We start from the raw sequence: 111255 nt of genomic DNA, 5'->3' as shown, positions 1-111255 counted from the left end.
CCGGCGGGCACTGGTTGATATCGGCCTGCCCGTCGGCGATCGCCTGCGCGTAAGGACGACACCCCGGATAGCCGCACTGGCCGCACTGGGTCTGCGGCAACAGGGCATCGATGCGCTCGACCACCGGGTCTCCTTCGACGCGGAGGCGCCGTGCCGCCCAGCCCAGCAGGAGCCCGAGCAGCAAGGCCAGGCCGCCGATCGCCGCCACCGCCGCCAGCATCAGCCGCGGCCCATGCCGGCGAAGCCCATGAAGGCCAGGGACATCAGGCCGGCGGTGACCAGGGCGATCGGCACGCCGCGGAAGGGTGCCGGCACCGGGCTCGCCTCGAGGCGTTCGCGGGCGGCCGCGAACAGCAGCAGCACCAGGCCGAAACCGAGCGCGGCGCCGAAGCCGGCCAGCATCGCCTCGAACAGGCTGCGCTGCGCCCAGGTGTTCAGCAGGGCGACGCCGAGCACCGCGCAGTTGCTGGTGATCAGCGGCAGGAAGATGCCCAGCGCCTGGTACAGCACCGGTGCGGTGGCGCGCAGCACGGTCTCGGTGAACTGCACGCTGGCGGCGATCACCAGGATGAAGGCCAGGGTGCGCAGGTACTCCAGGCCGAACGGCTCGAGCAGCCAGCGGGTCACCAGCCAGCACAGGCCCGAGGTGAGGGTCAGCACCAGGCCGGTGGCCAGGGCCAGGCCGAGCGCATTGTCCAGGCGCCGGGACGTACCCATGAACGGGCACAGCCCGAGGAACTTGGTCAGCACCACGTTGTTGACCAGGACGGTGCCGACCAGCAACAGCAGGTAGTCAGCCATCCGCGGTGGCATCCGTCGCCGCCGGCGGTGGCCGCCTGGCGCCGGTCAGCCGCCAGGCGATCCAGACCAGCGCGGCCGTTGCCAGGGCCCCGCCCAGCATCGGCCAGGGCGAACTGAACAACAGCAGGGCACAGGCCGCCAGCGCGCCGGCGCCGTACAGGCGGTCCCGCCCCGTGGCCGGCGCGGCCGGCGAGCCGACCAGCAGGCTCAATCCGGCCGCGGCGTAGGCGATCACCACCAGCAGCACCACCATGCCGACCAGGCGGCCGAACTGCTCGCCGACCGTCGGTGCCGAGGTCAGCACCGCGACCAGGCTCATGCCCACGGCGATCACCAGCAGTCCGCGGCCGGCGGCGCCGTTGCCGCGCACCGGTCCGAACAGCGCCCAGGGCAGAAAGCCGCGCGCGGCGGCCCGTGCGCCGGTCTCGCCGCTGACCAGCATCCAGCCACCCAGGGTGCCGGTCGCCTTGATCGCCGCCGCGGCGGCGACCAGCCAGAGGCCGAGCGGACCGAACAGCTGACCGGCGACCAGCGCGAACGGCGCGCTGGAACCGGCCAGCTCGGCGGCCGGCACGATACCCATCAGCAGCACCGAGGCGAGCACGTACACGCAGCCGGCCAGGACGATGCCGGCCAGGGTGGCGCGCGGCACGTTGCGGTCGGGATCGCGCACCACGCCGGCGATCATCGCGCCGGACTCAAGGCCGACGAAGGCCCAGAACACCGGCGCCAGGCTGGCCAGCACCACCGCCGCGTCGCTGTCCGAGGTCCGGTTCCAGCCACCCGCGAAGGTGTCCGGGTCGAACTGCTGCCAGCCGAACAGCAGCACCGCGAGTACCGGCAGCAGCCCGAGCACGACCGTGGCGCCCTGGAAGCGCGCCACTTGCCGCGGGCCCAGCAGGTTGAGCGCGAACACCAGCCAGATCAGGGCGAGCTGGCCGGCAAGCTGGACGCCCGGCTCATGGCTGGCGAAGGGCAGCAGGGTCGCCAGGTAGCCGAAGGCGGCGACGGCGATGGCGTTGTTGCCGATCCACGACGCCAGCCAGTACAGGGTGGCGGCCAGGAACCCGGCGTCGCGGCCCAGCGCCGGCCGGACGTAATCGTCGGCGCTGGTCATCGCCGGGTGGGTGCGCGCCAGTCGCGCAAAGGCGCCGCCCAGCAGCACCGCCAGGGCGGTGCCGACCAGCCAGGCGATCCAGGTCACGCTGCCGCTGCGCGCCAGGGTCGCCGGCAGCAGGAAGAAGCCGGCGCCGATCATGTTGTTGGCGACCACGAAGGTCGCAAGGACCGGACCGATGCGGCGTGCCGAGGTTGCTGCCATGCCGCTTGCCTCTCCGTGGATGGGCGCCGACCGCGCCGGGGATCACTTCACCGGCATGCCGGCCTGGGCGCCGGTGTCGACATCGAGCAGGAAAAGCTCGCCGCCGCCGCTGCCGGCCGACAGGATCATGCCCTCGCTCATCCCGAAGCGCATCTTGCGCGGCGCCAGGTTGGCGATGAACACCACGTGCCGGCCGACCAGGGCGGCCGGCTCCGGATAGGCGGCCTTGATGCCCGAGAAGATCTGCCGGCGGCCAAGCTCCCCCGCGTCCAGTTCGAAGCGCAGCAGCTTGTCGGCGCCCTCGACCGGCTCGCAGGCCAGCACCTTGCCGATGCGCAGGTCGAGGCGGGCGAAGTCGTCGATGGAGATGGTTTCGGGGCCGGGATTCGGGGCCCGGGACTCGGGACTCGGGGTGGGCGTGTTCTGGGGACCGGGGACGGATTGGGGACCGGGGGGCGTTGCCGTGGCGGCCTCGGCAGGGGGGGCGGCGAGGGTGTCCTTGCTGGCTTCGATCATGGCGGCGATGTGCTTGGGGTCGATGCGGGTGAGCAGGGGCTGGTAGGCGGCCAGTGTCCGACCGGAGATATCGACGGCATAGCTGTCTACGGTCCACCGCCCGGCATCTTCGCCGAGCCAGCGACCGACCGCTGCCGCGATTGCAGGCAAGACCGGCGCCAAGGCTATGGCCATGGCTCGGAACCCGGCGATGCCAACCAGCAGGGTGTCGCCCAGTTCGTCATGCCGGCCTGAGTCCTTGGCCTGCTCCCACGGTTTGCGCTCGTCGATGAAGCGGTTGAGTCTGTCCGCCACTGCCATGATGTCGCGTACGGCAGCCGCGAATTCGCCACGTCGGAAGGCCTCCCCCACACGCGTGCCCAGTTGGCGCACGTCGGCGAGGTGCCAGGCACACGAAAACTCCGCGCTGGGCTCCGAGGCCGACAGCCTGGGCAAGGTGTTGCCGAAGTGAGTCGCCAGCAGCTTCGCGCAGCGGCTGGCGATGTTGACGAACTTGCCGACCAGGTGGGAATTGACCACGTCGACGAAGGCCTTGAGGTCGAGGTCGAGGTCGTCGACGCCGCCGCCGGAGACGGTCGCGTAGTAGTAGCGCAGGTACTCGGGTTCCAGGCCGGCATCCAGGTAGGTGCGGGCCTGGATGAAGGTGCCGCGCGACTTGCTCATCTTGGCGCCGTTGACGGTCAGGTAACCGTTGACGTGCAGGCGGGTCGGCAGGCGCAGGCCGGCGCCGTGCAGCACGGCGGGCCAGAACAGGCCGTGGAAGTTGACGATGTCCTTGCCGATGAAGTGGTGCAGTTCGGCCTGCTCGCCGGGCGCCAGCAGGGACTCCAACGTGGTGGCATCGGCGCCAGCCACGCCGCCGCCGTCGAACAGCGCCGCCAGGCTCGACAGGTAGCCGATCGGCGCGTCCAGCCACACGTAGAAGAACTTGCCCGGGTGGCCGGGGATCTCGAAGCCGAAGTAGGGCGCGTCGCGCGAGATGTCCCAGTCGCGCAGGCCGCCCTCGGCATCGATCCATTCGCGCAGCTTGGCCTTGACGCCGGGCACGGCGACGTCGCCGGCCAGCCAGTCCCTGAGCACACCGGTGAAGTCGCCGAGCCGGAAGAAGAAGTGCTCGGACTCGCGCAGCACCGGGGTGGCGCCGGACACCACCGAACGGGCGTCGACCAGGTCGGTGGGCGCGTAGGTGGCGCCGCAGGACTCGCAGTTGTCGCCGTACTGGTCGGCGGCGCCGCAGTTCGGGCAGGTGCCGCGCACGTAGCGGTCGGGCAGGAACATGCCGCGCTCGGGATCGTAGAGCTGGGCGATGGCGCGCCGCTCGATGTGGCCGCCGGCGTCCAGCGCCCGGTACAGCCGTTCCGCCCACTGCCGGTTGCGCGCCGAATGGGTGGAGCCGTAGTGGTCGAAGGCGACATGGAAATCCGCGAAGTCGCGCTCGTGGCTGGCCTGCATGGCGGCGATGAAGTCCTCCGGCGAGACGCCCTGCTTCTCGGCCGCCAGCATCACCGGCGTGCCGTGGGTGTCGTCGGCGCAGACGAAGTGCACGGTGTCGCCGGCCATGCGCCGGGCGCGCACCCAGATGTCGGCCTGGATGTAGCCCACCAGGTGGCCCAGGTGCAGGTGGCCGTTGGCGTAGGGCAGGGCGTTGGTGACCAGCAGGGGCTTCGTCGGCATGCGCGGGCGGGACCTCGGGGGCCGCGCATTATCGCACCCGGCGTGCGACCGCGGCCTACAATGGCCGCCCCGCAGCAAGGAAGGTGAGGCGATGGCAGGCGTCGAGGACAGGGTGCGCGAAGTGCTGGCCGGGATCGTCGATCCCCATACCGGGGTCGACCTGGTCGCCGGCGGCGCGCTCAAGGCGGTGGTCGAGGGCGGCGGCCGGCTGGCGGTCGACCTGGTGCTCGGCTACCCGGCGCGCTCCTGGCTGCCCGTCCTGCGCGATCAGGTCGCCGCCGCCCTGGCGGCGGCCGGCTTCGCCGATGCCCTGGTCGGCGTCGACCAGCGCGTGGTCGCCCACCAGGTGCGTGCCGGGCTGACGCCGCTGCCTCAGGTGCGCAACATCATCGCCGTCGCCTCCGGCAAGGGCGGCGTCGGCAAGTCGACCACGGCGGTCAACCTGGCCCTGGCCCTGGCCGCCGAGGGCGCCCACGCCGGCGTGCTCGACGCCGACATCCACGGCCCCAGCGTGCCGCGCATGCTGGGCGTGTCGGGCCGCCCGGACAGCCCCGACGGCAAGCGGATCGTGCCCAAGCAGGCGCACGGCCTGCAGTGCATGTCGATCGGCTTCATGATCGACGAGGACACGCCGATGATCTGGCGCGGTCCGATGACCACCCAGGCCCTGCAGCAGATGCTGACCGAGACCGCCTGGGACGACCTGGACTACCTGGTGATCGACCTGCCGCCCGGCACCGGCGACATCCAGCTCACCCTGTCGCAGCGCGTGCCGGTGTCCGGTGCGGTGATCGTCACCACGCCGCAGGACATCGCCCTGCTCGACGCGCGCAAGGCGCTGGGCATGTTCCGCAAGGTCGAGGTGCCGGTGCTGGGCGTGGTCGAGAACATGAGCACCCACGTGTGCGGCGCCTGCGGCCACGTCGAGCCGATCTTCGGCGAGGGCGGCGGCGCGCGCATGGCGCAGCAGTACGACGTGCCCCTGCTCGGCCAACTGCCGCTGGCGCTGGCGATCCGCGAACAGGCCGACGGCGGCAACCCTACCGTGGTGGCCGCGCCGGACTCGGCCGAGGCGGCCGCCTATCGCGCCATCGCCCGCGCCGCCGCCGGTCGCCTGAGCCTGCGCGCGCGCAGCAAGGAGCTGGGCCTGCCCAGCATCGTCATCGAGTAGGGGCCGACGGGCCACCCCGGATCTTTCGTGCGGCCGCTGCTGCGGTCGACGACCTTCGCGCCGTGGCACGGTCCGCTCCCGTTGGCCGGTTCGACGGAGCCATCCGCATCACGACGCGATCTCGAAGGCCTCGCTACGCATTCTCAAGAAGCATCCTGGCGCGTCGACGCCGGCCCGCGCGACCATTGGCGCCCGCTCAGCGTGACCCGCGGTCGGCCGGAAGATCGGATTCGAATCCGGTCGACAGCAGGCCGTCGCCGCTGGCCCAGACCAGGCCGCCGAGCAGCAGCCTGCGGAAGCGCGGATCGGCGTAGGTCTCGATGCGATGTCCCAGCGCGGTGTACCAGGACCGGCCGGCGTCGACGCCGCGCCGCCAGGTGATCGGATGGTCGGCGCCCATGGCGCCGCCGCCGGGGGCGTAGCTGCCCTCGTCGATGCGCAGCAGCACGGTCACCGCGGGGCGCGGGTTGGCCTGGAAGTTGTACCACTCGTCGCGGAAGCCGAACCGCGCGGGCAGGTGGCGGGTGGCGCGGTCGTCGCCGGCTTCGACATCGAGTTCGGCGTCCTGGATCGCCGGATGGCTGAGGAACCAGGCGTCGCCGCCGAGCAGCTCGCCGTAGAAGGGCCACTGGTATTCGGTGTCCGCGGCGGCATGGACGCCGACGAAGCCGCCGCCGGCGCGGATCCAGGACTCGAAGGCCTGCTTCTGGGCGGCATCGAGCACGGTGCCGGTGGTGTTGAGGAACACCACGGCGTCGAAGCCGGCAAGGCTGGCGGCGGAGAACTGCGCCGGATCCTCGCTGGCCACGGCGACGAAGCCGTGCTGCGTGGCCAGGGCCTGCAGCAGCGCGTGCCCGGCGGGGATCGAATCGTGGCGGAAGCCTGTGGTGCGCGAGAACACCAGGACCGTCGGCCCCGAGGTGCCCGTGGTCGCGCCGGATGGACGGTCCTCCCCGTCGTGCGCCGGGGCGGATGCCAGACCGGCTGCGGCCAGAAGCAGGCCGCAGCCGGCCCGCCGGATCATGGCTGGAAGCTGCCTGCGAACACGCGGTCGTGGGTGGCCTCGAACCAGGTCAGCAGCTCGCGCAGGGCCAGCGGCGTGTTCTGCGCCGCACCCTGACCGACCTGGTTGGTCGGCGTGGCGCCGTGGCAGCCGTCGCAGGCGCGGACCTCGCCGGGCTGCACGGTCAGCCAGTAGCGCTCGCGCACCACCGGCTCGCCGTTCGGGGCGTTGACCTGCCAGGACAGCGCTCGCCGCGCCGGCACGAACATCGCCACCGAGCCGTCCGCGGCGATCGCCACCGAGCCGGGCGGGCCACCGGGGTTGCCGGGATTGAAGCGGACGGCGGCGGCGTCGTTGAGCCAGCGCGCCAGCACCCGGCGGCCGGGCCGCGGGTTGGCGGTGCCGCCGTAGCCGCGCACCTGGTCGCCCTGGACCACCTGGAAGTGGGCGATGTCGTAGACCTGGCCGGTACCGGTGACGGTCTGGACGCCGCCCGGCACGCGCAGGTTGAACGGCTGCTGGCGATCCGGGCCGTCGCGGGTGGTGGCGTCGCGCACCACCACCAGGCCCAGGTCCCAGGCCTTCAGGAACGCCTGCAGCGAATCCAGGCTGCTGCCGGCCTGGGCGAACGCGGCGGCCTCCGGCGCCTCCAGGCCCGGGTCGTTGACCACGGGCGGGCGCGGCCGCGCGCGCACCGGGACCGGCGAGAACTCCCACATCGGGCCGTTGTAGGTGACCATCACGTCCGGGCTCCAGAACTGGACCTGCCGGGTGATGCCCTGGGTCAGCGCCGTGCCCGGGTTCACCCGGCCGTCGCCGCCGACCACCAGCCGGCGGATCCGGAACGCGTACGAGGACTGCGGATTGGCCAGGTTGCCGAGGTTGGCGGCATAGGCGGCGGTCGTGGTGTGCGCGGCGATCAGGCTGCCGTCGGAGAACACCGCCGGATTGCGGTAGCGCGCGAAGCCGGCCGGCGCCGGCGACGGGAAGCCGGCGCCGCTGCGGTCGCTCAGGTACTGGACCTGCAGATTGCGCGCCTGCAGGTGCGGCGGCGCCAGGTAGCTGACCAGCTGGCCGGAGGCGTAGGCGCCGAACTCGGGCGCGTCGATCGACAGGTAGCGGCCCGGCGTGGTCGGGTCCTCGATGGTCTGCAGCAGGTGCAGCACGTTGTTGCGTCCGGACGGCGCGCCGAAATGGTTGATCAGCGGGTCGGTGTTGATGCTGGCCTCGAAGTAGGCGTGCAGCTCGTGGCGGCCGATGTGGTTGAGCGATTCCTCGCCGGTGCCGTCCGGGCGGATCATCCAGGGCATGAAGTGGTTGATGCGGTTGCCGTGGAAGATGCCGGTGGGCAGGCGCGGTTCCGGGAACACCTCGCTGCGGTCGGGCAGGCGGGCGGCGTCGACGGCCTCGCTGGCGTAATTGAAGGCGCCGTGCGGATTGCTGGATGGGTTGTCGCCCTGCTGGTCGCGCATCAGGTGGTCCCAGCGCGTGAAGACCAGCCGACCGTAGCTGTCCACGAACGGATGGAACGAACCGGACGGGCTGTGCTGCAGCAGGGACAGCCGGCCGCTGCCCGCCTCGATCTTCCACAGGCCGGTCGGCGTCGGCGCCGATTCGTACTCGTCGAACTGCGGGTACAGGTGGCGCTGGCCGTTGCGCGGCCGGTCCGAGGAGAACACGATGCTGTCGTCGGCCAGCCAGGCGGCCTCGACGTTGTTGTAGTTCTCCGGCTGGGTCGCCAGCCGGGTGATGGTCGCGGCCTGGCCCTGGCCCAGACCGGTGACCTCGTAGATCTGCCAATAGTCGCTGCGCACCTGGTACTGCTGGGTGGGCGCGCCAACCACCATGGAGAACAGCGCCTTCTGACCCGACCAGTGCACGTGCGGGTCGCGCACCGAGATCGCCTGGCCGGTCTGCATGCCGACCATGCCGAAGCCGGCCTCCCGGGTCAGGTTGCGCAACGCGCCGTTCGGATAGCAGATCATCAGGTCGCCGCCGCGCCCGGCGTTGCCGATACCGCCCAGGTGATTGGCGAACACCGAACCGATGCTGCCGAAATCGTTGGGCACCGGATACTGCAGGACGAACAGCACCGGCTCGGGCAGGCCCGCGCCATTGCATTGGGTTTCCGAGGCGCCGGCCGGGGGCGGGACCAGGAAAAGGGCCAGGAGGGGAAGCAGACGACGCATGGCGGGAGTCACAAGGGGGCAGTGGCGGCGGACAATAACAGGCGCTGCCCCGGGTATTCCGTTAAATACCGCACAGCTGGTCCGGTCAAATCCGTGTCGGGGCGCACGCAGGCGCTGCCAGGCGTGCAGGCCCAGGCGCATTGGGGCATTCGAAAACAACAGGTTGAGGAGATTTCCTCGCGGCTCGGCACTGGCGCGATCCGGGTCGATTCGGAAATCCGGCCTGCCGGAACCGGCCGCCTGGCGCCTGGTCGATGCGCCTGGGTGGCCATGTCCGGGCTCGAGAAAATGCCCGGCGGATGCGGCGGGCATTGCGGTCAGGGGTGTCCGGATAACCGGACACATCTGAAAATTTGAAACGGATCCGAAAAAAGACACGGCCGCCGCAGGACCCTTGGCGCTGCCCGGCTCATTGGGATGGCTCTGCGGGTCGCCCGGGCACGGCACTCGACGTGTTGGCGGCAGGGTCCGGCAGGGTCCGGCCCGGGCTGGGCCTCAACCGGCCGCGCGGAACCGCGCCGCCGCGTCGAACAGCAGGCCGACCCCGACGATCCCGAAGATCCACAACAGGGTCTCCCGGGCGCCGGCCTGCAGGCGCGCCTGCCAGCCGCCGTAGCGGCTCCGCAGCCGCGATCCGAACGCCAGGTGGAGGCCGAGCAGGGCCAGCGGCGGCAACACGAAGATCAGGTTGTAGACCAGCAGCAGCGGCAGCCACACGGGCGCCGGCAGCCCGGCCCCGACCATGAGCGCGATGGCGCCGAAGTAGGGCAGCGCGGTCACCAGCTCCAGCACGGTGACGGTCGCGCCGAGCAGCATCATGCCGACCAGGCCGCCGGCGCGCGGCGCGGGTGGCGGCGGCATCGAATCCGCGCCCCGCTTGGGCGCGAACACGGCGAAGGCGAGCAGGACCGCGCCCAGCGCGGCCTGCACGCCCCAGACGACGGGATGGTCCAGCGCCGCGCCGAACCGTGCGAACACCGCCCCGGCGCCGAGCATGAGGGCGCAGCCGAACGCGAAGTAGCTCGCCAGGATGCCGGCGACGTAGGCCAGCAGGCGCGCCACCACGTTCGCCTGCGTCAGCAGGTAGATGGCCACCACCAGGGCCGAGGGATTGATGCTGTCGACGACGGCCAGCGCCAGCACGGCGGCAAGGGTTTCGGTCATGGCGCGGGTCCGGCGGCTGGCTCGATGACCGGCATTGCAACACCGTCGGACCGCTTCGGCATGGGCCGGAGGTCAGCAGGCCGCCGCGGGGACGGGTACCAACCGGTCAGTCGGATGCAGCCAGGACCGCCGCCCGCGTGGCCGCGGGTGGCGCCGGCGGACGGCCGCGCACCGGGATTCGCCGCCCGCACATCGCGGGAGCGAACGATGCAGACGGACGCCCCTCAGGGCGACTCGAAGCCGTCCGCGAACAGCCGGTCGCCGTCGATCACCTCCAGGAACACGGCGGCCGGCGGTCCGGCGCCGTTGGTCGTGCGGCCCTGCACGTACAGCAGGTGCCGGCCCGGTGCCAGGCCGGAGGTGTCGAGGTCGAGCCGCACGTTTTCGGTAATCGCGTCGAAGCCGCCGTCGGCGGCGGCCATCTCGAGCCCGGTCGCGCCGTCCTGCCATGGCAGGCTGCCGACGTACAGCCGCGCGCCGATGACGGGGACGGGCGGCGGCTGAGGCGATGGGTTGGTCCCGCCCACGTTGCGCAGACGGTTGTCGTCGATGCGGGCGGTGACCGTGACCTGGCTTCCGCGTGGCACCCTGGCCAGGTCGACGGCCACCTGGTCGGCATCGGGGCCGGCCGGCAGCCGGTATGGCGCATGCAGGCTGCGCGATGCGTAACGCAGGGCGGCCAGATTGTCGGGGAACAGCGTCTGCTCGGCGTAGGCGCAGTCCTCGAAGAAGGCCAGGCCAAGCTCCATGGTGTAGGCCGGCACGCCCAGCTCGCCGTAGGCGAAGTCGATGGTGGTGCCATTGGTCGCGTACAGGTTGAGCGAGCGTTGCGGCGTGTATTCCGTGAACCAGGCCAGACGCCGGCCGAGGCGGACCAGGGCGGCGTCGTTGCCGGTCACCGGGCTGCCGGAATAGCCCCAGGGCCACAGCACCAGACGCGAGTAGCTGTGCACGTCCAGGAACAGGCCGCGGGTGTCGGGGTCGGCGGCGATGGCGGGGTCCAGGGGGTCGCCGGGCCGGGTGTCCGGAAAGATCGCGGTGACGTAGTCGCGCACCGCCTGGGTCTCGGGCTCCGACGCCGGCGAGGGTCCGCGAAAGGTGCCGCTGCACTGGATGGTGCTGGAGCCGGTGCCGATGCCCCAGCGCCACGGATAGTTGCGGTTGAGGTCGATGCCCGGATGGCTGTTGCCGTTTGGCGGATTGGTGCTGCAGGCGCCGTCCTGGGTGTTCTGGTTCTTGCGCCACAGGATGCCGGTCTCGGCGCGCTTGCGGCCGTCCGGGTTGGCCTGCAGCAGCAGGTGGAACTCGTTGTGGTCGAGCAGCCAGGTCGCCTCGGCGTCGACGCCGTGGCCGGCCAGGAGCTGCTCGGCGAAGCGGGTCATCAGCTCGGCGGTGCTGTACTCGCGGGCATGCACCGCCGACATCGCGAACAGGCGCGGCTTGTCGCCGGGAATCGCGGAATTGCCGAGGCGCAGCACCCGCAGCGGCCAGCCGGCGCCGTTCGGGCCGTTGCCGGCCTGCCAGCTCTCGCCGATGTCGACGTAGCTTGCGAGCGTCGGGTGCGCCGCCACCAGGGTGTCGATGGTGGCCAGCGTCTCCTCGACCGTACGGAAGCAGGCATAGCCGGGGATAGAGCGGCTGGCGCCCTGGACCTGGGCGGCCAGGCCGGCGCTGGCCGCCTCGTCGCGGCGCCAGTCCAGGGCCAGGCGGGCGAGCAGGGCGTGGACCGCGCCATCGGCCTCGACCAGCACATCCCCGCTGTCCGGCTCCACCACCAGGTGGCCGGCCAGTTCCGCCAGGGCATCCCGGGTGGCGGCGTCCGGCGCGGCGATGCGCAGGACCTCGGGGGCCGCTGGCTGGGCAGCGGCGGGCAGGGCAAGGGCGGTCGCGAGCAGCAGCGACAGGGCGGGCGGACGGAATCTCATGGGCGGTGCTCGTCGTCGTGGTAGCGGGGGACGAGCGGGTCCCTGGTCGCCGTTGCGACGGCCGGTGCCCCTCCTCCCCGGGCGACCTTAGCACCCGGAGCGGTTGCCGCGATTCCGCCCGGCGCAGCGTGCCGGGGGCCGGACGCGGCTTGCGCAGATGGCCCCGGCAAACGGCAGGGAGCGCGCCTCGCGTCCCGGCCGTGGCCGGCCTGCTGGTACATTTGGCGCCCCGAGGCACAGGCGCGAGCACCGATGAGCATCAAGTCCGACCGCTGGATCCGGCAGATGGCGAGCGAGCACGGCATGATCGAGCCGTTCGCGCCGGGCCAGGTCCGCCACGGCGACGACGGTGCCCGGCTGATCTCCTGGGGCACCTCCAGCTACGGCTACGACGTGCGCTGCGCCGACGAATTCAAGATCTTCACCAACATCAACTCGACGATCGTCGATCCCAAGGACTTCGACGCCCGCAACTTCGTCGACTTCAAGGGCGATGTCTGCATCATCCCGCCCAACTCGTTCGCGCTGGCGCGCACCGTCGAGTACTTCCGCATCCCCCGCGACGTCCTGGTGGTCTGCCTGGGCAAGAGCACCTACGCGCGCTGCGGGATCATCGTCAACGTGACGCCGCTGGAACCGGAGTGGCAGGGGCACGTCACCCTGGAGTTCTCCAACACCACGCCGCTGCCGGCGCGCATCTACGCCAACGAGGGCGTTGCGCAGATGCTGTTCTTCCAGTCCGACGAGACCTGCGAGACCTCGTACGCCGACCGCGGCGGCAAGTACCAGGGGCAGCGCGGCGTCACCCTGCCGCGCACCTGACCGGCGCCGTCGGCATCAGCGCGCGCGGCGGATGGTGAACTTGCCGAACGCGACGCCGAGGTCGAAGCCGCGGCCGGTGCCGCTCAGCGCCATCGCCACCTCGCCCTTGGTCATCACCCGGCCGGTCGCCGAGCGGACGGCACCGGCGTGGGCCTCGGCGGTCGCGTAGCTGCCGAGCACCTCGGAGATGTCGTAGACGCCGGTGAACTCGCCGCGGCCGTCCTCGATGGTGTGCCGGCCGACGGTCAGCCCGCCGCCCTTGGCGCTGAGGCGCACGTTCATGCGCTGGCCGTTGTTGCAGGTGACCGTGCCATTGCCCGAGGCGGTCTTGAAGAAGGCCGACCAGCCGCTCAGCGTGAAGCGCATCTGGCAGTCGATGGTCTGCGCCGCGGCGGTGCCGGGCAGGGCGAACGCGACCAGCAGGGCCGCGGCGGCAAGGGCGGAGCGATGGTGGACGAGGGTCATGGCCTGGTCTCCTGGCATCGGGGGAGGCCCAAGCGTACGCCGCCGTGCCGTCGGGCGGAATCGCCGCGACGTGCAGCCGGCGTGAAGGTTGCGCCGGCGTTCACCTCGTTGCGTCGTGAGGGTGACAGAGCGAAGGCCGGGGGTGTCCGAGCAAGCCGTGGGTTCAGGCGCCCGTCAGGGCTGCGGCCAGGTCGGCGAGATCGCGGCCCAGGCGGTCCGGCGCATAGGGACGCGGGTCGCCCACGCCCCAGACCGGACGCGGCCAGGCCTCGTCGTCGCGCCGGCGCGCGATCACGTGCACATGCAGCTGCGGCACCATGTTGCCCAGCGCGGCGATGTTGAGTTTGTCCGCCGGGTACAGCCGCTGCAGGACGCGTCCGGCGCGGTTCACTTCCTTCAGCAGGGCGAGCTGGTCCTCGGCGGCGAGGTCCATCAGTTCGCGCAGGAAGGGCTGGCGCGGCACCAGGATCAGCCACGGGAAGCGGGCGTCGTCGACCAGCCGGACCGAGCACAGGGCCAGCTCGCACACCGGGTGGCTGTCGGTCAGCAGTTGCGGGTGCAGCAGGAAGTCGCTCACAGGTGCCTGCGCAGGAAGTCGAGGGTCCGGTCCCGGGCCAGGGCCGCGCTGGCGGGTTCGTGGTCGGCGCGGCGGTCGCAGTTGAAGCCATGGCCGGCCGGATAGACGTGGATCGTGGCCTCGGTGCCGGCCAGGGCCTGGCGGTGGCGCTCGACGTCGGCCGGCGGAATCAGCGGGTCGCGTTCGCCGAAGTGCAGCAGCAGTGGCGCGCGCGGCCGCTCGTCCAGGAACGGCAGCGAACGGCCGCCGTAGTAGTCGACCGCCGGCATCGCCAGCCGGGTGCAGGCCAGGAAGGCCACGGTGCCGCCCCAGCAGTAGCCGACCGCCGCGATCCTGCCGGCCGAGGCGATCGCCTCGGCGGCGGCGGCGACCCCGGCCACGGCGCGCTCGAAGCCCAGCTCGGCGGCCAGCGCCCGGCCGCGTGCGACCCCGGCCTCGTCGTAGTCCAGTTCCACGCCGTCCTCGACCTGGTCGAACAGGGCCGGGGCGATGGCGTCGAAGCCGGCCTGCGCGAAGTCCTCGACCACGGCGCGGATATGCGCGTTGACGCCGAAGATCTCCTGCACCACGACCACGCCGCCGAGCGCCCGGCCCTGCGGCCGCGCGCGCCATGCGCCGATGCAGTGCATGCCCGCGCCGGCAATCCGGATCGCCTCGCCCATTGCGCCCTCCGCCTCGACGGGCGCCATCATACGCCGGGAGCCCGCCCGGGCAGGTGCCGCACGGGCTCCCAGGACGGGGCCAGGACGGCCGGTCCTTCGTCGAGCCTCCAGGGGCGACCCGGCGCCGGTCTCGCCGATATCCGCGATAATGGCGACCCGCCTCCGTTGCTGCCGTTTCCCATGACCGCTTCCGCCCCGCCCAAGGTCGGCTTCGTCAGCCTGGGCTGTCCCAAGGCCCTGGTCGACTCCGAGCGCATCCTCACCCAGTTGCGCGTCGAGGGCTACGACATCGTCGGCAGCTACGACGATGCCGACGTGGTGGTGGTCAACACCTGCGGCTTCATCGAGTCGGCGGTGACCGAGTCGCTGGACGCGATCGGCGAGGCCCTGGCCGAGAACGGCAAGGTGATCGTCACCGGCTGCCTGGGCAAGCGCGCCGAGGTCATCCGGGAGGCGCACCCCGGCGTCCTGGCGATCAGCGGCCCGCAGGACTACGCCAGTGTTATGTCTGCCGTGCACCACGCGCTGCCGCCGGCGCACGACCCGTTCACCGACCTGTTGCCGCGCCGCGGCGACGACATCGGCGTCAAGCTGACGCCGCGCCACTACGCCTACCTGAAGATCTCCGAGGGCTGCAACCACCGCTGCAGCTTCTGCATCATCCCGTCGATGCGCGGCGACCTGGTGTCGCGGCCGGTCGACGAGGTGCTGGCCGAGGCCGAGCGCCTGGTCCGCGCCGGCGTCCGCGAGCTGCTGGTGGTCTCGCAGGACACCAGCGCCTATGGCGTCGACCTGAAGTACGCGCCGCGCGACTGGCGCGGCCGGGCCTGGCGCACGCGCATGGCCGACCTGTGCGACGGCCTGGGCGAGCTGGGCGCCTGGACGCGCCTGCACTACGTCTATCCCTATCCGCACGTCGACGAGGTGATCCCGCTGATGGCGGCCGGGCGGGTGCTGCCCTACCTGGACATCCCCTTCCAGCACGCCAGCCCGCGCATCCTGCGGCTGATGAAGCGGCCCGGCAACGTCGAGCGGGTGCTCGAGCGGGTCCAGGCCTGGCGCGCCGCCTGTCCGGACCTGGTGATCCGCTCGACCTTCATCGTCGGCTTTCCCGGCGAGACCGAGGCGGAGTTCGAAGAGCTGCTGGACTTCCTGGATGCCGCGCAGCTCGACCGCGTCGGCGCCTTCGCCTACTCGCCGGTCGAGGGCGCCAGCGCCAACGCCCTGCCCGACCCGGTACCGGAAGCGCTGCGCGAGGAGCGCCTGGCACGCTTCATGGAACGCCAGGCGGCGATCAGCCAGGCGCGCCTTGCGGCACGCGTGGGCGGCATCGAGACCGTGCTGGTCGATGCCGTCGAGGACGATCTCGCCACCGCGCGTTCCAAGGCTGATGCCCCCGAGATCGACGGCCTGGTGCATGTCCAGGCGGTGCCCGACGGCGTGCGTCCGGGTGATTTCCTGGAGGTCGAAATCCTGGCCAGCGACGAACACGACCTGTTCGCACGGCCGGTCGGTTCGCCCGAGCCCTGAGTGCCGCCAGCCCGGATCCTTTCGGAGGGCGCCGAGGCGAGCTCGAGCAACCCTCAAGGTCAGGGCTGGACGTCGAAGCCGTCGCCGTAGAGCACATCGCCGAACAGCACGGTGCCCAGCGCGCGATAGGTCGGGCGGTTCGGCGACACCGGCGACCAGCTCTGGCCCTCGTTGGTGCTGCCGTACGCCTCGAACACCGGCCGGGTGGTGCCGCCGCCGACTTCGGCGTCGTTGCACAGGAAGAACTGCCGGTCGACGAACGGTTGCCACTCGGTGCCGACATGGATGCGGCCGGCCAGGCTGCGCGCGGCCTCGGGCAGTTCCACCGGGTACAGCGCCACGCCATCGACGGCGAACTCCGGCACGCCCTCCGCGCGCGCGGTGACCCGGCCGAGGAAGGTGCCGGGCCAGTCCGGCTCGCCCTTCGGCCCCTTGCCGTCGGCGGCATGGAAGACCAGTTCGAAGTCGATGTCCGGACCGGTGTTGAACGGTCCGCGCGTCCAGCAGATGCAGACCCGGGCCGGCGCGAAACCGTCGGGAATGTCGAAGGCCATCACGTAGCTGCCGCGCAGCACGGCGTTGGCATAGCCGACCGCGCCCTCGTAGCTGCCATCGTCGTTGCGCAGGCCGCCGGTGCAGGCGGCCGGCGCGCTGGCCGGCACCGCGCGGCCGTCCGGCGACGCCAGCACCAGACGCAGGCTGTCGTCGGCGCGCAGCGGACCGCAGGCTGCCAGCAACAGGAACGGCAGCAGGGTACGGAAGACAGTCATGGTGGGTTCCTGCGAGGGGCGTGGCGCAAGGCTAGCCGATCGTCGGGGTCCCGGCGTCCATGCCACGTACACGGCCCGCCGGGTCGGATCGGGGCCGCAGACCCCGCCAGGCGCTCAGGGACTGGCCTTGGAGGCCGCGACGCTCAGCAGGCCGCCGCCGACGATCAGGGCGCAGGCCACCGCCTGGCTCCAGTGCGGACTGCCCGCGCCGGCCAGCAGCAGCCAGGCGGTGGACAGCAGCGGCGCCAGGTAGGCCAGGGTGCCGAGCAGGGCCAGGTCGCCACGCTTGGTGCCGATGTCCCAGAACCAGAAGGCGGCGCCGACCGGTCCGGCACCCATCGCCGCGATCGCCAGCCACTGGCCGGCGGTCGGCGCCACCGTGGCCTCGGTGGCCAGATGCGCCAGCCCGCCCAGCACCGCGACCAGCAGGCAGGGCCCGGCGATCGCCGCCGAGGGCACCGCGGCGTGGCGGCGGTTGAGCACCGAATAGGCCGCCCAGGTCAGCGCCGCGCCCAGCGCTGCCAGGTAGCCGGGCAGGTGGGCCGCCTCGACGGCCAGGGCCTGGCCACGGGTGACGATCAGCACCGCCCCGGCCAGCCCCAGCAGCGTGCCGACCACTTGTCGCGCGCGGATCCGCGCGCCCGGCAGCAAGGCCGCGAAGGCGACGATCAGCAGCGGCCACAGGTAGTTGACCAGGTTGGCCTCGACCGCCGGCGCCGTCTTCAAGGCCAGGAAATACAGGGCGTGGTAGCCGAACAGCGCGGCGCTGGCCAGGGCGAAGGCCGCCGGCGGCTGCCGCAAGGCGGGCAGCAGCGGGCCGCGCAGGCGCAGCAGCGCCAGCCCCGTGACGGCCCCCACGGCGAAACCCAGCGACAGCAGCTGGAAGGGCGGGATGTCCCCGGTCGCCAGGGTCAGCACCGCCAAGGCCGACCACAGGCCGATCGCGGTCAGGCCGGCCAGGGTGGCATGCGATCGGGTCATGTCCGTCGCGGCGCAGCGCTGGGCCGGCGCCGGCTCATGACGCCAGCGCGGCGGCGTGGTGGCGCAGGTGGTCGTCGATGACGCTCTGGATGAAGAAGTAGCCGTGGTCGTAGCCGGGGTGCTGGCGCAGCGTCAGCGGCTGCCCGGTCTCGGCGCAGGCATCGGCGAACAGCCCGGGACGGAGCTGCTCATGAAGGAAGCGGTCGGCCTCGCCCTGGTCGACCAGGATCGTGCCCGGAAAGCGGGCGCCTCGACGCACCAGTTCGCAGGCGTCGTAGGCGGCCCAGTCGGCGCGGTCCTCGCCCAGGTAGCGGGGCAGGGCCTTGAGGCCCCAGGGCACCTGCGAGGGCGCGACGATCGGCGCCAGCGCCGACAGCGACCGGTAGCGCTGCGGTTCGCCCAGGCCGATGGTCAGCGCGCCGTGGCCGCCCATCGAATGGCCGAGCAGGCCGCGGCGCGTGCCATCCAGCCGGAAATGACCTTCGACCAGGGCTGGCAGTTCCTCGGCGACCCAGGTGCGCATCCGGAAGCGTGCCGACCAGGGCGGCTGCGTGGCATCGACATAGAAGCCGGCCCCTTCGCCGAACTCCCAGTCGCCGGTGGCGCCCTCGATGCCGGTCTCGCGCGGGCTGGTGTCGGGCGCGACCAGGGCCAGGCCGAGCTCGGCGGCCAGCCGCTGGGCGCCGGCCTTGACCATGAAGGTCTCCTCGGTGCAGGTCAGGCCGGCCAGGCAGTACAGCACCGGCACCGGCTGCGCGGCCGCCTGCGGCGGCAGGAACACCGAAAAGCGCATCGGGCCGCCGCAGGCGTCCGAGACGTGGCGGTAGAAGCCCTGGCTGCCACCGTGGCAGCGGTGCTCGGCGAGGATCTCGATCATGGCGCTGGCTCCAGTGCGGGCCACGAGGCTGCCACAGGTGCCATGCCGCGGTCATCGGCCGTGCGACCGGCGTGCCGGCGCCTGCGGCCGGCAGGTTGCGGGGCGGGCCGTGCCGGACTTCCGGTATCGGCACCCCCGCTCCGGCCGGGCCTGCTCAACGGCGATGCGCGCGACCTCGGCGCGCCTGCGGTCGGGTGCCGCGCCTGGACCCGCCTGGACCCGCCTGTCCCCGCCCTGGTCAGAACAGCAGCGAGGACATCCGGCGCCGCACCTGGCCGACCAGTTCGGCGTCGTCGACCACCGCGAAGGCCTGCACCAGCGCCTTGCGGCCCAGGTCGTCGCCGTACTTGCGGTCGCGGCGCATCAGTTCCAGGAAGGCGTCCAGGGCGGCCGGGGCATCGCCGTCCAGCAGCAGGCGCACGCCCAGCAGATGGCGCGCCTCGTGGTCGTCGGCATCGGCCTGCAGACGCGCGTCCAGTTCGGGAACGGAGGGCGCGCGGGCGGCCTGGTAGTGGAAATCGAGCAGGGCGCGGGCACGCCGGGCGCGGTCGCCGGTGGCGAGGTCGGCCGGCAGGTCGTCCAGCCGCGACACCGCCTCGTCCAGTTCGCCGGCGGCCAGCAGGGCATCGACCAGGTCCAGGCGCCGCTCGCCGTCGTCCGGCGCCTCTGCCAGGGCATGGCGGGCCTGGGCCAGGCGCTGGGCCGGATCGACGGCGGCAGCCGGGGGCGAGGCGGCCGGCTCGTCGGCCTCGGCGTCCGGTGCGTCCCCGGCCTCGGGCAGGTGCGGCGCCAGCCACTGACGGATCGTGCCTTCGGGCTGCGCGCCCATGAAGCCGTCGACCGGCTGGCCGTCCTTGATCAGCACCACCGTGGGCAGGCTGCGGATGCCGAACAGCGAGGCGAGCTGCATCTCCTCGTCGGTGTTGACCTTGACCACCTTGAGCCGTCCGGCCAGCTCGCCGGCCAGCTTGTCCAGCACCGGACCCAGCGAGCAGCAGGGCGCGCACCAGGGCGCCCAGAAGTCGACCAGCACGGGCACCTGCATCGATGCGGCGATGACTTCGGTCTCGAAGTCGGCGGTGGTGACGGCAAGGGCCTGGGACATGGACGGCTCGCAAGGCAGGTCGGACTCACCGACATGGTGCCGGAATCCGCCGCCGCAAGGGCAGGGCGGTGCGGTGGCAGCCGGTCGCGCCCCCCGGTTCCTGCGCTGACCTTCCGCGTGGGCACCGGCGGCGGGGACCGTTCGCCGGGCGGGCCGCTGTCGAAGGGGCGCCGCTGAACCGCACCCCGCGCCCCGGAAAACCAGCCATCGCCGAATGCCCCGCCCGCTGCGACAATGGCGGACGCCCGGACCCGGCCATGAACCACGAACTCGAACGCCACCGCCTGGAACAGCTCAGCCGCAAGCGCCGCATCCGCCGGCTGCTGCGGCCGTTGCCGCGGCGCGCCAACATCCGCCGCTACCCGATCATCAAGTGGTTCCAGGATGCCGCCCGCAAGGCGCCGTTCCTGTGGTCGTTCAAGCGTGCATACGTGCTGCGCGCGCTCTACGTGGGCTCGATCCTGGCCTTTCTTCCGCTCTATGGCTTCCAGTTCCTGCTGGCCTTCGCTCTGGCCCTGGCGTTCCGGGCCAACCTCACCCTGACCGTCGCCCTGCAGTTCATCACCAACCCGTTCACCATCCTGCCGATCTTCGGATTCACCCTCTGGCTGGGCGTCACCCTGATGGACGCGGTCGGCATCGGCGGGCACCTGGGCCCGGCCTTCAAGGCCGCCAACGCGCTGTTCGTGGGCGGCTTCGTCACCGGACTGGGCATCGCCGTGCTGCTCGACATCGGCTACCGCATCCTGCACTGGGAAGCGCAACGCTTCTCCGCCCAGGGCCGCCGACTGCGCGAGCTGCTGCACCTTCCGGCCAGGCACCCCGAACCCGATCCGGCGCCGTCGGCGACGCCGGCAGAAGCCGGCAGCGATCCGACTGCCCAGCCCTGACCGTCACCCCGCCTGTGCGGGTTCCTCAGAACCACCAGCCCAGCCGCGCGCCCAGCACGTCCCAGTCGCGGGAGCCGCCGAACTCGTAGGTCAGGGCCCCATGGAAGTGCCGGCCGAGCCGCGATCCCACGGCGGCGGTGAAGAAGTCGGCGCTGGATGGATAGTCCGGTCGGATGCGCGTGCGGTCCCAGCCAAACCCCGAGCAGTTCTGGGGGAAGAGGCATCCACCATTGGCCTCCCTGAAGCGGTTGTAGGCAAGGTGCCTGTAGGGCAGGTAGGCGTAGCGTTGCAGGGTATAGCCGCCTGCCATCCAGACCGGCCCGGCCAGCCGGTAGCTCAGCTGCAGGCCGCCGTGCAGCCCGGACTTGACGTTGCTGCCGGCGCTGGTCTGGCATTCGGGGATGCGCCGCGTAGCGCGCAGGCGGTCCAGCGGCGCCATGACGAAGGTTGAATCGATCGCCAGGCAGCGGCCGACGGCGATCGCCTCGACATCGTCGTGGGTCTGCCAGGCCAGGCGGCCATAGCCCAGATGGGCGTCGAGGTGGAAGCGCTCGGCCAAGGGGCGGTGGAAGCGTACCTCCGCGCTGAGAGTCTCCGCGTTGTCACGCGTCAGGATGGCCAGGCGTGGCCGCAAAGCAAGTTGGCAAAAGGTTCCTTCAAAGAAGAACCTCGCGTCTAGCTGACAGCCAGGGTCCAATGGGCTGGCATAGCGCACTCGCTCCCGGCTCAGACCCAGGGCAAAGGAGAGCCCGCTGCCTAAGTTCAGCGCGACTTTTAACGCCCGACGCTCACCATCTTCAATCGTCCGGACATTCCGCGAGTAGGGATCATCGGGGCCACCTGGACCCTCTATAGATCCGTACTCGACCGTGACCTCGCTGCGCTGGGTGGCGAAGGGGTTCTCGGCCTGCGCCGGGCCGGCAGGCCAGGACGCGCCCAACGCGATCGCGAGACAGACGTGTCGGATCAGGATGTGCTGGCCCGTCCGCATGGGTTCAGAACCACCAGCCCAGCCGCGCGCCCAGCACGTCCCAGTCGCGGGAGCCGCCGAACTCGTAGGTCAGTGCCCCATGGAAGTGCCGGCCGAGCCGCGATCCCACGGCGGCGGTGAAAAAGTCGGCGCTGGATGGATGGTCTGGGCGGATTCGCGTGCGATACCACCCGAATGCGAAGCAGTTCTGGGGATCGAGGCATCCACCGTTGGCCTCCCTGAAGCGGTTGTAGGCGAGGTGCCGGTAGGGCAGGTAGGCGTAGCGCTGCAGGGTATAGCCGCCCGCCATCCAGACCGGCCCGGCCAGGCGGTAACTGAGCTGCAGGCCGCCGTGCAGCCCGGACTTGACGTTGCTGCCGGCGGTGGTCTGGCACTCGGGAATGCGTCGCGTAGCGCGCAGGCGGTCCAGCGGCGCCATGACGAAGGTTGGATCGATCGCCAGGCAGCGGCCGACGGCGATCGCCTCGACATCGTCGTGGGTCTGCCAAGCCAGGCGGCCATAGCCCAGATGGGCGTCGAGGTGGAAGCGCTCGGCCAAGGGGCGGTGGAAGCGCACCTCCGCGCTGAAAGTCTCCGCGTTGTCGCGCGACTGCCCGGCCCGCGGCGGAAACGCGATCTGGCAACCGAATCCTTCGAAGAAAAACCTCGCGTCTGGCTGACAGCCTGGTTGCAGCGGGCTGGAGTACACCAGGCGCTCACGCCTCAGCCCCAGGGCAACCGAGAATCCGCCGCCCAATTCCAGCGCGATCTTCAACGCCCGGCGCTCGCCGTCGTCAATGGTGTGGACATTCCGCGAGTAGGGATCATCGGGGCCACCTTGACCCTCTATAGATCCGTACTCAACCGTGATCTCGGCGCGGTGGGTGGCGAAGGGGTTCTCGGCCTGCGCTGAGAGCGCCGAAGCGAATGCCTGCAGGCAAACCACGCAGACCGCCATGGATGCACTCTTCATGGTCCGACCTCAGTAAACGCAGCCGGCAGGCACAGGGCCCAGCCGTGTCAAGGGAAGCGAGCCGGACTGGCCCGCGAAGGTGCCGGAAGTCAGCGAGTAGTCGAGCGTGGCGCTCGAACAGCTGTGAAATTCAAGGTTGGCCGTGCCCACCTGGGAGAGTCCTGGTATCGGCGTCGAGGCATTGAACGCGCCGCTGGTCAGGGTCTCGCCGACTGGGATGGACTGGATGCTGCGGGTGCCGGGGCTGTAGGGCCTCTGCAATGACAGCCAGCGCTGGGATGCGGGCCCGGAGCCCGGCTGCCCAGCCGGGCGAAAGGTGAACCACAGGCCGAACACGAATGCTTCGGTGGGGTTGACCTCCAGCATCAGGCCCTGCCCACCGAAGGCCGGGGTATACCAGTTGCCGGAGAACCGGTAGTCGTTGTGGCCGCCGCCACCGCCCTGGGGCGTGCAGGAAATGTTCGGCAGCAGGGGCACCAGGGGGATCTGGCCGGAGCCGTAGGGTGGCTGCAGGTCGAAGGCCAGAGCGGCTTCGTTGCAGTTGTCGAAACTCAGAGTGCCCGTGCCCATGATGAGGGCGGACGGTTCCGGACCTTGCGCGAAGCTGCCGTTGTACCGGGTCAGGATCGTCACGTCGACCGAACTGGCCGAAGCGCTTGCCGTCACGCCTTCGACGGTGAACCAGCGTTGCCGGTCGACGCCGCCCGCCACCGTGTCGAAGGTGAACCAGCCGCCCATGACGTAACCCTGACCCGGCCCATTGCTGTCCGGGAAGACTTCAAGTTGCAGGCCCTGGCCGGGCGTTGACGGGTTGTAGTAATTGCCGGTGATGCCGTGCTGGTTGATCCGTGTGCCCTGCTGCAGCGCCAGCCAGGCATGGGCCTGGCCGCAGTTCAGGCGCGGATACGCGGCGTGTCCAGGACGGGTCACGCTGATGGACGAGGTCGACAGGGCGGAGCGGATCTGCTCCACCGTTGCGCCGGGAAAGCCTTGCTTGAGCAGGGCGGCACAGCCTGCCGCGAGCGGCGCGCTGTAGGACGTTCCGGCGAGGGCCTGGGCCGCGAGGCCAGTAATGGGCGCGGCCGTGGCTGCCAGATCGGTCATCGAGCTTGCGTCGGCTCCAAAGCTTGGAGTGCTACGCCAGAGTGTGCTGAGAGATGCGATCGGATCATCGCAGTTCTTGTTCTTGCCGTCGAAAAAGCAGCCCCAGTGGCCGGTCACGGCGATGGTCGAGCTCAGGCAGGCAGGAAAGCCCATCGCCGGCATGCCCTGCGATTCGAGTCGGTTGTTGTTCCCTGCAGCCGCAACAACGGACTTGCCTTGCTGGTAGAGCAGGTTCACCAGGGGGCGGATTGCCGGCCCTTGGACGCTGGCGGCATCACAGCTTCCTGGGAAATTGCCTCCGTACTCAAACGACAGGTTGATTATGGGGATGTCGGGGCGGCTGGACAGGTAATAGAGGGCATCGGCAACTCCTGCGGTGGTATCAGTCGCTATCCCGACGATTCCAACCGAGGGTGCCGCGCCAGCGGTGTTGGCACCCAGCACCGCGGCCACGAGCGCACCGTGCGCTGCGTCACCCGCCACCCCGCCATTGGACTGTGCGGCCCCGGGACCGGACTGCTGGTGCTGCCCATTGCTGCAGCAACCGACGCCGAAAATCGGATGGGTACACCAGCAGTGCTCCTCGACCAGGCTGGCACCGGCGTTCACAGCGGCATCGATGACCGCGACCTTGATGCCGCCGCCGGTGAGTCCCTGGCTGTGCAAGGGGGCGAAATTGGCCACGCCAACCGCATGCCCCAGCAGCTGCGTAGCCGGCGGGATGGCCAGGATCGACTTGATGGTGGGCGTGGGGCGGAAGGACGCCAGGAACGCCGGTGAAACGCGAAGTCGCGCTGCCCCGGCCAGCGGATAGGTTGCCATCACGCGAACCTGGTTCTCGTCGAACTCGGCCAGGTCGGCAAGAGCCCGGGCGAGGCCCGCCTCACGAAGGGCCGGATCGGTGAACTTCGGATGCGAAAAGGGCAGGCCGTCTACCTCGGTAGTCGCCTCGAGGATCGCGTCAACGAAGCGCGGGGGGGGGGGCATCGGAGCGGGCGCCAGGGCTGCCGACCAGGGCAAGGAGCCCGGCGAGCAGGCTGCACGTTCTCAGGACCACGACCATCTGTCACCTCCAGAGGCGGCGATTCGGCGGGGACCTGGTGGCCAGGAGCTTGGCCCAAGAAACCTGTAAAGCGGATCGGTGCGCGTTGGCACCGTCCATGCGTCTTGTTCGTGTTGCTGGACCTGATAGCACGCAGCGTTTTCCAGTGCAAGCCAGCGCCGGGCGGAATAACGTGCGGTATTCGACGAGCGGACCCTCGGATGAACCACTGGACCCGCCCGGTGGGCGGCCTGGGCCGGCGCGGCCGTGCGCGCGGAGAACCGGCCGGGGGACTGGGGTTCGCCCGCTCAGCTTGACTGGAAAATTCCTGAGGATGCGAAGCTCGGCAGCCGCAGCAGCGGCCTTCAGGAATCCTCCGGCTTGAGGCGCACATGCAGTTGCTTGCGCACCCGCGCCACTACCTGGCCATCGGCGTCGACCACCTCGGTCCGGAACCAGCGCAGTTGGCGCTGGCCGTTGGCGGCCTCGGCGCGCATCGCCTCGACGGTGGCGTCGTCCAGCTCGAAGCGGGCGTACACGTCGCGGCGGCCGGGCTTCACGAACTCGATCTCGGCGGCCTTGTCCCAGACCACGTAGGCCGGGCCCAGGCGGTGCATGGCCAGCATCATCCAGAACGGGTCGGTCATCGCAAACAGGCTGCCGCCGAAGTGCACGCCCACGTAGTTGCCGTTCCACCAGCGCCGGCGCAGCACGACCCGGGCGCTGCGGAAAGCCTCGTCCAGTTCCAGCACGCGGATGCCGGCGAAGGCGAACGGCGGCCACAGGTTCATCAGCCAGCGCAGCCGGCGCGCCGACAGGCGGCGCCCGGCCGGGCCGGTGCCGGGGCCGTGGCTCATCGGTCGGCGGTCAGCTCGTCCTTGTGCACCACGCCGTCCTTCATCACGAAGCCGACGCGGCGCATCAGACCGATCTCGGCGACCGGATCGCCGGCCACGGCCACCAGGTCGGCCAGCTTGCCGGCCTCAAGGCTGCCCAGTTCGTCCCAGCGGCCGAGCAGCTCGGCGGCGTTGCGGGTCGCCGACTGCAGGGCCTGGGCCGGCGGCATGCCGGCCTCGACCATCAGTTCGAACTCGCGGCCGTTGTCGCCATGGTGGAAGACGCCGGCATCGGTGCCGAAGGCGATCCGCACGCCGGCCCGGTAGGCGCGGGCGAAGGTGCGCTGGATCTGCGGGCCGACCGCCAGCGCCTTGGGCCGGACGATCTCCGGGTAGTAGCCGGGCTCGCGCGCCATCTCGCCGACGAACACGCCGGCGCTGATGGTCGGCACGTACCAGGTGCCGCGCTCGCGCATCAGGGACATCACCTCGTCGTCCATCCAGGTGCCGTGCTCGATCGAATCGACGCCGGCGGCGACCGCCCGGCGCATGCCCTCGGCGCCGTGCGCGTGGGCGGCCACCTTGTAGCCGTAGTCGCGGGCGGTCTGCACGATGGCGCGGATCTCGTCCTCCATGAACTGCGGGTTGTCGCCGCTGCGCGCGAAGCTGAGCACGCCGCCGGTGGCGGTGATCTTGATGACGTCCGAGCCTTCCTTGTAGCGCTGCCGAACGGCGCGCCGCGCCTCGACCTCGCCGGCCACCACGCCGTCCTCGGGGCCGGGGTAACCCAGCGCCTGGACCAGCTCGCGGCTGATGCCGTTGCGCGGGTCGGCATGGCCGCCGGTGGTGGCGATCGACTTGCCGGCGGCCATGATCCGCGGGCCGCGCACCAGGCCCTGGTCGATGGCGTTGCGCAGGCCCTGGACCTGGGCGCCGCCGAGGTCGCGGACCGTGGTGAAGCCGGCCATCAGGGTCTTCTCGGCATAGCCCACCGAGCGGTAGGCATAGTCCTCGGGATTCATCCGGAAGCCCTCGGCATAGGCGGCCGGGCTGGTCTGGCTGCCCAGGTGCACGTGCATGTCGATCAGGCCGGGCAGGCAGGTCGCTGCGGAGAGGTCGATGCGGGTGACGTCGCCGGCATCGGCTGGGGCGGCGCGGTCGATCGCGGCGATCCGGCCGTCGCGCACCAGCAGGTAGCGGGCGTCGAGCAGCCGGGCGCTTTCGGCATCGAACACCCGGCCGCAGTGGACCAGCAGGTCGCCGGGGGCGGCAGCCGTGAGGGCCGGGGCAAGCAGGGCGGTGAACAGCAGGGAACGATGCACGGGGTCTTCCTCCTTGGACACGCCACGATAGCGCCGCCCGGGCATGCCGGCCGCCACCGCCCGACGCGGCGGCCGGGCGGCTTGGCGCCCATGTTGCACTGCGGTAGTCTCCGGAGGAACCCGAACGATCCCGGGCGGCCGCCCCGGCCGCTCCCACCCCGTGCGCCCCGGAACCGCCATGCAGGAACACTACGACCCCCGCGCCGTCGAGGCCGCCGCCCAGGACTACTGGACCCGGACCCGCGCCTTCGAGGTGACCGAGCAGCCGGGACGCCCGACCTTCTACTGCCTGTCGATGCTGCCGTACCCCTCCGGTGCCCTGCACATGGGCCACGTGCGCAACTACACGATCGGCGACGTGATCAGCCGCTACCAGCGCATGCAGGGCCGCAACGTGCTGCAGCCGATGGGCTGGGACGCCTTCGGCCTGCCCGCCGAGAACGCGGCGATCAAGAACAAGACGGCGCCGGCCAAGTGGACCTACGCCAACATCGAGCACATGCGCGGCCAGCTGCAGGCGCTGGGCTATGCGATCGACTGGTCGCGCGAGTTCGCCACCTGCCGGCCGGACTACTACGTGCACGAGCAGCGCATGTTCGTGCGGCTGTTCCGCAAGGGCCTGGTGTACCGGAAGAACGCGCAGGTCAACTGGGACCCGGTCGACCAGACCGTGCTCGCCAACGAGCAGGTGATCGACGGCCGCGGCTGGCGCTCCGGCGCCCTGGTCGAGAAGCGCGAGATCCCGCAGTGGTTCCTGAAGATCACCGCCTACGCCCAGGAACTGCTCGACGGCCTGGACACGCTGGACGGCTGGCCGGAGCCGGTCAAGACCATGCAGCGCAACTGGATCGGGCGCAGCGAGGGCCTGGAGATCGCCTTCCAGGTCGAGGCGCTGGCCGAACCGCTGCGCGTGTTCACCACCCGGCCCGACACCCTGATGGGCGCCACCTATCTGGCGGTCGCTGCCGAACACCCGGTCGCCCAGTGGGCGGCGGCCGGCAACCCGGCACTGGCCGACTTCATCGCCCAGTGCCGCAAGGGCGGCGTCTCAGAGGCCGAGCTGGAGACCCAGGAGAAGCTGGGCATGGCCACCGGCCTGCATGCCCTGCACCCGGTGTCCGGCGAGCGCCTGCCGATCTGGGTCGCCAACTTCGTGCTGATGGGTTACGGCACGGGCGCGGTGATGGCGGTGCCGGGCCACGACCAGCGCGACTTCGAGTTCGCCCACAAGTACGGCCTGCCGGTGCGCCAGGTGATCGCCGTCGAGGGCGAGACCTGGGATGTCGACGCCTGGCAGGACTGGTATGCGGACAAGAGCCACCCGGGCCTGCGCGTGGTCGACTCCGGCGCCATCGACGGCCTGGGCCATCGCGAGGCCTTCGACGGCATTGCCGGCATCCTCGGCGACAAGGCGGTTCGCAAGGTCAACTTCCGGCTGCGCGACTGGGGCGTCAGCCGGCAGCGCTACTGGGGCTGCCCGATCCCGATGGTGCTGTGCCCGTCCTGCGGCGACGTGCCGGTACCAGAGGACCAGTTGCCGGTGGTGCTGCCCGAGGACGTCGCCGACGCCTTCGCGGCCGGCACGGTGATCTCGCCGATCAAGGCCGACCCGGCGTGGCGGCGCACCACCTGCCCGTCCTGCGGCGGTCCCGCGGAGCGCGAGACCGACACCTTCGACACCTTCATGGAGTCGAGCTGGTACTACGCCCGCTACACCAGCCCCGGCGCCACCGACATCGTCGACGCCCGCGCCGACCACTGGCTGCCGGTCGACCAGTACATCGGCGGCATCGAGCACGCCATCATGCACCTGCTGTACTTCCGGTTCTTCCACAAGCTGCTGCGCGACACCGGCTTCGTTGGCAGCGACGAGCCGGCACGCAACCTGCTGTGCCAGGGCATGGTGGTCGCCGAGACCTTCTACCGCGAGGCGCCCGACGGCGCGCGCACTTGGTTCAATCCGGCCGAGGTCGAGACGGTGCGCGACGAGCGCGGCCGGATCATCGGCGCGGCGCTGGTCGCCGACGGCACGCCGGTCCAGGTCGGCGGCATCGAGAAGATGTCGAAGTCGAAGAACAACGGCGTCGACCCGCAGTCGATGGTCGACAAGTACGGCGCCGACACGGTGCGCCTGTTCTCGATGTTCGCGGCGCCCGCCGAACAGAGCCTGGAGTGGAACGAGGCGGGTGTCGAGGGCATGGCGCGCTTCCTGCGCCGGCTGTGGACCCAGGTGCAGCGCCATGTCGCCGGTGGCCCGGCCGCGCCGCTGGATGCGGCGACGCTGGACGCCGACCAGCGCGCGCTGCGCCGCAAGCTGCACGAGACCATCGCCAAGGTCGGCGACGACCTGGGCCGGCGGATGGCCTTCAACACCGCGATCGCCGCGGTGATGGAGCTGATGAACGCGCTGGCCCGCGCCGAGGACGACACTGCCCAGGGCCGCGCCCTGATGCAGGAGGCCTGGGAGGCGGTGGTGCGCCTGCTCGACCCGATCGCCCCGCACATCTGCCATGCGCTGTGGCAGGCGCTCGGCCACCCGGAGACCCTGGTCGAGGACTTGCCGTTCCCGGTCGCCGACCCCGCCGCCCTGGTGCGCGACAGCCTGGTGCTGGCGGTGCAGGTCAACGGCAAGCTGCGCGGCACCATCGAGGTGCCGGCCGACGCCGACCGCGACGCGGTCGGCCAGGCGGCCCTGGCCGACCCTGCGGTGCAGCGCTTCCTGGACGGCGCCACGCCGCGCAAGCTGATCGTGGTGCCCGGGCGGATCGTCAACATCGTGGTCTGACGCTGTTGACCCACGAGTGCGCGCGGTGAGGCCGGCGGGGTCCCGTCGCGGTGCGGGCAGCGTGCCGTTGGACAGTGAAGGCGGACCCGACACGACATCGAACCTGGCCACGGGAGCGGACCGCGGAACGGTGCGAAGACCGGCGGCCGCAGCGGCGACCCGATGAAGCCTCCGGGCCGGATGCCGGTCCGCCGGCCGCTGATGGCGGTCGCCGCTCGGGCATAATGGCGCACCCCCGCGGAGATCGCTGTGCGCACGCCCGTCCTGCTCTGCCTGCTCGCCGCCACCGTCCTGCTCGGTGCCTGCGGTTTCCAGCTTCGTGGCGAGGCGACGCTGCCGCCGGAACTGCGCGCCCTGCGCCTGGACATGGCCGACAGCGGGCCGCGCATCCGGCGCGACCTGGCAGCGGCCCTGGAGCGGGCCGGCGTCGCCCTGCAACCCGCCGATGCCACCGCTGTCGCCGTGCTGCGCGTGCCGGTCAACGCGGTTGCCACCGAGGCGCTGACCATCAGCGAGCAGGCCCGCGTGCGCGAGTTCGCGGTGCGCCATCGCGTGGTCTTCGAACTGCGCCTGGCCGACGGCCGGGTCCTGGTGCCGGAGCAGGAGCTGGTGCTGGAGCGCGACTTCGTGTTCGACGAGCGCGATGCCCTGGGCGTCGCCGGCCAGGAGGAAGCGTTGCGCCGCGACCTTGAGCGCGAGATGGTCCGGGCGCTGATGCGTCGCATCGAGCGCGCCGCCGGCAACCTGGGCGGCGGCGCGATGCCGTGAAGGCGGAACGCGCCGAGGCGCTGGTCGCGCACCTGGCGCGCGAACCGCTGGCGCCGTGTTATCTGGTCGCCGGCCAGGAGGAATTGCTGGTGCTGGAGGCCGCCGACGCCGTGCGCCAGGCGGCGCGCCGCCAGGGCTTCGACGAGCGCCGTGTCCTCGAGGCCGGCGAGAGCGGCTTCGACTGGGCTGCGCTGGCCATGGCCGGCCAGCAGGGCTCGCTGTTCGGTGGCGGCCGCACCCTGATCGACCTGCGCCTGCCGTCCGGCAAGGCCGGGCGCGAGGGCAGCGAGGCACTGGCGGCCTGGGCCCAGGCGCCGACGCCGGACAGTGTGCTGCTGGTCACCTGCCTTGCCTGGAGCCGCGAGCACGAACGCGCCGCCTGGGTCGGGGCTCTGGCCACGGCAGGCTGGCAGCTGGTGCTTTGGCCGCTTCGCCGCCACGAGCTGCCCGCCTGGATAGCCGAACGCGCCCGGCGCCTTGGGCTGGCCCTGGCTGCCGACGCCATCGACCTGCTGGCCCTGCGCACCGAGGGCAACCTGCTGGCCTGCGCCCAAGAGCTGGACAAGCTGGTGCTGGCCGGCGAGACCGGGCCGCTGGGAGCCGATCGCCTGGCGGCCCTGCTCGCCGAACAGTCGCGCCTGGATGTCTTCGCCCTGACCGATGCCGTGCTGGCCGGCGAGCCCGGCCGCGCCCTGCGCATCCTGCGCGCCTTGCGCGCCGAGGGCGAGGCGCCGGCGGCGCTGGTTCCCTGGCTTGGCAGCCAGATCGAGGTGCTCGCGCGCGCCGCGGAGGCCAGCGCTGGCGGTCAGCCGGAAGCCGCAGCGCTGCGCGCCGAGAAGGTCTGGCAGAGCCGCATCGACCTGTACGCGCGCGCCTTGCGCCGCATCGGCCAGGCCGGCCTGGTGCGCGCCCTGTCCGGGTTCGCCGAGGCCGAGCGCCAGGCCAAGGGCCAGGGCCCTGGCCTGCCCTGGCTGACCCTGGAACGCCTGATCGTGCGTCTCGCCGTCGGCGGCCGGCGGGTGCGCGCATGAACGGCGCGGTCGGGCAGGGCGCAACCGGCCCGGTCGCGGTGTTCGGCGGCACCTTCGATCCGGTCCACTACGGCCACCTGCGCGTCGCCTGGGAGGTCGCCGAACGCCTGGACTGCGAGGTGCGCCTGATGCCGTCCGGGCGGCCGCCGCACCGCGGCCAGCCGGGCGCGCCCCCGGAGCAACGGGCCGCCATGCTGGCGCTCGCCCTTGCCGGCCAGGACCGCTTGCGCCTTGACCGGCGCGAGCTGGACCGCAGGGGCAACAGCTACAGCGTCGACACCTTGCTGGCATTGCGCGAGGAGCTGGGACCGGCGCGCCCGCTGGTGTTCGTGCTGGGCGCCGATGCCTTCCGCGCGCTGCCGGGGTGGCATCGCTGGCAGGAGCTGACCGGGCTGGCGCACCTGCTGGCCATGACCCGGCCCCGGCAGCGCCTGGACCGCCTGGACCCCGACCTGCACGCGGCCATGGCCGGCCGCTGGACCGGCCGGGTCGACCTGCTGCAGCGCGAGCCCGCCGGGCGGGTCATGGTGCAGCGGGTGACGCCGCTGGCGGTGTCCTCCAGCCTGATCCGCGCCGCCCTGGCCGCCGGCCGGTCGCCCCGCTTCCTGTTGCCCCAGGCTGTGCTCGAGCATATCCAGGCGCACGGGCTCTACCGTTCCTGAGCGTCGCGCCGTTCAGCCCGGCGCCGGGTCGCCGGACGCCCCGGCGCTATACTGGCGGCCGATTCCCCCGAGACGCCCTGCTTGACCGCCACGACCCACGCCCCCGCAAGCAACACCGCCCACCCTGACCCGGAGACCATGCGCGACAGCGTGGTGGCCGCCCTGGAGGACCTCAAGGCGGTCGACATCAAAGCCATCGACGTGCGCGGCCGGACCAGCGTGACCGACCACATCGTGGTTGCCTCCGGCACCTCCAACCGCCACGTCAAGTCGATCGCCGACGAGGTCGTCCGCCAGCTCAAGGCCGCTGGCGCCGCCCTGCTGGGCGTCGAGGGCGAGCGCGAGGGCGAGTGGGTGCTGGTCGACCTGGGCGATGTCGTCGTGCACGTGATGCTGCCGCGGGTTCGCGAGTTCTACGGCCTGGAGCGGCTGTGGAGCGTCACCGAGGAAGCCCGCCAGAACGCCGCCGGCGCATGAGTGCGGGCGCCGTGGCACGGGCGCCGGACCACGCGCTCGCCTGGCTGTGGCTGGCTCTTGCCGTGCTGGTTGCCGACCTCGCCAGCAAGGAGATCGCCCTGGCGATGCTGGCGCACGGTCAGCCGGTACCGGTGCTTCCGGTCCTCAACTGGACCCTGGTCTTCAATCCCGGCGCCGCCTTCAGCTTCCTGGGCGACGCCGGCGGTTGGCAGCGCTGGCTGTTCAGCGGCCTGGCTGCCGTGGTCAGCGTGCTGCTGGTGGTCTGGCTGCGCCAGACGCCGCGCCAGCAGCGCTGGCTGGCCGCGGCTTACGCCCTGATCCTGGGCGGCGCGGTCGGCAACCTGGTCGATCGCCTCCGTCATGGTCATGTCGTCGATTTCGTCGACGTGCACTGGCGCGGCTGGCACTTCCCGGCATTCAACGTCGCCGATGCCGCGATCACCTGCGGCGCCGCGATCCTGATCGCCGTGCTGCTTTTCGGGCCGCGCGAGTCGCGGCACGGTTGAGTCGGGAGCGGGGAGCGGGGAGCGGGGAGCGGGGAGCGGGGAGCGGGGAGCGGGGACCGGGGACCGGGGACCGGGGACCAGGGACCAGGGACCAAGGACCAAGGACCAAGGACCAAGGACCAAGGGGACTAAGGACTCGGACTCGGACTCGGACTCGGGACTTGGGACTTGGGACTTGGGGGGATCTGTTTGCGGTCGCGGATCGCGGTCGCTGCGGGTGCGATAATCGCGGGCATGGACGTCCTGCTCGCCAATCCCCGCGGCTTCTGCGCCGGTGTCGACCGCGCCATCGAGATCGTCGACCGCCTGCTCGATGCCTTCGGCGCGCCCATCTATGTCCGCCACGAGGTGGTGCACAACCGTTTCGTGGTCGACGGACTGCGCCGGCGCGGCGCCGTCTTTGTCGAGGAGCTCGACGAGGTCCCCGATGGCGGCACCGTGGTCTATTCGGCGCACGGCGTGTCGCGCGCGGTGCGCGACGAGGGTGCCCGGCGCAGCCTGCAGGTGTTCGACGCCACCTGTCCGCTGGTCACCAAGGTGCATATCGAGGTCGCCCAGCACTGCCGGGCCGGCCGCGACGTGCTGATGATCGGCCACGCCGGGCATCCGGAAGTCGAGGGTACCCTCGGCCAGTGGAGCGAGACCGACTGCCAGGGGGCGCGCATCCAGCTTGTCGAGACCATCGAGGATGCCCGCAGCGTGCAGGTTCGCGATCCCGGGCAACTGGCCTTCGTGACCCAGACCACCTTGTCGGTGGACGACACCCGGGACATCATCGCCGCCCTCCAGGAACGCTTTCCGGCGATTGCCGGTCCGCGGCGGGACGACATCTGCTACGCCACCCAGAACCGCCAGGACGCGGTCAGGCGCCTGGCCGGGCAGTGCGACCTGGTGCTGGTGGTGGGCTCGCCCAACTCCTCCAACTCCAACCGCCTGCGCGAACTGGCCGCCAAGGCCGGCATTCCGGCCCACCTGATCGACGGCGCCGCCGACATCGATCCGGCCTGGCTGGCCGGCTGCCGGCGGGTGGGGCTCACCGCCGGCGCCTCGGCGCCGGAACGGCTGGTCCAGGACGTGGTGGCCCGCCTGCGCGCCCTGGGGGCGTCGTCGGTCGAGGAGCTGGACGGCGAGCCTGAGGACATCGTGTTCGCCCTGCCAAGGGAGCTCAGGGTCCGCCTTGAGGGGTAGGTTGGGCTGGAAGCAGGGCGCTGGGGCCAGGAGGGGGCGCCGCTTGTCGGCTGGCAGGCGCCGTCGGTCGGGGCGGGCTTGAGCCCCCGACGCGGGCCGCGACACACTCAGGGCCCGGGAGGTGCGCATGAAACCCTGCAGGCAATCCAGTCTTGGCCGCGACGAAGGTGGCTTCACGCTGATCGAGCTGATGATCGTCCTGATCGTCCTGGCCGTCATGGTCGCCATTGCCACGCCAAGCTTTCGGGAGATCTCCCTCAACAACCGCAGCACCAGCAATATCAACAACTTGCTGGCAGACCTCTCCATGGCTCGAAGCGAGGCGGTCAAGGTCGCCCGGACCGCGGCGGTGGCGGCGCTCGGCGGCGACTGGAACGAGGGCTGGGAGGTGTTCGAGGACACCAACGGCAACGGCATCCGCGATGCCGGGGAGGCGCTCATCAAGACCGCGCCCGCCGTCAACGTGGGCTATGAGGGCAATACCAACTTCCTGTTCACCTTGCGTGGCGTTTCCGGCGCGGCTGCCGGCGGTGACCCGGTCCCCGTGGTGATCTTCGGGCCGCTGGGCCAGACGCGAACCCCGGCCGACGGGGCCCGCTTCGCGCTGTGCCGCCCGGGTGGCGACGCCGCCCGGTCCACTGGCATCCGGCTCGACCCCTCGGGCAGGGCGCAGGCTGTGCGCAATCTGGCCGGCATCGGCCTGGGATGCAGCTGATATGGCCAGTCGCCGATCGCCTGTTCGTCGAGCCCAAGCCGGCTACTCGTTGCTGGAAGTATTGATTGCCCTGCTGGTGTTCAGCATCGGCCTGCTCGGACTGGCTGCCATGCTGGTCTCCGCGGTCAAGGGCAACCACCAGGCCTACCATCACTCCCAGGCGGTCTACGTGGCCGAGGCGATGGCCGACGGCCTGCGCGCCAACCTGGCGGCGGTCAACGCCGGCAACTACAACACCGGTGGCTTCATCAGCGGCCCCACCGTTGCCGACTGCGGTCCGTGCACGCCGGCCCAGACGGCCGCCCGCGACCGCGCCGCCTGGGCGGCGATGGCGGCCCAACGCCTGCCGGCAGGGCAGATCTCGGTCAACTGCACCGCCGGTGCGGCCACCGGGTTCACCGCCGCCGGCTATGCCGGCGTCTGCACGCTGGGGGTACGCTGGAGCGAAGTCGGCGACACCGGACAGACCCAGGACGTCAGCCAGCGCGCCTTCACCTGGATGGTGCAGCCATGACGAACCTCCGCCTCCGCCAGCAGGGCCTGTCGCTGATCGAGCTGATGATCGCCCTGCTGATCGGCACCATCCTGCTGCTGGGCATCACCTCGCTGTTCAATACCACCGCCAACGTCAACCGGCTCGAGAACGGCCTGGCGCGACTGCAGGAAAACGGCCGCTTCGCGCTCAGCCGCATCGCCGAGGACCTGCGCATGGCCACCGCGACGCGCAGCATGCGCAAGGCCAGCGAGGGCGGCGGCCCGGGCGCCACCAATCCGGACCGGCCGATGCTGAGCTTCGTGAATCTCGGCGCCGGGCTGTTCGCGCAGGCCGGACTGCCTGCAGCGCCCACCGCGGCCGGCACCAGCCGCTACCTGATTCCGCCCAGTTACCTGCTGCGGGGCCACGACTGCAATGCCGCCACCTGCGCCCCGGCGATCGCTGCGGCGCCTGGCGCCGACCTGTACAACGTCTCCGGCTATGGCCCGCTGCCGGCGCTCGGTGTCACCGTCAACAGCCGCGCACGTGGTGGCGATGTGCTCACCTTGCGGTACCTGCGCGGGGAAGGAACGCCCCTGCGCGCCGACTTCAGCGGCCCCGTCGAGGGTGGCACGCTGCTCCTGCGTGCCGGCAGCGATTTCCAGCTCGGCAACAGCGGCCTGGTCGTGGTCGGCGACTACGCCACCACCGCGATCATGGCGGTGCGCCGCATCGACGGCGAGACCCTGGTGGGTGTCGGCAACATGACCGACGCGCGCGTGCTGAGCGCCTTCTCGCCGGACAACGATGCACGGGTGAACAACTTCGACACCGACTTCGTCACCGTCACCTACTACCTGCGCCTGAGCGACGATCCGTCGCGCCCGGGCCGCCTGGTCTCGACCCTGCGCAGGCGCGAGAACGGCATCGATGTCGCCGTTGCCGAAGGCATCGAGCGGCTCGACTTCCTTTACCACGTCGAGGACCGCCTTGGACGCATGAGGCCATTGACCGCCGCCCAGGTCCAGGCGCTTACGCCCGCCGACTGCGCCCAGGCCTCGCTCAATCCGCCGCTGGTTCCGCCGATCGCGGCGCAGGACGCCGCCAACTGCGGGTGGCGCTCGGTGCGCGCCGTCGAGGTGTTCCTGCTGGCCAACACCGTGGATGACGCCGGCTCCCTGGTGGAACCCTTCCAGTACGCCTTTCTCGCCACCGGCGCGGCCAATGCGGCCAATACGGTCCAGGTCGCCTGCGACCCAGCGCACGGCACCTGCCCGGGCGGCAGCATGACCACCCTGCCGTCCGGCCTGCCTCCTGGCCGGATGCTGCGTCGCGAGTTCCGCACCGTGGTCACCCTCCGCAACAACGCCTACTGACCGGAGCGCCGATCATGCCGATCACGCCGATCCGAACCACACGAAACCGAGGCAGCCGGCTGCCGCGCCGCCAGCAGGGCATGGCCCTGGTGATCGGCCTGATCTTCCTGCTGATCACCACGCTCATGGCGGTGACCGCCATGAGCGGCGTGGTCATGCAGGAGCGCATGGCCGGCAATCTCCGCAACGTCTCGATCGCACAGACGGGAGCGGAAAGCGCGGCTCGCGCCGGCGAGGCCTGGATCCGCGAATTCCACTCCAAGGGCGATCAGCTTTCCGGTGACTGCTCGGCCCTGGACCGGGTCTTCGCCCGCTCCGGATCCCTCACCGACCAGGCCGACGCCGCCTGCGGGACCAACGCGGCCAGGGCACAGCAGTTCCGCAGCAACCGGTCTTGGACCGCGGTGCCGACGGGATCGTTCATCCAGGAATTCCCTGCCGCGCGCATTCCGGACACCCAGCTGGGCGCCTACGATGGCGCCGGCCTGGCGCGGCGTCCGCAGTTCATGATCGAGAGTCTGGGTCCGCTCAAGGGCCTGGACAGCCAGGGTGGCCAGGTCGGTTCGTTCGGCGGCGTCGATGCCGCCGGCAGCGGCAGCGCCACACCGCCGCCCACGGTCTACCGCATCACCGGGCGCAGCACCGGCTCGACGATCAACGTGATCCGCTCGGTCGAAACCTATTACGTCGGCATCATGGGCGGCGCCAACGCACCCCCCCCGCCACCGCCGCCGCCCAGTCCCTAATCCGCTTGCCCGCGCGCCAGGAGCATCCGTCATGGCCTCCCTAAAGACTTTCCTCGCTTTCGTGGCGATTTCCGCTGCCGGAGCCGCGCATGGCCAGTCGCTGGACCTGTCGCGCGTGCCGCCTAGCATCAATGCCGCGCTGCCGCCCAATCTGCTGGTCACCCTCGACGATTCGGGAAGCATGGCGTTCGGATTCACGCCGGACCTGCTGGGATTCACGGCGACCGGCTCCAACAGGGGATGCTTCTGGCGCCACCCCCAGTACTACTCGGCGCATGTCAACAAGCAGTATTTCGATCCCAACATCACTTACACGCCGCCCAAGCGTGCGGATGGAACGTCTTTCCCGAACGCCAGCTTCACAGCTGCCCGCATCGATGGATTCGACGGGACCTCGACCGCCTACAACCTGTCCACTGGTTATCGGGTGACGATCAGCATGGCGCACGGTGGTCCGTGGGTCACCCATTCCGCATTGTCGACGACCACCACCACCCCAATGGGCGCGGGCTGTACGAGCGCCTACAATTCCACGAGTAACAAGACGGCGCGCTTCCCGTTCGAGAACGCGGCGTTCTACTACGACTTCACGCCGAACAGCAACTACAGCTCGGGATCGCCCGACGACCAGCGCAACTACACCGCCCGGCAGGTGAGCACCGCGCAGCGCCAGAACTTCGCGAACTGGTTCAGCTACTACAGGACGCGCCTGCTGACTTCCCGCAGCGCCCTGACGCTGGCCTTCGACGACATGAACCCGGCCAACCGGGTGGCGTGGCAAAACTATCACCAGAACCAGATCGGGACGAGCACCGAGATCAAGGCACTGGATGCCACCGACGGCACCTATGCCGACTGGAAGGGCAGGTTCTTCAACTGGATCCACAATTCACCTGCCGATGGCGGAACGCCAATGCGTGCCTCGCTGATCCGGGGTGGCCAGTTCTTCGAGCGTGGCGGGGCGAGCCAGCTCAACGCACGCAACCCCTACTACGACCCGGCTTACGGGCGGGAACTGTCCTGTCGCCAGAACTTCCATATCATGGTCACGGACGGCTACTGGAACGGCACAATCCCCAGCACCGCGCCGTCGATCGGCAATTACGACGGGACGGCCACGACCTTCCCCGATGGCCGGGCGTACTCCACCTCTGCGGCAGCGAGCCGAGTGTTCTGGAACGTGGCATCCGGAGGCACTGCGGCGCCCAATCTGGCCGACATCGCGTTCTACTTCTGGGCCCGCGACCTGCGCGCGGACCTGACCAACGACGTGCCGATCCATACGCCCGACACCCGCACCGGCGTGGTGACCGGGGCGTCCGCCGGTGACGAGATCTACTTCAATCCAGTCAACGATCCCGGCAACTGGCAGCGGGTCGTCAGCTATTTCGTGGGATTCGGCCTGGGCGGCACCCTGGAGTACGACACCTCCGGTTCGTGCGTGGACAACCCATCGCTCAATGTGCCAAACCTCTGCCAGGGCGCCCGTCTTACCCGCCTGCGCCGCGGCGACGACATCTGGCCGGCGGCGACCTCCGGCCAGTCGAACACGCTGGACGACGCCTGGCATGCCGCGCTGAACAGCCGCGGACAGTTCCTCAGCGCCCAGGACCCCCAGGAACTGGTCGACTCCCTGAACTCGGTGCTGGACAACGTCAGCCGGCGCCAGGGAGTCACCGGATCGGCCGGCTCCACGGCCTTCCTCCGAACCGACACGGTGCAGTTCGAGGCGTCCTACGATAGCGGTTCCTGGGCCGGCGACATCCAGGGCCGGCAGATCAATCCGGAGACTGGCCTGCCCACGGACGTGTTCGCATGGAGCAGCAGTGCGGGCGCCCAGCTCGACGCCCGGACCCCGGCTTCCCGGCGCATCCTCTTCAACCGGGCGGCGAGCGGTCCGGCCACCACGGTGGAGTTCCAGTGGGGCAACCTGAGCGGCGCGCAGCAGACCATCCTCAATCGCAATCCGCTGACCGGCACGGCCGATGCCCTGGGTACCCAGCGGGTCGCGTGGATCAGGGGCGCACGCAACGTCGAGCAGGGTACGGGGGGCGTGCTCAGGCAGCGGTCGACCATTCTGGGTCCCTTCATCGGTTCCAGCCTGATCAACGTCGCGGCGCCCCGCTTCGGCTATCGCGGTCGCAGCGATTTCGCCGAAGGCGGCACCCAGTACGCCCGGTTCCGCCAGGACAACCGCGATCGTCCGGCAACGCTCTACATCGGCAGCAACGATGGCATGTTGCACGCGTTCAATGCCGAGACCGGCGCCGAACGCTGGGCTTTCATCCCCAACCGCGTGTTCGCGAACCTGGGGCGCCTGACGGTCCCGGAGTACCAGTTCGTTCCGTTCGTGAACAACACGCCGATCGACCATGACGTCTTCTTCGGCGGTCGCTGGCGAACGGTGCTGGTCGGCACGCTGGGGCTTGGCGGGCAGGGCGTCTACGCCATCGACGTATCCAACCCCGACTCGCCGACGGTGTTGTGGGAGTTCACGGACGAGGGCGACGCCATGCTGGGCTACACCTATGGCCGCCCGAACGTCGTCCGCCTGAGCGACGGCACCTGGGTGGCGATGGTGCCGGCCGGCTACAACAGCGAGGCGACCGTCGACTACGCCACGCGCGGTCTGCCCAACGAGCGGACCGATGCCCATGCCCACGCAGGCGGCAACAGCACCGGCGCGGTCTTCGCCATCAACATCGCCACCGGTCAGGCCCGTCGCATCAATGTCACCGCGGCGCGCGGGTTGGCCACCGTCCAGGCGGCCGACTACGAACTCGACTACAAGGTCGATTTCCTGGTCGCTGGCGACCTCAACGGCGACCTCTACCGCATCGACCTGCAGGACCGCACCTGGGACAACGTCGCATCCGCGCCTGTCGACCTGCTGTTCCGCGGCAACCGGGTGACCGGCGTTCCGCAGCGCCCGATCACGACCGCGCCGACCATCTATGCCGATCCCAGCAGCGGCAAGATGACCATCGTCGTGGGTACCGGCAAGTTCATCGAGAACAGCGACCGCGAGATCAACATTCCGCGGCAGGCCATCTATGGCATCCGCGAGTGCGGGCAGGGATGCAGCCGCTATCCGATCACCCAGGCAACCCTGGTCGAACAGACGCTGGCAGCCGGCACGGGCGGCTTCCTGAACATGAGCCAGACCAACGTGGTGCCACAGGACCGCGATGGCTGGTTCGTACAGATCGGCAACCCCAGCCTGATGGGCGGGGCGTTGCGCGGCGAGCGGGTGATCGAGATGTCGGTGCCGGTGAGCTTCGCCTCGGGCATCGTCGCCCTCGGCAGCTTCATTCCGTCCAACGACCCCTGCTCGCCCCTGGGTACCGGCGCCATCTACGTGCTGTCGGCGTTCACCGGCGGCTTCCCGTTGCCGGGCGATCTCAACACCGGCGGGACCGCCTATCTGCCGGGTCAGGGCGTACTGGGCGGCGGTGCTGCAGGCAGTGTCGGCACCGTGACCAACCGTCCGCCCGACCTGTCGGCATTCCTGAATCCCGACGGCGGTTCGATGAGCCTGATGGGTCAGAAGATCCTGGGTGTACCGGTGCGCCGCCGCAGCGGCTGGCGCGAAATCCCGCTGGAATGACGGCCAAGGAGCAGACCATGTCGACGATGCCAGGGAGACGGGCAGGGGGTTTCACCCTGATCGAGGTGATGATCGTGGTGGTGATCGTTGCGATCCTCGCAGCGATCGCCTATCCCAGCTACACGCAGTACGTGCTGCGCACCAAGCGGGCCGATGGCAAGGCGTTCCTCAACCGGATCGCCGGTGAGCAGGAGCGCTTCTTCACGGCGCGCGGCCAGTACACCAACGCCCTGACCACGGCGAAGCCCAACGGTCTGGGCTTCGCCAACAACCGGTCGGAGCAGGAGTGCTACCAGGTGGCGATCGCCCTGGCCGACGCCAATCTGACCTACACGCTGACCGCGACGCCGATCAACTCGGCGCGCTGCGGCGACCAGACCCGCGACGGCCAGTGCGCCAACCTCACGCTCACCAGTCGTGGCGTAAAGGGCGCATCCGGTCCGCTCGGGGCCGCCTGCTGGTGAGCCGCACGCAGAGCCAGCGCTGCCTGCGCAGCTGAAGCCAAAGAAAAACGCCCCGTGAGGGGCGTTTTTTCGTTCCTGGTGCCGCTGAGAGGAGTCGAACCTCCGACCTACTGATTACGAATCAGTTGCTCTACCAACTGAGCTACAGCGGCATGGGGCGGGCAGTATAGGGCCGGGGCGGGACCGGAACAATCGCCGGCCTGACTGGCCGGCCAGCCGGAGGCGAAAGGCTGTGCCGGGCCTTGCGCACAGAGGGGGGGCTTGCTCAGCCCGCCCTGCGACGTTCGTGGGAAGGCGCCAGGCGCAGCTGCTCCCGGTACTTGGCGACCGTCCTGCGTGCCACGTTGAGGCCGCGCTGCTTGAGCAGGCCGGCCAGGGCCTGGTCGGACAGCGGGCGGGCGGCATCCTCGGCGGCGATCAGTTCGCCGATCAGGGCCCGCACGGCCGTGGCTGCGGCATCGCCGTCCTCGCCGCCGGCGTAGCCGGTGGAGAAGAAGTGCCGCAGCTCGAACACGCCGCGCGGTGTGTGCAGGTACTTGCGTGCCACGGTCCGCGAGACGGTGGACTCGTGGATGTCGAGTTCGGCAGCGATGTCCTTCAGCATCAGTGGACGCATCGCCTGCGGACCCTGCTCCAGGAAAGCTTCCTGGGCGCGGACGATCGCCGAGGCCACCCGGTACAGCGTGTCCTGGCGCTGCGCCAGCGCGCGCAGCAGCCAGCGCGCCTCCTGCAGGCAGCCGCGCAGGTAGCTGCGCGCCTCGCGCCCGGCCTCCCGGGCCATGCGCAGATAGTCGCGGTTGATGCGCAGGTCGTGGCCCTGGTCGCTGGCCAGGACCACCCGCCAGCGGCCGTTCTCGCGCACCGCGTAGACATCGGGCTGGACATACTCGGGGGTGCTGGTGTCCAGGCGGCCGCCGGGTTTTGGGTCCAGCGAACGGATCAGGTCCAGTGCCGCGGCCAGGGTCGTCTCGTCGCAGTCTGCAAGTCTCGCGAGCTGGGCACGGTCGGTACGCGGCAGCCTTTCCAGATGCTGATCGACCAGGCGTCGTGCCGCCAGGGTCACGGGATCCTCACGGTCGGGCAGGCTGTCGATCTGCACCAGCAGGCAGTCGCGCAGATCGCGGCTGGCGACGCCGACCGGATCGAAGCGCTGCAGCCTGTGCCTGACTGCCTCGATCTCCGCGTCCGAGACCTGCAGGTCCGGTGCAAGCGTCGCCTGGATTTCCTCCAGATCGACACGCAGGTAGCCATCGGTATCGAGCGACTCGATCAGAGCCACGGCGATGGCGCGGTCGCGATCGCTGGCAGGACTGAGCTGCAACTGCCACAGCAGGTGCGCGCACAGGTCGTCCGCGGGCGCCGCGGCCCAGTCGACCGGATCGCCCTCGGCGTCGCCGCCGCGTCCCCCACCGCCCCAGTCGCCCTCGCCGGGCTCCGGGCTGTAGTCCAGGTCGGCCTCGTAGCCGTCCTCGCCGCCGGTGTCGGCCGCCTCGCCGGTTGGCGCCGGATCCGCGGCAGGGGCACTTGTCCCCTCGGCGGCCGCGGGCGCAGCCGGCTCCTCCGGCCCGCCACTGGCGTCGCCCTCGAAAAGGTCCAGTACGGGGTTGCTCTCGACCTGCTCGCGCAGTTCGATCTCGAGCTCCGCCTGGGACATCTGGAGCAGCTTGAGCGCCTGACGCAACTGCGGACTCAGCCGCAGTTGCTGTCCCAACCGCAGTTCAAGGCCGGCGCGCATGGCTCAGTTTCCGGGAAGCCGGCGCCGGCGCGGCCCGGTGCCCATCGAAGGAACCGCGTGGACCGACGCGGCCGCGGCGACGCCGCATCCCCGCAGGCGCCGGGCGGGATCGCACCGTCCGGGGCACGCTTCGCGATGGCGCAAATGGTCGGTCACAGTCGGAACTCGTGGCCGAGGTAGATCTCGCGCACCTCGCGATTGGCGAGGATCTCGGCCGGACTGCCCTCCGCCAGCACCCCGCCGTTGTTGAGGATGTACGCGCGGTCGGTGAGGCTCAGCGTCTCCCTGACATTGTGGTCGGTGATCAGGATGCCGATGCCGCGGGTCTTGAGGTGCCTGACGATGCGCTGGATGTCCAGCACCGAGATCGGATCGACGCCCGCGAACGGCTCGTCCAGCAACATGAAGCGCGGCCTGGCCGCCAGCGCCCGCGCGATCTCGACCCGCCGCCGTTCGCCACCGGAAAGGCTGATCCCCAGGTTGTCGCGCAGGTGGGCGATCTGCAGCTCCTCGAGCAGGTCGTCGAGCTGGTCGGCCCGCGCCGAGGGCGCCAGGTCCCGGCGCAGCTCGAGGATCGCCAGGATGTTGTCGGCGACGGTCATGCGCCTGAACACGCTGGGCTCCTGGGGCAGGTAGCCGATGCCGCGCAGGGCGCGCTCGTGCATGGGGGCCTGGGTCAGGTCCTCGCCATCGAGGCGGATCTCGCCGGCATCGGCCGGCACAAGGCCGACGATCATGTAGAAGCAGGTGGTCTTGCCGGCGCCATTGGGACCCAGCAGCCCGACCACCTCGCCCTCGGCCATGTGCATGCCGAAGTCACGCACGACTTCGCGGGCCTTGTAGCGCTTGCGCAGACCGCGGACGGTGAGCATCAGTCGCCGTCGGGCTGACCGGCCGCCCGGGGGCGCGGCGGGATGACGAAGCGAACCCGTTCGCCATCGCCGCTGCCGGCCTGGCCCTGGACCCGGCCGCGGGCGATGTCGTAGGTGACCCGCTGTCCGGTCAGGGTGCCGCGCGGCTCCTCGATGCGGACGTTGCCGGTCAGCACGACGGCGTCGCTGCGCCGGTCGTAGTCGATCCGGGCGGCGCTGGCGCGCATCGTCCCGGCGGCGTTGTCCAGCGCTTGCTCCATGCGGGCAGGATTGCCGGTCAGGATCACACGGGTGACCTCGGCATCCTGTTCGGGCTGATGGACCTCGGCCTCCGCGGACTGGATGTGCAGGCTGCCCTGCCGGATCTCGACGCCGCCCGAGAGGGTGTACACCCCGCTGGCGAGGTCGGCGTCCGAGCTGCGGGCGCTGATCTCCATGGGCTGGTCGCGGTCGCTTTCCAGCGCCTGCAGTCCGGTGCAGGCCAGCAGGAGCAGCAGGGCGGCCAGGCGGTCAGCGCTTCGGCGGCGAATGCAGGCGGAAGTCATCGAGTTGCAGTCTGGACGTGGCGAAGTCGGCGCGCAGGCCGGAGCCCCGCAGTATAGATCGGCCCTGAAGCACGGTGACATCGGTATCGGTCTGGGCGCGTTGCGTCTCCGGAAACGCCACCAGGTGCTCGGTCCGGATGTCCAGCGGACGCGGATCGCCGGGCAGGCTGTGGAAGTGCACGCCGCCGCGCAGTTCGAGCTGGCTGCCGCTGGCCTCGATGCGACTGTCCCGGGCGCGCGCCTGCCACTGCGGCTGGCCCTCGCGAAGGATCACCATTTCCGGCTGCCGCACCAGGAAATGGCCATCGCCGCCATGGCGGTCCATGCGCGGCGCCTCGACCTGGAGCGAGAGCAGGCCGTCCTCCTTGAAGACGCGCAGCTCGAAGGCATCCAGGCTGTACTCGGGGCGCAACGGACCGACGAACGGCGGGGGCTCCGGCGGCGGCGTGAACAGCCACAGCAGCCACTGGGTCAGCGCTGCGGCCGCGGCGAGGGCGACGAACAGGCCCAGGGTCGTTCGTTCAGCCATGCCCGAAGCGCCGTTCGATGTCCGACAGGCGGCCCTGGGCGTGAAGGATCAGGTCGCAGACCTCGCGCACGGCGCCGGCTCCTCCGGCAGCCTGGGTACGGTAGTGGCAGTGCGGTACCAGCATGGGATGGGCGTTCGCCACCGCGACCGACAGGCCGGCCCGCTTGAGCACCGGCAGGTCGGGCAGGTCGTCGCCGGTGTAGGCGGCCTGGTCGGTGACCAGGCGCAGCGCTGCGAGGATCCGCTGGAAGCAGGCCAGCTTGTCGTCCTGGTCCTGGTAGACGAGCTCGATGCCCAGCTCGGCGGCGCGCCGGCCGACCACCGGGCTGAAGCGCGAGGAGATGATCGCGGTGCGTACCCCGGACTCGGTCAGCAGCTTGATGCCAAGACCGTCGAGCACGTGGAAGGCCTTGAACTCGCGCCCGTCGTCGGTGAACCACAGACGGCCGTCGGTGAACACGCCGTCGATGTCGAACACGGCGAGCCGGATCCTGGCCGCCCGGGTCAGCACGCGCTCGGGAACCTGGTCAAGTTGTGGCCACATCGGCGGGGCTCCAGCAATGGACTCGGGCAGTATCGCCCGGGCCGGCTTGACGGGGCCGGAACAGGCGCAGGCCATTGGACGCGAAGCGGCAGGTGTCTGCAAGGGACGCCGATCCGGGCCGGCCGACCTGCGTCCGGTGGCTACGCGCCAGGGGCGATCGGGCGCGCTGGACAGGTGCGGGGGCGGCAGGGACCGACTCCACCGGCTGCGCGAGGTGGTTGTGCCGGATTCGGCCCGCCTGGCGTGCGCCGGAGTGCTGGCGCCTCCTTTTCCCAGGCGCCGGACGTAACCGGCCACCCGGCGCCGGCCGCCTGCGGTCGCCGGCCGGGCGCGGGGATTCCAGGACGCTCAGACCACGCGTGCCCGCAGCAGATCGTGGATGTTCAGGGCGCCGACCAGGCGGCCGTCGCCGTCGACCACCAGCAACGCGTGGATCTTGTGCTCTTCCATCATGCGGGCCGCCTCGACCGCCAGACGGTCCGGACTGATGGTGCGGGGTCGCGCCGTCATCAAGGCGCTGACCGGTGTCGCCCGTACGTCGATGGCGGCGTCATCGAGGGTCCGGCGGAGGTCGCCGTCGGTGAACACGCCGAGCAGGCGGTCGTCGCCATCGACGATGCCGGTCAGTCCCAGGCCCTTGCGGGTGACCTCGACCAGCGCCTGCGCCAGGCTGGCGTCGGGTGCGATCCGGGGCACCGCCGAACCGGTGTGCATGATGTCGGCGATGCGCAGCAGCAGGCGGCGGCCCAGGCTGCCGGCGGGATGCGAGCGCGCGAAGTCCTCGGCGGTGAAACCCCGGGCCTCGAGCAGCGCCACGGCGAGCGCATCGCCCATCACCAGCGCCGCCGTCGTGCTGGTGGTCGGTGCCAGGCCCAGCGGGCAGGCCTCCTCGGGGATGCTGATGTCCAGGTGGACATCGGCGAGCCGGGCAAGCGCGGATGAGGGGTTTCCGGACATCGCGACCAGGACGCTGCCCTGCCTGCGCAGCGCCGGCATGATGGTCAGCAGCTCATCGGTCTCGCCCGAATACGAGATCGCCAGCACCAGGTCGCTGGTGGTGATCATGCCCAGGTCGCCATGGCTGGCTTCGCCCGGGTGCACGAAGAATGCGGGCGTGCCCGTCGAGGCGAAGGTCGCGGCGATCTTGCGGCCGACGTGGCCCGATTTGCCCATGCCGGTGACCACGACCCGGCCGCGGCATTGCAGCACACGCTGGCAGGCCCGCTGGAACTCCCCGTCGATGCGCGCGGCCAGCACGTCCAGGGCGCGTGCCTCGATCTCGAACACCCGGCGGCCGGAGCGGGCAAGCGATTCCGGGTCGTCGCAGACCGGGGCGGTGGCGGCGAACAGGGGGTTCGGCTGCGCGATCATGATCGCTGCGCTCTCCAGGACTTGGCGCCGGCCCGGATGCCGGCAAGCTGGTATTGTAGCCAGTCCCCGTACCGTCCTCCCGCCCTGACACCCATGGATGCTGAACAGATCCGTCGCCTGATCCAGACCGCCCTTCCCGAAGCGCAGGTCGAAGTCCACGGCGAGGACGGCGTGCACTTCGAGGCCCTGGTGGTAAGCGCCGCATTCGCCGGCCAGCGCCCGTTGCAGCGCCATCGGCAGGTCTATGCGGCACTGGGGGATCTCATGGGTGGCGCCATCCATGCGCTGGCGCTGAGGACCCTGACGCCCGACGAAGCGGCCGACCAGGCGCCCCGGTGACGTCGTGCCGGCGAACGCCGGCCTTTTTTCCGACTCGGCAGTGACCCTTTCCCGATGGACAAGATCCTGATCGCCGGCGGCGCGCCGCTGGCCGGCGACGTCACCATTTCCGGCGCCAAGAACGCCGTGCTGCCGATCCTGGCCGCGATCCTGCTCGCCGACGAACCGGTGCGCCTGGCCAACGTCCCTCACCTGCGCGACGTGACCACCATGGTCGAGCTCCTCGGGCGCATGGGCATGGGGTTCGAGATCGGCGACGGCATGCGGATCGAGGCGGACCCGCGGCCGGTCGCCAACCACGTCGCGCCCTACGACCTGGTGCGCACCATGCGGGCCTCGATCCTGGTCCTGGGCCCGCTGCTGGCGCGCTTCGGCGAGGCCGAGGTCTCCCTGCCGGGCGGCTGCGCGATCGGCTCCCGGCCGGTGGATGAGCACATCCATGGCCTGCGCCGGCTCGGCGCCACCATCGAGGTCGAAGGCGGTTACATCAAGGCGCGATGCGATCGTCTCAGGGGCGCGCGCGTGGTCATGAACGTGGTCAGCGTGACCGGCACCGAGAACATCCTGATGGCCGCCTGCCTGGCGCGCGGCACCACGGTGATCGAGAACGCCGCGCAGGAGCCTGAAGTGTCCGATCTGGCGCACTGCCTGGTCCGCATGGGTGCGCGCATCGACGGCATCGGCACGGCCAACCTCGTGGTCGAAGGCGTCGACCGGCTCGGCGGCTGCGATTACCAGGTGCTGCCCGACCGCATCGAGACCGGCACCTTCCTGGTCGCCGGAGCGATCACACGTGGCCGGGTCACCGCACGCAATGCCAGGCCGGACACCCTCGATCCGGTGCTGGTGAAGCTGGAGGAGGCGGGTGCGACGATCGACACCGGTCCGGATTGGATCCGTCTCGACATGGCCGGCCGCCGTCCGCGCGCTGTCGACATCAGCACCGCCCCGCACCCTGCCTTCCCGACCGACATGCAGGCGCAGTTCACCGCGCTCAACTGCGCGGCAGAAGGCGTGGGCGTGATCTCCGAGAACGTCTTCGAGAACCGCTTCATGCACGTCCACGAGTTGCGCAGGCTGGGCGCGGACATCCGCCTGGAAGGCAACACCGCGATCGTCCGGGGCGTCGAACAGCTCAGCGGCGCCCCCCTGATGGCGACCGACCTGCGCGCCTCTGCCGGGCTGGTGCTGGCCGGGCTGGTCGCGCAGGGCGAGACCCTGGTCGACCGCATCTACCACCTCGATCGTGGCTACGAGAACATCGAGGAGAAGCTGGGGGCACTTGGTGCGCGCATCCGGCGTGTGAGCTGAGTCGCTGCGGTGCCGGCATGGGGGCCGCCAGGCCACTTGCTGCGCCGCGGACGAGGGTCAGTCAGCCGCGGCCCCGGTCGTTCCCGGGAGACGATTCACCAGCGGGCGTGCCGGATCCGACGCGGCGCCGCCCAGCGCTTGAACTCGGGGCTTCCCTTCAGCCAGCCGTAGTCGTCGATGCGCAGCAGTTCGCTTGGATCGAAATCCATGCCGAAGTGCCATTCCAGCCCGTCCAGGGCGTCCAGCACCAGACCGGCATCGTTGCCCAGGTTGCCTAGCCCCGCCAGTGCCCACCAGGCGTCCTCGACCTGGGGTTCAAGCTGGATGCTGCGGCGGCAGTGCCCCGTCGCAGCCTCCAGGTCGCCCGCATCTGCGGCGATCAGGCACTTGAGGCGATTGGTGTGGCCGTCTTCGATGGTGCTTCTTTCGAACCGCCGCAGGGCGGCCAGTGCCTTGTCCGGTTCGCCGTTGAGCACGTGCAGGTCGAAAAGCTGGAACTGCAGATCGTCGGCCTTTCCGAAGCGGTCGCCCAGATGCTGAAGGCTGGCTTGGTAGGTCTCCGGATCCAGGTCCGAGGCCACGGTCGCGCGCAGGCTCGCCCAGGTCCGGGTGGCGCGGAACGTGTCGGGCAACGCGTCAAGTGTGCGATGGGCGGCAGCGGTGTTGCCGCTGTGGTACTGGCCGGCAAAGGTGACCAGCGTCGACAGCGCCTCGGTGTCGAAGCTTCGCGAGCCGAACAGCTGAGGGTGGTTGCCGGGCTCGGCCGTCATGGTGATCAGCAGGGTCCTGGCCCTGCCGCTCATCCATTCCCCCTGGGCGTGGCTGAACCAGTCGTGGACCAGCCCGTTGTCGCCAGTCAGGAAGTCAAGGTATTCCAGGCCGGAGACCGTGCCGTCCTCGTCGTGGAACACGATCCGGACCAGGTGGCGGTCATGCGCCTCGCCCGGCAGGGATTTCATCAGCCGGGCGACGCCGCCCTGGCGGGCGATCAGGGTGATCGCGTTGCGGGACAGCTGACCCAGCCCGCCCATCGCGCCCTCCCGGATGGCGGTGGACTGCAGCGACGGGAGGGTCAGATCGGCCAGGGCATGGTCGATCATCGCCCCGGGGTCGACCAGCGCCTGCAGGGCAGCGCTGTCGCGGCGGTTCAGCGCCTTCTCGATGCGCAGCCCGACGGTCGCATCGCGACCGGCCCCGGCCGGCGGAGGCAGCACTCCCGGTGGTGGATCCGCCGTCGCGACCCGCAGCGGCGCCAGCGCCACCGCGATGGCCAGCAGCAGGATCCTTCCGGCCCGCGCTGCGTCTCGCCGGATCACAGCCCGAACAGCATCCGGCTGGGATCCTCGAGCTGGTTCTTGATGTCGACCAGGAAGGTGACCGCGTCCTTGCCGTCGATGATCCGGTGGTCGTAGCTGAGCGCGATGTACATCATCGGCGCGGCGACCACCTGGCCCTTCTCGACGATCGCGCGCTCCTTGATGGTGTGCATGCCCAGGATGGCGCTCTGAGGCGGATTGACGATCGGCGTCGACAGCAGCGAGCCGAACACGCCGCCGTTGGTGATGGTGAAGGTGCCGCCCTGCAGGTCCTCGAGCGCCAGGCCGCCCTCGCGCGCCTTCTTCGCGTAGCCGGCGATCGCCGCCTCGATCTCCGCGAAGCCCAGGGTCTCGGCGTTGCGCAGCACCGGCGTGACCAGGCCGCGGTCGGTCGACACCGCGATCGAGATGTCGGCAAAGTCGTGGTAGAGGATGTCGTTGCCCTCGGTGGAGGCGTTCACCACCGGGTGCCGGCGCAGCGCCTCGGCGGCCGCCTTGACGAAGAAGCTCATGAAGCCCAGGCGCACGCCATGGGCCTTCTCGAAGGCCTCGCCGTGCTCCTTTCTCAGGCGCGACACCGCGGCAAGGTTGACCTCGTTGAACGAGGTCAACATGGCGATGGAATTCTTCGATTCCATCATGCGCTCGGCGATACGGGTGCGCATGCGGGTCATCGGCACGCGGCGCTCGCCGCGGGCGCCAGGCGCCGGCGCGCTGCCGCCGGACAGCGCGCGCTGCACGTCCTCCTTGATCACCCGCCCGCCGCGGCCGGTGCCCTCGACGCTGCCCGGATCGACCTGGTGCTGGCTGGCGACGCGCTGCGCGGCGGGCGACAGTTCGGCCGTGCCCTGCTTCGCCGGCGCCGCCGCTGCGGCAGCCTTCGCCGGATCCTGCGTGCCGGACCCCGCCTTGCCAGGGTCGGCCTTGGCGGGTTCGTCCTTGCCGGCCTCGGCGACCGCGCCCTGCTCGATGATTGCGATCACCTGCTGGCCGGTCACAGTGTCGCCATCCTTCTTGAGGATCTCCTTGAGGACGCCGTCCGCGGGCGCCGGCACCTCCAGCACCACCTTGTCGGTCTCCAGGTCGACCAGGTTCTCGTCGCGGCGCACGCTGTCGCCCACCTTCTTGTGCCAGGCGGCGATGACGGCGTCGGCGACCGACTCGGGCAGGACCGGGACTTTGACTTCGAGGCTCATGACGTTTCCTACGGATGCGGTGCGGAGCGGGCTCCGCGGGGAGGTCTGTTCGGATCGGGGGGTCGCGTGGTCCGGCGTCATTCCGCGCCGGTGTCGCCGTCGAAGCTGCCGGTCAGCGCCTGCGCCACCAGCGCCGCCTGTTCCGCGGTGTGGGTGCTCAGGTGGCCGCAGGCCGGCGCCGGCGAGCGTCCGCGTCCGGCGTAGTGCAGTGCCGCCTTGGGCTGGCCCTGGCCGATGCAGTGCTCGAGGTGGTGGCGGATCTGGTACCAGGCACCCTGGTTCATCGGCTCCTCCTGGCACCAAACGACTTCGCGGGCGGCGCCGAAGCGGCGCAGCTCCGCCACCAGCAGCTCGCGCGGGAACGGATAGAGCTGCTCGACGCGGACCAGGGCGACATTGCCGGGACCGTCCTTGCCCGCGGCCTCCAGCAGGTCGTAGTAGACCTTGCCCGAGCACACCACGACCCGCTTGACCTTCTTCGGATCCGCGGCGCTGCTGTCGGGGATCAGGGTCTGGAAGCCGCCCTGCGCCAGCTCGTCGAGCGTCGAGACCGACAGCTTGTGCCGCAGCATCGACTTCGGGGTCATCACGATCAGCGGCTTGCGTGCCCGCTGCAGGAGCTGGCGGCGGATCATGTGGAACATCTGCGCTGGGGTGGTCGGCACGCAGACCTGCATGTTGTCCAGCGCGCAAAGCTGCAGGAAGCGTTCGAGGCGGGCGGAGCTGTGCTCCGGTCCCTGTCCTTCGTAGCCGTGCGGCAGGAACATCGCCAGGCCGCACAGGCGTCCCCACTTGGCCTCACCCGAGGACAGGAACTGGTCGATGACGACCTGGGCGCCGTTCACGAAGTCGCCGAACTGCGCCTCCCAGATCACCAGGGTCTGCGGATCGGCGGTGGCATAGCCGTATTCGAAGGCCAGGACGGCCTCCTCGGACAGCACCGAATCGTGGATCTGCACGTCCTCGCGGCGCGCCGCGACCGCGCGCAGCGGCAGCAGCGCCTCGCCGGTCTGCTGGTTGTGCAGCACGGCGTGGCGGTGGAAGAAGGTGCCGCGCCCGGAGTCCTGGCCGACCAGGCGCAGCTTGCCGCCCTCGGCAAGCAGGCTGGCGTAGGCCAGGTTCTCCGCATAGCCCCAGTCCATCGGCAACTCGCCGGCGGTCATCCGGCGGCGGTCCTCGTAGATCTTGCCGACCCGCGCATGCAGCGGATGGTCGGCCGGCACCGCGGTGATGGTCTCGGCCAGTTCCACCAGGCGCTCGCGCGGGACGGCGGTGTCGAGCGGCTCGCCGAGCCGGTGGTCGAGGTAGGGCGACCAGTCCACCGCGTGCTCGTCGGCCTCGCTGCCGTCGGCCAGCTCGACCGTCACCTCGCCGCGGTCCAGGCGGTCGCGGTAGTCGTCGACCAGGGACTTCGCCTCGTCGGCGCCGAGCACGCCGGCGTCGGCCAGCGCCTTCGCGTAGCGCTCGCGGGTGCTGGCATGGGCACGGATGGTCTGGTACATCAGCGGTTGCGTGGCGGCCGGCTCATCGGCCTCGTTGTGGCCGTGCTTGCGGTAGCAGACCAGGTCGATCACCACGTCGCGCTTGAACTGCTGGCGGTACTCGAAGGCCAGCTGCGCGCAGAACGCGACCGCCTCGACATCGTCGCCGTTCACGTGCAGCACCGGCGCGTTGACCATCTTGGCGACGTCGGTGCAGTACAGGGTCGAGCGGGCATCGTCCGGCCGGCTGGTGGTGAAGCCGACCTGGTTGTTGATCACCACGTGCACGGTGCCGCCGACCGCGAAGCCGCGCGCCTGCGACATGTTGAACAGCTCCATGACCACGCCCTGGCCGGCGAAGGCGGCGTCGCCGTGCAGCAGCACGGGCAGCACCTGCTCGCGGGTCGCATCGCCGCGCCGCGTCTGACGGGCGCGCACGCTGCCGGCGATCACCGGGTCGATGATCTCCAGGTGCGAGGGGTTGAAGCCCAGCGCCAGGTGCACGGTGCCGTCCGGCGTGCGGACGTCCGAGGAGAAGCCCATGTGGTACTTGACGTCGCCGGAGCGCGCCGGGTCGGTGGGACCGGCATGGCGGCCCTCGAACTCGGCGAACAGCTGCTGCGGCGGCTTGCCCAGGGTGTTGACCAGGACGTTCAGGCGGCCGCGATGGGCCATGCCGATCACCATCTCGCGCACCCGCGCGGCGCCGGCCTTGCGCACCAGCACGTCCATGAGCGGGATCAGGCTGTCGCCGCCCTCCAGCGAGAAGCGCTTCTGGCCGACGTACTTGGTGTGCAGGTAGCGCTCCAGGCCCTCGGCCTGGGTCAGCTTGAACAGCAGCCGCTTGCGTTGCTCGCCGTCGAAGCCGAAGTGGCCGCCGGTGCGCTCCAGGCGCTCGTACCACCAGCGCCGCTGCTGGGCGTCGGTGATGTGCATGAACTCGGCGCCGATGCTGCCGGTGTAGGTGCGCTGCAGCAGGTCGACCATGGAGCGCAGGCGCAGGCGCTGCGGCGCCGCCAGCGAACCGGTGTCGAACTCGGTATCGAGGTCGGATTCGTCCAGGCCGTGGAAGGCCAGCGACAGGTCCGGCACCGACGGCTTCTGCCACAGGCCCAGGGGATCGATGTCCGCGGCGACGTGGCCGCGCGAGCGGTAGGCGGTGACCAGGCGCAGGACGCCGGCCTGGCGGCGGGCATGGGCGTCGTCGACCGGCGCCGCGGCGCGGCGCAGCCGGGCGCCTTCGGCCAGGGCCTGCTGGATCGGTCCGTGCGGGGTCTCGCCGGCCGGCACAGCCAGCGATTCGAAGTGCCGGCGCCAGGCGTCGGCCACCGAGGCTGGATCGGCAAGATATTGTTCGTAAAGGGCATCTACCCAGGCCGCGTTGCCTGTGCCCAGTTGGGAGGAGGCCGCAAAGGCCTGTCGCTGCTTGGCGTCCACGGTGTGCTCGTGCGGGAGGGGGGGTGGGCGTCTCGCCCGATGCTGCGAAGCAACAGCGATTATAGCCTTGTGCGGCGGCACCTTGGGATGGCGGGTACCGGCCAGACCGGGCGTTTCAAGCCATGTTCGAGTCGTCCGGGGGGCGAAACCCTGTTCCGCGGTCGGTGTCGTGCGCGCCAGCGCCCCGGGTTGTCGCGGTCGTGAGGCGCTGGAGGCGGGCAGGGCCGGATGCCGTCCGGCAGCGTCACTGGTTCACGGGAGGGGCGTCAGGATCCCCTCCAGAGCGCGTACCAGACCCTGCCCAGCCATTCGTGCCAGACCGAGGTGCTCAGCGCCAGGGCGCCCGGGTTGGGCAGGAGGTCGGCGAGCGCGAAGGGTCGCCCGGGTCGTCCGGCGTGGTCGGTGGCCGCCGGGATCGCGTCCAGGCCGGCCCGGTCGAACGCGACCAGGGCGCGCGGCAGGTGGCGGGCCGAGGTGACCAGCAGCAGGCGACGACCCGGGATGCGGCCCTCACCGAGCAGGCGGTCCACCGCTGCTGCGGTTTCCGTGGCGTTCTCGCGCGTGGTCCGGCTTGCCGGCTCCACGGCGATCGCTGCCTCGGGCACGCCGAAGTCGACCAGCAGGCGGACGACACCGGGGCATTCGGGGTCGCTGGCGCCGGACAGCGGCGCACGGCCGCCCGAACACAGGATCACCGGTGCCCGGCCGGCATGCCACAGTCGGGCGGCGAACCAGGCGCGGTCCGCCGCCGCATTGAGGTCGGGATCGGGGCGGGCGGGCGGCGTGGCCGGGTCGGACAGGCCGCCGAGCAGCACGATCAGATCGGCCGCCGGCAGGTCGGTGGGCAGCGCCGGCGGGTGGCCGTGCTCGAGGCTGCGCGCCGCGTGCTGGGCCAGCCAGGGCGTCGACCACAGCCACAGCCAGGCCAGCGCGAACGCCGCAAGCGCCCCGGCCAGGCGCGGTCGACGGCGCAGCAGCACGGCCGTGAGGCCGACCAGCAGGGCCAGGTTGAGCGGGTAGAGCAGGGCGCCGGCGAGCTTGGCGAGCACGATCATGGCGGCTGCGCGGGGTCAGAGCACCAGGCGCATGTGCCGGTGTCGGATGCCGGCCTCGTCGAAGGGCTCGCCATGGGCCAGGAAACCGTAACGCTGGTAGAAGCCGATCGCCGATTCCTGGGCATGCAGCTCGACCGCCGGCAGGCCCTCCACGCGGGCGATCGCGATCAGCCGCTCCAGCACCGCCGCGCCGACCCCGCGGCCGCGCCAGTCGGCCAGCACCGCCATCCGCCCGATCTTCCGTTCCGGTGTCAGCCGGCCGGTGGCGATCGCCCGGCCCTGGTCGTCGAGCGCCAGTACATGACGGGACAGCGGGTCGAGGTCGTCCCACTCCAGTTCGATCGGCACCTGCTGTTCGAGCACGAACACCGGCTCGCGCACCGCGCGCAGGCGCTCCAGGTCGGCGGCGTAGTCGGCGTCGACGATGCGGAACGGCGACATCACCGGCCGAACTCCAGATGGCCGGCGTTGACCAGGGTCCGGACCAGCGCGCGCCCGTCCTCGTCCAGTGCCGCGACCTCGGACAGTGCCAGCGGTTCGGGCACGCACAGGCGCCGGGCCAGGGCCAGGGGGGCCGGATGCGATTCCCCGGCCACGAACAGGCGGGCCTGGCGGCCGCGGGGCAGGAAGGCGAAGCGGCTCAGCGGGTGCCGCAGCAGCACGCCGCGCCCGGTCAGGCGCTTGTCGAAAGCGGCGGGCGTCAGCGGCCGTGGCCGCGGCGCGGCCAGCCCGGCACTGCGGTAGCGGGTGATGAAACGGCCGAACCACTCGGCCCGGCCGGGGCCGTCGCTGGCGAGCGCCTGGTGCAGCAGGGCCTCGACCCGGGCCAGGGCGGCGGCGTCGATGCGCCCCGGTTCGCGGGCCGGGGCAAGGTCGGGATCGGCATAGCGCAGCGATTCGGGCAGCTGCTCGGCCAGCGATTCGGCGAAATCCACCGTCAGCTCGGCCAGCGAGGGCGCCCGCAGGCCGATCGAACAGGTCAGGCAGGGCGTTTCGCCCATGGCGACGCCGTGGTGCGGCATGCCGGGCGGCAGGTAGAGCATGTCGCCGGGGCCGAGCAGCCACTCCTCGTCCGGATCGAAGGATTCCAGCAGCTTGAGCGGCTGGTCGGGCCGGAACGCCAGCGGGGCGTCGACGCGGGTGTCGATCATCCAGTGCCGGTGGCCGCTGGCCTGAAGCAGGAAAACGTCGTACTGGTCGACATGGGCGCCGACCGAACCGCCCGGCGCTGCGAAGCTGACCATGATGTCGTCGATCCGCCAATCCGGCAGGAAGCGGAAATGTTCGAGCAGTCCGGCGACGTCGCGGTCCCACTTGTCGACGTCCTGGACCAGCAGGGTCCAGTCCTCCTCGGGGAGATCGGCGAAACGCGACTCCTCGAACGGACCGGTCTCCACCGTCCACTGGTCGTGCCCGGCGTCGTGCACCACCAGGCGGGACAGCGCGTACGGCTCGCAGGCGAGGCCGGCCAGCTCGTCGGCGCTGATCGGCGGGCGCAGGCCGGGGAAGGCGTTGCGCACCAGCAGCGGCCGCTTCTGCCAGTAGTTGCGCAGGAACGCGGCCGGGCTCATGCCCAGGGGCGGCAGCTCGCGGCCGTCGACCTGCAGTTCCTTCTCGCCGCGCCTTGTGGCCATGGCGGCGTCCTCAGATGTCCAGGGCCAGGCGCTGCGCCAGGCCCGTGTAATCGGCCGGGGTCAGCGCCAGCAGGCGCGCGCGCTCGTCGTCCGGAAGGTCGAGGCCGGCGATGAACTCGCGCAGGCTGTCGGCAGTGATGCTGCGACCCCGGCTGAACGCCTTGAGCTGCTCGTAGGGCTCGGGCAGGCCGTGGCGACGCATCACCGTCTGCACCGCCTCGGCGAGCACCTCCCAGGCGTTGTCGAGGTCGGCGGCAAGGCGTGCCGGGTTGGCGGACAGCTTGTCCAGACCGCGGCACAGCGCGTCCAGTGCCACCAGGGCGTGGCCGAAGCCGGTGCCCAGCGCGCGCAGCACGGTGGAGTCGGTGAGGTCGCGCTGCCAGCGGCTGATCGGCAGCTTCTCCGCGAAATGGCCGAGCAGGGCATTGGCGACGCCGAAATTGCCCTCGGCGTTCTCGAAGTCGATCGGATTGACCTTGTGCGGCATGGTCGAGGAGCCGACCTCGCCGGCCTTCACCGCCTGGCTGAAATAGCCCAGCGAGATGTAGCCCCAGACGTCGCGGCACAGGTCGATCAGCACGGTGTTGACGCGGCGCTGCGCGTCGCACAGCTCGGCGATGCAGTCGTGAGGCTCGATCTGCGTGGTCCAGGGGTTGAATGCCAGTCCCAGGCCCTCGACGAAGCGGCGCGACAGCGCCGGCCAGTCGACCTCGGGGTAGGCGATGGCGTGGGCGTTGAAGTTGCCGACCGCGCCGTTCGCCTTGCCGAGCAGTTCCACCGCGTCGAACTGGCCCTGCTGGCGGCGCAGGCGGGCCAGGACGTTGGCCAGCTCCTTGCCGAGCGTGGTCGGCGACGCGGTCTGGCCGTGGGTGCGCGACAGCATCGGCGTGCCGGCGTGGCCGTGCGCCAGGGCCCGCAGCCGCTGCGCCACCGCAGCCAGCGCCGGTGCCATCACCCGCGTGCGCGACGCGGACAGCATCAGCCCGTAGGCCAGGTTGTTGATGTCCTCGGAGGTGCACGCGAAGTGGATGAACTCCAGGGCAGGCGCCAGCGCCGGATCGCCCTGCAGGCTTTCCTTCAGGAAGTACTCGACCGCCTTGACGTCGTGGTTGGTGGTGCGTTCGATCGCCTTGACGCGTTGCGCCTTCGTGGCGTCGAAGCCGTCGGCCAGGGCGCGCAGGCGGGCGCGGGTGGCTTCGTCGAAGGCGGGTAGGGCGGCGATGCCCGGCTCGTCGGATAGCGCGATCAGCCATTCGACCTCGACCCGGACGCGCGCGTGGATCAGGCCGAACTCGCTGAGCAGCGGGCGCAGGGCGTCGACCTTGCCGGCGTAGCGGCCGTCGAGCGGCGAGAGGGCGGTGAGCGGGCTGTGGTCCATGGCGGTCGGGCGGTCCTTGCAGCCCGGCATTGTCCCATGGTCGAAGCCGGGGCGGGGCCGCGGGGCGCCTATAATGCCGCCCCCCACGCAACCTTCCCCCGGAGACAACCATGAGCGGATTCCGCACCGAGCGCGACAGCATGGGCGAGCTGCGCGTTCCCGCCGACGCCCTGTACGGCGCCCAGACCCAGCGCGCCGTGCAGAACTTCGCGATCTCCGGCCTTGCCATGCCGCGCGACTTCATCCGCGCCCTGGGCCTGGTCAAGTCGGCCTGCGCCCAGGCCAATGCCGACCTCGGCCACCTCAAGCCAGCCCTGGCCAAGGCGATCCGCAAGGCCGCCGCACAGGTCGCCGACGGCGAGCTGGACGGCCACTTCCCGATCGACGTGTTCCAGACCGGCTCTGGCACCTCCTCGAACATGAACGCCAACGAGGTGATCGCCCACGTCGCCAGCGGCCCGCGCCTGAAGGTGCATCCCAATGACCACGTCAACATGGGCCAGAGCAGCAACGACGTGATCCCCACCGCGATCCAGGTGTCGGCGGTGCTGGCCGCGACCGGCGCCCTGCTGCCGGCGCTCAAGCACCTGAAGGCGACCATCGATCGGCGCGCCCGCGAACTGCGCAAGGTGGTCAAGACCGGCCGCACCCACCTGATGGACGCGATGCCGGTGACCTTCGGCCAGGAGCTCGGCGCCTGGTCCGCACAGGTCGCCTCCGGCATGGCGCGCATCGACGACGCCCTGGTCCGGGTGCGCCGGCTGCCGCAGGGCGGCACCGCGGTCGGCACCGGCGTCAATGCCGATGCGAAGTTCGGCGCGAAGGTCGCCGCCGAACTGAAGAAGCTGACCGGGCAGCGTTTCGAGGCCGCCGCCAACCTGTTCGAGGGCATCGCCAGCCAGGATGCCGCGGTCGACCTGTCCGGCGCCCTCAACACGCTGGCCTGTTCGCTGATGAAGATCGCCAACGACCTGCGCTGGATGAACTCCGGGCCGTTGGCCGGCCTGGGCGAGATCGAGCTGCCGGCCCTGCAGCCGGGCAGTTCGATCATGCCCGGCAAGGTCAACCCGGTGATCCCCGAGGCGATGGCGATGGTCTGCGCCCAGGTGATCGGCAACCACGCCACCATCACCGTGGCCGGCCAGAGCGGCAACTTCCAGCTCAACGTCATGCTGCCGGTGGTGGCGCTCAACCTGCTGCAGTCGATCAACCTGCTGGCCAACGCCAGCCGGGCCCTGGCCGACCAGGCGATCGCCGGCTTCAAGGTGCGCCACGACGTCATCGCCGGCGCCCTGGAGCGCAACCCGATCCTGGTCACCGCGCTGAACCCGGTGATCGGCTACGAGAAGGGCGCGGCCACCGCCAAGCAGGCCTACAAGGAAGGCCGGCCGATCAAGGACGTCGCCCGCGAGACCACCGGCATGTCGAAGTCCGAACTGGACCGCCTGCTGGACCCGCTGGCGCTGACCCGTGGCGGCGTCGGCGGCGGGTCGGCCGGCGGCTGAGGCGTGCCCATGGCTGGTCGCGCCTGGGCGCGGCCAGCGTGGGACCCTTGCAGCGACCCTCGCGGGCCCTGGGCGACTCGCCTCGGCGCATCGCGGTCGGCTAAGGTGATCCCCGATGGATCGCCCCGAGCGCCCGCGCGAATCGCATCCGCCGCCTGCCGATCGTTGCCGTTGGGGGGCGCAGGTCGTGGTGGTGTTGATGGTGGCCTGGCTGGCGCTGGACGGCACCGGCAACCTGTTCGTGGGACTGGCATTCGCCGTGGCCGGCGCGCTGATCGGTAGCCTGCTGGTCCCCGGCGAGGTGCACCGCTGGCGGCCCCTGCGGCTGCTCGGCTTTTTGGCCTGGTTCGTGCATGCGTCCCTGCGCGGTGGCCTCGATGTCCTGTGGCGCGCCGCGTCGCCTTCCTTGCCGGTGTCGCCGGGCCTGCACCGGCACCGACTGGGCCTGCCGCCGGGCCTGCCGCGAACCGTCTTCCTCTCCGTGCTCAGCCTGGTCCCGGGCACCTTGAGCGTCGATCTCGAGGAGGATGCCCAGGTGCTGGTCGTGCATGTCCTGGCCGCCGAGGCGGTGGTGGGCGTGGCTGCCCTGGAACGTCGCGTCGCTTGGTTGTTCTCCTTGCCGCCGCTCCGCGAGGACGTGTCGTGAGCCGCCGGGTCCCGGTCCGGTCGGGCCGGCGGCCGGACCCGCGCCAGGCGCGGGCCGGGCGCGAAGCCTTCCGGGGCCTCCCGTTGCGGAGGCGATGAATGGAACTCCTGCTCGGCTGCGTGGCGGTGTTCCTCTTGCTCAACCTGGCCGCCGGCCTGGTGCGGGTCGTGCGCGGACCGGGCGACAGCGACCGCATGCTCGCCGCGCTCTTGTTCGGCACCACCACGGTCGCCGTGCTGCTGGTGCTGGCGGCGCTCATGGCGCAGCCGGCGCTGCGCGACGTCGCCCTGTTGTTCGTGCTGCTGGCGACCCTGCTGAGCATCGCCTTCGTCGGCCTGCCGGGCGGCGATGCCGGGGAGCACCGGTGAGCCTGGCGTCGCTCGCCGCGGCAGTATTTCTGATCGGCGGCTGTGCCTTTTTCCTGGCCGGCACCCTCGGCCTGCTGCGCTTTCCGGACACCTTGAGCCGCCTGCATGCGCTGACCAAGGCCGACAACATCGGCCTGTTGCTGATCTGCATCGGGCTGGCGATCCAGTCGGGTTCGCTGCGCGCATCCTTGCAGCTCGGCCTGGTCTGGCTGCTGGCGCTCACGGCCTCGACCGTGTCGGCGCACCTGGTGGCGCGTCGGTCGCATCGGCAATCGAAGGGTGCCGACCGATGATGCTGCTGGCGTTCGACCTGCTGCTGGCGGCCGGCCTCCTCGGCCTGGCCGTGCTGGTGGTGGCCGGCCCGACGCTGTTCGGTTCCCTGGTTGCCTACACGGTGTTCGGCCTGCTGATGGCGGTCGCCTGGGCCCGGCTGGGCACGCCCGACCTGGCGCTGGCCGAGGCGGCGATCGGTGCCGGCCTGACCGGCGCCATGCTGATGCTGAGCTACCGGCGCCTGCTGGCGATCCGCCCGGAACGCACCGGCCAGCGACTGGTGCGCCGTTCCAGACTGGCCTTGCCGATCGCGGTGGCCTGCGCGTTGCTGTCGGCCGGCCTGTTCGTGGCGCTGGCCGGCCTGCCGCAGCCGGAAAGGTCGGCGGGCAGCGAGGCCCTGGCGGCTACCGCGCAGTCCGACGTCGGCAACCCGGTGACCGCGGTACTGCTGCTGTTCCGCGGCTACGACACCCTGCTGGAAATGCTGGTGCTGCTGGTCGCATGGCTTGGCGTGGCCATGGTCCAGGCGCAGTCCCGGCCGTCGGCGCCGCGCCCGCCAACGTCGGTGCCGTTGCTGGATGCCTTGCTTGCCGGCGTGGTGCCTGGAACCGTGCTGGTCGGTGGATACCTGCTGCACGCCGGCGGCCAGGCGCCCGGCGGCGCCTTCCAGGCGGGCGCCGTGCTCGCCGCGGCGGGCGTGCTGATGGCCCTGGCGGGACGGCTGCAGCCCCGCGCAAGGGCGACGCCTGTGCAGGCCGGCCTGCTGGTGCTCGGCCTGCTGGTCTTCGCGGCGGCGGCGCTGTGGCCGCTGCTCGCGGATCGGCCCGTGCTGGCGCTGGAAGGACTCGCGGCCGTGTACGCGGTCGAGGCGGCGATGACCGTGTCGATCGCCCTGGGGCTGTGCCTGCTGTTCCTCGGGGCGGCCGGACTGGGATCGAAGTGATGGATGCCCACGACCTGGTCTGGCTGGGCGTCGCCGCCGGGCTGGTGGGGCTGGGCGTCTACGGCGTGCTGGTCGCCGGTCATCTGCTGCGCAAGCTGCTGGCGCTCAACCTGCTCGGCGCCGCCGTGTTCCTGCTGATGGTGGTGCTCGGCCGCCGCGGCGACGCCGCACCGGACCCGGTGAGCCAGGCCATGGTGCTGACCGGCATCGTGGTGGCGGTCAGTGCCACCGCATTCGGCCTGGCCCTGATGCTGGCCCTGTACCGGCGCAGCGGCGAGGCGGCGCTCGACGACGAATCCGGCGCGTCGGACGACCCTGGTGGCGATTGATCTGCTGCCGCTGTGGGTCCTGCTGCCGCTGCTGGCCGCGGCGCTGGCGGTCTGCCTGCCTGTGCGCCGCGCAGGGCAGCTGGCGCTGGGGGTGCACCTCGCGGCGCTGGCGACCTGGCCGTTGCTGGCGGCAGCGTTCGCCGACAGCGGTCCGGCGGCCTTTTCACTGGCGGGTCTCGCGCCGCCCCTTGCGATCCGTTTGTATCTGGATGGCATCGGGCTGCTCCTGCTGGGCCTGGTTGCGACGGTGATGACCGCCGCCTGCCTGCACGCGCTGGCTACGCCGGGGCGGGCCGCGTCGCGTCGGGCCTTCTGGCCCTCCTGGCTGGTGCTGCTTGCCGGCCTCAATACCGTGGTTCTGTCGTACGACCTGTTCAACATGTACGTCGGCCTGGAGCTGCTGACCCTGGCCGCTGTGGCCCTGGTGGCCAGTGCCGGCACGGTCGCGGCCCTGTCGGCGGCGATGCGCTACCTGCTGCTCGCCATGCTCGGCTCCCTGGCCTGGCTGGCCGGGGTCGCGATGATCCACGCCGGCACCGGCAGCCTGGACCTCGAACTCGCCGGGGCGGCCCTGGTGCCCGGCGGCTGGACCTCGGTGGCCCTGGCGCTGATGCTGGCCGGCCTGCTGCTCAAGGCGGCGGTGTTTCCACTGCACGGCTGGTTGCCCCTGGCGCATGGGGCGGCACCCGCCGCGGTCAGCGCCGTGCTCTCGGCCCTGGTCGTGAAGGCCGCGCTGCTGCTGGTCTGGCGCACGATGCTCTGGCTGGGCCCTGGCGCCGGTCTGGCATCGGCAGGGTCGGTGCTTGCGGCGCTCGGTGGCGCGGCGATCCTGTGGGGATCGCTGTCCGCGTATCGCCAGGACCGCCTCAAGCAGGTCGTCGCGTTCTCCACCGTCGCCCAGCTCGGCTACCTGCTGCTGGTGCTGGCGATGCTTTCGACGGTCGCCTGGCAGGGCGCCACCTTGCACCTGCTCGCCCATGGCCTGGCCAAGGCGGCGATGTTCCTGGCGGCGGCCAACCTGGTTCGACGGGCCGGCGATTCGCGGCTGGACGCGATGGCCGGCAGCGATGCCGCCGCGCCGGTCAGCGTGTTCGCGTTCGCCCTGGCCGGGGTCAGCCTGGTCGGGTTGCCGCCCAGTGGCGGTTTCCTGGCGAAATGGCTGCTGCTGCAGGGCGCCTGGCAGGCCGGCGCCTGGTGGCTGGTGGTGCTGCTTCTCGTGGGCAGCCTGCTCGCCGCGGCCTACCTGTTCCGCGTGCTCGCGGCACTGCTGGCGCGCCGTGCCGACACCGGGCAGGCGCGGGCCGGCCAGCCGGTGCCGCGGGTCGCGGACCTGGCGGCGCTGGGGCTGGCGCTGGCGGCGATCGCCCTGGGCTTCGCCGCGGCACCGGTGCTCGATCTGGCGGTCCTGCCGGCCGGGTCCGGTGAAGCGCCATGATGACCTGGCAGGCGCTGCCGCTGCTGCTGGTCCTGCTGTCCCTGGGCACCGCCGTGGCGGTGTTCCTGGCCGGCGAGGACCGGCAGCGCCTGCGCACCACGCTGAACCTCGCGGCGGCGCTGGCCAAGCTGGGCCTGGTGGCGCTCCTGTTGCGCGCCGTCGCCGCAGGCGAGACCTTCCAGTGGCGCATGCCGCTGCTGCCGGGGCTGGACCTGGTGCTCAAGGTCGACTCGCTGACCCTGCTGTTCACCACGCTGTCGGCCGTGCTGTGGCTGCTGACCACGATCTACGCGATCGGCTACCTGGAGCGCAGCCCGGATCGCGCCCGCTTCTTCGGCTTCTTCAGCCTGTGCGTGGCGGCCACCATGGGCGTCGCCACCGCCGGCAACCTGTTCACCTTCTTCGTGTTCTACGAGCTCCTGACCCTGGCCACCTGGCCGCTCGTCGTGCACCGGGGGACGCAGGCCTCGTTCGCCGGCGGGCGCAGCTACCTGCGCTACACGCTGTTCGGCAGCAGCCTGTTCCTGGCCGGCCTGGTCTGGCTGCATGCCCTGGTCGGGGCGCAGGACTTCATCGCCGGCGGCGAGCTCGGCGATGTGCTGTCCGGCAACGAGGCCGCGCAACGCGGCATCTTCGTGTTGCTGCTGGCCGGCATGGGGGTCAAGGCGGCCCTGCTGCCCCTGCACGGCTGGCTGCCCAAGGCGATGGTGGCACCGGCCCCGGTCAGCGCGCTGCTGCATGCGGTGGCCGTGGTCAAGGCCGGTGCCTTCGGGATCGTCCGGCTGGTCTACGACGTGTACGGCAGCGAGCGCGTCCAGGCGCTGGGCCTGGGCCACTGGCTGGCGGTTCTGGCCGCCGCCACCATCCTGTACGGCTCGCTGATGGCCCTGCGCCAGGCCGACCTCAAGAAGCGGCTGGCCTGGTCGACGGTCAGCCAGGTGTCCTACATCGCCCTGGGCGCCGCGATTGCCGGTCCGCTGGCGACCATCGGCGGTCTGGTCCACCTGGTGCACCAGGGCCTGATGAAGATCACTCTGTTCTTCTGCGCCGGCCTCTACGCCGAGCTGCTCGGCAGCAAGCGCATCGACCAGCTCGACGGCGTCGGCCGGGTCATGCCCTGGACCAGCCTGGCGTTCACCGTCACCGCGCTGGGCATGATCGGCGTGCCGCCGATGGCGGGCTTCATCAGCAAGTGGTACCTGGGTGCCGGGGCGGTGGCGGCCGGGCAGGCCTGGGTGGTCGGCGTGCTGGTCGCCAGCACCCTGCTCAACGCAGCCTATTTCCTGCCGGTGCTGGGGCGCATCTGGTTCCGCCCGCCGCCGGACGCCTGGCCGGCGCCGACCCGCCCGGGGCGCTGGGCGCGTGCGGCGATGCTGGGGCCGGCGCTGGCCACCGCGCTGGCGGCGCTGCTGGCCGGCCTGCTGGCCGGCCTCGAACTCAGTCCGCTGGGCTGGGTGAAGCTGATCGTCGCCCGGGAGTACGGCGGATGAGCGCGGTGCTGATCGCCCTGGCGCTGCTGTTGCCGTTGCTGGCGCAACTGTTCGTCGGCGGCCGCGCCCGTCTCGCGGCCATGGTCGTCGCGCCGCTGCCGCTGCTGGCCCTTGCCCTGTCCGGTGCTGGCGACGCCGGGGCGGCGAATCTGCTGCTGGGCCTGTCGTTCGCGGTCGATGGCGTGAACCGGCCGCTGCTGCTGCTGGCCGGGCTGGGCTGGATGCTGGCGGGCGCCGCCGCCTCGCGGGTCAGCCGGGCACCGGTGCGGTTCGCGCGCTGGTGGCTGCTGGTCCTGGCCGGCCAGGCCTGGCTGCTGCTGGCGGCCGACCTGGCGGGCTTCTACGGCGGCTACCTGATGATGACGCTGGCCGCGTTCGGCCTGGTCGTACATGCCGGGACCGCGCAGGCCTGGCGTGCCGGTCGCGTCTACCTCACCCTGGCGCTGGCGGGCGAGGCGCTGGTCCTTGCCGGTGTCCTGCTGGTCGCCGGTGTCCGCGGCAATGCAGCGCTGGCGGCGATCGCCGGCGAGGTGCCCGGCACTGCCGGTCTGCTGCTGCTGGCCGGCTTCGCGGTGAAGCTGGGCCAGGTGCCCCTGCACGTCTGGCTGCCGGTGGCGCATCCGGTCGCGCCGGTGCCGGCCAGCGCGGTGCTCAGTGGCGTGCTGGTCAAGGCTGGCCTGCTGGGCATGCTGCGCCTGGTGCCGCCCGAGGCCGTGGCGCCGGTCGCGTTGCTGGCGCTGGGACTGCTGACCGCATTCTGGGGCGCGCTGGCCGGACTGTGCCAGCAGCGGCTGAAGACCGTGCTCGCCTACTCCACGGTCAGCCAGATGGGCCTGGTGATGGCCGCCTTCGCGGCCCTGCAGGCCAGCGGGCCTGCGGTCCTGCCGGTACTGGGCGTCCTGGTGCTGCACCACGGCCTGAACAAGATCGCGCTGTTCCTGGCGGCCGGCGGCCAGGTCGGTGCCAGCCGCTGGCGGGGCCTGCTGTTCGCCCTGCCGGCGCTGTCCCTGGCCGGGCTGCCGCTGGCCACCGGACAGGTCGCCAAGGACGGGCTCAAGTCGGCCATCGCCGGCGCTGGCTGGGAAACCGTGGCGACGCTGGCCTTGCCGGCGTCCTCGTTGCTGACCGCGCTGCTGTTGCTGCATGCCTGGTCGCTGGCCCGCACCGACCGTCCAGCCGACCGGGGTGACCTGCGGCCGGTCCACCCGGCCTGGCCGCTGGCGGTGCTGGCCGGGCTGGTCGTGCCCTGGGCCTGGGCCCCGGCGCACGACGGCGCAGCCGACTGGACGGCGCCGGCGCTGGCCGCGGGCCTGCTGCCCATGCTGCTGGCGCCGGTCATCCGCCTCGCGCTGGCGCGCGTCCCGTCGCTGCCGCGTCCCCGGTTGCCGGAAGGCGACCTGCTGGTGCTGGTCGCCCCTGCCGGGCGCTGGCTGGCACGGCTGCTCGCGCGCGGTCTCGATGCCTGGTCGGCCCTGGACTGGCGCACGCCGGTCGTCTGGCCCGGCGCTGCCACGCTCGCAGCCCTCGAAGCGAAGATGCGGCGCCTGCCGGTGGCTGGCGGATTGCTGCTGCTGTTCGTCGCGCTGCTCGTGGCTCTCGCCCGGGGCGGGTGAGCCGGGCGAAGGTCAGTCATCGCGCTGACCGGCTGGTCGATCGTCGATGCAGTCGGCGAGCAGCGCGTGGTGTCTGAGCAGGACAAACCGGCGTCGGTTGCTGGTTCCGGCCTCGATCCGACCAGGCAGCGAGGGGCAGTCTGCCAACGAGCGCTGGTTGACCAGAAGCCAGTGCCGTTCCGGATCGGCCGCCAGCCAGGCCAGGGCCTCCGGCCATTGCGCCTCCAACGGGCGCTCGAATCCGAAGGTCCGGACCGGACGGTCGGCTTGCAGCGGCAACTGCTCGGGCCAATCGAGCAGCGCCAGCGAGGCCGACGGCCCGATCCGCTGAGCCACCGACCGCATCAGGGCGCGTCCCGAGCTGGCGTCGTCCAGGGCCGGCATCAAGGCCAGCCCGTGCACCAGCCAGAGGACACAGGTCAGCGTCAGCACGGCAACACCGGCGCCCTTGCGTTTCGCTGCGAAGGCGATGAGGAAGGCCGCCCCTGCCAGCGTTGCCAGGCCGGCCAGCGCCAGCAGCGGCAAGCGATCCAGGCCCCGGTCGGCCAGGGCGCGTGCGACCGGGCCGCTGTCCGGCCACAGTGCGGCAGCGGCCAGGCCTGCGGCGAGCAGGCCGACCAGCAGGACATAACCGAGCGCGGCGAGCTGGATGCGGCTGTGGCGAAGCAGGCCCGGCAACAAGGGCGCGAGGGCCAGGCAGAATGCCGGCAGGGCGGGCAGGATGTAGACCTCGCGCTTGCCCGGGCTGGCGCTGAAGAAGATCAGCACCAGCAGCGCCCAGCCGACCAGCACCTGCACGCGCGCATCGCCCCGCCGGATGCGCCGCCACCACGCCGGCAGCAGGGCGGGCAGAAGCAGCGCAGTCGGCAGCCAGAGGGTGAGGACGGTGCCCAGGAAATACCAGGGCGGCTGGTGGTGGTGCCAGGGGTCGAGGTAGCGGGTCGCCGTCTGGCGGAACAGCAGGTCGTGGAGATAGGCCCGGCCCTGCGGGTCGTCGCCGGCCAGGACGGCGAGCAGCATGGGACCCAGCCAGATGCCGGTGGCCAGCAGGAACGCCATCGGACCCAGCCGGACCCGTCGCCAGCCCGGCTGAAGGCGCGGGTCGGCCAGGTGCCTGGCGCCGGTGCGCCGGGACAGGGCCAGCAGCGGCAGGGCCAGCAGGGGAAGGAAACCGACGCCCTTGGTGATGGTGCCGAGACCGGCCATGAACCAGCCCAGCAGCGCCCAGGCCGGGCGCCCTCCGAGCAGGTGATGGCGCAGCAGGCCGTAGAGCGACGCCGTGGTCATCGCCACCAGGACGGCGTCGATCTGTCCGCGCCGCGCCTGCAGGCCGAACTGCAGGGTCACCAGCAGCGCCAGCAGTGCCCAGCCGGCCGCGCGCCTTCCCCACAGCCGACGTGCCAGGTCGAAAACCAGGGCCAGGGTCAGCAGCGCCGCCAGCAGAGAGGGCAGCAGGAAGGCTGTCGGGAGGTGGCCGGTGAGCTTGAGCGCGGCGGCCTGCAGCCACATGAACACCGGCGGCTTGTGGCTGTACAGCTCGTCACCACGGCGCGGCAGAAGCCAGTCCCCGGATTCGACCATGCCTTGCGCCATCAGCGCGAAGCGCGGCTCGTCCGGCGGCATCGGCTGGCGCAATCCCAGGCCGGTGCCGAGCACGAACAGCGAGAGCAGCAGCAGCGCCGGCAGCGGCCAGCGGTCGGGTCGGAACGGGTGCCATCGGGCCATGCGGGAATTCTGGCGGCTGCGCTGTCGGAGTGGCGTCGGGGGGAACTCCGACGGCGGTCCGACACGGCCTGCGGCACTATGTCCGCGAGGCCGGCCTTCCGCGCGGCATTCCCCAGGCGATGCCATGAAGCTGCTCGTGGTCGAGGACAACCAGGCCCTGGTCGCCAACCTGTTCGATTACTTCGAAGCGCGTGGCCACGTTCTGGACGCGGCGCCGGACGGCCTCACCGGGCTGCACCTGGCGGTCTGTCACGACTACGACGCCATCGTCCTGGACTGGGGCCTGCCGCGTCTGGACGGCAGGGAGCTGTTGCGCAAGCTGCGCCAGGAGGCCGGCAAGGACACACCCGTGATCATGCTGACGGCACGCGACGAGCTCGCCGACAAGATCAGCGGCTTCCGCAGCGGCGCCGACGACTACCTGACCAAGCCGTTCGCGCTGCCGGAGCTGGAAGTCCGGCTGGAGGCCGTGCTCGCGCGGGCTGCGGGTCAGAGTCGGCAGCGGGTCCTGGAGGTCGACGACCTTCGTCTCGACCTGGGCACCCTCGAGGTCAGCCGGGGCGGCAGGAGCCTGCGGCTCTACCCGGCCTGCCGGAAGCTGCTCGAGATGCTGATGCGGGCCAGCCCCGACGTCGTGGCCCGGGCGCGGCTCGAGGAGACGCTCTGGGGCGACAGCCCGCCGGACACCGACCTGCTGCGCTCGCACATGTACGAACTGCGCCGGGTCGTGGACGCCGGATCTGCAAGGCCCCTGGTGCACACTGTGCCAAGGGTGGGTTACCGGCTGGCCCGGCTGGAGGATGGCGGGGGGGCGGCGGGTGCCTGACCCGGGCCGCTCCAGACGGAGCCTGCGTGCCCGGCTGGCGGTCGGCGTGCTCGGCTTCGCCGTGGTGCTCAGCGCGGCCCTGCTGCTGCAGGGCTACTGGATCCACGAATCGGTGGAGGCGCGCGCCTGGCAGGCCGTGCTGAATGCAGAGCGCGAGGTCCTGCTCGGCCGGCATCGCGCCGGCTTGCGCGCCGCGCTGCCCGATGCCGGGGCCTTGCGTGGCTGGCTGCTGGACGGCGAGGGCTTGGATCGTCTCCCGCCCGACCTGGCGGACCTGGGTCCGGGCCTGCATGACGAAGTCCGCGACCCACGGACCGGGCAGGTCCTGGCGGTGCTCGTCGAGGATATCCCGGAGGGCCGCCTGCTGCTGGCACTGGACATCACCGAACTCGAGCGCGACGAATGGTGGCAGGCTGCCGGCCTGCTCGCCTCCGCGCTCCTGGCAACGGTGTTGCTGAGCGCGCTGGCCTGGTGGCTGGGCGGCCGCCTGCTCAGGCCGCTGCACCGGCTTTCGGCGCAGGTGGATGCCCTGCAACCGGCTGCGCTCCAGCAACAGCTGGAGGTGTCGACGGCGGATGGCTGGGAGATCACGGTCATTGCCGAAGCCTTCAATTCCTACCTGCGTCGTCACGACGGCTTCGTCGCGCGCGAGCGCTCGTTCGTCGACAGCGTCGGACACGAACTGCGTACACCCGTCGCGGTGATCACCGGTGCCGCCGACGTCCTGGCGCAGCGGATCGGCAGCGACCCGGCCCTGGTGAAGCCGCTGCGTCGCATCAACCAGGCTGCCGGCGGCATCGAGCAACTGCTCAGGCTGCTGCTGGTGCTGGCCAAGGAACCGGCGCGCCTGCGCGCCAGTGCCGATGTCTTCGACCTGGAGGATCTGCTCCCCGACGTCATCGAGGACCACCAGCACCTGTGCGCCGACAAGGCGCTGACCCTGGCGCTTGGTCGCCTCGCGCCCAGCCGTCTGCAGGCGCCCGCCGCGATCGTCCATGTGGCGATCGGCAACCTGTTGCGCAATGCCATCGAGAACAGCGACGGGGGGTGCGTGCGTGTCGAGGTCGAGCCCGCCGGGGTGGTCAGCGTCAGCGATCCCGGTACCGGACTGGGCGCCGACGAGATCGGCCGTCTCTATGCCCAGCGTGCCAGGCGCGGCGATGGCCGGGGTGCCGGACTGGGCCTGGCGCTGATCGGACGCATCTGCGACCACCTCGGCTGGACGCTGGCGTTCCTGCCCGCGCCGAACGGCGGTACCCGGGCCTGCCTGGACCTGCGCGGCAGCCTGGCCGAACGGACGCATTGAGGCAGGGCGCGCAGCGCCCCTTGGCTGGCGATGCCCTGCAGCCGCGGGCCGGGTCGCCACGGATTGCAGGTCCGTGTGCCTGTTCCAGCCTGCCCCAGGCGGGCCGTCCGGCTGCTGCACCGGAAACCGCCGGCTTGCCACTGCACGGGTTTACCCGGTCGTTGGGCTCGAGGGGGGGCGCCTGCCGCTGGCCAGCGGCTCGTCCCCTGCCTTGTTAAGCAGTTCCTAATGCCGGTCCGACCGATGTCCGACGTGGTGGCCGCCATCCTCGCCGGCATCGCCTCCCGGCACAGGGATCCCGGATGTCCAGACAAGCGCAAGGGATCGTCGTTGAAGCCCGGTCCGTGGCCTTGCCGGCGCTGGCCTGCGCCTGGTTGCTGGTGGCGGCGTTCGCGTTCCAGGGCACACGCAGCCTGTGGGAGCCCGACGAGGGGCGTTACACGGCGGTCGCTCTGCACATGCTCGACAGCGGCGACTGGCTGGTGCCCAGGCTCAACGACGAACAGGTCCACCTCACCAAGCCGCCGCTGACCTACTGGGCGCTGGCCGCGAGCCTTGCGGCGTTCGGCCGCACCGCCTGGGCGGCGCGCCTGCCTGCAGCGCTCGCCTTCGTTGCCAGTGGCCTGCTGGTGCTGGTGCTGGCGCATCGCCTGGTGCCGGAGGCCCGCTGGCTGGCGGTGGCGGTCTGGTCCGGTTCGCCATTGCCGCTGCTGGCGGCCAACGTGGTGAACACCGATCCGCTGCTGGCCTTGTGGGAAACATTGGCGGTCACCGCCTTCGTGCTGTCGCGCGATGCCGCGCGTCGCTCCGCCTGGCTGCTTGCGATGTGGGCGGCCTTCGGGCTCGGATTCCTCACCAAGGGCCCGCCGGCCCTGCTGCCGCTGCTCGCCCTGGTCGCCTGGGCCGCGGCAGTCGAGGGTCGCCGCGCTGCAGCGGCGCTGTTCCCACCCGCAGGCCTGCTGCTGTTCGCCTTGCTCGGGCTGTCCTGGTTCGCGGCGATGCTGGTGCGCCAGCCTGGCCTGCTCGGCTACTTCCTGGGCGACGAGGTGGTGGCGCGGGTGTTCACCGGCCTGCACCACCGCAATGCCCAGTGGTATGGACCGCTGGTCGTCTACCTGCCGGTGCTGACCGTGGCCATGCTGCCCTGGCTGCCGTTGCTCGGGATCGGACGTGGCGAGCTGGCCGGGTTGTTCTCAGCGGCGGCCTGGCGCCGGCGCCTGGCGATGGATCCCCAGGGGGCCTTGCTGCTGCTGTGGCTGCTCCTGCCGCTGACCGTCTTCGTGCTGGCGCGTTCGCGCATGTACCTGTACGTGCTGCCCCTGGCGGTGCCGCTCAGTCTGCTGCTGGCAAGGCGCCTGTCGCATCGCCACGGGCATGCCGGACCGCACAGCCTTTGGCTGGGGCTGGCGCTATGGCTTGCCCTGATGCTGCTGGTCAAGGCCGCCGTCGCGCACCTGCCGAGCAGCAAAGACGCCGCGGCGGAAGCCGCCGCTCTGTCGTCCTGGCTGGACGGTGCCGACCGCATCGTCTTCGTCGGCGAGCGTGCCCACTACGGGCTGCGCCTGTACACCGGCCTGCCCGTCGAGTACGCGCCGGCGGCGGGCCCGGACGGACGTCCCGGCGACCTGTCGGCGCAGCTGTGCACCCAGGCCGCCGACCACCCGCGCGCGCTGCTGATCGGTCCGCCAGGCGGATCGCCGGCGACGCCGCCTGTCTGTCCGGATGCCGCGCTGTCGCCGCTGGGCGACCACGCCTGGCGCAGCGTGGCGCGGCTACCTACCTCTCACCCCCTGCCAGGACCCGACCTTGGACGGCCAGTACAGCTCCATGAACCGACCCTCTGAACTCCCTGCCCCGGCGCTGTCCGTCGTCGTGCCCATGCATGACGAGGCCGACAATGCCGCGCCCCTGGTCGCCGAGATCGTGGCTGCGCTGCGCGGTCGCCTGGCCTTCGAGATCGTCTGCGTCGACGACGCCAGCCGGGACGGCACCGCCGACCGCCTGGCCGCGCTCGCCGGCGAGGTGCCCGAGTTGCGGGTGCTGGGCCATGCCGGCCAGTGCGGTCAGAGCACGGCGCTGCGCAACGGCATCCGCGCTGCGCGGGGCGCCTGGATCGCAACCCTGGATGGCGACGGCCAGAACGATCCGGCCGACATCCCCCTGCTGCTGGCCGAGCGCGACCGGGCCGGGCCGGGCCTGGGCCTGGTGGCCGGCTGGCGGACGACACGGCGCGATACGCCGATCAGACGCTGGTCGTCGCGGATCGCCAACGCGGTGCGCGGACGGCTGCTGCGCGACGACTGTCCCGATACCGGGTGCGCGCTCAAGCTGTTCCCGCGCCAGGCATTCCTCGAACTGCCTGCCTTCGACCACATGCACCGCTTCCTGCCGGCGCTGTTCCGGCGCGATGGCTGGCAGGTGCGCAATGTGCCGGTCAACCACCGGCCGCGGTTGCGCGGCCGGTCCAAGTACGGGGTGGCGAACCGGCTCTGGGTCGGCCTGGTCGACCTGGCGGGCGTCGCCTGGTTGCTGCGGCGCCATCGCGCCACCACCGTCACCGAGCGCACGCCTGCCAGGGAGACCGCACCATGAACGATACGCTGGCGTGGATCATCGTCGGATTCGTCGGCCAGGCGCTGTTCTCGGCCCGCTTCATCATCCAGTGGCTGGCCAGCGAGCGCGCCCGCCGCAGCATCGTGCCGACCGCGTTCTGGTGGTTCAGCCTGGCCGGCAGCGGGGTGCTGCTCGCCTACGCCGTGCATCGCCAGGATCCGGTGTTCATCACCGGCCAGGCCGCTGGCCTGGCCATCTATCTGCGCAATCTGCACCTGATCCGGACCGGGCTCCGGCAGCCGCCGCTGTCCGACGACGCCGGCTGAGCGGAGCAGGCGGGGCCCGGCGGCGGTGCGCCGCCGGGCCATGGTGCTCAGCTGTCGTCGCGGTAGCGGCGCAGCCAGATCGCGGCGCCGAGCAGGACCACGCCGACGCCGACGCCGACCCAGGTCGAGGTCGCCGTCAGGGTGGTCATCAGCTGCTCCTGGCCGGCGGCGTGGGCGAACGGGTTGTCGCCGCGCCACTGCCAGGGCCGCAGCACCATGCTGCCGGGCGAGCTGAAGATGCGGGCCACCACGTGCTCCCAGAACCAGGTGCCGGGCAGGCGCAGGCGCAGCGCCGTCTCGATCATGGTGTAGAAGACGCCGGCCAGCACCGGCAGCAGGATCGCCCAGACGAACGGCGCCCGCTTCGCCCAGCTCGAGGCCAGCAGCAGCCAGGCGATGCCCGGCAGGGCCCACAGCGCGTGCACGGGGACGGTGGCCAGCATCTGGCCCCAGACCCGGGTGAAGATGCCCGGCTGCCACAGGAAGGGCAGGGGATTGACGCCGTGGAAGGCGGCGTACAGCCCGACCAGCAGCAGGAAGCCGACATGCAGGGCGGCGATCGCGACCAGCGCCAGCACCGGCGCGACCAGCACCGCGGTGACCAGCTTGGCCAGCACGGTCTGGGTATCGGTGGCCGGCAGCGACTTCCAGAACAGGATGCTGCGGTCCTTGCGCTCGTCGTACAGGGTGCCGATGCAGTAGAACAGCACCACGAAGTACAGGACGATCTGGTTGATCATGCCCAGGCCCCACAGGCCGATCTCCAGGCCCTTGCGGAACTCCGCCATCTCGGCCGGTCCGAGCTGCTCGAGGCCGATCACGGCCACGCCGGAGAGGTCGACGTTGCCGACGAACTTCAGCCGGAACGCCTCACCGATCAGCAGCGACAGCACCATCAGCGCCAGCAGGATGCCGGTGGTCCAGACCTGCGCCGACCACAGGCCGCCGCGGTGCTCCCAGAACTCGCGACGGAGCAGGGCGCCGAAAGTGGCGACCGGGCTGCCGGCGCCGGAACGGGCGGATGACACGGTGGCGACGGCGTTCATTGCTGCTTCTCCTTCATGATCGCGACGAACAGGTCGGCCAGGCCCGGGCTGCGGACCTCGCCGAAGGCGGCCAGCCGGTCGCGGCCGACGCCGTCGAACAGCATGGCGCTCTTGCCGAACACGCTGCGCTCGTGCAGCGGCCCCAGGGCGCGCGCCTGGTCGCGCTGGTCGGGGTTGACCAGGACCTCGGCGAAGCGCGCCGGCAGGGTGTCCATGGCGGCGTCGAGGACGATCCGGCCGTCCTGGATGAACATCACGTCGCTGAGGATGTGCTCGATCTCCTCGACCTGATGGGTGGTGACCAGGATGGTCTTGTCGTGGTCGAAGTAGTCGTTCAGCAGGGCCTCGTAGAAGGCCTTGCGGTGCAGGATGTCCAGGCCCAGGGTCGGCTCGTCGAGCACCAGCAGGCGCGCGTCGATGGCCATCACGATGGCCAGGTGCATCTGCACGACCATGCCCTTGGACATCGCCTTGACCTTCATGTCGCGGGCGATCTTGGTCTTCGCCAGCAGGGCCTCGCAGCGCGCCCGCGAGAAGCGGGGGTGGACGCGCTCGACGAAGTCGATCAGTTCGCGGACGCGGATCCAGCGCGGCAGGATGGCGGTGTCGGCGATGAAGCAGACGTCCTGCATCAGCTGCTGGCGCTGCGTGTGCGGGTCGAGGCCGAGGACCTTGAGCTCGCCCTGGAACGGGGTCAGGCCGAGGATGGCCTTGAGCGCGGTGGTCTTGCCGGCGCCGTTCGGGCCGATCAGCCCGACGATGCGGCCGGACGGCACGGTGAACGAGACCTGGTCGAGGGCGCGGGTGGCGCCGAACGACTTGCTCAGGCCGCGGGCCTGGATGATGGTGCTCATGCGTTTCTCCCTTCTCGGATCACAGGTCGCGCAACAGCCGTTCCGGCGTCAGCTCGAGGCGCCGTATGCGCGCCACGATGGCCGGCCACTCCTCGCCCAGGAAGCGCTCGCGCTCGCGCTCGCGGACCTGGACATCGGCGCCTTCGGTGACGTACAGGCCGAGGCCGCGGCGCTTCTCGACGACGCCCTCGTCGGCGAGGGTCTGGTAGGCCTTGGACACGGTCAGCGGGTTGATCGCCAGGTCGCCGGCGACCTGGCGCACCGAGGGCAGCGGCTCGCCGGGGCGGATCGCGCCTTCCAGGATCTGCGCCAGCACGCGCTCGCGAAGCTGCACGTAGATGGGGGTGGTGTCGCTCCACTCGCTCACCATGACCGCCGCCCCCCGTTGCGGCCGAACGAGAAGAACGGCCAGGACAGGTCGTGGGCGCGCTGGCCCGAGGGCGTCCTGGCGGTCTCGGTCTCGGCGTGCGAGACCGCCGGGTGCCGGACCTCCCCCGCACGCGTCGCCGCATCGAGCGGATCGGACTGGCCGGCGGGCAGCGGCTGGCCCAGGACCAGACCGGCCATCAGGGTCAGACCGGCCAGTGCGCCGGAGAGGGTCAACCGTCGTTGCAGGATGGCGAACATTGCTGCGCTCCTTGACTGGTGTTGTGGTGGACTATAACACCAGATTCTCATTGGTCAAGCCCTGCCGGAAGTCATGTCCTTCCCAGGGGCGCCCCCGGCGCCGGCTCGATCGCGCGGAAATCCTCACCTGCCACCAACAGCGGGGCGCATACTCTGCGATGGCTTTCCGCGACCTTCCGGAGAAACTGCATGAAACTGGCACTGTTCGCCCTGGGCCTGGCGGTCCTGGCGTCTCCTCTTCGCGCCCAGACCTGTGCCGCACCCCTGCTCGACGTCGAGTTCCGGCCCCTGGCGGGCCGCGATGCGGTCAACCTCTGTGAACGCTACGCCGGTCAGGTGCTGCTGGTGGTCAACACGGCAAGCAAGTGCGGCTTCACGCCCCAGTACGAGGGACTGGAAGCCCTGTCCGCCGAGCTGTCCGACAGGGGCTTCGCGGTGCTGGGCTTTCCCTCCAACGACTTCATGAACCAGGAGCCGGGCAGCGAGGAGGAGATCCAGGCGTTCTGCACCAACACCTACGGCGTGCAGTTCCCCATGTTCGAGAAGGTGTCGGTGAAGCAGGGCCAGGCGCATCCCTTCTTCGATGCCCTGGCAGGCCAGGCCGGGGCCACCTGGCCGGCCTGGAACTTTCACAAGTACCTGATCGGCCGGGATGGCACGGTGGTGGCCTCGTTCGGTAGCCGGACCCGGCCGGACGACGCCGCGCTGCGCTCGGCCATCGAGGCCGAGCTGGCCAAGCCGGGTCCGGGCGCCTGAACCACCCGGCCGCCTGATCCGGCCAGCCAGCGCGGCTGGCGGCCGGTTCGACCGCCCCGAGGCCGGGAACTTCGCGCCTGAACGGGTGTCGGAGGCCGCGTTGCCGTTTCCGGGTGGCGCCGTCACAATGGCGCCCGCGCCGGGCCTCGCAGCCCGATGTCCCGCCAGGCGGGCACGCCGGCAGCCCATTCCCTTCAGGAGTACCCGATGTCCCTTTCGTTCAAGCGCGTCCTTGCGACGTCCGCCGTGCTCGCCGCGGCAATCGGTTCCGTGCACGCCCAGGACCTGACCACCGACAGGCAGAAGGTCAGCTACATGGTCGGCATGGACCTGGGTCGCAACCTCACCCAGATCCAGGACGAGCTGGACGTCGCCGTGCTGGTCCAGGGTCTTCAGGACACGCTGGCCGGTCGGCCGACCAAGCTGACCGAAGAGCAGGCCAACCAGGTCAAGCAGGACTTCATGCAGAAGCTGCAGGCCCGCGCCGTCGAGGAGCGCACCGCGCAGGCCACCGCCAACCGCACCGAAGGCGAGGCCTTCCTGGCCGAGAACAAGAACAAGCCGGGCGTGCGCAGCACCGAGTCCGGCCTGCAGTACCAGGTCATCACCGAGGGCCGCGGCAGCAAGCCGGCCGCCACCGATCGCGTCCGCGTGCACTATGTCGGCACCCTGCTGGACGGCACCAAGTTCGACAGCTCGATCGATCGCGGTACGCCGGCCGAGTTCGCGCTGAATGGCGTGATCCCGGGCTGGACCGAGGCCCTGCAGCTGATGTCGGTGGGCAGCAAGTACAAGCTGTTCATCCCGTCCGACCTGGCCTATGGCGAGAACGGCACCCCGGGTCCGATCGGCCCGAATGCGACCCTGATCTTCGAGGTCGAGTTGCTGGAAATCCTCGAGTAAGGGAAATCCCGGCCGGCGGCCGCCGGCACGCGGATCGATGACGAAGGCGCCCCCAGGGGCGCCTTCGTCTTTTCCGGCGGGACCCGCCATCGTGCCCGCGGCCAGCGCGGCTGTGCAGTGTCCAGCAGCGTGCAGGCCCCGAGGGCACCGCCGGGATCGCGGCTGGCCTGCACGGCCGCCCAGGGCAACGGTCCCGTAACGACCGCCATGTATCCTCCGGCAGCTGCGGTTGGCCTGGATACTTCATGAGGACGCGTAGCGAGGCCGTCGAGATCGCTTCGTGGTGCGGGCAGCGGACCGTTGGACGGTGAAGGCGTGGCCGACACCACGCTGTAGCGGTCTCAGGAAACATCCAGGTCAGGAGGAACCCCCATGCGCGTCAGCATCTTCGGCACCGGCTATGTCGGCCTGGTCACCGGCGCCTGCCTGGCCGAGGTCGGCAACGAGGTGGTCTGCGTCGATATCGATGCCGGCAAGGTCGCCGCCCTGCGGCGCGGCGAGGTGCCGATCTTCGAGCCCGGCCTGGCGCCGCTGGTGCGCGAGAACCTCGCCGCCGGCCGCCTGCGCTTCGAGACCGATGCCGCCGCTGCGGTGGCGCATGCCCAGGTCGCCTTCATCGCGGTCGGCACGCCGCCGGACGAGGACGGCAGCGCCGACCTCCGCCACGTGCTGGACGTCGCGCGCAGCATCGGCGGGCACATGGCGCGGCCGCTGCTGGTGGTCACCAAATCGACCGTGCCGGTCGGCACCGCCGACCAGGTCGGTGCCGTGATCCGGGAGGCGCTGGCGTCGCGGGGCCTGGACCTGCAAGTGGAGGTCGCCTCCAATCCCGAGTTCCTCAAGGAGGGCGACGCCGTCAACGACTGCATGCGCCCGGACCGCATCGTCGTCGGTGCCGGCAGCGAGCAGGCGGTGGAACTGCTGCGCAGGCTGTACGCACCGTTCAATCGCAACCACGAGCGGATCGTCGTGATGGACGTGCGCTCGGCAGAACTGACCAAGTACGCCGCGAACGCCATGCTGGCGACCAAGATCAGCTTCATGAACGAGATCGCCAACATCGCCGAACGGGTCGGCGCCGACGTCGAGCAGGTCCGTCGCGGCATCGGATCGGATCCGCGCATCGGCTGGCATTTCATCTACCCGGGAGCCGGCTACGGCGGGTCGTGCTTTCCCAAGGATGTCAGCGCGCTCGAGCACACCGCGCGCAGCCATGGTTGCGAGCCGCGCCTGCTGCAGGCGGTGGAGGCCGTCAATCGCGCCCAGAAGCTGCGTCTTCACCAGTTGCTGGCAGGCCACTTCGGCGACCTGGGCGGGCGCACCATCGCGGTCTGGGGGCTGGCCTTCAAGCCCAACACCGACGACATGCGGGAAGCCCCCAGCCGGACGCTCCTGGAGCTGTTGTGGGCCGATGGCGCTCGGGTCCGGGCGCACGATCCGGAAGCGATGGAGCAGGCGCGCAACCTGTATGGCGAGCGATCCGACCTGGTGCTGTGTACGGATGCCTGGTCCGCGCTGGAGGGTGCCGACGCGTTGGTCGTGGTCACCGAGTGGAAGAGCTTCCGCAGCCCTGATCTGGAGCGCATCCGCCGGTCCCTGGCCACGCCTGTGCTGTTCGACGGCCGCAACATCTACGATCCGGGCGAGGTCGAGTCGGCCGGAATCGCCTACTACGGGATCGGGCGGGGTCGTTCCGTGCGAGGGCAATCGTAGGCCGGCCTCGCCAGCGAGTGTCCGCATGCCCTTTGGATCGGCACGGGCGCAGCCAGGTGCCATGGATGTCCTGTGCCGGCGGAGGGCTCCTTGCGTCTGCGGACCCGCCGGCCGACCGTTCCGATGCGGCCAGGGCAGCCCCGCGTCGCGGTTGCGCGCCGGTCCGCGGGTCGGTGCCAGCACCCTCGCATCCGATGGCGCGCCAGCGCGCCGCCACTTGCCGGGCGGCCGGGCTGCGGGCAAGCTGGCCGCCCCGAGGCAGGACCGAAACACCGCCATGACCAGTTCCCTGCGAGATGCCCTGCGCCAGAGCGGTGTCCTGGAGCAGTTCAAGCCGGTGCGCGAGCCCGAGGTCCGGCCTGGCGGGGGCCGCGACCGTGGACCTCGCGGCGGCGGCAGGGGGGCTGCCCGAAGCGGGGCCGGAAAGGGCGCCGCCGGCGCGGACGGTGCGATGGGGCGGGGTACCCGGGGCGCCGCGACGGCGCCAAGGGGCAAGCCGGCGCCGCGCAGCCAGGAGGAAATCGACCTGGCCAAGGCCTACGCACTCCGGGCGCGTGCCGAGCAGCGCGAGCGCGAGGAGCGGCAGCGCATCGAGAGGGAGACGGCCGAGCGCCGACGCCGGCAGCGCGAGGCGGTGACGGCGCTGCTGGAGGGCAGGACGCTCAACAGTCCCGAGGCCGACGAGGCCAGGCACTTCGAATACGGCGGCAAGATCCGGCGCGTCTACGTCACCGCCGAGCAGATGCCGCAGGTCAACGACGGCCGTCTCGGCGTGGTCCAGATGCGCGGCGGGTACCTGCTGGTCGAGCGTGCGCTCGCCGAGCAGGTGCGCGCGATCGACGCCAATGCGGTGGCGCTGCTGGTCGATCCCGACGAGCGCGGCGCCGACGCCTCCGGGGTGCCCGATCCCGCCTGAGCGCCCCGGTCGGCATGCTCCGGCGGCCGGCCATTCGCTATGCTTGGCGGCATGCACATCGCCAGCAAGCTGCCGGACGTCGGCACCACGATCTTCACCGTCATGTCGCAGCTCGCCGCGCGCCATGGCGCCCTCAACCTGGGCCAGGGCTTCCCGGATTTCGAAGGGCCGCCGGAACTGTTCGAGGCGATCGCCCGGCACCTGGCCGGAGGCCGCAACCAGTACGCGCCCATGGCCGGCGTGCCGGCACTGCGCGAGCAGATCGCCCTGAAGACCAAGTCCCTGTATGGGCGCGACGTCGATCCGGAGGCCGAGATCACCGTCACCAGCGGCGCCACCGAGGCGCTGTACGCCGCCTTCGCCGCCGTGCTGCAGCCGGGCGACGAGGTGATCCTGCTCGACCCCTGCTACGACTCCTATGCGCCTGCGGTCGAACTCAACGGCGGCCGTTGCGTGCGCATCCCGCTGCGCCTGCCCGATTTCGCCGTCGACTGGCAGCAGGTCGCCGATTCGGTGACCGCAAAAACACGCATGTTGCTGGTCAACAGCCCGCACAACCCGGCTGGCGCCGTGCTCGATGCCGGCGACCTGCGCCGACTGGCGGACATCGTCCGCGACACCCGCATCCTGGTGGTCTCCGACGAGGTCTACGAGCACATCGTGTTCGACGGCGTCCGCCACGAGAGCGTGCTGCGCCACGATGAGCTCGCGCAGCGCAGCTTCGTGATCAGCTCGTTCGGCAAGACCTACCACTGCACAGGCTGGAAGGTCGGCTACTGCGTGGCGCCGGCGGCGCTGTCGGCGGAGTTCCGCAAGGTCCACCAGTACCTGACCTTCTGCACCTTCCATGCCGCGCAGTGCGCGCTGGCCGACGTGCTGGCCTCGATCCCGGCGCACTACCTGGAACTGCCGGCCTTCTACCAGGCCAAGCGGGACTTCTTCAGGGCGGCCATGGCAGGCTCCCGCTTCGAGCTGTTGCCGGTGCCGGGAGGCTACTTCCAGCTGGCCGACTATTCGGCGATCAGCGACCAGGACGACCTGGCCTTCTGCGAGTGGCTGTGCGCGCAGCACAAGGTCGCGGCGATCCCGCTGTCGCCGTTCTACGAGCGGCCGCCGGGCAGCCGCCTGGTCCGGCTGTGCTTCGCCAAGGGCGAAGACACGCTGGCCGCCGCAGCGGAAAGGCTGCGCGCGGTATGAGCCTGTCGCCCCTGCGCATCTCCCTGGTCCAGGGCGACACCCGCTGGCACGATCCGGAGGGCAACCGTGCCTACTACGGCGGCCTGATCGCGCCGCTGGCGGGCGCCACCGATCTGGTGGTGCTGCCGGAGACCTTCACCTCCGGCTTCAGCAACGATGCGGTGGAGGCCGCCGAGGACATGGCCGGCGCCAGCCTGATCTGGCTGGCCACCCAGGCGCGCGCCCTGGACGCCGTGGTCACCGGCAGCGTGGTGATCGCCGAAGGCGGCAAAGCCTGGAACCGCCTGGTCTGGATGCGACCGGACGGCAGCTTCGAAACCTACGACAAGCGCCACCTGTTCCGGATGGCCGGCGAGCACCACCGCTACGCCGCCGGCGACCGCCGGCCGGTGGTCGAGCTGGCCGGCTGGCGGGTGCTGCCGCAGGTCTGCTACGACCTGCGCTTCCCGGTCTGGCTGCGCAATCGTATGGACAAAGACGCCGGCCGCATGGACTACGACCTGCTGCTGTTCGTGGCCAACTGGCCGGCGCCGCGCCGGCAGCCCTGGCGCACCCTGCTGCGCGCCCGCGCCATCGAGAACCTGGCCTGCTGCGTCGGCGTCAACCGGGTCGGCCGCGACGGCAACGGCATCGACTACGCCGGCGACAGCGCCGTGCTCGACGCCACCGGCGAGCCGGTGGTCGAACTGGGCAGCCACGCCCAGGTGGTCACCGCCACCCTGGACCCCGCGCACCTGCAGGCGCACCGCGAGCGCTTCCCGGCCTGGATGGATGCCGATCGGTTCCGGCTGCAGGGGGAGACGGCCTGACGGCCTGTTGGAAGACCACCGTGCCGGCACGTTTCGTCGCCCGTCCGGGGCATGGCCAGACGGGAACTTGCTGGGAAATTGCCGGGACACCTGGGATGATCGATGCTCGGCGCGTCGCCAGCAGCATGTTGAAGAACGACCGTCCTGGTCGTTTTTCAGGTCGCCCGTCCGGCGCAGGTCCGGACGGGCGACCGTCGAATCGACTGCTTACGCAGTTGCTTCGTCGAGCGGCCATTCATGGCCGCAGCCAGCAGGCTGTTCTTGAACAGCTCGCTAATCCGGCAGTGCCTGCGGAAAACGCCAGTGCGCCGAAGCGGGCAGGGGCGTGAGTTCCTGACCAACCAGGGTGGCCGCCAGCGACCAGTCGATGTCGTCGAGGTCGGCGCGGCCGGCGGCCAGGCGGTCGAGGATCGCGGCCTGGGCGATGCCGCGGGCCTCGGCCTGGGCGTAGGGCAGGGCGCTGAAGGTGACCAGGGCGTAGCGCGGCATGAAACGGTCGGGGTGGCGGCGCTGCAGTTCGGCGGCGATCGCCTGCTTGAGCTTGAAGTCGGGGTCGTCGACGCGGTCGCGCATCTCGACGTAGTTCTCCAGCGCCATCCGGGCGATGGCGTCGGCGTTGGGCTTGCGCTCGGCGGCGAATGCCGCGAACAGGGCGGCCGGGTCGCCGGTGCCGAGGCGTTCGACCAGGGTCGCGAAGGCCAGTGCGTCCTCGAAGCCGCAGTTCATGCCCTGGCCGTGGAAGGGCACCAGGGCGTGCGCGGCGTCGCCCATCAGCACGGCGCGGCCGTCCAGGTGCCAGCGCTCCAGCCACAGGGTGCCGAGCAGGCCGGTCGGGTGCCGGAAGAAGTCGCCCTCGAGGTCGTCGACCAGGGGCGTGGCGTCGGGGAACTCGCGTTCGAAGAAGGCGCGCACCGTTGCCGCGTCGGTGAGGCCGGAGAATCCCGGCTCGCCCTCGCCGGCCAGGAACAGCGTGCCGGTGAAGCTGCCGTCGATGTTGGCCAGGGCGATCAGCATGAAGGCGTCGCGCGGCCAGATGTGCAGGGCATTGGGTTCGAGACGGAACGCGCCGCCGGGCCCCGGTCCGATCGCCACTTCCTTGTAGCCGTGATCGAGCGGCGCGAAGCGCTCGCCGAGGTCGGCGACGCCTGCCATCGCCGCGCGCAGTGCCGAGCCGGCACCGTCGCAGCCGACCAGCAGGCCGGCCGGGTGCTGGCGGGTTTCCCCCTCAGGATCGCTCAGCACCAGGCTGCGCCGGTCCCAGTCGACCTCGACCAGGCGCTGGTCGAAATGCAGCCGTGTGCCGGCTGCCTCGGCGGCGTCGAGCAGGGCCAGGTTGAGGCGGCCGCGATGCACCGACCAGATCACCTCGGAATCGTCGCGGCCGTAGCGCTGCAGGCCGATCGCACCGCCGCGCTCATGCACCATGCGGCCGCGCATCATCACCGCCTGGACCATAACCGCCTCGCGCAGGCCGGCGGCCTCCAGGGCGCGCAGGCCGCGCGCAGCCATCGCCAGGTTGATCGAGCGGCCGCCCTCATAGCCGGACCGGCGCGGGTCGCCGCGCCGCTCGAACAGCTCGACGCGATGGCCCTGGCGGGCCAGCAGCACCGCCAGCAGGCTGCCGACCAGGCCGGCGCCGACGATCGTGAAGTCCGGGCGCGGCCCCCCCGGCGGCGGGGCGCTCATCGCGCGGCGCGGTCGCGCCAGGCGGCGACCGCGTCCAGGAAACGCAGGGCGTCGGTGTAGCGGTTGTACAGCGGCGCCGGCGCGATCCGGATGACGTCTGGCTCGCGCCAGTCGCCGATCACGCCCTGCGCCATCAGATGCTCGAACAGGGCGCGCCCGGCGTCCCGCCCGGCACGCACCCGCAGCGAAAGCTGGGCGCCGCGGCGGTGCGTCGCCAGTGGCGTGACGATATCGAGCACGTCGCCGAGATCCTCGCCGATGCGCTGCGCCAGCCAGCCGCTCAGCGCCAGCGACTTGGCGCGCAGCCGCGCCATGCCCGCCTGTCGGAACAGGGCCAGAGAGGCGCGCAGGGGCGCCAGCGCCAGCACCGGCGGATTGGACAGTTGCCAGCCGTCGGCGCCGCGGGTCGGCACGAAGTCCGGGCCCATCAGGAACCGGGTCGCCGGGTCGTGGCCCCACCAGCCGGCCAGGCGCGGCCGGTCGGTGTCGGCATGGCGCTCGTGGACGAAGGCGCCGCCGACCGCGCCGGGCCCGGCGTTGCCGTACTTGTAGTGGCACCAGACCGCGAAATCCGGGCCATCGTCGTGCAGCCGGAGGTCGAGGTTGCCGAAGGCATGCGCCAGATCAAATCCGGCGATGGCGCCGACCGCGTGCGCCTGGGCGGTGATCGCCGCGATGTCGAAGACCTGGCCGGTGCGGTACTGCACGCCCGGCATCAGCACCAGGGCCAGGCGTTCGCCGTGCCGGGCGATGGCATCGGCGATCGCCGCGTCGGAGATCGTCCCGGCCGGCTCGTCGGCCTCCAGTTCGATCAGGTCGGTGGCGGGGTCGAACCCGTGGAAGCGGACCTGCGATTCCACCGCATGGCGGTCCGATGGGAAGGCGCCGGCCTCGATCAGGATCGCCGGCCGCTGCCGGGTCGGCCGGTAGAAGCTGGCCATCAGCAGGTGCAGGTTGGCGGTCAGCGAGTTCATCGCCACCACCTCGAGCGGCCGCGCGCCGGCCACCAGTGCCAGGTCGTCGCGCACGAAGGCGTGGTAGTCCATCCACGGCAGCTTGCCGCGGAAATGGCCCTCGACGGCCACCGTCCGCCACTGTTCCAGCTCGGCCAGCACGGCGTCGCGCGCGGCGCGCGGCTGCAGGCCCAGGGAGTTGCCGCAGAAGTACGCCCAGGGCTGGCCGTCGGCGCCGACCGGGATCTCGAAGGCCTCGCGCAGGCTCGCCAGGGGGTCGGCGGCATCCTGGTCGAGCGCCCACAGCTCCAGCGCGTCGACGCTCATGCGGCCCGCTCCGCAGCGGCGCCGAAACGCCGGGCGTCGAGCCCCAGCCAGGCCAGGGCGCTGCCGTGGAACAGACTGTCCTGCTGCGCCTGCGGCAGGCCCAGCGCACGGATGTGGCTGCCCGGCTCCTGCTCGCCCAGCGGGAACGGGTAGTCGGTCCCCAGCATCACCTTGCCCTCGCCGGCGACATCCAGCAGGTAGCGCAGCGCCAGGTCGTCGTGCACGCAGGAGTCGAACCAGATGCGGTCGAGGTATTCCCGCGGATTGCGTGGGTTGTCGGTGGCGACCAGGTCCGGGCGCATCCGGAAGCCGTGCTCGATCCGGCCGATGGTGTAGGGAAAGCTGCCGCCGCCATGCGCGAAGCACACGCGCAGGGACGGCAGGCGCTCCAGCACGCCGCCGAAGATCAGCGAGCAGGCGGCGCGCGACTGCTCGGCGGGCATGCCGACCAGCCAGGGCAGCCAGTACCGGGGCATCGACTCGGTGCCCATCATGTCCCAGGGGTGAACCAGGACCGCAGCGCCCAGTTCGGCGCAGGCCTGGAAGAACTCGAACAGCTCGGGTGCGTCCAGGTTCCACTGGTTGATATGGCTGCCGACCTGCACCCCGGCCAGGCCGAGCCCGTCCACGCAGCGTTCCAGCTCACGGATCGCAAGCGTCGGGGATTGCAGCGGCACGGTGGCCAGGCCGATGTAGTTGCGCGGATGGGCGCGGCAGACCTCGGCGGCGTGGTCGTTCAGCGCCTTGTGCAGCTCCAGGGCGTGGTGGCCCTTGGCCCAGTAGGAGAACATCACCGGCACCGTGGAGATCACCTGGACGTCGACGCCGAAACGGGCGTAATCGGCGATCCGCGCCTCGGCATCCCAGGCGTTGGGCCAGATCTCCCTGAAGAAGCGCCCGTCCCGGTAGATGCGATGCCGGCCGTCGTCGGTGTGGTGAATGACCGGGAACCGGGCGTCGCCGAAGCGGCTTGCCAGGTCCGGCCAGTCGCGCGGCAGCATGTGGGCGTGAACGTCGATGATCGGCATGGACGCGATTGTACGGCAAGGTCCGGAGCCCCCAGCGGCGACCAGCGCGGCAGTCGGCTGGGCCGGTTGGCTGCTTGAGGACAGCCCGGCCCTTGCGGACATGCGCGAGTGTCCGGCGACGCAACGGTGCGCGCACCCGATTGCCCATGGGCGGGTCCGGACCAGCGCCGGACGGTTGTCAACAATGGATCGATGGGGCGCAAGGCGACTCCCCGGTGCACGCGCGGGCCTCCCGCACGCGATGCCCCGGACCGGGTGCCGGGGGCATCCGTTCGCTGCGACGCGGGCGCAGCCCCGCCTGTCGCCGGGCGGGGTGGGCGGGATGTCTGGCTGCCGGCAGGCTGTTAGGCTTGCCTGGCGGTATGGCGATCCGATCACCCTCGAGGAGGCAGCCAGACATGGAGCGTTCGACTACTGCCCGCGAGGGCGCGCTGCGCCGCGCCCTGGTGTTCGCGCTCAACTTCGTGAAGCACCCACGGATGGTCGGCACCTTTGCGGTCAGCTCGCCTGCGCTGGTGCGCAGACTGCTGGACTCCACCCTGTGGTCCGAGGCCCGCCGCATCGTCGAGCTGGGGCCTGGCGTCGGGACGATCACCGCTGCGATGCTCGCCAGGATGGCGCCGGCCGCCCGGCTGCTCGCGATCGAAATGAACCGCGACTTCGTCGCGGAGCTGGGTCGTCAGTTTCCGGACCCCCGACTGCATGTGGCGCACGGCAGCGCCGCCGACCTCCATCTGCACCTGCGCGAGGCCGGGTTCGACCGGGTCGACCTGGTGGTCTCCGGAATTCCGTTCAGTACCATGCCGCCGGCGATCCGCGACCGCACCCTGGATGCCGTGGCAGCAACCCTCGCTCCTGCCGGCTGCTTCCTGGTCTACCAGTACTCGGCCAAGGTCTTGCCCCACCTGGCCCGCCGATTCGCTGTGGTCGAGCGGGAGCGCGAATGGCGCAACCTGGTGCCGGTACACGTTTTCCGGTGCCGTCGGCCGCTGGCGCAGTCCTGAGCCGGGCATTCCGGCAGGGGGGGGAGGGCGGGCCCGGGCCATCCGCTGCCCGGTCGGGCGGAGGCTGGCTGGCGCGGGGGGGGGGCAGGGTGCCGGAAGCCAACCTGAACGGGCGCCCCGGACCCGGGGAAGCCAGGCAGTCGCATTGTTGCGGGCGGCGTTGTATATTGTCGCCGCTGTGATTGTCAGGGTCACGGTGAATCGTGGCCCGATGCGTCAGTTCCACTGCTCATCGCTTCGTCTCGCTCGCTCCCTGCAACCCAGCGCCCTCACCGGATCCGTCCGGTGGCGGTGATTCGTTCATTCATCTGCAAGGAGTAGCTTCATGTCCGATCGTCAGACCGGCACCGTCAAGTGGTTCAACGACGCCAAGGGTTTCGGCTTCATCACCCCGGAGAGCGGCGAAGACCTGTTCGTCCACTTCCGCGCCATCCAGGGCACCGGCTTCAAGTCGCTGCAGGAAGGCCAGAAGGTCAGCTTCGTGGTGACCCGCGGCCAGAAGGGCCTGCAGGCCGACCAGGTCCAGGTGATCTGATCCAGGTCGGGCGGGACGTCCGTTCCGCCCGCGCTCCGGGCCGGCAGCTTGCCGGCCCGGCGCATTTCAGGGGCCCAGTGCCCTTTTTCCCGCCGGACCGGCGGGTCCCGGGTCGCGCCTCCGCCTGTCCGGGCGTCGAGCGTTGACCCCCCGATCGTGCGGCGCGCCGGACGCTGGCCTGCGTCCGCTGCAGCGACTGCCCCAGGAGCTCCAGATGCTGACCCTGACCGTGCGCGGGTTGCCGCGCTCCATGAACGAGAAGTCCCTGACCGCCCTGTTCGAGCCCTATGGCAAGGTCCGCTCCCTGCGGATGGCCAAGGACCTGTTCAGTGGCGAATGCAAGGGTTTTGCCGAGCTGCAGATGGAAGGCCACGAGGCGCGCGCGGCGATCGCGGCGCTCAATGGCACCACGCAGGACAGCGCCATGATCCGCGTCGGACTGGCCAGCGAAGCCGATCGCAAGCGCCGACGCTGAGAACGGTCCGGGCGCGTCCCGGCAGGACTGATCGCCCGGGCGTGTGACGCCAGGTCGAGGCTGGGCCCGGCTGGTGGGCCCGCGGGGATTGCCCGGCCGGGTTTTCGGCGCTCAGGTGCGCGCGGAAGGCAGGGGATGCACCGTGCCGCAGGCCGGGCAGGTCCGGCGGTCTATCGAGCCGTGGAAACGCTCGAACACTGGCGGAAAATCGCGCTCGATGTCCTGGAGTGCGAAGAACTCCTCGTACAATTTGTGGTTGCACGCGGGGCAGTACCACTGCAGGCCGTCGCGTTCGTGCGGAAGCCGACGGCGCTCGATCACCAGGCCGACCGAGCCGGCCATGCGCTGCGGGGAGTGCGGGATGCCAGGGGGCAGGTAGAAGATCTCGCCGGCCCGGATCGGCACGTCCTGCGGGCCTTCCTCGTACATCAGCCGCAGCACCATCTCGCCCTCGATCTGGTGGAAGAACTCCGGACCCTCGTCGACGTGCCAGTCGCTGCGCTGGTTCGGGCCGCCGACGACCATGACGATGAAGTCGCCGTCGTAGACGCACTTGTTGCCGACCGGCGGCACCAGCAGGTGCCGGTGCGCGTCGATCCAGCGGCTGAAGTCGATCGGGGGCGGAAGTCGCATCGGCGCTCCTGAAAGCCGGGTTGCCCGGCCGTGTGCCGGACAGTCATGGTCGCATACGTGCCCCCGGGGTCGCAGCCGCGCCGGTGGCGCCGCGGCGGCATCACCTGCGCAGGACCCCGGGCGGGTCCGTCCCGGGCAGTGCCCTGCTACCCTCCGGTACCGGCCCCAAGCATCCTTACCGCCCGGATATGTTCCTGGAATTCGCCTGGATCCTCGCGTTGGCCGCCGGCATCGGCCTGGTGGCCGCCCGTCTGCGGCAGCCCTCGATCGTTGCCTTCATCACCGTCGGCATCCTGGTCGGCCCGGCGGTCCTGGGATGGGTGGGCCACAACGACGCGGTGGAGGTGCTCGCACAGCTGGGCGTCACCGTGCTGCTGTTCCTGGTCGGGCTCAAGCTCGACCCGGCGCTGGTCCGGCAGCTTGGACCGGTGGCGATGGCGACCGGCCTTGGCCAGCTCGGCTTCACCATCGCCTTCGGCTTCCTGATCGCGCTGGGCATGGGCATGGACGTGGTGACCGCGCTCTACGTCGCGGTGGCCCTGACCTTTTCCAGCACCATCATCATCATCAAGCTGCTCGGCGACAAGCGCGAGCTGGATTCGCTGCACGGCCGCATCGCGACGGGGTTCCTGATCGTCCAGGACATCGCGGTTGTGCTGGCGATGATGGTGATCGGGGCGCTGGGTGTCGGCGCCGGCGGCGAGGACGGCGCGGTCGACTGGCTGGCCTGGGCCGGCCGGCTGGTCGTCTCGATTCTCGCGGTGTTCGCGTTCATCCGGTTCGGCCTGCGCTGGATCCTGCCCTGGATGGCCGCCACGCCGGAATTGATGGTCGTGTTCTCGGTCGCCTGGGGCGTGGCGCTGGCGGCACTCGGCGAGCAGCTGGGACTGAGCAAGGAAGTCGGCGCCTTCATCGCCGGGTTCGCCCTGGCCGGCACGCCGTTCCGGGAGGCGGTCGGCGCCCGCCTGAGCGGCCTGCGCGACTTCCTGCTGCTGTTCTTCTTCGTCGAGCTGGGATCCAGGCTCAGCTTCTCGGACCTCGGCAGTCAGCTGCCCGCCGCCCTGGTGCTGTCGGTGTTCGTGCTGGTCGGCAATCCGCTGATCGTCATGGCGATCATGGGCGCCATGGGCTACCGCCGTCGGACCGGCTTTCTTGCGGGCCTGACCGTCGCCCAGATCAGTGAGTTCTCGGTGATCTTCGTGGCCATGGGCGTGGCCCTGGGCCATGTCGGAGGTCCGGCCCTCAGCCTCGTCACCCTGGTCGGACTGGTCACGATCGCGCTGTCGTCGTACATGATCATGTACTCGCACCGGTTGTTCGCCTGGTTCGGCCCCTGGCTGGGCGCCTTCGAGCGACGCGATCCCTGGCGGGAGCGCAGCGAGCCGCCGGCGGCCGAGTTGCCCGCTGTGCTGGTGTTCGGCACCGGTCGCTACGGGGCACGCCTGCTGGCGGCGATCCGTCGCGACGGTGTGCCGGCGCTTGGTGTCGATTTCGATCCGGTCGCGGTCGAGCAGGCACGCCGCCTCGGCCTGCCGGTCCGCTTCGGAGACGCCGAGGATCCGGAGTTCGCGCACACCCTGCCGCTGGGAGGCGCCCAACTGGTGGTATCGACACTCGCCGATGTCGAGAGCGTCGGCCACCTGCGCCGGGCCCTGGAGGGCGCCGGATTCCGCGGTCGCTTCGCGGCTGCCGCACGCCTTCCCGACGCCGCGGACCGGTTACGACGGCTGGGCGTGGACATCCTGCTCGATCCGTTCGAGGACGCCGCCGAGCAGGCGGCCGCGACGGTGTGCGGCGCGCTTGGGAAGGTCTGATCGATTCGGACCTTCTCCCGTGGATGGGCCGGCGCGACTCGGCCACGTGGTGCTCCAGTCACCGGGCTCGGGCATGGACACGTGCAGGGCGCGGCGAGTCCGGGCCAGGCAAGGGTGGCCGCGATCGGCCCCTGCCTCGGACCTGACCAGTGTCGTATCTCCACCAGACCCCAGCCAAGGCCATTCCCCAGCCAGGGCGGGCCTGGCTCTAGCGGTGGTCGATACACGTCCCGAATCAGGGCACCCGGAGGGAGAAGCGAGCAGATCGCGCTCCACTCCACGTTCTTCGGTCCCCGGTCCCCGGTCCCCGGGCGCTCCGGCGTCCGTTTTCGGAGCAGGGCATCCCCGGCTCGCTGCTGGCCGGGTTCGACCAGGCTCGCCTCAGCGGCGTAGCTGCGCCACGCACTTGAGTTCGATGGCGATCGGCGTCGGCAATGCGGTGATGCCCAGCGTGGTACGGCAGGGCGCCAGCGACGGATCCGGGAAGTATTCCGCCCATACCGCGTTGTAGCGCGCGAAATCGCCGGCCATGTCGGTCAGGTAGACGGTCACGTCCACCAGGTCCTCCCATGCCGCGCCACTGGCCTCCAGCACCGCGCGCACGTTGGCGAATACGGCGCGCGTCTGTGCCTCGATGTCGTGGCCGACCAGGCGTCCCTGCGCGTCGTGGCGGTTGCCGGGGATGGCATTGCTGCCCGGTTGCCGGGGACCGATGCCGGACAGCAGCAGCAGGTCGCCGACTCGTCGGGCATGCGGATAGGCGCCGACCGGCGAAGGCGCGCGCCCGGCGTGGATCACTTCATCGTTCAAGGCGGTCCGCTCCTGGCGGTGGCCCGGGCCGGGTACCGGTCCGGTGGGGTGGCCGCCGCCGGTGGGGGCGGATGCCGGTCAGTCGCACAGCAGGGCGCCGTCGTTGCCCAGCAGCACGGCCTCGGTGACGATCGCCTCGATCACCGGCTGCGACCAGTACTCGAACACCGTTCCGCCGGCGATCACCGGGCAGCTCGAGGTGTAGTCGCCGGTCGCAGCGCCGGGCGTGCGGATGAACAGGCGCAGCTTCACCGGCTCGCCGCCGGCGTTGGAGACCTGCAGTGAGACGCTCGGGTCGCCCGCGGCCTGGTTGAGACGGAAACTGAGCACCGGGGTGCGTGACGACTCGCGGCGCCGAGGTTCGCGCCAGCCCAGGAACTGGCTGCCGTCGAACTCGGCGACGGCCTCCAGCTCCTCGCCCAGCAGAACGCTCAGGCTGTCGCGGGCGATCGCCGGGCGATACAGCGGACGGCTCTCCTCCTGGACCCGGCCGTCCTCGAGTCGCACCGAGACCGCGATTCCGCGCCGGCAGGGTGCCTGTTGGCAATAGCGTTCAAGCTCCGGCAGGGCGGTCGGGACCTGGCCCTGGGCAACCGTCTGGCCGGGTAACCAGGCGCTGGCGGCGAGGGCCAGCGACAGGACAGTCGCGCGGCGGCGTTCGGGGGCGCCGACCTGGCGGCGGACAGGCGGCGGGGTCGGCAGGGCCGGTGTTGTTGCCTGCTGGGCATTCATCAGCGTGGTTCTCCCCAGTGGACACAGACGTTGCGGACGTCGGTGAAGAATCGCATGGCCTCAAGGCCGCCCTCGCGGCCGATGCCGGAATCGCCATTGCCGCCGAACGGCGTGCGCAGGTCGCGCTGCAGCCAGGTGTTTATCCACACCAGGCCGCAGCGCAGGCGCTCCGCCATGCCGTGTGCCCGGGCCAGGTCGCGGGTCCACACGGAACAGGCCAGGCCATAGCGGGTGCCATTCGCGATCGCCAGCGCCTCCGCCTCGTCGGCGAACGGCAGCAGTGTGGCGACCGGCCCGAAGACCTCCTCCTGGTTGGTCGCGCAGGCTGGGCCCAGGCCCTCGATCACGGTCGGCGCGATGAACCAGCCGTTCGCGCAGCGCCCGGCTGGCCGTACCGGCGATCCGCCGGCCAGGATCGTGCCGCCCTCGGCGACGGCGCGCCCGATGCAGGAAAGAATCTTGGAGAAGTGCGCCTGCGAGACCACAGCGCCAAGGTCGCTGTCGGGGGCCAGCGGGTCGCCGGTGCGCAAGGCTGCGACCCGTGCCAGGAACGCTTCGCGGAAGCGCGGATACAGCGATCGCTGGACCAGGATGCGCGAGCCGCACAGGCAGATCTGCCCCTGGTTGCTGAAAGCCGCGCGCACTGCGCCGTCGACTGCAGCGTCGAAGTCGGCATCGTCGAAGATGATGGTGGGGTTCTTGCCGCCCAGCTCCAAGGACACCTTGCGGAAGCGCGGCGCGGCAGAGGCGGCGATGCCGGCCCCGACCCGGGTGCTGCCGGTGAAGCTGATGGCGCGGACGCCCTCGTGGCCGACCAGATGGGCGCCGGTCGCGTCGCCGCGTCCCTGGACGATGTTGAGCACGCCCGGTGGCCAGCCCAGCGCTCGGGTCAGCTCGCCCAGCATGAAGGCGGTCAGGGGCGTGACCTCGGAAGGCTTGCCGACCACCGTGTTGCCTGCCGCAAGGGCCGGCGCGACCTTCCAGGTGAACAGGTACAGCGGCAGGTTCCAGGGCGAGATCGCCGCGACTGCGCCCAGCGGCTGGCGCAACGTGTAGTTCAGGCCGGCTTGGCCGTGATGGCTCTCGCTGGCGAACTGTTCGCCCGCGGAGGCGAAGAAACGCAGGTTGGCGATCGCGCGGGGAATGTCCAGGCGCCGGGCCAGCGCCAGTGGTTTGCCGGTATCCAGCGACTCCGCCTGTGCGAACGCGTCCAGCCGGGCTTCGATGGCGTCGGCCAGGGACCGCAGCAGGGCGCCACGCTGGTCTGGCGCCAGTGCCGCCCATGAAGGAAACGCCGCCTGGGCGGCGGCGACGGCGGCATCGACCTGGCCGGGGTCGGCCTGGGCCAGGCGCGCGTGCACCGCACCGGTGGCCGGATCATGCACCTCCAGCCACTCGGCGGACGCGGCCACGCGTTCGCCGCCGATCAGGTGCCCGATCGTGTCTGTCATGCCCCTAGGGTACCGGCACTGGCCCCGGGCTGGGCCACCGCCGAGCGATTGACACACACGTGACCGGGCGGCCGCGTCGTGCACCCCGGTCGCCGGGGGGGTGGGTTACCGGCAGCCGGCGGCGGCGGCCCGGGTCTCGGCGATGCCCTGCGCCGATTCGGCGAGTTCGCGCCAGAACATCGTCGCCGCGGCCAGGTCCTCGCGTCCGGCTTCCGGGTCGCCCAGCGCGCAACGCAGACCGCCGCGTTCCGCGCGCAGGCGCGCCATGGCCGGTGAGGCCGTCATCTCGCGCCCCTGCAGGCGCGCGATCGCGACGTCCAGGCCAGCCAGGGCAAGCCCGGGCTGACCCGTGGCAGCCTGCTGGCGCGCCCGGAGCAGCGCCAGTTCGCCGTGCGCCGGATGCAGAGGATCGGCCTCGATCCCGGTGGCTGCGGCGGCGATCAGGGAGGCGGCCCGATCCGGGTCGCCGCGGTCCAGGGCCAGGCCAGCGCCCAGCAGGCGGGCCGAGTCCAGGCGTGTCGAGTCGGCGGACGTCAGGCGCTCGAAAAGCGCCTCGAACTGCTCGGGCAGCCCAGGGGCCCTCGGCCCTTCCTGCATCCGCAGCCGCAGCTCGAGCAGGTCCAGGGCATCGGAAAGGGTCGCCGGCAGCGCATCGGGAAGCTCACCCCGGTGACGGTCCCAGGCTGCCCGGGCCCGGTCCGGTCGCTGCAGCGCCAGCCAGCTGGCGACGATGCGATGCAACCAGAACGGCGTCAGCGGATTGCGTGGAACGGCAGCGGCGCCGATCAGGAACGCCTGTTCGGTGAGCTCGGCCGCGCGACGGGCGTTGCCGGCGTCGTCGTGGGCCTGGGCAAGCCAGTCAAGGGCGCGTGCATACCGGAAGTTTTCCGGTCCGTAGATCGCCAGTGCCTGTTCCAGGGTGGCTTCCAGAAGGGGAATCGCCTCGCTGCTGCGGCCGGCCGCGGCAAGGGCGTCGCCGAGCGCGCCGCCGGCCATCACCTGTTGCGGATGGGGTCGCTCGCCGTGCAGAGCCCGGGCCGCCTGCCAGGCGCGTCTTGCGGACGCCAGCGCCTCCTCGCGCTCACCCATGGCCTCATGGAAGTACTTGAGCTCGATCAGGGCGCCCACGCAGGCCTGATCGGGCGGATAGCGATCGCCGCAGGCTGAGGCCGCGGCCGCCTGCTGCGCCGCCAGCGCGCTCTCCGGTCGGCCGGACAGCCGCAGCGCCGTGGCCCTTGCCAGCAGCAGGCGCGAACGCAGGCCACCGACACCCGGCAGGTTCTCGATGCCAGGCAGCGCCTCTTCGACCAGGGCCAGGGTTTCATCGATGCGGCTGGCGCCGATCAGGGCATGCGCGTACTCGGCCTTGATCTCGGCCGCCACCTCGGCGGGCACGCCGTTGGCGTCCAGCAGGCCCATCGCCTGCGCCAGGTGCCGATGGGCCTGCTCCATCTCGCCCAGCCCACGGTAGCTGCTGCCGATCACGCCATGCAGTTCCGCGGCCAGCGCCGGCTGGTCCGCCAGCTCGCTGCCGATCCGGTGCGCGGCACGGTCCAGAAGTTGCCGAACGGTCGGGGTCTGCCCCGGATTGACGAAAGGATTGGCAGCGGTCAAGGCCTCCACCAGAAACTGCTTGACCGCCTCGGCGCGCGCCGAGGCGGCCATGGTGCGATGGGCCTCGGCGGCCAGTCGGCCTGCCTGCCAGAGCATTCCCGATACGCCGACTGCGATGGCCAGGGTCGCGGCGCCGGCAAGGGCCACAGGCAGACGATGACGTGCCACGAACTTGCCCAGCCGGTAGCGCCAGCCGGCATCGACCACGGCGACCGGTTCGCCACGCAGGAAGCGGTGCAGGTCGGCGGCCAGCGCCTGCACGGTGGGGTAACGGCGTTCGGGTTCCGGGGCAAGCGCCACAGAGACGATCCGCTCGAGGTCGCCGCGCACCTGTCGTCGGTAGCCGGCCAGCGAGGTTGCGCGCGCGGTCAGGCGTGCCGCCGGTGTCCCGGCAAGGTCGGTGTCGGCACTGATCGCGCTGGCGAGCCGGGTCGGGACGCCGCCGGTGACCTGGGCACGCGCGCGGCCGAGGTCGCGCCGGTCGATCCGGTGCGGCAGGGTGCCGGTCAGCAACTCGTACAGAAGAACGCCAAGCGCATAGACGTCCGCTGCGACGCCGACCGGGGCGCCGGCCAACTGCTCCGGGGCCGCGTACTCGGGGGTCAGCAGGGCGGCTGCGGCCTGCGTCGGTTGAGCGCGCTGCCCGGCGTCGCCGTCGCTGCTGTCCAGGAGCCGGGCGATGCCGAAATCGAGCAATCGGACCTGGCCGGCCTGGTCGACCAGGATGTTGGCCGGCTTGAGGTCGCGGTGCACCACCAGCCGTTCGTGCGCATGCTGCACGGCCGCGCAGGCCTGCAGCAACAAGGCGATGCGCCGGTGCAGGTCGAGCCGGTGGCGGTCGCACCAGGCGGTGATGGCTTCGCCGCGGATGAATTCCATGGCGAACCACGGACGTCCGTCCGGACACAGGCCGCCATCGATCAGGCGCGCCAGGTTGACGTGGGACAGGCTCGCCAGGATGCGCCGCTCGCGCCGGAACCGGGCCAGGATGTCATCGGTGTCCAGGCCCCGCCGGACCACCTTGATGGCGGCCTCCTGGGCGAAGTCGCCATCGCTGCGGCTGGCACGGTAGACCGTGCCCATGCCGCCCCGGCCGACCTGCTCGTGGACCTGGAACGGCCCAAGGCGGCTGCCGGACAGTGGGTCGGGGGGATCGTCGAACCCGGCCGCGATCGACACCGGTGCGTCTAGGCCAGGCGCGCTGCCGGCATCGGCGGCCAGCAGGGCCCGGACCTGCGCGCGCAGCCCGGCATCGTCGGGGCATCGCCGTGCCAGCTCGGCGTCGCGCTGGGCTGCGGGAAGTTCGAGCAGCTCGCGAAGCAGGGCCAGGGCGAGGTTGTTGCCGGGCCTCATGGCGGGGGTCCTGCCGGGGTCCGGTCGCCGCCGGCGCGGCGGCCTGCATCGGTCATGGGTTCACCTCAGCAGTCGTCCGCCGCCCCGAGCCGGAGGCTCAGGAAGGCCCGCGCCGCGCGCCAGTCCCGATACACCGTGCGCTCGCTGAGTCCACGCAGTTCGGCGATATCGGAAAACTCCAGCCCGGCGAGCAGGCGCAGCTCGACCAGGTCGGCCAGTTCCGGAGCATCGGTGGCGAGCTCGCGCAGGGCCGCGTCCAGCGCCAGCAGGTCGAGGCTGAGCCCTTCGCTCACACCCTGGTCGGTGAGGGTGACACGCTGGCCGTCGCCGCCGCGGCGCTGCGCGCCGCGTTCCCGCAGGTGGTCGATCAGCACCTGCCGCATGACCTGTGCGACCAGCCTGAAGAAGTGGGCGCGGTCGGTGAGCGCCAGCGGCTTGCCGATCAGCTTGAGGTAGGCCTCGTGCACGAGCTGCGTGGTGCACAGCGTGGATCGCGGAATATCGCCGAGCTGGTGCCGGGCGCGACGGCGCAGCTCCTCGTAGACGATGCCGAACAGGCGGTCGCGCGCGCCGGCGTCGCCGGCATTGGCGGCGCCGACCAGGGTGGCGAGATCGCCGGACGGGTGGGCATCGTCGGTCATGGGTGAAGATCCTGCCTTCGCCGAAGTCGGGGCGCGGTCAAGGTCGAGCCGCTCAGATCGAACGCATGCGGCCACCATCGACCGCCAGCGCCACCCCGTTGACATAGGCGCCCGCCGGGCTGCACAGGAAGGCGACCGCGGCGGCAATCTCGGCGGCCTCGGCAAAGCGGCCGGCCGGCACCGTGGCCAGCATGCCGGCCTCGACCTCGGCCTCGCTGCGGCCGCTTCGGACCGCACCGGCCGCGATCAGCCCTGCCAGCCGGCTGGTACGCGTGAAGCCGGGCAGCACGCTGTTGACGGTGATGCCGTGCGGGGCCAGCTCGGTGCTGAGCGTCTTGGCCCAACTCGCCACCGCACCGCGCACGGTGTTCGACACCCCAAGGCCGGAGATCGGCTCGCGCACCGAGGTCGAGACGATGTTCACGAGCCGGCCGAAGGCGGCCTCGCGCATGCCGGGCAGCACCGCCTGCAGCAGGACCTGGCCGGCCAGCAGGTGACGCCGGAAGGCCGCCTCGAACGCGCTCGGTGCGGCCTCGTGCAGCGGTCCGCCAGGTGGGCCGGCGCTGTTGTTGACCAGGATATGCACCCGGCTGCCGGCCGCCAGCGCCTGAACCGCGCTGGACAGCGCCGGGGTATCGTCCATGTCGGCGGCAAGCAGGCCATGATGCTGGGCGCCGTGCGTGCGCGGCAGCGCCGCCACGACCTCGGCCAGCACCCCGGCGCGGCGCGCAAGCACGGTGACGTCGGCGCCGAGCAGGGCGAGTTCATGGGCGGTCGCGCGACCGATGCCTTCGGAGGCCCCGCAGACCAGGGCATGGCGGCCGGTCAGGTCGAGTTGCATGTCATTTCTCCGGCTTCGGGTGTGGGACGGCTCAGGACCGGGCCAGTAGCCACCAGGCGGCGAACAGGACCAGTCCCGCGAGCAGCAGGACCAGCATGATGCGGGCCGGCAGCGCGAGCCGGCGCAGGTTGGCGTCGTGGTGGCGGCGATAGCGTCCTGCAAGGATCCAGACCAGCCCGGCGCGCGACAGCGAGGAGCCCTCGACCTCGTCGGCCAGGCCGCGGTCCATCAGGTGGCGCACCGTCAGCGGACCGAAGATCGCATAGCCGGTGCCGCCGATGGTGGCGAAGGCGATGCCGAACAGCAGCAGCAACAGCTCAGCCATGCGCCGCGTCCCGGGCGGCCAGCGCCGACGCCATCATCGCGGCGATCTCGACCGAACCGGGATCGTCGCGATCATGCAGGCCGGCGATGGCGCCTTCGACGCTGGTGCGATCGTGGTGCTGGTTGAGCTTGTGCTTGATCTCGATGGACTCAGCTTCCAGTTCGAAGCCGACGATGCCGGCGAGTTCGCGCACCGTGTCCGGCGCTGCTTCGGGGAACCGCCAGGCGCTGCCGAGGGCCGCCTCGTACTTCGCCGCCAGCGCCGCCACCAGTGCGGTCAGGGCCGCCTGGTCGTGCACTGTGCTTGCCAAACCGCGGACATGGGCTACGGCGTAGTTCCAGGTCGGCACGCTGCCGGCGGGATCGGCGTACCAGGTCGGCGAGACGTAGGCGTGGGCGCCATGCACGATCAGCAGGACCTGTTGGCCCTCGATGTTTCGCCACTGCCGGTTGGCCCGGGCCCAGTGTCCGGAAAACCGCACCCGGCCGCCCTCGCGCCGGTACAGCACCGGCAGGTGGCTGGCGAACGGCGCGCCGTCGACGACGCTCACCAGGGTGGCGAAGGCGTCGCGTTCGACCAGCGCGTCGAGGGCGGCGAGGTCGTCGACCCTGAAGCGTGCTGGCAGGTGCATGCGCTGCGGATCCTCCGTGGGGCGGGTGCGCTCAGAACTCGGCGACGCCGGGCGCGCGCGGGTAGGGGATGGCGTCGCGGATGTTGGCCAGCCCGCAGACGTAGACTACGAGGCGCTCGAAACCCAGGCCGAAGCCGGCGTGCGGCACCGTGCCGTAGCGCCGCAGGTCGCGGTACCACTGGTAGTGGGCGGGGTCCAGCCCGAACTGCGCCATCCGCCGGTCGAGCACGTCCAGGCGCTCCTCGCGCTGGCTGCCACCGATGATCTCGCCGATGCCGGGCGCCAGCACGTCCATCGCCGCGACCGTGCGGCCATCGTCGTTCAGGCGCATGTAGAAGGCCTTGATGTGCTCGGGGTAGTTCATCACCACCACCGGCCGCCCGACGTGCTCCTCGCTGAGATAGCGCTCGTGCTCGGTCTGCAGGTCGGCGCCCCAGCCGACCGGGAACTCGAACTTCCGGGGGGCCTTCTCCAGGATCTCGATCGCCTCGCTGTAATCGATGCGCGCGAACGGCGCGGCGAGGAAGGCTTCAAGCCGGCTGATCGCGGTCTTCTCCAGCTTGTCGGCGAAGAACGCCATGTCGTCGCCGCGCTCGTCGAGCACGGCCTTGAAGATGTACTTGAGAAAGTCCTCGGCGAGGTCGGCGTCGTCGTTGAGGTCGGCGAAGGCGATCTCCGGCTCGATCATCCAGAACTCGGCCAGGTGCCGGGTGGTGTTGGAGTTCTCGGCGCGGAAGGTGGGCCCGAAGGTGTAGACCTTGCCCAGCGCCAGGCAGTAGCCCTCGACGGCGAGCTGGCCGGAGACGGTCAGGAAGGTCTCTCGGCCGAAGAAGTCCTGGCGGAAGTCGACGGCGCCGCGCTCGTCGCGGGGCAGGTTGGCGAGGTCGAGAGTCGACACCCGGAACATCTGGCCGGCGCCCTCGGCGTCCGAGGTGGTGATGATCGGCGTGTTGACCCAGTAGAAGCCGCGCTCGTGGAAGAAGCGGTGCACCGCCTGGGCCATGCAGTGGCGGACCCGGGTGACCGCCCCGAAGGTGTTGGTGCGCGGCCGCAGGTGGGCGACCTCGCGCAGGAACTCCATGCTGTGCGGCTTGGGCTGGATCGGGTAGGTCTCCGGATCGTCGACCCAGCCGAGCACCTCGATGGCGTCGGCCTGCACCTCGAAGGCCTGGCCCTTGCCCTGGGAGGGCACCAGGGTGCCGTGCGCGACGATCGCGCAACCGGCGGTGAGGTGCCTCACCTCGCCTTCGTAGTTGGCCAGGGTCGCCGGCGCGACCACCTGGATCGGTTCGAAGCAGGAGCCGTCGTGCAGGTTCACGAACGACAGGCCGGCCTTGGAGTCGCGCCGGGTGCGTACCCAGCCGCGCACGGTGACCGGGGAGCCGGCTTCGATCCGACCGGCCAATGCGTCCCGAATGGCGACATGGTTCATGCGGGGTTCCTGCGGGTTCCGGGGTGTCGGGTGGCCGCGCATGATAGCCCGTAAGGGCCGCCGCGGCCGCGGCAGGGGGCGGTGCCCGATGCCCGGCGAACCGCACTCGACCGGGATTTCCATCCGTGGCGCCGGCAGGGCTGCGGTGCCGGGGCCGTGCCCCAGCCGGCAGCGGCTACAATGGCGGCCATGAGCATCACTCTCACCGACAGCGCCGCCGAGCGCGTGCGCACCTACCTGCAAGAGCAGCCCGACCGCATCGGCCTGCGCTTCGGCGTTCGCCGGACCGGATGTTCGGGTTGGGCCTACAGCGTAGACCTGGCCCAGGAGCGCCGCCCCGATGACGCCGAGTACGAGGATCATGGCGTGCGCATCCTGGTCGACCCGGCCAGCCTTCCCCTGGTCGACGGCACGTGCATCGACTTCGTTCGACGGGGCCTGAACAGCCAGTTCCTGTTCCGAAACCCCAACGTCGCCGCCGAGTGCGGCTGCGGCGAGAGCTTCACCACCGGCCCGGCGGCCGAAGCGGGTGGCAGCAGGGCCACGGGCTGAGCACCGCCGCCCTGGTCTGCCGGACGCCTCCGGGTGCTTGCCGAAGCGGTCGTCTCGCCATCCGTTGGTTGCGGATGAAAAGGTGCCCCGGGGCGCGATGCGGAACGGGTTGGGTGACCGGCGGGCGGACGATGGAACTGTCACAGGCCAGACAGGTGGTAATCCCCTGCCGGATTTCCCGGCAGAATGACAGGCTCGACGGCATGACACGACATCGCGCCGCGCCTCAGTCCCCCGGCGCAGTGTTCCCGGGACAGCCGTGGAAGGAGTCCTGGGACAGGGCGCATCCGTCGGTATGCGCGACCGGGCTGGACGCGGCTGGCCCAGGTCTCCGCGCCAGTGGCGCAGGATCGGCAGGAGCGCCAAGGCGGGGTAACCCGATGCGAGTCCATCGCCTGCCCCCGTCCGTGCCCGGCGCCCGGCGAGGGAGCCTCCCCCTGAGCGTGCCAGGGTCGCTGCACCGTATCGGATGTGCAGCGGATCCAGTCACCACGGCTCGCTCGACCAAGCAAGGACAGGGTCGGCGTCGCCACGGCACGTGGGGCCCGGACGTGTCGGCGCGCGATGCCCGATGATCGACTTCGCCCGGCGAACCGACGACCTGCGCTGCACCTGGCCTGTCCACTGCCGGTGGCCGAGCGGATGGCGTGGCTGCCCGTCGGACGAGGACCGGTCGCTGGGCGCTGCTTCGTCTGCCTCCGTCCGGACAGCCCGGATCGTCCTGCTGGTTGTGGTCGGCGTGTTCCTCGCCGCGGCGGACGCCGCAGTCGCTGACGACCTGCAGGATTGCCGCGCGCTGCGGACCTCCCGGCCGGCGCAGGCCCTGGAGAGCTGCGAGGCGGCTGCGCTGGAGCTGCAGTCAGCGGTGCACGCGGACGAGGCCTTCGAGGCCCTGATGCATGCCGCCCAGCTTGCCGCTCAGCTCGGCAGTCCTGAACGCTCGGCTCGGGCCCTGGACCAGGCCACGGCGCTGCTGCCGCGGGTACAGGACGCCCTGGCCAGCCATCGGCTGGCACGGCGTCGCGGGCTGCTCGCCTATCGTGAAGGCCGTCTGGCCGAAGCGCTCTCGCGCTTTCTGGAAGCCCAGGCCACGGCCCGCACGGCACGCGATGAGGCGGCCACGGCCGTCAGCGACAACGACCTGGGCGTGGTCTACCGCCACCTGGGCGACTACCCGTCGTCGCTGGAGCATTTCCAGGCCAGCCTCGAGGCCAAGGAACGGCTGGGCGAGCGAGAGCTGGGTTCCAGCCTCGCGAACGTCGGCAGTCTCTACCTGGAGCTCGGCGATGCCGAGCGGGCGCGGCACTACCTGGAGCGCGCCCTGGCTGCCCATCGGGAGTCCGGACGGCTCCACCTGGAGATGCAGACGATCGAGGAGATCGCGCGCGTCGCGGAGCAGCAGGGCGACGCGGTCGCCGCCCGCGAAGCCCTGAGGCAGGCCTGGGAGCGCTATGGAGAAGACGGGTTCTCGCGTGATCGGCTGCGCGTGGCCCTGCGTCTGGCAGCGCTGGAGGAACGGTCCGGATCCGCCAGCGCAGCCGCGCAATGGCTAGGACAGGCCGGTGTCCTTGCGGAGGAGTTGGGCGGCGAGGCGCCGGTTCAGGCGTTGTTGCTGCAGGCCCGGCTCGCGGCCGGCCGGCAGGAACGCGAATGGGTCTATGCCGAACTCAGCGGCCGGCTGACCGGCAACGCCATCGAGGACCCGGTATTGCTGGCCGATGCCGAGGGCATGCTGGCGGAACTGGCCGAGCGCCTGGGTCGTCCCACGCAGGCGCTGGTGCATCTGCGCGAGCAGCAGCGGCGCAGCGCGGAACTGGCGGCAGGCAGGCATGCACAGCGACTGGACGCACTCCGCGTCCGCTTCGAGGTCGCCCGGCTGGAGTCCGAACGCGACCAGCTGGAGGCGCAGGCCGCATTGCAGGCCGCCGAATTGCAGCGGCGACGGGCCATGACCCTGCTGGTCGCGCTCGCCGGGCTGGTCGCCCTTGCCGGCCTTGCCCTGTGGTCCCAGCGTCGCCTGTACCGGCATCGGCTGGAAGCGCAGCGGGCGCGCTCGGCCCTGGAACAGCGGATCGAGCAGGCGCGCCGGTCGGCGGACATGCTGCGCGCGGACCTTCGGTCCCTGGCGTGGTTGCTGGATCGGCAGCAGGCTGCAGTCCTTGTTTTCGATGCCGGCGGCCGGGTCCGCCTTGCCACCCGGGCCGCGGCGCAGCGCTTCGGCAGCGTTCCGGAGCAGATCCAGGGGCGCGCGCTGGTCGAGGTGCTGGGTCGGCAGGTGGCGGGCTGGGCCCAGTCCGTCGTCGAATCGGACTCCCTTCGCGATGCCGACGCCACGGAAGCGATGGGATTGCCGGACGCGGGCGGCATGATCCGCTGCCGTCGACTGGCCCTGGAAGAGGAGCTGGGGGTGATCTGGTTGGAGGAGTCTGCCGGCGACGCGCTGGCCTCCCTCGCGGGCGATGCGCAGGGACGGCGCGACAAGGAGGCCGAGCGCTCCCTGGGCCTGCGCGAACAGCTCGTGGCGCTGATGCAGGCCAGCCTCAACGCCTGGGAGCGCGCCACCCGCAAGTCCCGCATCGATCTTGCCGAGGCCAGCGGCGTCTGGCGCCTGACCGTCGACGATGGCCGGCTGAGGGTGCGGACCATGGACCGCTACCTGTCGCTGGAGAGCCTGCCGGAGCGGCCTCGCTGGCGGGAAGTCCTTAGGACCGCCTACTTCGTCCTGGCCGAGCACCGCATCGATGCCGCGGCGCGCCAGCGCCTCGAACAGCTCGTCGAGTCGGTGCAGGCGGCCACGCTGCGTCACTAGCAGGCTGCTGAAGAACAGCCTGCTGGCTGCGGCCCTGGAAGGCCGCTCGGCGAAGCATCTGCGTAAGCAGTTGATTCGACGGGAGCGCGTCCGGGCCCGCGCCGGACGGGCGACGTGAAGAACGACCACGACGGTCGTTTTTCAACAAGCTGCCAGGCCGGTCACGGCAGACAAGGCAGCCCTGCGTAGCGCCGCAGCGCACCCGCGCGCGCACCGGCCGTTCCGGGGCGCGGCGCTGGCGACATGACTGTGCTCCGGGACCGGAACCGCTATTGCGAGCGGTCGGGGGGGAACGGTCGCGGCGCGGCCTCGCAGCGCAGGCAGAGCCCGGAAAGCCCCTGTTCCACACGATAGAGCTGGTGGTGGGCGTCGTCGTTGTAGGTCGGGGGGTGCTCGACCAGGTGGATCACGCTGCCGATATCGCCGGGACCCAGGGGGTCGGCCTGGTGAACGGTGCACATGGAGAGGGCGGTCCGGCGACCCACATCGTAATCGTCGTCGAACTGGTCGCAGTGGCGCGGCGGGGCGCCGCCCTGGTCGGGATCCGGGCGGCATCGGTCCCGCACTTCGCGCAGAAGCTCGGGGGTGAGGTTGAAGCCGGCCACCACCACGATGCGGCCCGAGGCGCACCACTCTGGGTGGGGAAGCTCATTGTGCGCGCAGGCCGAGGCAGCCGGGAGGGCGAATGCCAGAGCCACGAGCGGGAGGAATCGACGCATGGTTTGCTTCCACGGCGGATGATGCCTGTGAGCCTATCGACGCGGCGTCATCCGGGCCAAGCGTTTTCGGGGTCAAAATGGGTCGCAATCCTCGCAAGGTATTGGTTTAATTGAGCTGTTCTCTGGTCGGCCTGGCTGCCCCGACCCTTCGCGCCGGGCGTGGACCGACGGAGCCGCCCGCGGGCCGGGGCGGGTTCGATCCCCCCCCCCGGGCGCCGCCAGCGCCGATTCCGGTTCTGCGATTTCCTGCGCTGGGCGCCGCCCCCGGGCCGCGGCAGGCGGCGCGGAACGCGGCGGGCCCGGCTTGCGTCCGCCCTCGACAGCCGCCAGAATGCTCGGCTCGCCGGGTTTCGGCGACCCTTGCCCCACCGCCCGGCGGGGGGCTGCCTCCCCCGGCGACGGGGGACATCCACAAGGAACAACCCAATGCGTCATTACGAAGTCGTGTTCCTGGTCCATCCGGACCAGAGCGAACAGGTGCCGGCCATGATCGAGCGCTACCGTGGCCTGATCGAAGGCGACGGCGGCACCATCCACCGCCTCGAGGACTGGGGCCGGCGCCAGCTGGCGTATCCGATCGAGCGGCTGGCCAAGGCCCACTACGTGCTGATGAACATCGAGTGCACGCGCCCCGTCCTGCAGGAGCTGGAAGCCGGCTTCCGCTTCAACGATGCGGTACTGCGTCACCTGATCATCAGCCGTGAGGAGCCGGTCACCGAGCAGTCCTACATCCTCAAGAACAAGGATGAGAAGCCGCGCCGGATCGAGACCGAGTACGGCTATGCCGATCCCGAGCCGAAGTCGCTGAGCCCGCGCCAGGGCGGTGACGAGGAGGCCGGCGCCGACGCCGGCGACGACAGCCAGCCCGCCGCCTGAAGGAGCCCGCCATGTCCCGTTTCTTCCGCCGCCGCAAGTTCTGCAAGTTCACCGCCGAGGGCGTCACCGAGATCGACTACAAGGATCTGGGCACCCTGCGCCAGTACGTGACCGAGAACGGCAAGATCGTTCCCAGCCGCATCACCGGCACCAAGGCGCGCTTCCAGCGGCAGCTCGCCACCGCCATCAAGCGCGCGCGCTTCCTGGCGCTGATCCCTTACACCGACAACCACTGATCCGGCGCGGCCGGTCCGGGCGAATCCCCGGCCGGCCGTCCGGCGCATGTTCGGACAGCCACGCAGTTGCGGGCCCGCCCGCTAACGGACACGGAGAACCACCATGGAACTGATTCTGCTGCAGAAGGTGACCAACCTCGGCGGCCTGGGCGACCGGGTCAAGGTGAAGCCGGGCTACGGCCGCAACTACCTGGTCCCGCAGGGCAAGGCGGTGCCGGCGACCAAGGCCAACATCGAGACCTTCGAGGCCCGTCGCGCCGACTACGAGGCCAAGGCCAACCAGCTTCTGGCCGACGCCAACACCCGTGCCGCCGCCTTCGAGGAGGCCAGCGTCACCATCAAGGCCAACGCCTCCACCGAGGGCAAGCTGTTCGGCTCGGTCGGTCCGCGCGACATCGCCGAGGCCTTCACCAGCGCCGGCAAGCCGCTGTCGAAGAGCGAGGTGATCATGCCCGAGGGTGCGATCCGCAAGGTCGGCGAGTTCGAGGTCGTGGTGCACCTGCACGCCGACGTCGAGCGGACCGTCAAGATCGAGGTCGTACCGGAAGCCTGAGGCCCGGTCTTCGACCGACGGTCCTCGCAGCATCACCGGACGGGCGCCGCCTCGCAGCGGCGCCCGTTTCGTTTGCGGGACCCGACAGCCGGCCGCATGCGGCCCGGCCCGCGCCACCGCTTCAACGTGGCGCGGGCTCGTTGACCGGGGTTTCGATCGGGAAGCTGGGCGTGCCGGTGGCCGCTTCGGACGGTTTCGGGTGCGGCCCCTTCTCGATCACCACGATGCTGTCGTAGAAGTGCATGGATCGCGCCGTCGTGGTGAACGGACCGGGCGCCAGGCTGTTGGCGTCGCGGGAGTGCCAGGCGTTCAGTTCGTCGACCAGGCGCTTGGCGAACTCCATGAACGTGAACGGGTTGCGCAGGCCGCCGCCGTATTCCCGCCAGTAGCTGGTGTGGGTGTCCTCGACCAGCAGCACGCCGTCCGCAGCCACCGCGCCGTAGAGTTCCTCGAGCGTGGTGATCTGCTGCGCCATGGTATGGCCACCATCGTCGATCAGGATGTCGATGGCACCGGCACGTCGGGCGAGCTCGCGCAGGAAGCCGCGGTCCGACTGGTCGCCGATGACGATCTCGACGCCCGGCTCGTCCAGCCCGGTCAGCCTGGGATTGATGTCGACGCCGATGATGCGGGCCTGCGGTCCCAGGTAGTCCCGCCACATCTGCAGAGAACCGCCGTGGTAGACGCCGATCTCGACCAGAGTGCAGGGCCGGCCACGGTACCGGGCGAAGTGACGGTGATAGACGTCGAAATAGTGCAGCCACTTGTTGATCAGCCTGCCCGGGTTGTTGCGGAAGTACTCCTGCAGGGGATTGGCTTCGGTGGCGGAGGTGGTAGTCATGTCTGTCGGGGCGTTTCCGTCTCGAAGGAATCGGCGGCGCGAATTGCGGCCGCACCGGCGGCACGGCCGCGCGGGCCGTGGAAGTAGTCCCTGACCCAGGGGTGTTCGAATTGCTCGACCTCGGCCAGGGGCGCGTTGACCAGGATGCGCTGCTCGGCGATCACCGCGACCCGGTCGCAGATGGTGTACAGGGTGTCCAGGTCGTGGGTGATCAGGAACACGGTCAGTCCCAGCGCATCGCGCAGGGTGCGCAGCAGGGCATCGAAGGCAGCAGCGGCGATGGGATCCAGACCCGCGGTGGGCTCGTCGAGGAAAAGGATGTCCGGGTCCAGCGCCAGGGCGCGCGCCAGGGCGGCGCGCTTGCGCATGCCACCCGACAACTGGCTGGGATACTTGTCGCCCGCGGGCTCCGGCAATCCTGCCAGGACGACCTTCAGGTCGCTAAGCAGTTCGAGCTGGAAGGGATCCAGGTCGGGGTGCCATTCGCGCAGCGGGACCTTGACGTTCTCGCCGACGGTCAGTGATGAGAACAGGGCGCCGTCCTGGAACAGTATGCCGAAGCGCCGCTCCACGGCCCGGCGGCCCGCGACGGGCAGGCTGGCCAGGTCCCTGCCGAACACCTTCACCCGGCCCCCGTCGGGCCGACGCAGCCCGACGATGCTGCGCATCAGGACCGACTTTCCGGAGCCGGAGCCGCCGACCACGCCGAGGATCTCCCCGCGACGCACGTCCAGATCCAGGCCGCGATGCACAACCTGGCTTCCGAACCGGCTGTCCAGGCCGCGCACCTCGATGACGTTTTCCGGTTCCCGGGTCACAGGCCGAGTTCCTGGAAGACCAGGGCGAACACCGCGTCCAGCAGGATCACCAGGAAGATCGACTGCACCACGCTCGACGTGGTGCGCTGGCCGACCGATTCCGCGCTGCCCTCGACCTTGAAGCCCTCCAGGCAGCCGATCAGGCCGATCACAACCGCGAAAACCGGCGCCTTGGCGATGCCGACCGCGAAGTGGCGCAGTTCGAAGGTGTCCTGGAAGCGTGCCAGGAACATCGCCGGCGTGATTTCCAGCGACAGGGCGCAGATCACCAGGCCGCCGAGGATGCCGGAGGCCATCGCCACGAAGCTGAGCAGGGGGACCACGATCAGCAGGGCGAGCAGCCGCGGCAGCACCAGAACCTCGATCGGGTCCATGCCCAGGGTTCGGATGGCGTCGATCTCCTCGCGCGCCTTCATGGCGCCGATCTGCGCGGTGAAGGCGCTTGCGGTCCGGCCGGCCAGCAGGATCGCCGCGAGCAGCACGCCGAATTCCCGCAGGAACGAGAAAGAGACCAGCTCCACCGCGAAAACGCTGGCGCCGAAGTCGCGGAGCACGACCGCGCCCAGGAAGGTGATCACGGCGCCGACCATGAAGGAAAGCAGGGCGACGATCGGCAGCGCGTCGACGCCGGTCTGCTCGATGTGGTGCACCACCGAGACGGGCCGCCAGCGGCGCGGACGGAACAGCACTGTCGGCACGGCCATCAACACCTCGCCGACGAAGCCCAGCAGGCGCCTGACCTGGGCGACCAGTTCCAGGGTCGCCGAGCCGGCGTGGGCGAAAAGGTCGGTCCAGTGCGGAGGGCGCGGATGCGCGACCGGTTGGTCCAGGGTCGCCAGGGCCGCAGCCAGCAATGCCCGTTGGGCTTCGTTGGCACCGGCCACGGCAGCCATGTCCAGGCGGTGGCGGTGCAGGACGCGCGCGATCAGCAGCGCGCCGGCGCTGTCGAGCAGGGACAGCCCGGAGAGGTCGACACCGGGGAGGGGCCGCGTGGGCGGCGTCGCCTGGTCGAGGCGCGGCTGCAGGCGCGCAAAATTGTCCAGCGTCCAGGCGCCGCGCGCTTCGAGCACGGCATCCCCGTCCGGGTCGATGCGGAAATCGGCCATGGCGCAAGCATAGCCTGCGGCGCTGCGGGCAAGCGGATTCAGCCGGAACGGGGACGGGCGAACGCGGCGAGCGCGGCAGCCAGCATCGCCAGTGCGAGCAGCGGCAGGAAAGGCGCGGTCGGCCCGGGCACCGGCAGCGGCGGTGCGACGATCACATAGGAAAAGCCCGGATGCTGCTGCAGCACGCCGGCCGCCAGGCTCGCCATTCCGATGGTTTCGGTTCCGGGATGCAGCGTGCCCGGCAGATGCGCCGTGCAGTTCGCCGACTCACCGGCGGCCAGTGGCCCGGCCTGCCAGGTGAAGGCGAACAGCGGCGGGCGCGGCGGCAATGGCGGCAGGGGCGTGGTCGTGGAGATTTCCAGCGTGCAGCCGATGCCGGTCGCACCGACGCCCGAGGTCAGGGTGAAGCTGCCGCTGGCGACCAGCACCTGGGCGAGGTCGGCGGACGACCGATTCTCGACCCTGAGATCGACGATCAGCGGCTGGCCGGGCGACAGGCGGTCCTCTCTCGGGAACGCTTCGACCCGGAGGGTGGGCGGGTTGCCTGCAAGCGTCGATGCCGCGCCGGTCACAAGGTCAGGACATCACAGGGCATAGTCGAAGCCGCCCACCATCAGTGCGTCGGTCTCGTCGCGGAACGCGGCATTGATGGCCGCCACCTCACGCGCCACCCGGGCGTTGTCGCGCTCGCCGCTGACACCCACCGGGGTCGGGGTACCGGCCAGGTCGATCTCGATATCGGGGTTGGAGAAATACAGCACGCTCGAACAAGGGGTTCCGCAGTTGATGTGATGATACGCCATGATGGTGTGGAAGCCGGGCTCCGGTGGCGGATCGTCGCCGACCGCCGACCGGTGGCCGTGAGCCCAGGGGAATGCGGAGGCGCCCGGCGGCAGGCCGGCCGTGTCGGGGTCGTGCTCCATGCCGAGCAGATGGCCGGTCTCGTGGGTGAACACCGGGCTGGACTGCGTCCAGTGGCGGGAGACCACGGCGAGCGCGTTCTCGGCGAAGGCCGGCCCGGGATTGCGCTGGATATAGGCGACCCCAGCCGACCAGTCGCTGAAGTTTTCCGCCAGCAGCACCACCGCATCGGCGCCATAGGCGGTGCGCATCTGTGCAAGACCGGGCAACCCGCGAAGCGAGAGCAGCGTGTCGTTCGCGCTCAGCCCGTCCGGGATGTTGGCCATGGACGCGCGGCGCAGGCGGTAACGAACCTCGTCGATGCCGCTGTTGGCAAGGGCCTGGTTGCTGACGTCGATCAGGTGCTGGGCAAACGCCTGTATCTCGTTCTCGCCGCCAGCCCCGTCGCGCGCAGCCTGGGTGTAGAGGATCCAGAAATCGATGTGGACCATGCCGCCCTCGACGGTCCCCGGGCCGCTCTTGGGATGCGTCGGCGGGAGGTCGGGATTCACAGGCGGGGCGGGCGGATCGACGATCTGGTCGTGGGGGAAGTCGAAACTGGTGTCGACCTCGGACAGTCGGAGTGCGGCGCCGCGGGGATGGACATGCCAGCGGCCGTCGACGCCTCCGAACCAGACATGAAGGTGGCCCCGCTGCGCGGTGATCACCACCTCGTTGCCGGCGTCGATGCGACCGGCCCATCGGAACCCGTCGTCGCGTTCCTCGAAGGACGTGCGCATCGCTACCCTCAGGTAGCCCGGCGCGTTGACCAGCAGCACCGGTGCGGCGCGGACGATCGAAAGGTCGACCTCGACAATGTGGCTGGACAGCAGGCCGGGTCCGGGCTCGGGCTCGCCAGGTCCGACCGTCAGGAACAGGTTGGGCGTGACCTGGGCGAGGACCGCTGCAGGCGCGAACAGGGTCATCAGCAGGCAAAGGGCTCGAAGCGTGGGGCGCGTCATCGTCTTTCTCCCGGGCGGGGCCGGGATCAAAACTAGGCAGGTCGGCAGGCTCCGGGAAGGGGTCCGGCGGTCCCTGTTCGGCCCTGGATTCACCTAGCTGACTGCCCGCAAAAGGCCGCTTGTGCAAGCTTGGTGAAGCGTTCAGCCGGGATGCGGCGATTTCGTCCAGAGGGCGTCAAGAACGAGGGCCGTGCATGAACCTGCGA

Annotated in this window: 106 protein-coding genes and 1 tRNA gene (1 of these 107 cut by a window edge); 49 read left to right on the top strand and 58 right to left on the bottom strand. The window is 71.0% G+C overall.

Features of this window, described 5'->3' with window-relative positions; genetic code table 11:
* The 4 genes in view from rsxB to metG are tightly spaced (at most 42 nt apart) and all read right to left on the bottom strand, a layout consistent with a single transcriptional unit that may run on beyond the window.
* Positions 1-220 carry the 5' portion of an electron transport complex subunit RsxB gene (rsxB, locus tag KF823_06890; protein ID MBX3725629.1) on the bottom strand. Its footprint begins 326 nt before the window's first position, so the window shows 220 of its 546 coding nt (coding positions 1-220); the start codon lies at positions 218-220; its stop codon lies off the left edge, out of view.
* Positions 220-801: an electron transport complex subunit RsxA gene (gene rsxA / locus KF823_06885; protein MBX3725628.1), complete on the bottom strand. Its 582-nt coding sequence runs from the start codon at positions 799-801 to the stop codon at positions 220-222. Before rsxA ends, rsxB begins: the two co-directional genes overlap by 1 nt.
* On the bottom strand, positions 794-2122 hold the full coding sequence (locus KF823_06880; protein ID MBX3725627.1) for an amino acid permease: 1329 nt from the start codon (positions 2120-2122) through the stop codon (positions 794-796). Before KF823_06880 ends, rsxA begins: the two co-directional genes overlap by 8 nt.
* A gap of 42 nt (positions 2123-2164) precedes the next feature.
* On the bottom strand, positions 2165-4312 hold the full coding sequence (gene metG / locus KF823_06875; protein ID MBX3725626.1) for a methionine--tRNA ligase: 2148 nt from the start codon (positions 4310-4312) through the stop codon (positions 2165-2167).
* 91 nt (positions 4313-4403) lie between these two features.
* Between metG and apbC the strand changes: the two genes are divergently transcribed.
* A complete protein-coding gene (apbC, locus tag KF823_06870; GenBank protein ID MBX3725625.1) occupies positions 4404-5483 on the top strand; it encodes an iron-sulfur cluster carrier protein ApbC in 1080 nt (359 codons plus the stop codon).
* 196 nt (positions 5484-5679) lie between these two features.
* Here the strand turns inward: apbC and KF823_06865 are convergent, their stop codons facing one another.
* Positions 5680-6507, bottom strand: coding sequence for a ThuA domain-containing protein (locus KF823_06865; GenBank protein ID MBX3725624.1), 828 nt, complete (start codon positions 6505-6507; stop codon positions 5680-5682).
* A complete protein-coding gene (locus tag KF823_06860) occupies positions 6504-8675 on the bottom strand; it encodes a hypothetical protein (protein MBX3725623.1) in 2172 nt (723 codons plus the stop codon). Before KF823_06860 ends, KF823_06865 begins: the two co-directional genes overlap by 4 nt.
* A gap of 93 nt (positions 8676-8768) precedes the next feature.
* Here KF823_06860 and KF823_06855 point away from each other — a divergent pair, with 93 nt between their 5' ends.
* Complete coding sequence (locus tag KF823_06855) at positions 8769-9032, top strand: hypothetical protein (protein MBX3725622.1); 264 nt, start codon at positions 8769-8771, stop codon at positions 9030-9032.
* A 138-nt stretch (positions 9033-9170) separates the two neighbouring features.
* On the opposite strand, the gene KF823_06850 is transcribed toward KF823_06855, so the two are convergent.
* Positions 9171-9839: a GAP family protein gene (locus tag KF823_06850; GenBank protein MBX3725621.1), complete on the bottom strand. Its 669-nt coding sequence runs from the start codon at positions 9837-9839 to the stop codon at positions 9171-9173.
* Positions 9840-10063: 224 nt separating this feature from the next.
* Positions 10064-11764: a hypothetical protein gene (locus tag KF823_06845; GenBank protein ID MBX3725620.1), complete on the bottom strand. Its 1701-nt coding sequence runs from the start codon at positions 11762-11764 to the stop codon at positions 10064-10066.
* Between the two features lie 252 nt (positions 11765-12016).
* On the opposite strand from KF823_06845, the gene KF823_06840 reads away from it, so the two are divergent.
* Entirely contained in the window at positions 12017-12586 is a 570-nt protein-coding gene (locus tag KF823_06840) for a dCTP deaminase (protein ID MBX3725619.1), read from the top strand.
* A gap of 15 nt (positions 12587-12601) precedes the next feature.
* Here KF823_06840 and KF823_06835 read toward each other — a convergent pair whose 3' ends face one another.
* From KF823_06835 to KF823_06825, 3 genes are all read right to left on the bottom strand, one after another.
* Complete coding sequence (locus tag KF823_06835; protein ID MBX3725618.1) at positions 12602-13051, bottom strand: hypothetical protein; 450 nt, start codon at positions 13049-13051, stop codon at positions 12602-12604.
* A 163-nt stretch (positions 13052-13214) separates the two neighbouring features.
* Positions 13215-13628: an HIT domain-containing protein gene (locus KF823_06830; GenBank protein ID MBX3725617.1), complete on the bottom strand. Its 414-nt coding sequence runs from the start codon at positions 13626-13628 to the stop codon at positions 13215-13217.
* The gene (locus tag KF823_06825) at positions 13625-14290 is read right to left on the bottom strand and encodes a dienelactone hydrolase family protein (GenBank protein ID MBX3725616.1); all 666 of its coding nucleotides are present in this window, start codon (positions 14288-14290) and stop codon (positions 13625-13627) included. The genes KF823_06830 and KF823_06825 overlap by 4 nt, the downstream gene beginning before the upstream one ends.
* 180 nt (positions 14291-14470) lie before the next feature.
* On the opposite strand from KF823_06825, the gene rimO reads away from it, so the two are divergent.
* Entirely contained in the window at positions 14471-15820 is a 1350-nt protein-coding gene (gene rimO, locus KF823_06820) for a 30S ribosomal protein S12 methylthiotransferase RimO (protein ID MBX3725615.1), read from the top strand.
* A gap of 59 nt (positions 15821-15879) precedes the next feature.
* Here the strand turns inward: rimO and KF823_06815 are convergent, their stop codons facing one another.
* The 4 genes from KF823_06815 to trxA form a co-directional block, all read right to left on the bottom strand.
* A complete protein-coding gene (locus KF823_06815; protein ID MBX3725614.1) occupies positions 15880-16590 on the bottom strand; it encodes a hypothetical protein in 711 nt (236 codons plus the stop codon).
* A gap of 114 nt (positions 16591-16704) precedes the next feature.
* Positions 16705-17571 carry an EamA family transporter gene (locus KF823_06810; GenBank protein ID MBX3725613.1) on the bottom strand — a complete coding sequence of 289 codons (867 nt, stop codon included), beginning with the start codon at positions 17569-17571 and terminating at the stop codon, positions 16705-16707.
* 34 nt (positions 17572-17605) lie between these two features.
* Entirely contained in the window at positions 17606-18445 is an 840-nt protein-coding gene (gene fghA / locus KF823_06805) for an S-formylglutathione hydrolase (GenBank protein MBX3725612.1), read from the bottom strand.
* Positions 18446-18686: 241 nt separating this feature from the next.
* Positions 18687-19553, bottom strand: coding sequence for a thioredoxin (trxA, locus tag KF823_06800; protein MBX3725611.1), 867 nt, complete (start codon positions 19551-19553; stop codon positions 18687-18689).
* Between the two features lie 257 nt (positions 19554-19810).
* Here trxA and KF823_06795 point away from each other — a divergent pair, with 257 nt between their 5' ends.
* The gene (locus KF823_06795) at positions 19811-20443 is read left to right on the top strand and encodes a DUF2062 domain-containing protein (GenBank protein ID MBX3725610.1); all 633 of its coding nucleotides are present in this window, start codon (positions 19811-19813) and stop codon (positions 20441-20443) included.
* A gap of 25 nt (positions 20444-20468) precedes the next feature.
* Here the strand turns inward: KF823_06795 and KF823_06790 are convergent, their stop codons facing one another.
* The 5 genes from KF823_06790 to KF823_06770 form a co-directional block, all read right to left on the bottom strand.
* On the bottom strand, positions 20469-21002 hold the full coding sequence (locus KF823_06790) for a hypothetical protein (GenBank protein MBX3725609.1): 534 nt from the start codon (positions 21000-21002) through the stop codon (positions 20469-20471).
* A gap of 436 nt (positions 21003-21438) precedes the next feature.
* Entirely contained in the window at positions 21439-22386 is a 948-nt protein-coding gene (locus KF823_06785) for a hypothetical protein (GenBank protein MBX3725608.1), read from the bottom strand.
* A gap of 9 nt (positions 22387-22395) precedes the next feature.
* Positions 22396-24477 carry a S8/S53 family peptidase gene (locus KF823_06780; protein MBX3725607.1) on the bottom strand — a complete coding sequence of 694 codons (2082 nt, stop codon included), beginning with the start codon at positions 24475-24477 and terminating at the stop codon, positions 22396-22398.
* A gap of 420 nt (positions 24478-24897) precedes the next feature.
* Entirely contained in the window at positions 24898-25323 is a 426-nt protein-coding gene (locus KF823_06775) for a DUF4442 domain-containing protein (protein ID MBX3725606.1), read from the bottom strand.
* Between the two features lie 62 nt (positions 25324-25385).
* Positions 25386-26690 (bottom strand): amidohydrolase family protein, encoded by a 1305-nt coding sequence (locus tag KF823_06770; protein MBX3725605.1) that lies wholly within the window; start codon positions 26688-26690, stop codon positions 25386-25388.
* Positions 26691-26868: 178 nt separating this feature from the next.
* On the opposite strand from KF823_06770, the gene leuS reads away from it, so the two are divergent.
* The 13 genes from leuS (at position 26869) to KF823_06705 (ending at position 41490) form a co-directional block, all read left to right on the top strand.
* Entirely contained in the window at positions 26869-29475 is a 2607-nt protein-coding gene (gene leuS, locus KF823_06765) for a leucine--tRNA ligase (GenBank protein ID MBX3725604.1), read from the top strand.
* A gap of 249 nt (positions 29476-29724) precedes the next feature.
* Complete coding sequence (locus KF823_06760; GenBank protein MBX3725603.1) at positions 29725-30243, top strand: hypothetical protein; 519 nt, start codon at positions 29725-29727, stop codon at positions 30241-30243.
* On the top strand, positions 30240-31274 hold the full coding sequence (holA, locus tag KF823_06755) for a DNA polymerase III subunit delta (GenBank protein ID MBX3725602.1): 1035 nt from the start codon (positions 30240-30242) through the stop codon (positions 31272-31274). The genes KF823_06760 and holA overlap by 4 nt, the downstream gene beginning before the upstream one ends.
* The gene (gene nadD, locus KF823_06750) at positions 31271-31936 is read left to right on the top strand and encodes a nicotinate-nucleotide adenylyltransferase (GenBank protein ID MBX3725601.1); all 666 of its coding nucleotides are present in this window, start codon (positions 31271-31273) and stop codon (positions 31934-31936) included. The genes holA and nadD overlap by 4 nt, the downstream gene beginning before the upstream one ends.
* Positions 31937-32074: 138 nt before the next feature.
* Positions 32075-32413 carry a ribosome silencing factor gene (gene rsfS / locus KF823_06745; GenBank protein MBX3725600.1) on the top strand — a complete coding sequence of 113 codons (339 nt, stop codon included), beginning with the start codon at positions 32075-32077 and terminating at the stop codon, positions 32411-32413.
* The gene (lspA, locus tag KF823_06740; protein ID MBX3725599.1) at positions 32410-32919 is read left to right on the top strand and encodes a signal peptidase II; all 510 of its coding nucleotides are present in this window, start codon (positions 32410-32412) and stop codon (positions 32917-32919) included. The genes rsfS and lspA overlap by 4 nt, the downstream gene beginning before the upstream one ends.
* A 234-nt stretch (positions 32920-33153) precedes the next feature.
* Positions 33154-34107: a 4-hydroxy-3-methylbut-2-enyl diphosphate reductase gene (ispH, locus tag KF823_06735; protein ID MBX3725598.1), complete on the top strand. Its 954-nt coding sequence runs from the start codon at positions 33154-33156 to the stop codon at positions 34105-34107.
* Between the two features lie 190 nt (positions 34108-34297).
* The gene (locus tag KF823_06730) at positions 34298-34822 is read left to right on the top strand and encodes a GspH/FimT family pseudopilin (GenBank protein MBX3725597.1); all 525 of its coding nucleotides are present in this window, start codon (positions 34298-34300) and stop codon (positions 34820-34822) included.
* 1 nt (position 34823) lies between these two features.
* The gene (gene pilV, locus KF823_06725; protein ID MBX3725596.1) at positions 34824-35336 is read left to right on the top strand and encodes a type IV pilus modification protein PilV; all 513 of its coding nucleotides are present in this window, start codon (positions 34824-34826) and stop codon (positions 35334-35336) included.
* On the top strand, positions 35333-36673 hold the full coding sequence (locus tag KF823_06720; protein ID MBX3725595.1) for a PilW family protein: 1341 nt from the start codon (positions 35333-35335) through the stop codon (positions 36671-36673). The genes pilV and KF823_06720 overlap by 4 nt, the downstream gene beginning before the upstream one ends.
* Positions 36674-36687: 14 nt before the next feature.
* On the top strand, positions 36688-37419 hold the full coding sequence (locus KF823_06715; GenBank protein ID MBX3725594.1) for a hypothetical protein: 732 nt from the start codon (positions 36688-36690) through the stop codon (positions 37417-37419).
* A 31-nt stretch (positions 37420-37450) separates the two neighbouring features.
* Positions 37451-41026, top strand: coding sequence for a PQQ-binding-like beta-propeller repeat protein (locus tag KF823_06710; GenBank protein MBX3725593.1), 3576 nt, complete (start codon positions 37451-37453; stop codon positions 41024-41026).
* A 26-nt stretch (positions 41027-41052) separates the two neighbouring features.
* The gene (locus KF823_06705; protein ID MBX3725592.1) at positions 41053-41490 is read left to right on the top strand and encodes a prepilin-type N-terminal cleavage/methylation domain-containing protein; all 438 of its coding nucleotides are present in this window, start codon (positions 41053-41055) and stop codon (positions 41488-41490) included.
* Between the two features lie 76 nt (positions 41491-41566).
* Here the strand turns inward: KF823_06705 and KF823_06700 are convergent.
* The 7 genes from KF823_06700 to KF823_06670 form a co-directional block, all read right to left on the bottom strand.
* Positions 41567-41642 (bottom strand) — tRNA-Thr (locus KF823_06700).
* Positions 41643-41755: 113 nt separating this feature from the next.
* Positions 41756-43225: an RNA polymerase factor sigma-54 gene (locus tag KF823_06695; protein MBX3725591.1), complete on the bottom strand. Its 1470-nt coding sequence runs from the start codon at positions 43223-43225 to the stop codon at positions 41756-41758.
* A 152-nt stretch (positions 43226-43377) separates the two neighbouring features.
* Positions 43378-44097: an LPS export ABC transporter ATP-binding protein gene (gene lptB / locus KF823_06690; GenBank protein ID MBX3725590.1), complete on the bottom strand. Its 720-nt coding sequence runs from the start codon at positions 44095-44097 to the stop codon at positions 43378-43380.
* Entirely contained in the window at positions 44097-44642 is a 546-nt protein-coding gene (gene lptA, locus KF823_06685) for a lipopolysaccharide transport periplasmic protein LptA (protein ID MBX3725589.1), read from the bottom strand. The genes lptB and lptA overlap by 1 nt, the downstream gene beginning before the upstream one ends.
* The gene (lptC, locus tag KF823_06680) at positions 44608-45171 is read right to left on the bottom strand and encodes an LPS export ABC transporter periplasmic protein LptC (protein ID MBX3725588.1); all 564 of its coding nucleotides are present in this window, start codon (positions 45169-45171) and stop codon (positions 44608-44610) included. The genes lptA and lptC overlap by 35 nt, the downstream gene beginning before the upstream one ends.
* The gene (locus KF823_06675) at positions 45164-45715 is read right to left on the bottom strand and encodes an HAD family hydrolase (protein MBX3725587.1); all 552 of its coding nucleotides are present in this window, start codon (positions 45713-45715) and stop codon (positions 45164-45166) included. The genes lptC and KF823_06675 overlap by 8 nt, the downstream gene beginning before the upstream one ends.
* A 348-nt stretch (positions 45716-46063) precedes the next feature.
* Positions 46064-47086 carry a KpsF/GutQ family sugar-phosphate isomerase gene (locus KF823_06670; protein ID MBX3725586.1) on the bottom strand — a complete coding sequence of 341 codons (1023 nt, stop codon included), beginning with the start codon at positions 47084-47086 and terminating at the stop codon, positions 46064-46066.
* 93 nt (positions 47087-47179) lie between these two features.
* On the opposite strand from KF823_06670, the gene KF823_06665 reads away from it, so the two are divergent.
* Both KF823_06665 and murA read left to right on the top strand, forming a co-directional pair.
* A complete protein-coding gene (locus tag KF823_06665) occupies positions 47180-47425 on the top strand; it encodes a BolA/IbaG family iron-sulfur metabolism protein (protein ID MBX3725585.1) in 246 nt (81 codons plus the stop codon).
* Positions 47426-47479: 54 nt separating this feature from the next.
* On the top strand, positions 47480-48736 hold the full coding sequence (murA, locus tag KF823_06660) for a UDP-N-acetylglucosamine 1-carboxyvinyltransferase (protein MBX3725584.1): 1257 nt from the start codon (positions 47480-47482) through the stop codon (positions 48734-48736).
* Between the two features lie 95 nt (positions 48737-48831).
* Here the strand turns inward: murA and KF823_06655 are convergent, their stop codons facing one another.
* From KF823_06655 to purB, 7 genes are all read right to left on the bottom strand, one after another.
* Positions 48832-50052 (bottom strand): hypothetical protein, encoded by a 1221-nt coding sequence (locus KF823_06655; GenBank protein ID MBX3725583.1) that lies wholly within the window; start codon positions 50050-50052, stop codon positions 48832-48834.
* Positions 50049-51248, bottom strand: a complete 1200-nt coding sequence (sucB, locus tag KF823_06650) for a dihydrolipoyllysine-residue succinyltransferase (GenBank protein ID MBX3725582.1) — start codon at positions 51246-51248, stop codon at positions 50049-50051. The genes KF823_06655 and sucB overlap by 4 nt, the downstream gene beginning before the upstream one ends.
* Before the next feature lie 77 nt (positions 51249-51325).
* Positions 51326-54166, bottom strand: coding sequence for a 2-oxoglutarate dehydrogenase E1 component (locus KF823_06645; GenBank protein ID MBX3725581.1), 2841 nt, complete (start codon positions 54164-54166; stop codon positions 51326-51328).
* A 266-nt stretch (positions 54167-54432) separates the two neighbouring features.
* Positions 54433-55221: a YdcF family protein gene (locus KF823_06640; GenBank protein MBX3725580.1), complete on the bottom strand. Its 789-nt coding sequence runs from the start codon at positions 55219-55221 to the stop codon at positions 54433-54435.
* Between the two features lie 15 nt (positions 55222-55236).
* Entirely contained in the window at positions 55237-55662 is a 426-nt protein-coding gene (locus KF823_06635) for a GNAT family N-acetyltransferase (protein ID MBX3725579.1), read from the bottom strand.
* The gene (locus tag KF823_06630) at positions 55662-56855 is read right to left on the bottom strand and encodes a cupin domain-containing protein (protein ID MBX3725578.1); all 1194 of its coding nucleotides are present in this window, start codon (positions 56853-56855) and stop codon (positions 55662-55664) included. The genes KF823_06635 and KF823_06630 overlap by 1 nt, the downstream gene beginning before the upstream one ends.
* A 10-nt stretch (positions 56856-56865) precedes the next feature.
* On the bottom strand, positions 56866-58233 hold the full coding sequence (gene purB / locus KF823_06625; protein MBX3725577.1) for an adenylosuccinate lyase: 1368 nt from the start codon (positions 58231-58233) through the stop codon (positions 56866-56868).
* A 110-nt stretch (positions 58234-58343) separates the two neighbouring features.
* On the opposite strand from purB, the gene KF823_06620 reads away from it, so the two are divergent.
* From KF823_06620 to KF823_06580, 9 genes are all read left to right on the top strand, one after another.
* Positions 58344-59738: a class II fumarate hydratase gene (locus tag KF823_06620; GenBank protein MBX3725576.1), complete on the top strand. Its 1395-nt coding sequence runs from the start codon at positions 58344-58346 to the stop codon at positions 59736-59738.
* A gap of 115 nt (positions 59739-59853) precedes the next feature.
* Complete coding sequence (locus KF823_06615) at positions 59854-60384, top strand: Na+/H+ antiporter subunit E (protein MBX3725575.1); 531 nt, start codon at positions 59854-59856, stop codon at positions 60382-60384.
* Between the two features lie 98 nt (positions 60385-60482).
* Positions 60483-60752, top strand: coding sequence for a hypothetical protein (locus KF823_06610; GenBank protein ID MBX3725574.1), 270 nt, complete (start codon positions 60483-60485; stop codon positions 60750-60752).
* Positions 60749-61045 carry a monovalent cation/H(+) antiporter subunit G gene (locus tag KF823_06605; GenBank protein ID MBX3725573.1) on the top strand — a complete coding sequence of 99 codons (297 nt, stop codon included), beginning with the start codon at positions 60749-60751 and terminating at the stop codon, positions 61043-61045. The genes KF823_06610 and KF823_06605 overlap by 4 nt, the downstream gene beginning before the upstream one ends.
* Entirely contained in the window at positions 61042-61968 is a 927-nt protein-coding gene (locus tag KF823_06600; GenBank protein MBX3725572.1) for a DUF4040 domain-containing protein, read from the top strand. The genes KF823_06605 and KF823_06600 overlap by 4 nt, the downstream gene beginning before the upstream one ends.
* Entirely contained in the window at positions 61968-62297 is a 330-nt protein-coding gene (locus KF823_06595; GenBank protein ID MBX3725571.1) for an NADH-quinone oxidoreductase subunit K, read from the top strand. The genes KF823_06600 and KF823_06595 overlap by 1 nt, the downstream gene beginning before the upstream one ends.
* On the top strand, positions 62287-63732 hold the full coding sequence (locus KF823_06590; GenBank protein MBX3725570.1) for a hypothetical protein: 1446 nt from the start codon (positions 62287-62289) through the stop codon (positions 63730-63732). Before KF823_06595 ends, KF823_06590 begins: the two co-directional genes overlap by 11 nt.
* Positions 63729-65222, top strand: coding sequence for a hypothetical protein (locus KF823_06585; protein ID MBX3725569.1), 1494 nt, complete (start codon positions 63729-63731; stop codon positions 65220-65222). Before KF823_06590 ends, KF823_06585 begins: the two co-directional genes overlap by 4 nt.
* The gene (locus tag KF823_06580) at positions 65219-66835 is read left to right on the top strand and encodes a hypothetical protein (GenBank protein ID MBX3725568.1); all 1617 of its coding nucleotides are present in this window, start codon (positions 65219-65221) and stop codon (positions 66833-66835) included. The genes KF823_06585 and KF823_06580 overlap by 4 nt, the downstream gene beginning before the upstream one ends.
* Positions 66836-66847: 12 nt before the next feature.
* Here KF823_06580 and KF823_06575 read toward each other — a convergent pair whose 3' ends face one another.
* Positions 66848-68560, bottom strand: a complete 1713-nt coding sequence (locus KF823_06575; GenBank protein MBX3725567.1) for a glycosyltransferase family 39 protein — start codon at positions 68558-68560, stop codon at positions 66848-66850.
* 124 nt (positions 68561-68684) lie between these two features.
* On the opposite strand from KF823_06575, the gene KF823_06570 reads away from it, so the two are divergent.
* The 5 genes from KF823_06570 to KF823_06550 all read left to right on the top strand — a co-directional run bounded on the left by KF823_06570 (position 68685) and on the right by KF823_06550 (position 73571).
* Entirely contained in the window at positions 68685-69386 is a 702-nt protein-coding gene (locus KF823_06570) for a response regulator transcription factor (protein MBX3725566.1), read from the top strand.
* Positions 69379-70692 carry a HAMP domain-containing histidine kinase gene (locus tag KF823_06565; GenBank protein ID MBX3725565.1) on the top strand — a complete coding sequence of 438 codons (1314 nt, stop codon included), beginning with the start codon at positions 69379-69381 and terminating at the stop codon, positions 70690-70692. Before KF823_06570 ends, KF823_06565 begins: the two co-directional genes overlap by 8 nt.
* A gap of 302 nt (positions 70693-70994) precedes the next feature.
* Positions 70995-72536: a glycosyltransferase family 39 protein gene (locus KF823_06560; protein MBX3725564.1), complete on the top strand. Its 1542-nt coding sequence runs from the start codon at positions 70995-70997 to the stop codon at positions 72534-72536.
* On the top strand, positions 72520-73284 hold the full coding sequence (locus KF823_06555; protein ID MBX3725563.1) for a glycosyltransferase family 2 protein: 765 nt from the start codon (positions 72520-72522) through the stop codon (positions 73282-73284). Before KF823_06560 ends, KF823_06555 begins: the two co-directional genes overlap by 17 nt.
* The gene (locus KF823_06550; protein ID MBX3725562.1) at positions 73281-73571 is read left to right on the top strand and encodes a lipid-A-disaccharide synthase N-terminal domain-containing protein; all 291 of its coding nucleotides are present in this window, start codon (positions 73281-73283) and stop codon (positions 73569-73571) included. Before KF823_06555 ends, KF823_06550 begins: the two co-directional genes overlap by 4 nt.
* A 47-nt stretch (positions 73572-73618) precedes the next feature.
* On the opposite strand, the gene KF823_06545 is transcribed toward KF823_06550, so the two are convergent.
* The 4 genes from KF823_06545 to KF823_06530 are packed head-to-tail and all read right to left on the bottom strand — an operon-like array spanning position 73619 to position 76098.
* Positions 73619-74617, bottom strand: a complete 999-nt coding sequence (locus KF823_06545) for a hypothetical protein (protein MBX3725561.1) — start codon at positions 74615-74617, stop codon at positions 73619-73621.
* Positions 74614-75471: an ABC transporter ATP-binding protein gene (locus KF823_06540; GenBank protein MBX3725560.1), complete on the bottom strand. Its 858-nt coding sequence runs from the start codon at positions 75469-75471 to the stop codon at positions 74614-74616. The genes KF823_06545 and KF823_06540 overlap by 4 nt, the downstream gene beginning before the upstream one ends.
* A 19-nt stretch (positions 75472-75490) precedes the next feature.
* A complete protein-coding gene (locus tag KF823_06535) occupies positions 75491-75841 on the bottom strand; it encodes a GntR family transcriptional regulator (GenBank protein MBX3725559.1) in 351 nt (116 codons plus the stop codon).
* Positions 75835-76098, bottom strand: coding sequence for a hypothetical protein (locus tag KF823_06530; GenBank protein MBX3725558.1), 264 nt, complete (start codon positions 76096-76098; stop codon positions 75835-75837). The genes KF823_06535 and KF823_06530 overlap by 7 nt, the downstream gene beginning before the upstream one ends.
* 189 nt (positions 76099-76287) lie before the next feature.
* Here KF823_06530 and KF823_06525 point away from each other — a divergent pair, with 189 nt between their 5' ends.
* The 6 genes from KF823_06525 to KF823_06500 all read left to right on the top strand — a co-directional run bounded on the left by KF823_06525 (position 76288) and on the right by KF823_06500 (position 82392).
* A complete protein-coding gene (locus tag KF823_06525; GenBank protein MBX3725557.1) occupies positions 76288-76854 on the top strand; it encodes a glutathione peroxidase in 567 nt (188 codons plus the stop codon).
* Positions 76855-77061: 207 nt separating this feature from the next.
* Positions 77062-77757 (top strand): FKBP-type peptidyl-prolyl cis-trans isomerase, encoded by a 696-nt coding sequence (locus tag KF823_06520; protein MBX3725556.1) that lies wholly within the window; start codon positions 77062-77064, stop codon positions 77755-77757.
* Positions 77758-78129: 372 nt separating this feature from the next.
* Entirely contained in the window at positions 78130-79470 is a 1341-nt protein-coding gene (locus KF823_06515) for a UDP-glucose/GDP-mannose dehydrogenase family protein (protein ID MBX3725555.1), read from the top strand.
* A 277-nt stretch (positions 79471-79747) separates the two neighbouring features.
* Complete coding sequence (locus KF823_06510) at positions 79748-80386, top strand: DUF2058 family protein (GenBank protein MBX3725554.1); 639 nt, start codon at positions 79748-79750, stop codon at positions 80384-80386.
* A 51-nt stretch (positions 80387-80437) separates the two neighbouring features.
* Positions 80438-81583 carry a pyridoxal phosphate-dependent aminotransferase gene (locus KF823_06505; protein ID MBX3725553.1) on the top strand — a complete coding sequence of 382 codons (1146 nt, stop codon included), beginning with the start codon at positions 80438-80440 and terminating at the stop codon, positions 81581-81583.
* Entirely contained in the window at positions 81580-82392 is an 813-nt protein-coding gene (locus KF823_06500; protein ID MBX3725552.1) for an amidohydrolase, read from the top strand. The genes KF823_06505 and KF823_06500 overlap by 4 nt, the downstream gene beginning before the upstream one ends.
* A 273-nt stretch (positions 82393-82665) precedes the next feature.
* Here KF823_06500 and KF823_06495 read toward each other — a convergent pair whose 3' ends face one another.
* From KF823_06495 to KF823_06485, 3 genes are read right to left on the bottom strand one after another with little or no spacing between them, the layout of a single operon-like run.
* Positions 82666-84078, bottom strand: coding sequence for an FAD-dependent monooxygenase (locus tag KF823_06495; protein MBX3725551.1), 1413 nt, complete (start codon positions 84076-84078; stop codon positions 82666-82668).
* Complete coding sequence (kynU, locus tag KF823_06490; GenBank protein MBX3725550.1) at positions 84075-85358, bottom strand: kynureninase; 1284 nt, start codon at positions 85356-85358, stop codon at positions 84075-84077. Before kynU ends, KF823_06495 begins: the two co-directional genes overlap by 4 nt.
* Positions 85355-86386, bottom strand: a complete 1032-nt coding sequence (locus KF823_06485; GenBank protein ID MBX3725549.1) for an amidohydrolase — start codon at positions 86384-86386, stop codon at positions 85355-85357. The genes kynU and KF823_06485 overlap by 4 nt, the downstream gene beginning before the upstream one ends.
* 398 nt (positions 86387-86784) lie before the next feature.
* Between KF823_06485 and KF823_06480 the strand changes: the two genes are divergently transcribed.
* The 3 genes from KF823_06480 to KF823_06470 all read left to right on the top strand — a co-directional run bounded on the left by KF823_06480 (position 86785) and on the right by KF823_06470 (position 88400).
* A complete protein-coding gene (locus KF823_06480) occupies positions 86785-87390 on the top strand; it encodes a methyltransferase domain-containing protein (protein ID MBX3725548.1) in 606 nt (201 codons plus the stop codon).
* Between the two features lie 325 nt (positions 87391-87715).
* Positions 87716-87925 (top strand): cold-shock protein, encoded by a 210-nt coding sequence (locus KF823_06475; GenBank protein ID MBX3725547.1) that lies wholly within the window; start codon positions 87716-87718, stop codon positions 87923-87925.
* 214 nt (positions 87926-88139) lie between these two features.
* On the top strand, positions 88140-88400 hold the full coding sequence (locus tag KF823_06470; protein MBX3725546.1) for an RNA-binding protein: 261 nt from the start codon (positions 88140-88142) through the stop codon (positions 88398-88400).
* Between the two features lie 111 nt (positions 88401-88511).
* Here KF823_06470 and KF823_06465 read toward each other — a convergent pair whose 3' ends face one another.
* Positions 88512-89033, bottom strand: a complete 522-nt coding sequence (locus tag KF823_06465; protein ID MBX3725545.1) for a 3-hydroxyanthranilate 3,4-dioxygenase — start codon at positions 89031-89033, stop codon at positions 88512-88514.
* Positions 89034-89221: 188 nt separating this feature from the next.
* Here KF823_06465 and KF823_06460 point away from each other — a divergent pair, with 188 nt between their 5' ends.
* Positions 89222-90847: a cation:proton antiporter gene (locus KF823_06460; GenBank protein MBX3725544.1), complete on the top strand. Its 1626-nt coding sequence runs from the start codon at positions 89222-89224 to the stop codon at positions 90845-90847.
* 381 nt (positions 90848-91228) lie between these two features.
* Here KF823_06460 and KF823_06455 read toward each other — a convergent pair whose 3' ends face one another.
* The 9 genes from KF823_06455 to asnS all read right to left on the bottom strand — a co-directional run bounded on the left by KF823_06455 (position 91229) and on the right by asnS (position 100677).
* Positions 91229-91657, bottom strand: a complete 429-nt coding sequence (locus KF823_06455) for a RidA family protein (GenBank protein MBX3725543.1) — start codon at positions 91655-91657, stop codon at positions 91229-91231.
* Positions 91658-91735: 78 nt separating this feature from the next.
* Positions 91736-92389: a hypothetical protein gene (locus KF823_06450; protein MBX3725542.1), complete on the bottom strand. Its 654-nt coding sequence runs from the start codon at positions 92387-92389 to the stop codon at positions 91736-91738.
* Positions 92389-93840 carry an aldehyde dehydrogenase gene (locus KF823_06445; GenBank protein ID MBX3725541.1) on the bottom strand — a complete coding sequence of 484 codons (1452 nt, stop codon included), beginning with the start codon at positions 93838-93840 and terminating at the stop codon, positions 92389-92391. The genes KF823_06450 and KF823_06445 overlap by 1 nt, the downstream gene beginning before the upstream one ends.
* A 105-nt stretch (positions 93841-93945) precedes the next feature.
* A complete protein-coding gene (locus KF823_06440; protein ID MBX3725540.1) occupies positions 93946-96807 on the bottom strand; it encodes a serine/threonine protein kinase in 2862 nt (953 codons plus the stop codon).
* 65 nt (positions 96808-96872) lie between these two features.
* On the bottom strand, positions 96873-97448 hold the full coding sequence (locus KF823_06435) for a hypothetical protein (GenBank protein MBX3725539.1): 576 nt from the start codon (positions 97446-97448) through the stop codon (positions 96873-96875).
* A gap of 52 nt (positions 97449-97500) precedes the next feature.
* Positions 97501-98289, bottom strand: coding sequence for an SDR family oxidoreductase (locus KF823_06430; GenBank protein MBX3725538.1), 789 nt, complete (start codon positions 98287-98289; stop codon positions 97501-97503).
* Between the two features lie 31 nt (positions 98290-98320).
* A complete protein-coding gene (locus tag KF823_06425) occupies positions 98321-98614 on the bottom strand; it encodes a hypothetical protein (GenBank protein MBX3725537.1) in 294 nt (97 codons plus the stop codon).
* Positions 98607-99245 carry an FMN-binding negative transcriptional regulator gene (locus KF823_06420; GenBank protein MBX3725536.1) on the bottom strand — a complete coding sequence of 213 codons (639 nt, stop codon included), beginning with the start codon at positions 99243-99245 and terminating at the stop codon, positions 98607-98609. Before KF823_06420 ends, KF823_06425 begins: the two co-directional genes overlap by 8 nt.
* 31 nt (positions 99246-99276) lie before the next feature.
* A complete protein-coding gene (asnS, locus tag KF823_06415; protein MBX3725535.1) occupies positions 99277-100677 on the bottom strand; it encodes an asparagine--tRNA ligase in 1401 nt (466 codons plus the stop codon).
* 189 nt (positions 100678-100866) lie between these two features.
* Here asnS and KF823_06410 point away from each other — a divergent pair, with 189 nt between their 5' ends.
* Entirely contained in the window at positions 100867-101229 is a 363-nt protein-coding gene (locus KF823_06410) for an iron-sulfur cluster assembly accessory protein (GenBank protein ID MBX3725534.1), read from the top strand.
* A 739-nt stretch (positions 101230-101968) separates the two neighbouring features.
* Complete coding sequence (locus KF823_06405) at positions 101969-104038, top strand: tetratricopeptide repeat protein (protein ID MBX3725533.1); 2070 nt, start codon at positions 101969-101971, stop codon at positions 104036-104038.
* 269 nt (positions 104039-104307) lie between these two features.
* On the opposite strand, the gene KF823_06400 is transcribed toward KF823_06405, so the two are convergent.
* Positions 104308-104757: a hypothetical protein gene (locus tag KF823_06400; protein MBX3725532.1), complete on the bottom strand. Its 450-nt coding sequence runs from the start codon at positions 104755-104757 to the stop codon at positions 104308-104310.
* A 426-nt stretch (positions 104758-105183) separates the two neighbouring features.
* On the opposite strand from KF823_06400, the gene rpsF reads away from it, so the two are divergent.
* From rpsF to rplI, 3 genes are all read left to right on the top strand, one after another.
* Complete coding sequence (gene rpsF / locus KF823_06395) at positions 105184-105633, top strand: 30S ribosomal protein S6 (GenBank protein MBX3725531.1); 450 nt, start codon at positions 105184-105186, stop codon at positions 105631-105633.
* Between the two features lie 11 nt (positions 105634-105644).
* A complete protein-coding gene (gene rpsR / locus KF823_06390) occupies positions 105645-105869 on the top strand; it encodes a 30S ribosomal protein S18 (protein ID MBX3725530.1) in 225 nt (74 codons plus the stop codon).
* Positions 105870-105972: 103 nt separating this feature from the next.
* A complete protein-coding gene (gene rplI / locus KF823_06385) occupies positions 105973-106422 on the top strand; it encodes a 50S ribosomal protein L9 (GenBank protein MBX3725529.1) in 450 nt (149 codons plus the stop codon).
* Between the two features lie 121 nt (positions 106423-106543).
* On the opposite strand, the gene KF823_06380 is transcribed toward rplI, so the two are convergent.
* The 5 genes from KF823_06380 to KF823_06360 are packed head-to-tail and all read right to left on the bottom strand — an operon-like array spanning position 106544 to position 111049.
* A complete protein-coding gene (locus KF823_06380; GenBank protein MBX3725528.1) occupies positions 106544-107263 on the bottom strand; it encodes a class I SAM-dependent methyltransferase in 720 nt (239 codons plus the stop codon).
* A complete protein-coding gene (locus tag KF823_06375; protein MBX3725527.1) occupies positions 107260-108081 on the bottom strand; it encodes an ATP-binding cassette domain-containing protein in 822 nt (273 codons plus the stop codon). The genes KF823_06380 and KF823_06375 overlap by 4 nt, the downstream gene beginning before the upstream one ends.
* On the bottom strand, positions 108078-109187 hold the full coding sequence (locus KF823_06370) for an ABC transporter permease (GenBank protein MBX3725526.1): 1110 nt from the start codon (positions 109185-109187) through the stop codon (positions 108078-108080). The genes KF823_06375 and KF823_06370 overlap by 4 nt, the downstream gene beginning before the upstream one ends.
* 38 nt (positions 109188-109225) lie before the next feature.
* Positions 109226-109759 (bottom strand): hypothetical protein, encoded by a 534-nt coding sequence (locus tag KF823_06365; protein MBX3725525.1) that lies wholly within the window; start codon positions 109757-109759, stop codon positions 109226-109228.
* Between the two features lie 12 nt (positions 109760-109771).
* The gene (locus KF823_06360) at positions 109772-111049 is read right to left on the bottom strand and encodes a hypothetical protein (GenBank protein ID MBX3725524.1); all 1278 of its coding nucleotides are present in this window, start codon (positions 111047-111049) and stop codon (positions 109772-109774) included.
* Positions 111050-111255: the final 206 nt, after the last annotated feature.

Source organism: Lysobacterales bacterium (genome assembly GCA_019634735.1).
Taxonomy (GTDB): Bacteria; Pseudomonadota; Gammaproteobacteria; order Xanthomonadales; family UBA2363; genus Pseudofulvimonas.
Note: the sequence above shows the minus strand (reverse complement) of the source record. Positions and strands in the feature narration are given on the sequence as shown.

What these genes read in the sequence shown, in the direction of transcription:
- rsxA (MBX3725628.1), bottom strand. Translation starts at nt 801, where the DNA reads ATGGCTGACTACCTGCTGTTGCTGGTCGGCACCGTCCTGGTCAACAAC.
- KF823_06515 (MBX3725555.1), top strand. Translation starts at nt 78,130, where the DNA reads ATGCGCGTCAGCATCTTCGGCACCGGCTATGTCGGCCTGGTCACCGGC.
- KF823_06840 (MBX3725619.1), top strand. Translation starts at nt 12,017, where the DNA reads ATGAGCATCAAGTCCGACCGCTGGATCCGGCAGATGGCGAGCGAGCAC.
- KF823_06665 (MBX3725585.1), top strand. Translation starts at nt 47,180, where the DNA reads ATGGATGCTGAACAGATCCGTCGCCTGATCCAGACCGCCCTTCCCGAA.
- KF823_06730 (MBX3725597.1), top strand. Translation starts at nt 34,298, where the DNA reads ATGATCGTCCTGATCGTCCTGGCCGTCATGGTCGCCATTGCCACGCCA.
- KF823_06850 (MBX3725621.1), bottom strand. Translation starts at nt 9,839, where the DNA reads ATGACCGAAACCCTTGCCGCCGTGCTGGCGCTGGCCGTCGTCGACAGC.
- metG (MBX3725626.1), bottom strand. Translation starts at nt 4,312, where the DNA reads ATGCCGACGAAGCCCCTGCTGGTCACCAACGCCCTGCCCTACGCCAAC.
- rimO (MBX3725615.1), top strand. Translation starts at nt 14,471, where the DNA reads ATGACCGCTTCCGCCCCGCCCAAGGTCGGCTTCGTCAGCCTGGGCTGT.
- rplI (MBX3725529.1), top strand. Translation starts at nt 105,973, where the DNA reads ATGGAACTGATTCTGCTGCAGAAGGTGACCAACCTCGGCGGCCTGGGC.
- KF823_06620 (MBX3725576.1), top strand. Translation starts at nt 58,344, where the DNA reads ATGAGCGGATTCCGCACCGAGCGCGACAGCATGGGCGAGCTGCGCGTT.
- KF823_06445 (MBX3725541.1), bottom strand. Translation starts at nt 93,840, where the DNA reads ATGACAGACACGATCGGGCACCTGATCGGCGGCGAACGCGTGGCCGCG.
- KF823_06425 (MBX3725537.1), bottom strand. Translation starts at nt 98,614, where the DNA reads ATGGCTGAGCTGTTGCTGCTGCTGTTCGGCATCGCCTTCGCCACCATC.
- murA (MBX3725584.1), top strand. Translation starts at nt 47,480, where the DNA reads ATGGACAAGATCCTGATCGCCGGCGGCGCGCCGCTGGCCGGCGACGTC.
- KF823_06525 (MBX3725557.1), top strand. Translation starts at nt 76,288, where the DNA reads ATGAAACTGGCACTGTTCGCCCTGGGCCTGGCGGTCCTGGCGTCTCCT.
- KF823_06505 (MBX3725553.1), top strand. Translation starts at nt 80,438, where the DNA reads ATGCACATCGCCAGCAAGCTGCCGGACGTCGGCACCACGATCTTCACC.
- KF823_06695 (MBX3725591.1), bottom strand. Translation starts at nt 43,225, where the DNA reads ATGCGCGCCGGCCTTGAACTGCGGTTGGGACAGCAACTGCGGCTGAGT.
- KF823_06815 (MBX3725614.1), bottom strand. Translation starts at nt 16,590, where the DNA reads ATGACTGTCTTCCGTACCCTGCTGCCGTTCCTGTTGCTGGCAGCCTGC.
- rsfS (MBX3725600.1), top strand. Translation starts at nt 32,075, where the DNA reads ATGCGCGACAGCGTGGTGGCCGCCCTGGAGGACCTCAAGGCGGTCGAC.
- KF823_06845 (MBX3725620.1), bottom strand. Translation starts at nt 11,764, where the DNA reads ATGAGATTCCGTCCGCCCGCCCTGTCGCTGCTGCTCGCGACCGCCCTT.
- KF823_06825 (MBX3725616.1), bottom strand. Translation starts at nt 14,290, where the DNA reads ATGGGCGAGGCGATCCGGATTGCCGGCGCGGGCATGCACTGCATCGGC.
- KF823_06865 (MBX3725624.1), bottom strand. Translation starts at nt 6,507, where the DNA reads ATGATCCGGCGGGCCGGCTGCGGCCTGCTTCTGGCCGCAGCCGGTCTG.
- KF823_06475 (MBX3725547.1), top strand. Translation starts at nt 87,716, where the DNA reads ATGTCCGATCGTCAGACCGGCACCGTCAAGTGGTTCAACGACGCCAAG.
- KF823_06785 (MBX3725608.1), bottom strand. Translation starts at nt 22,386, where the DNA reads ATGAAGAGTGCATCCATGGCGGTCTGCGTGGTTTGCCTGCAGGCATTC.
- sucB (MBX3725582.1), bottom strand. Translation starts at nt 51,248, where the DNA reads ATGAGCCTCGAAGTCAAAGTCCCGGTCCTGCCCGAGTCGGTCGCCGAC.
- KF823_06560 (MBX3725564.1), top strand. Translation starts at nt 70,995, where the DNA reads ATGTCCAGACAAGCGCAAGGGATCGTCGTTGAAGCCCGGTCCGTGGCC.
- KF823_06575 (MBX3725567.1), bottom strand. Translation starts at nt 68,560, where the DNA reads ATGGCCCGATGGCACCCGTTCCGACCCGACCGCTGGCCGCTGCCGGCG.
- KF823_06710 (MBX3725593.1), top strand. Translation starts at nt 37,451, where the DNA reads ATGGCCTCCCTAAAGACTTTCCTCGCTTTCGTGGCGATTTCCGCTGCC.
- KF823_06460 (MBX3725544.1), top strand. Translation starts at nt 89,222, where the DNA reads ATGTTCCTGGAATTCGCCTGGATCCTCGCGTTGGCCGCCGGCATCGGC.
- KF823_06380 (MBX3725528.1), bottom strand. Translation starts at nt 107,263, where the DNA reads ATGACTACCACCTCCGCCACCGAAGCCAATCCCCTGCAGGAGTACTTC.
- KF823_06705 (MBX3725592.1), top strand. Translation starts at nt 41,053, where the DNA reads ATGCCAGGGAGACGGGCAGGGGGTTTCACCCTGATCGAGGTGATGATC.
- KF823_06440 (MBX3725540.1), bottom strand. Translation starts at nt 96,807, where the DNA reads ATGAGGCCCGGCAACAACCTCGCCCTGGCCCTGCTTCGCGAGCTGCTC.
- KF823_06860 (MBX3725623.1), bottom strand. Translation starts at nt 8,675, where the DNA reads ATGCGTCGTCTGCTTCCCCTCCTGGCCCTTTTCCTGGTCCCGCCCCCG.
- lptB (MBX3725590.1), bottom strand. Translation starts at nt 44,097, where the DNA reads ATGCTCACCGTCCGCGGTCTGCGCAAGCGCTACAAGGCCCGCGAAGTC.
- KF823_06410 (MBX3725534.1), top strand. Translation starts at nt 100,867, where the DNA reads ATGAGCATCACTCTCACCGACAGCGCCGCCGAGCGCGTGCGCACCTAC.
- rpsF (MBX3725531.1), top strand. Translation starts at nt 105,184, where the DNA reads ATGCGTCATTACGAAGTCGTGTTCCTGGTCCATCCGGACCAGAGCGAA.
- ispH (MBX3725598.1), top strand. Translation starts at nt 33,154, where the DNA reads ATGGACGTCCTGCTCGCCAATCCCCGCGGCTTCTGCGCCGGTGTCGAC.
- leuS (MBX3725604.1), top strand. Translation starts at nt 26,869, where the DNA reads ATGCAGGAACACTACGACCCCCGCGCCGTCGAGGCCGCCGCCCAGGAC.
- KF823_06775 (MBX3725606.1), bottom strand. Translation starts at nt 25,323, where the DNA reads ATGAACCTGTGGCCGCCGTTCGCCTTCGCCGGCATCCGCGTGCTGGAA.
- lspA (MBX3725599.1), top strand. Translation starts at nt 32,410, where the DNA reads ATGAGTGCGGGCGCCGTGGCACGGGCGCCGGACCACGCGCTCGCCTGG.
- KF823_06630 (MBX3725578.1), bottom strand. Translation starts at nt 56,855, where the DNA reads ATGGCCACAAGGCGCGGCGAGAAGGAACTGCAGGTCGACGGCCGCGAG.
- KF823_06465 (MBX3725545.1), bottom strand. Translation starts at nt 89,033, where the DNA reads ATGCGACTTCCGCCCCCGATCGACTTCAGCCGCTGGATCGACGCGCAC.
- KF823_06430 (MBX3725538.1), bottom strand. Translation starts at nt 98,289, where the DNA reads ATGCAACTCGACCTGACCGGCCGCCATGCCCTGGTCTGCGGGGCCTCC.
- KF823_06360 (MBX3725524.1), bottom strand. Translation starts at nt 111,049, where the DNA reads ATGACGCGCCCCACGCTTCGAGCCCTTTGCCTGCTGATGACCCTGTTC.
- KF823_06510 (MBX3725554.1), top strand. Translation starts at nt 79,748, where the DNA reads ATGACCAGTTCCCTGCGAGATGCCCTGCGCCAGAGCGGTGTCCTGGAG.
- KF823_06780 (MBX3725607.1), bottom strand. Translation starts at nt 24,477, where the DNA reads ATGCCCCCCCCCCCGCGCTTCGTTGACGCGATCCTCGAGGCGACTACC.
- nadD (MBX3725601.1), top strand. Translation starts at nt 31,271, where the DNA reads ATGAACGGCGCGGTCGGGCAGGGCGCAACCGGCCCGGTCGCGGTGTTC.
- rpsR (MBX3725530.1), top strand. Translation starts at nt 105,645, where the DNA reads ATGTCCCGTTTCTTCCGCCGCCGCAAGTTCTGCAAGTTCACCGCCGAG.
- KF823_06585 (MBX3725569.1), top strand. Translation starts at nt 63,729, where the DNA reads ATGATGACCTGGCAGGCGCTGCCGCTGCTGCTGGTCCTGCTGTCCCTG.
- KF823_06530 (MBX3725558.1), bottom strand. Translation starts at nt 76,098, where the DNA reads ATGTTCGCCATCCTGCAACGACGGTTGACCCTCTCCGGCGCACTGGCC.
- KF823_06580 (MBX3725568.1), top strand. Translation starts at nt 65,219, where the DNA reads ATGAGCGCGGTGCTGATCGCCCTGGCGCTGCTGTTGCCGTTGCTGGCG.
- KF823_06615 (MBX3725575.1), top strand. Translation starts at nt 59,854, where the DNA reads ATGGATCGCCCCGAGCGCCCGCGCGAATCGCATCCGCCGCCTGCCGAT.
- lptC (MBX3725588.1), bottom strand. Translation starts at nt 45,171, where the DNA reads ATGGCTGAACGAACGACCCTGGGCCTGTTCGTCGCCCTCGCCGCGGCC.
- kynU (MBX3725550.1), bottom strand. Translation starts at nt 85,358, where the DNA reads ATGAGCGTCGACGCGCTGGAGCTGTGGGCGCTCGACCAGGATGCCGCC.
- trxA (MBX3725611.1), bottom strand. Translation starts at nt 19,553, where the DNA reads ATGTCCCAGGCCCTTGCCGTCACCACCGCCGACTTCGAGACCGAAGTC.
- KF823_06470 (MBX3725546.1), top strand. Translation starts at nt 88,140, where the DNA reads ATGCTGACCCTGACCGTGCGCGGGTTGCCGCGCTCCATGAACGAGAAG.
- KF823_06795 (MBX3725610.1), top strand. Translation starts at nt 19,811, where the DNA reads ATGAACCACGAACTCGAACGCCACCGCCTGGAACAGCTCAGCCGCAAG.
- KF823_06545 (MBX3725561.1), bottom strand. Translation starts at nt 74,617, where the DNA reads ATGAACGCCGTCGCCACCGTGTCATCCGCCCGTTCCGGCGCCGGCAGC.
- KF823_06540 (MBX3725560.1), bottom strand. Translation starts at nt 75,471, where the DNA reads ATGAGCACCATCATCCAGGCCCGCGGCCTGAGCAAGTCGTTCGGCGCC.
- KF823_06835 (MBX3725618.1), bottom strand. Translation starts at nt 13,051, where the DNA reads ATGACCCTCGTCCACCATCGCTCCGCCCTTGCCGCCGCGGCCCTGCTG.
- KF823_06495 (MBX3725551.1), bottom strand. Translation starts at nt 84,078, where the DNA reads ATGAGCGCCCCGCCGCCGGGGGGGCCGCGCCCGGACTTCACGATCGTC.
- pilV (MBX3725596.1), top strand. Translation starts at nt 34,824, where the DNA reads ATGGCCAGTCGCCGATCGCCTGTTCGTCGAGCCCAAGCCGGCTACTCG.
- KF823_06450 (MBX3725542.1), bottom strand. Translation starts at nt 92,389, where the DNA reads ATGAATGCCCAGCAGGCAACAACACCGGCCCTGCCGACCCCGCCGCCT.
- lptA (MBX3725589.1), bottom strand. Translation starts at nt 44,642, where the DNA reads ATGACTTCCGCCTGCATTCGCCGCCGAAGCGCTGACCGCCTGGCCGCC.
- KF823_06595 (MBX3725571.1), top strand. Translation starts at nt 61,968, where the DNA reads ATGGATGCCCACGACCTGGTCTGGCTGGGCGTCGCCGCCGGGCTGGTG.
- KF823_06880 (MBX3725627.1), bottom strand. Translation starts at nt 2,122, where the DNA reads ATGGCAGCAACCTCGGCACGCCGCATCGGTCCGGTCCTTGCGACCTTC.
- asnS (MBX3725535.1), bottom strand. Translation starts at nt 100,677, where the DNA reads ATGAACCATGTCGCCATTCGGGACGCATTGGCCGGTCGGATCGAAGCC.
- KF823_06720 (MBX3725595.1), top strand. Translation starts at nt 35,333, where the DNA reads ATGACGAACCTCCGCCTCCGCCAGCAGGGCCTGTCGCTGATCGAGCTG.
- KF823_06675 (MBX3725587.1), bottom strand. Translation starts at nt 45,715, where the DNA reads ATGTGGCCACAACTTGACCAGGTTCCCGAGCGCGTGCTGACCCGGGCG.
- KF823_06570 (MBX3725566.1), top strand. Translation starts at nt 68,685, where the DNA reads ATGAAGCTGCTCGTGGTCGAGGACAACCAGGCCCTGGTCGCCAACCTG.
- KF823_06640 (MBX3725580.1), bottom strand. Translation starts at nt 55,221, where the DNA reads ATGATCGTGCTCGCCAAGCTCGCCGGCGCCCTGCTCTACCCGCTCAAC.
- KF823_06485 (MBX3725549.1), bottom strand. Translation starts at nt 86,386, where the DNA reads ATGCCGATCATCGACGTTCACGCCCACATGCTGCCGCGCGACTGGCCG.
- KF823_06600 (MBX3725572.1), top strand. Translation starts at nt 61,042, where the DNA reads ATGATGCTGCTGGCGTTCGACCTGCTGCTGGCGGCCGGCCTCCTCGGC.
- KF823_06370 (MBX3725526.1), bottom strand. Translation starts at nt 109,187, where the DNA reads ATGGCCGATTTCCGCATCGACCCGGACGGGGATGCCGTGCTCGAAGCG.
- KF823_06610 (MBX3725574.1), top strand. Translation starts at nt 60,483, where the DNA reads ATGGAACTCCTGCTCGGCTGCGTGGCGGTGTTCCTCTTGCTCAACCTG.
- KF823_06535 (MBX3725559.1), bottom strand. Translation starts at nt 75,841, where the DNA reads ATGGTGAGCGAGTGGAGCGACACCACCCCCATCTACGTGCAGCTTCGC.
- KF823_06555 (MBX3725563.1), top strand. Translation starts at nt 72,520, where the DNA reads ATGAACCGACCCTCTGAACTCCCTGCCCCGGCGCTGTCCGTCGTCGTG.
- purB (MBX3725577.1), bottom strand. Translation starts at nt 58,233, where the DNA reads ATGGACCACAGCCCGCTCACCGCCCTCTCGCCGCTCGACGGCCGCTAC.
- KF823_06500 (MBX3725552.1), top strand. Translation starts at nt 81,580, where the DNA reads ATGAGCCTGTCGCCCCTGCGCATCTCCCTGGTCCAGGGCGACACCCGC.
- KF823_06480 (MBX3725548.1), top strand. Translation starts at nt 86,785, where the DNA reads ATGGAGCGTTCGACTACTGCCCGCGAGGGCGCGCTGCGCCGCGCCCTG.
- KF823_06400 (MBX3725532.1), bottom strand. Translation starts at nt 104,757, where the DNA reads ATGCGTCGATTCCTCCCGCTCGTGGCTCTGGCATTCGCCCTCCCGGCT.
- KF823_06550 (MBX3725562.1), top strand. Translation starts at nt 73,281, where the DNA reads ATGAACGATACGCTGGCGTGGATCATCGTCGGATTCGTCGGCCAGGCG.
- KF823_06715 (MBX3725594.1), top strand. Translation starts at nt 36,688, where the DNA reads ATGCCGATCACGCCGATCCGAACCACACGAAACCGAGGCAGCCGGCTG.
- KF823_06810 (MBX3725613.1), bottom strand. Translation starts at nt 17,571, where the DNA reads ATGACCCGATCGCATGCCACCCTGGCCGGCCTGACCGCGATCGGCCTG.
- KF823_06670 (MBX3725586.1), bottom strand. Translation starts at nt 47,086, where the DNA reads ATGATCGCGCAGCCGAACCCCCTGTTCGCCGCCACCGCCCCGGTCTGC.
- KF823_06420 (MBX3725536.1), bottom strand. Translation starts at nt 99,245, where the DNA reads ATGCACCTGCCAGCACGCTTCAGGGTCGACGACCTCGCCGCCCTCGAC.
- KF823_06520 (MBX3725556.1), top strand. Translation starts at nt 77,062, where the DNA reads ATGTCCCTTTCGTTCAAGCGCGTCCTTGCGACGTCCGCCGTGCTCGCC.
- apbC (MBX3725625.1), top strand. Translation starts at nt 4,404, where the DNA reads ATGGCAGGCGTCGAGGACAGGGTGCGCGAAGTGCTGGCCGGGATCGTC.
- KF823_06435 (MBX3725539.1), bottom strand. Translation starts at nt 97,448, where the DNA reads ATGACCGACGATGCCCACCCGTCCGGCGATCTCGCCACCCTGGTCGGC.
- KF823_06635 (MBX3725579.1), bottom strand. Translation starts at nt 55,662, where the DNA reads ATGTCGCCGTTCCGCATCGTCGACGCCGACTACGCCGCCGACCTGGAG.